Here is a 115,343-nt window from a genome sequence, read left to right on the forward strand (position 1 = left end):
TTCATACCATTGATTTTCTTGATTATCAGATAGAAGACAGGCAGATCCATGTGTTGTTTCCGGGACAGGTGCACCGCTGGGACATCGGACCTGAAACGATCGGGTACCAGTTGATGATGGATCGTGTGTTTTTCGAACGCTTTGCTCCCTACTTCCGGTTTTCGTTTACAAATTACATCAATCACCCGGTGATTCCTCTGACTGATGACGGTTTCAGACTGCTGAGGTATGAGTTTGAAGCCATAAGGGATGAACTCAATACCGGCAGCTCGCTTATAGATCTCATCAGTGCCAGGGCTGCGGTCATTGCGGCGATAGTCAGTAAAGAAGCTGAAAACCTTTTCGCCGACTTTAAAGTGTATCAGTCTAATCCGAGGCTCGCCAGATTCAGCATGCTCATCGAACGGCATTTTAAGGAAGAGAAACTGGTTACTTTTTATGCCTCAGAACTCAACCTTTCCGCCAATTATCTGAATATCCTGTGCAAAAGAAACCTGGGCGTACCGGCCACCCAACTGATTCAGCAAAGGGTGCTGCTGGAAGCCAAACGACTGCTGCAGTCCACAGACCTTTCCATAAAAGAAATCGCTTTTGAACTCGGTTTTGTCGATCACGCCTACTTTTCCAACTTTTTCAAAAGCCAGACCAGTGTTACGCCGACGGAGTTCAGGGGAGGGAGGAGGACGCCTGACAATTAAATGCTGATAAACACTTCCCCCGGAAGCCGGAGAAAGTGTCTTGTTGATCAAGTTTTACTTATAGTTTTTTTTCAGAAGGTAATTGCGACTGGTCGTCAGACTGGCAAAAATGTCTCCTTTGCTTACGTCCTGTTCTACAAACCAATGTTCAAGACCGGCTTTCTTTCTTGCGGCAAAAACGCGATCGAAATCAATGGAACCGTTTCCGACTTCTGTTATTCCTTTGGTGCCTGCCTCCATGTCTTTGACGTGCCACAGAGGGAAACGACCCGGATATTTCTCAAAATAGGTAATCGGATCGAAGCCCGCCCTGAATATCCAGTACAAATCCAGTTCCATCTGGACGAACTCTTTGGGTGTGTTGGTCAGGAAGTGGTCGTAAACCAGTGTATCTTCAAATTTCCCGAATTCGAAGTCGTGATTATGATAAAAGAACTGGATTCCGGCTGTTTTTGCTACTTTTCCGGACTTCAGCAATAAATCGGGGAAAGATTTATAAACCTCTGCGGTCCTTTCGTTCGGGAATAAATAAGAGCATCCCATGTATTTTGCCCCGACGGCGTGCAGATCTTCCACTGCCTTTTCCCAGCCGTCGCTTAATGTTCCTTTGCCTTTGAGTCCGATCCCGGAAGTATGATGTGAACTGATCACCTTAAGGCCCGTATTAGCCAGGATGGTTTTGAATTCCGAAGGCGTTTTGCCGAAGAAAGTGCCATTGTAACCATAAATTTCAAGGTTTTTATACCCTAAGCCTGCGAGGCGTTCGAGAGCCCCTTCCAGATTTTTTGAAACGGCTTCCCTGATGGTATAGAGTTGAACCCCCATATCTCTGTCTTTCTTCATTTGGCCGGCCAGCAGATCCGGAGCGTACAAACCTGCAGCACCAGCAGACAGGGTTTGTAAAAAATGGCGTCTTTTCATTTTTTTCTTTTGTTAAGTATATTCAAAATATGGCTGATAATGCCCGGCGTAAACCAGGTTTTAACCCTAAACTTATTTATTGTCTTTTAATAAGATAATAAAGTGCAATGATATGCAATATTGTACAATGTGGCAACAGAATTGGATAATTATATTATGGTTGTTGTCATGTGGCATAAGGGCTTTGTTTCAGTAAGACAACGGCTTATCAGGAAACCCGGACAGCTTTTACATTTCATTTACCTTTTTTTACAGGCCTTTTACAGACACCGGGCTGAAAACTTCTAGCTTTGCTGACATAATCGAAAAGTGAAATGAATAAACTACTCCATCTGTGTTCCCTCCTGATGCTTGTTTTTTACACCTCATGTGGACAAAACAAAAAAGACCTCTCCAAAGAAAACAGCAAGCCTGAGACCCAATATGCTTCCAGGTGGATTTACACCCAACATGAGTATGCTGATGCTGCTGGTAAGCGTGTGATCGTACAAAACAGTTTTCCAAAAAGCGGTGGTCGTTACACTGATCCTACGGGTAAGGATCATGTCTACGCCGTATTCTGGACCCGGATCGTTAATGAAACTGATCACCCCTTTGAATTGTCCATTGATTTTCCGGTCGAATCGTATGAATTGCCCACTCTCCCGGGTATTTATTGCAGACTCTTTTTTCCGGCCGATACCATGACAAGCGATAAAGAAGCATTGTATGATTATGGTCTGACAAGTTTAAAATCTGTGTTGGACAATGGTCTTTCCAAACCATCTGCATTGAAACGGACTATCGGCCCGAAAGCATCGGGTGCTTTTTATGTCGTAACGCTTTCCAATAAAGGAGTGGATGGCCCGATCCGGACAGGGTTTACCTTCAAAGGGGAAGATGTTTTTTACAGCATCAACAAGAATGAAATTCATTGTGGCAAAATAAATCTGAAAGATCTGATATTAAGTAAATAGCAAACGCCTGCAAAAACATAAATGCCATTTGAACGATGAAAAACAAACTATCTCAGATACCTGTTTTTTTTCTCATGACCATATTCCTTTTTGGAGCTTCATGCTATAGACCACTTTCTAAAAATACGCAAATAAAGAGGCAACAACTTGAAAAAAATATTGGTAATGTTTCCAGCAGTTTTCAGGACAAATCAGGCGACATCTGGTTTGGGACAGCAAACGGATTTTATAGATATGATGGAAAATCTTTCAGGGAATCTTTACTGTCCGATGGGCAAAAGATTAATGATGTGTCTTGCCTTTTGAAAGATAAAAATGGTAAAATCTGGATTGGAACCGGTGATGGTCTTGTGCTTTACGATGGTAAAACATTTTCAAAATTCAAGATTCCTTTGCCCAAAGACCTGCCTCGAAACACCAACTCCGAATATCAGAAACAATGGGTATTCAGTATGTTGGAGGCAAAGGATGGGAAAATATGGTTGGCGACCCTTGATGGTTTATACATATGTGATGGTAAAACCTTTACACTGTTTTTAATTAATGAAGCCCCCAATGGTTTTTTGAGCAAAAACGCCAAAGTAGAACGAATGCTGGAAGATCGTGAAGGTAATATCTGGTTTGGGGCAAGGGTAAATGAAGGGGTGTTTCGTTACGACGGAAAAACAATAACCAACTTCAAACTAAGTCCGACAACGGTTGAAATTGCTAACTGTAATTGGGCCTGGCCGCAGATGCAGGACAAAGACGGGAATATCTGGTTCAGTAATTGGGGCGGAGCCTATCGTTATGATGGAAAAGAATTCATAAGCTTTACAAAAAACGACGGCTTATCAGGTACTGGTTTAGTGGCAAAAATCATCGAGGATAAAAAAGGAACCATCTGGCTTGGTGGAGATGGTCTTTCCCGGTATGATGGTAATGCTTTTACTTCTTTCAGAGAAGGACTTGTCAATCCCGGGATTTGGTCACTTATTGAAGAAAAAAGCGGCCATATCTGGGTGGGGACGAGAGAGGCTGGTTTTTACCTTTTTGATGGAAAAAGATTCATTAATTATTCAGAAAATAAAGAATAGGCCTTTTTGTTTTTCAGATTTTAAACCCAATTTTTTTATTATATTATTATGAAAAAGCAAATAAAAACTTACGCATCATTTTTTTTAGCCCTATTCTTTTATCTCCACACGAGCCATCTGATCGGACAAAGTAAGACTACCTATTCCAAAGAGGTGCAGGCAAAAATCAAACAGTTTGAAGACAATTTAGGTTTGTGGGTGCAGATAGAGGGTCAGCAATTTACATTGGCCGACAGAATGAAAAGTAATCATGTAAACGGCGTAAGTATCGCATTGATCAAAGATTATAAAATCGAGTGGACAAAAGCCTATGGCTGGGCAGACAGTGCGGCAAAACGGCCGGTTACAACAAAAACATTATTCCAGGCAGGTTCAATCAGTAAATCATTGAACGCGGTTGGTCTTTTAAAACTGGTGCAGGAAGGAAAACTGGATTTGTATGCGGATATTAATAACTACTTGAAATCATGGAAGTTCCCTTATGACTCTCTTTCAAAAGGCAAGAAAATAACGACAGCTAATTTGCTAAGCCATACAGGCGGATTGACTGTACACGGATTTGGCGGGTATGAAAAAGGGGATACCATACCCACACTCACACAAATTTTAAATGGCGTGAAGCCCGCTAACAGTAAAGCTGTCCGGTCCATGTATCAGCCGTCTCTCAGATATCAATATTCGGGAGGAGGAACCACCATATCGCAGCTGATATTGCAGGATATCACAGGGCAACCTTACGATACCTACATGTGGAACAACGTACTGAAGTCCATGGGGATGCGTAGCAGTTCTTATACGCAACCGCCGGCCGCGGATAAAGAAAATGCAGCGGGTTATTATAATGACGGCACAGCCGTGAAAGGGAAGTATCATATTTATCCTGAACAAGCTGCCGCAGGCTTATGGACAAACCCGACAGATTTAGCGGAATATATTATAGAAACCCAGCTATCATTAAAAGGGAAAGGCCATAAAGTACTTTCGACTGAAACTACCCAACTTAGACTGACCCCCTATGTTGATAAATCTGCGGCATTGGGGGTATTTATTGTTGAAAAAGGGAATGAAAAATATTTTAACCACAGTGGTTCTGATGAAGGTTTTGTGGCTGAATATTACGGTAGCATGGAAAATGGGAATGGAGTAGTGGTCATGGCCAATACGGACAACGGAAGCCTGCTAAGCGAAATCGTTAACTCCCTGGCTTCTGTTTATCACTGGAAAGATTTTTATACCCCGAAGGCTAAAAAGGTGGTTACGGTAGATAACGAAATATTGAAATCATACACAGGAACCTACAAAGTACACAGGAATACGGTTGATATTACGTTTGAAAAAGAAGGTTTGATGCTAAACATGGACAGTAAAACGAAATACAAAATTTATTTTACTTCTGATACTGATTTTTTTATGCTGGAAATGGCCGGATCAGAAGTAAAATTTGTGAAAGACAGCAACAATCAGATAACCGGATTCGATATCAATGACAATGGTTATCAAGTAAAGGCTGTGAGGGTTAAATAGGCGAGCTGCTGCCGACGTCATTGGTTTATTTGGGAGAACGGAACAAGGAGAACGAACTTGTTTTTACATTTTCTTGTACCATTCTGTTCACAATCGACAAGCTAAAGTCATTGAATTATTATTAAACAATATAATTTCTGTAATATGAACAACAAGCTATTAGTCAATTACTTAATTCTAACCGTTACTTCTTTGTTACTCGGTTGCGGAGGCTCTGCGAAAGACGAAAATAAGAGCGATACTCAGTCGGGTTCCACGCCTGCAGGGCAAAAATACATGATAAATACGAAGGAAAGTGTTATCACATGGGAAGGCTCTATGCTGATAGCTTCTGCCGAGGAACATGCAGGGTATGTCTACCCTTCAAAAGGAGAATTGATCCTTGACAAGGGCCAACTGGTGGGGGGTAGCGTCGAAATCGACATGAACACCATCGAATACAAAGACAGGCAGCATAAAAACAGCCCCGTTATGCATCTAAAATCGCCTGATTTTTTTGATGTTGAAAAATTCCCCACCGCTGCCTTCGTCATCACAGGGGTGGCACCGGCGAATGATGGGAACATAAAAGTAACAGGAAACCTGACGATTAAAGGTATTACAAAAGCCGTTACGTTTCCCGCCGGAATAGAGGTTAAAGACGGAGTCGCAAAAGCAAGCGGCAAACTGGTCATCGACCGAACAGAGTGGGGGATCCGTTATAAATCAGGAAAGTTCTACGATATAATAGCCGACGAAACGGTTTCGGATGACATTGAATTACTTATGGAAATCGTAGCCGGAAAATAGACATCTGAATCGTTAAGAGACTTTAGGAAGATTCAGGTTACGATGTTCCGGGAGAGGGCAACTAATTTGGAATAACTTTTTTTATACCTGATAGTTCAATAGGAACAGAATTGATATTCATTGATTCAATCTTCTTATGAATATAAATGGTACCAGATAATCTTACTTTCAATCCATCCTGATAGAATTCTTCCGGAAGTGAACAGGCTGAAAGAAAACCTGTTGGAACTTTACCATATTTAATCAGGAAAATAGGTCGGGCTGTCTCTTGGTACCCGGTTTCAGATTGGACAATGACAGTTTCCAGATCTTTGACCCTTACTTTATTCATGTCTTTTTTAGTTCTGTCGGGAATACACCTGCTGAACCTTGAATCTGCTGCCACACCGTCTGATTTACACGCAGTTAGTCCGAGAAGTAAAAGAGGAATTTGGGAAGCTATGATGATAATTATTTTCATCGTGTTGTTTGTTGAATTATAAAATGTGTACCGTCACAAGCCTTATTTGAAAGTTAAGAGATCAGCCATCCATTTCTAAGATATTAACAAGTGGAAAAAGGTTGTAATGGTTAGAAGACCGAATTTAATTCTTCTGATAATAATTGCGGTTGCTGTAGCACTCAAAAAGTAAGATTGTTTAGTCAGGTAAAATGATCAATTAAAGAGCAGCTGACAATAATGTGAATGCCGGCGGCCCGGAGAGTGTTTCAGGAGAGCAACCAGGACAGTGGTTAAAGCGGCCTTTATTTCAACAAGCCGGCACTATACTGCAAAGCATAAACGGTTTTGAAATATTTCGTTTTCAGCTCGATGAGTTTACGCTGCGTTTCCAGGACTTTGTTTTCACGTGTATTAATTAAGAACAAAGAGCTTTCCCCATTTTGAAACAGCGTCTCTTCTGCCTTAAGTAATTTTTCAAAATTAGCGAGCATCTTTGACTGAAGCTGTACCTGATTTCGCATAGCCAGAAACTCATTATAATAACTTTTTATCTTCAACTCTATGCTCAGCGACTTTTGACTTTGAGCAATCTTCGCTTCCTCTATTTTCAGATTTGCCTTTTTATACTCCCCCCTCCCTTGTGAAAACGGGACAGGCATTTCAAGTTTCAGTCCGTACTGATAGTTATTTCTAAACAGAAATCCTTCAGACGCAAGAACATTGTAACCCTTACTGAGATGATTGTATTTGAAGTCAAGTTTGGGGAGTAATTCCTGGAATTTTAATTTCTTGTCAATTTCAAGGATGTCCAGTTTTTGACTATACAATTGCAATTCAGGATGGAATTGCCGGGCACTCGCCAACAATTCAGGTAAATTAAGCTGGAAGCTTTGAATCGCCGCTTCATTGTCCCAGCCGTTCTGGGGTATGATATTTTCAGGCAACTGATAAGGGATATTGCCGGATTGCCACAAAAAGGCACTTAACTCCAATCCCTCGTTCTGAAACTTCAGCCAGCTTTGGTTCTTCTGAAATTCAAAGGCCTGATACTGAGACATGGCTTCGACGGTATCGATAGCAGGCCGTTCCCCATTCTGAAATGTTGCTTTTACCATTTCAAGCCGCCGCTGGCTTATGATCAGATTCTCTTTTACAATTTCGTAAGCCTGGTATGCCTCCACCCACTCCCAATACTTGGAAGCGGCTTCCATCAGTATAGTATTTACGAGGGCTTGCTGCTCGCTGTAAGCCATGTCTTTAAATATTCCCGATTGCTTCAGATAGGCCCTGCGTTTGTCCATGACCAGGTTTTTCAGCAGTGGGATACTTACTCCTAAATAACTTGTTTCACCTTTTGTCTGCGAGGGATTCAAGCGGTCGCCGGAAAGGTTTTCCAGTCCGGCAGTCACTTCTACTCCATACCATGTCGGGATTGTAATGTTAGGATTTAAGTGTTCATAATAGTTGGTATTGTTGAATGTTTTGCCTGCAACAGAACTACTGATAACGGGATTGAAAGCCCCCCTGGCGATGCGAATATCGGCAATAGATTTTTCAATGTTGATATTGGCCTGCTTTACTGTTGGGTGGTATTGTCTCACAATTTCTAAAACCTGTTCTACATTTAAGGTCACACTATCTTTTTGTGCATAAATGTCTTTAGAACCCAAAAGCACAATTAAAAAAAACAGATATTTCCTCATTTTTCTTCTTGTTTTTCTTTCTTCTCAATTGTATAAAAATCAGCTGGAAACCCGTTGATATTCCGCCACAGTTCATACCAGATAGGCACATCCTTCAAGAGTATTATGCCGTGTGAACCCGTTCCTAACTTTAATTGATCAGGCCACCGCTTAATGGTCTTGTCTTCAGCAACCAGGACCCTGTACATTCCGTTTGCCCCGATAGAATTTTCAAAAAAAACAACCTTCCCGGCAAATGTACCATAGCTGTTTTCCGGCCAGCCACTGAACACTATGGCTGGAAAACCATCAAAAGTAAAACGCACTGACTGTCCTATATTGATCAAAGGCAAATCCATAGGCTTCACAAACATCTCAACAGCATAATCTACCCTCGAGGGCACAATCATGGCAATCGTCTCACCGTCTTTCAGGATCTCTCCGATACCAGACTTACTGGCCTGTACAATCTGGCCGTCCTGAGGAGCCCTGACGATATACATGCCATTTCTGATGGTGTAATTGCTGACCTGATTTTCCAGTTTCTCCACCTCTCCCTGGGTAGTAGTTATCTGGCTTAAATTCTGAAACTTATCTCCATTTGCTTTATTTATCTTCTCAGTGTATTCCTGCTCAACGCTGTTTTTTTCTAGCTCTATGTTAATAAGCTCCTGTTGTGTCTGGGCTATCTTATTCTCCGTTGCAATTTTCTTTGCAGTAGCATTTTGATATTGGATATTACGCTGTTGTAGCTGGGTTTGTGAAACCAGACCCTCTTCATACATTTTCAGTTGCCTTTCATATTGATTCTTAAGCAACTTCATTTCATTGTTATTGGCCTCCAATTCAGCAGTTTCTCCCTTAAGTTTATTATTTAGTTGTACTGATTTATTATTCAGTTGCTCTATCTTTAGTTTTTTAGCCTGCTGTAAATTAGCTATCTGCATCTCTACTGTGCTGATCTTTTCCTGGTAGTAACCAATGCTTCCCTTTTTAGCTTTCACCTGGCTTTGGGTCCGGGTTATTAAATTCGGATCTAAATAATCTTCCTTTATTTCGGTCAGGATCAAAATCGTATCTCCTTCTTTCACAAAATCCCCTTCTTTGACATACCACCTGTTAATCCTTCCCGGTATGGGTGAATTGACTTTCTGAGGACGGTGTTCCTGTTTTAAGGTTGTAATATTTCCCCCGGATTTTATATTTTGCGTCCAGGGTAAAAACAGAAGCAAAACCACAAAAACTAAAGTGGCCCAGAAAAAATACCTAACTTTTGACTTTTGATGATTTAAAAAAATAGCATCAAACGATTTTAATTGAATGTCGGGCTTGTTCATGTTTATTTCTTTAGTATCGTTCCATTTGAGATATGAAAATTGGCAGTACATTTTTCTATAAAACTTTGATCGTTGGTAGAAATAACGATCGTCCTGCTACTTGAAATGGCGGATAGATAATTCTTGATATTTTGCTCAATGCCTTCATCGAAACCCATCCACGGCTCCTCCAGAACCAGTAAAACCGGATCATGAATCAAGGCCCTCAGCAGAAGAATTTTCTTAACCAGGGAAGAAGGAAGTTTCCGGCCCAAAGGATCAATCCGGGTTTCAAAAGAGCTGGGGAAAAATGAAATAAAGTTTTCGATGCCTAACCGCCTTGACAAATCCAGAATACGATCGATCACTATTTCTGATCTTCCTAAAGTTATGTTCTCATAAAGTGTTCCTTCAAAAAGATCCTGTCCGAACAAAAGGATCCCCATCCGTGACCTGAGGCTTTCCAACGAATAATTCTGAAGCGGTATGCCATTAAAATTAATCTCTCCTTTAAAGTCCATATAGCTGCCTGTCAGTAATTTAAGGAAAGTGGATTTGCCGCTGCTTTCTTCACCGGAAATACATGTGATACCCCTGGCAGGTATTAAAACCGAAATGTTTTCAAAAATTTTCCTGTTTTCCTGGTATGAGAAGTGGACATTTTTAAGCTCTATACTTAACTCGGATGTTCTTAATTCAAATTCCCCTCCTTTTTCAGAAGGAAGCTCAACCACCGAATCGATCTTGTATAGTCCCGTGACCACATCATAAACATTATCAAGACTCGCAATCAGCTTCTCTATGGCACCGATAATGCTCAAAATAACGATTTCAGCGGCCACAAACTGTCCGATATTGATCTTTTGACTAAACAACAGGTAGGTTCCTAAAATAAGCATAAGTGCGGTGATACTTACTTTAAAAAATATCAAAGTCTTGAATTGAAATAACAGCACCTGGAAGTGGGATGTCCGGGCGTTTATATAATTCAGCACTTTTTCATCCGCCTTTATAAGATTCAGGTGACTTCCCTGGCTGTACTTAAAAGATTTAATGACCCGCCCCAATTCTTCAAGCCACGCCACTACTTCATATTTGTAATTGCTCTCACTAATGCTTGTCTTTAAGCCTTTTATACTTGTTATATTGAAAATCACCCAAAGCAATGCTACCAGAACCACAGAGAACACTATAAAAAAGGGATGGTATAACGACAGCAATATTAAGCCAAAAAAGATTTGAATACTTGCACCGGGAATATCCAGAAGCAGTTTCGAAATTCCTTTCTGCACATTGAGCGTATCAAAAAATCGATTTATCTTTTCCGGCAGATAATATTGGTCAGTTGCCTTTAAATCAAGCTTTGGTATTTTCTCAGCAAACTCAAACGCAAAACGCACAAAAATCTTCTGCTGAATCTTTTCAATAATTTTCATTTTATTGATTCGCAAATAACCCACCACAAACACAGCGGCGATAATAATGAAAATCAATAAATACACCGATGTCACCATAGTGGCTCCCAGCACAAACCCAAGAATGGCTTGTATTCCTAAAGGAAGGCTCAACTGAATCAAACCACTAAAAATGGCGTAAAAATAGATCACTGTGATCTCACTGCGTTCCAACCTGATCAGCTTAACTAATTTCTCAAAACTGTAAGTTTCATTTTTCATGCCACCTGTATATAATTATTATGCTACAAATATATAGAAACTATTTAGAAAAATAGTAATACTATTATTGTTAATAGTTAAACATTAATGAAAGATACAATTACTTCATTCTTGGAATAAATTATTATCTTTGCAAAAACAATTACTACTATGGAATTTCAGATAAAGTTTGAAATAAATGAAAAAATATATTTAAGAAATCCTGAAAGCAGTGAGGTCGGGAAATTAATGGTGAAGAAAGCGATTGACCTTATTTATGAACTGGGGTTTGAACATTTTACCTTTAAGAAACTTTCACTTGAGATCAACAGCACAGAAGCCACGATCTACCGGTATTTTGAAAACAAGCACCGTCTGTTACTTTACATTCTAAACTGGTATTGGTGCTATATGGAATTTCTGGTCACTTTTAAGTTAGAAAATATAACCGATAAAAAAGAGAGATTGAAAATCATCGTCCATCTGCTTACACACGAGCTGTCAGAAAGTGTGAATCAACTGGATTATAATAAAAAGTTACTCAATCAGATAGTTATAGCAGAGAGCAGCAAGGTTTACCTCGTTAAAGATGTTGCGGAAATCAATAAAAATGAAGTATTTAAACCCTATAAGGACTTATGTGCCAAAATAGCAGAAGTCATTTCTGATTATAATCCCCATTATATGTACCCCAGGTCTTTGAGTACCACATTGATCGAAACTTCACACCATCAACAGTATTTCAGTGTCAACCTCCCTAAACTCACGGATGCATCAGCAAGAAGCAATTCTGAATTCACAAGCCAGTTTATCGAAGATCTGTTACTTAAAGTTTTAGGCTGATAGTTAGATGTCCTTCTTCGATGTAGAACCCAGGCAATTGTCAGGGCTACAACAACATTTTTCCGCCGGTCTTGATGTAAAGGAGGCAAGATTTTCTGAGAATGAGAAGAGGCTAAAGAGAGAGCATACACTTACCGGACACACTGCTATACATGGGGAAAGTTCTGCGATATTTTCGCTGATGAAGCGGTTTTAGATCGCATTGATTTTCTTATGGAGATTGTGGCAAATTTTGAGACCATCCGCCCTTTAACCATCCTTATTATATGTCAGAAACCTGCGACCCGACAGAATTGACCATACCGGAAGTGTTAACACGCCGAGAATTGAACCGACGGAAAGAATAATATGCAGGATATTGTTGGCAGTGGTCTTAGGAAACTCTTTTGCTGCTGGAGGAGGAATCCGGAGCGGATCAGGGTCAATAAAAATAGCAAATCCCAAAGGAAATAGCCCCACCAAAACAAGTCCTGTCCCTACAATGATTCCAAACCATCTGAGACTTCCTGAAAATACAGCTTTTAGACGTAAGTTGATAAAGACCAGCCATGCTCCGAAAATACCTTGGGGAATCATGTACAGAATGTCTGACACCACCTTTGGAAATAAGAATATCAAAGAGATAACAACCAGGCAAATCGCCGTAACGCCTGTTAAGACCGTTGTTTGGCTGATAAAAAGGGGCTGATTCTTTGAAATCTTCCTAATCCCAAATACCAGGGGAAGCAAAAATAAAAACTGAACGATCACCGCTGCATCATGAAGTCTGTTCATCAGAACACCGGTTTCAGGTGTTGGAGAACGCACCAGTAAGTATCCGATCAAACCTCCGATGGCCAATAAGCCAAATACACCACTGACGATTGACGACCAGCCTTCTGATGTATACCTTGGTGAGGAGAGGTTTTGTGAAGCCATGGCTGTAATTGGGAATAGTTTAGATAAATTAAAAAGCTTCAGGAGGGTAATGAAGCGACTCTTTTCAAAAGTAAAGTATTTAAAGTCAATTACAAAGCTTTATGTGTACTATCTCATTAATTTTCAGGAGTTTGTGTGGAGTTTGGTTTTGCTGTTTTTTTGAGATAGCCTTTTGGTTTATGAGTAACAGGTAGCTTCATTTTTTAGTTTTCACGATTCTCTTAATAGAGCTTTCCGGATCAATTTGAACTAACACGAACAATAAAAAAACAGGGTATTGTATCTTAGTTATTGTCGTTTGTAAATCACTCAGTATAGTTTATAAGAATTTTATTATAAATGATCTGGGCCACATTTTACCTGTTATTATGAAATAGTTATTCTTTTTATCATAAGCAATACCATTCATTTCCAGTGATTCTGCATAGATGGAAGAAACATACTTTTTTAAATCTGTGAAATCCGCTAAAGCGATTACATCTCCATTCTGACTATTTATTTTAATGATTTGATTTGTTTGCCAGATGTTAGCATAGATAAATCCATTTGCATATTCCAACTCATTAATATTTGATTGTCCGTACCCATCAAGCCTTACATTCAGAGTCTTAACAATTTCAAGGTTATTTGGATCGAGGTACGTCAACACATGCGTCCCATCACTCATTATCAAATTCAGACTATCATTAGTCAGACCCCAGCCTTCTTTATTTTGAAATTGAAATTCCTTTATTTTCTTAAAAGATGGAAATGAGTAAACAAATCCTTTTTGATCCTTATAAGTCAACTGATAGATTTTATCTTTAAATATGGTAATTCCTTCACCAAAATATTTTTTTTCCAATTTGACTTTTGCCTCAATTGTTCCCTTACCGCTTACAGGTCCTACCAGTGATTTTGTAAATGGTATTTCATCAGGGCTACCGGTGCTTTCATATAACTTATTATTGTAATATACCAACCCTTCTGTAAAGGAAGTAGTATCGTGAAGCAAGGTATCAATCACCTGGTAATTTAACTGTTTAATATTTGAATTTTCTGTTTTAACCTTCGATTCTCTTTCTGAACAAGAAAAGAAAAGAATGATCGCAACAAAAAAAGTGATTGACGGCACATAATAGACTTTCATGGTTTAGTTGGTTTTTTAAGACAATCCCTTTTACCTAAGATTTATCAATTCAGTTACTGTACATTCGGCCGTCCGTTTCCCGCCCTCTTGAAAATATCCTGACATACCTAAAGTCAGGTGTTGTTTATGATAGGGTATTAAATCAGGACTGATTATCCACATTCTGGCTGTACCTGAAAGAGCAATCGGCTCTGATTTGTCTAAGATCACATTTCTGGAAGCATCCTCAAACTCCGGCCAGATCATGTAAATCGAATTTTTCAGATTCCCCTCATTTTTATACCAAAAGTCGCTTCGGATTCCCTGGTAAACAGGATTCCAACGCCCTCCTTCCTCATAAGAATAGTACCGGTAGTTCACCCGGAAATCGGCATTCCTTTTGAAAATATCTGTATATGGGCGGTGTAATTCCATGTTTTTGAAAAGTTCGTTTTTGAGACTCCTTCGACTCGCTTAGATTAATTATCTCTAATTAAATAAATAAGACACTCTCAACTCTCTGGAAGATTCGAGTCGTACCATACATCTTCATAATTTCCCTCAGAATATTATCTTGAATGTTGTTTTCATCCTAGGATTTTAAGCTACTCGTGTGTAAGCCCGCCCGGCGTGACCGTCAGGTCGGACGAGGCACTTATCGTTTATCACTTTTAACTTTTTCACTCCATGGCGGAAATACTGCTAATTTTCTTTGTCGCATCCAATCACCCCGCCCTCAAATTATCCACCGGATTCGTATTGGCCGCCTTCAACGTTTGCGAGAAGATGGTCGTTAGTCCGAGGCTTAGCACCACCACCAGGCTTATGACGGCTTCAAGGGCTCCAATGGGGGCATTGTAGTACTGTGCCTCCTGCAGCATCAACTTCATTAAAAACCAGACGCCTGGAATCGTGACGAGACCCGCGATAGCCAGCAGTACAATGAATTCCCTGGATAGCAGGTACACCAGGCTTCGCGAAGAAGCACCCATCACCTTCCGGATACTCACTTCTTTGACCCGGTTTTTGATGGTGAACACGACCGTGCCCAACAGCCCCAGGCACGCTATGGTGATGGCCAGCAGTCCCATGAATCCCCACAGCTTCATAATTTCGTTGTAAGACGAATAGGCATCGCGGATCTGGTCGGAGAGGAATTCGGCTTTAAACCTGCTACCTCTCCCAATCGGTTTCCAGGCTGCTTCCATTTCCGGAAAAGCCTGGCTCTGCTTGCCTGTTTGAAGGCGAAAATTCGCATAACTGAATTTCTCAGGTGCATACTCGAAGAAGAAGTTTTCAATGGGTGATCGCAGGCTGGCGTAGTGGAAATCTTTCAGAATACCCGCTACCCTCACTTCTCTTTTATCAGGCAGGATAAGCACCTGGTCGATGGCCCCGGAAGCGTCTTTTGGACTCAGTTTTTTGGCCAATACTTCATTGATGATGATCAGACGTGAGTTTTCGCCGGCGTCGCCGGAGAAGTTCCTTCCCACCACAAGATGCAGACCCATGTTGGTGATAAAGTTTTCATCGATGGCTATCCTACTTGCATCTATCGAATCGGGATGGGCCACCTGCTTCACGTGCAAGGGCGGTACGCTTCCTGCCCCCAGCAGATGCGACGACATAGAGATCAGCGGAACGAAGGAAAGCTTTCCAAATTCATTTCTGACCAGTCGCGGATCGGCCTGTTGAAGATCAACATTGAGTATTTTCTCCTGGTCAAATCCGAAATCATAACTGATAGAGTACCGGTACTGTTGTTGCATAATCAATACCGCAAAAGTAAAACCAAGCGACAGGATGAACTGCAGGGTAATCACCAACTTACGAAGCGAAAACAGACGGCCCGTTTTGGTTTGGATCTCCTGCCCTTTGAGTGCCATGACGGCACCGGTCTTTGCAAAATGAAATGCCGGCACCAGGCCCGAAATAAAGCCCACAAGGATGGCGAAGGCTAAGAAACCGGCAAATGTTCCCAGGGTAGGGTTCAGGTCGACCCAATCAAGGCCGGAGGTAAGCGACAGGGTTTCACCGCGGATGAACTCAAAGAAAAAATATGACAGTATCACAGCCAGCAGCATAATGATCGTACTTTCGGCAATAAACTGCATAAAGATATGTTTTTTTCGTGCTCCCATCACCTTACGGACACCGATCTCTTTCATCCGTTTGAGTGCCTGGGAGATGGCAAGGCTGACGTAGTTGCTGCATGCCGCGAAGAATATGATCATGGGTATCACGCCCATGAGCAGCATTTCCTGGTAGCTCCATTCGTTTCCCATATCATTGTCGAGCTCAGGCCCGGGAACAATCTTATCGAACCGCTGCAGTTCGAACGAAGCCTGGAACTCGGGTTTTTTGTATTTTTCTTTTGCAATGCCGTTGAGGAAGGCTTCAAGGGCTGAGGGACTCACGTCGTCAGAGACTTGCAGATAGGCATATGAATTGCGGAAGTTATTCCAGTTGCCTGTAAAAGACGCACCGTGATAGGAGGTGAGCGTGGCGAATGAGACCAAAGCCTCGGTCTTCAGGTGCGAGTTTTTCGGCATGTCTTTCGCTACACCCGTGACCATCACGTCGCCATAGGGCTCTATGAATACCAATTGGCCCATCGGGTCCTTTTCTCCAAAGATCCTGGCAGCTGCTTCCTCGGTAATCACCATCGTATTAGGATTGGTAAGCGAAGTGGCGGTGTTGCCTTGCAGCAGTGGAAAGTTAAACATCGAAAGATATCCGGCATCCGCAAAGTATCCGTGTAAAGAAATTTTCATTTCTCCATAACGAACATTGCGGGGAAGCGACTGATGAATACGTACCACCTTTTCCACGCCGGTGAAATTCGCTTTCAGCAGTTCAGCAGCACCGATAGGCACAGACGCGTACGAGGGATTGTCCTGCCGGTCCTCCACGTGCGTGATTATCCGGTATAGGTGCTCACTATCCGGATGGAAGTTGTCGAACTGGTAGATGAACACGATCATGGCCACGTACAGCAGGTTGAGCGACATGCCCACTGCCAGTCCAAAGACATTTAAAATGGTAAAGAATTTGTTTTTCGCCAGGTTACGCGTAGCGGTCTTGAAGTAATTTTTGAACATGGCGGGCTCCAGGATTTTTCTAAGCAGCCCGGTCGGATTCTCATAAGGAGGTAGTTTCTCTTTCATAGCTTTTTTTCGTTAGAGGTTTAAACTGTCGGGAATTTGCCGTCAATGAACAAGGATCGACTGAATCGGCCGGCCGAAGCCACCCGATAGAATCACATGAGATGAAGATAACAAGTAAAAGCTATATTGAAAAGCGTCTGCCGGAACAAATGATGATAGCGAACAACAGATTAGGGTTTATTTGCTTGACAGTATAATAAGAAACCGCATGTTGCAGGCTGGACAGCGTCAGATTATTATAGTTCCTCTGCGAAAAAATGTAACCTTTGAACCTTCGACAAACTCCGCAATTGTCATTCTTCGTTTTCCTTTTTTGTTGAATAATTCGAAATAACATTCGGTCGGATTAACCATGCCATTTTGATAAAGCCAGAATATGAATCGTCTATTCTTCAGTCGCCATATTGCCAAACCCCATGTTAGCGGCATGTTCCTTTTTTTTCTATTTTATCTTGTCCTTTAAATAAGTAAGTTCTTTTTTTTGGATATCCTGCCAACTTATTGCTAAACCGCTTGTTATAGGCTGTTTATTTTGCTCTCAATTAATTCATTGATTTTGTCAAAAGGAACGCAAACCGAGAAGCCCGAATTTGATACTTCAGTATTTTTAATTCTCTCTCTATTGTTGTACCATGTGGTTTCGTATGGTATATATTGAGAAACTAAGCCGATTATTCTAAAATACCCGTCTTCGCCTTGTTCTACTACTGGTCCGCCAGAATTTCCTTGGTAGGAAGGGCAGTCAATGATAAAAGTTTCTTCGTTAGTATTAATTCCAGAAATAATTCCTTTTCTAATTAAGGGTTTTGTGATGTCAAAATATTTGCTTTGAGTTAAACCAAGTGAGGTAGGATAGCCCATTAAATAAACATCGTTTGCAATGCCTATTTCACTAAGATTTCTAGTTGCTTCAACTTCTAGGGAGGTAATATGCTTAGCAGTTTGTTCTAAAACTTCAACGTATTCTTTAAGCTTAAGTTGTGCCGGTCGTTTATGGTCTCCAGTTTCGTATTTAAGATGACCAGTCGGCGTAGTAAGATGATGGTTCTCTCCTAGTAATAAAACACAGACGTCTGAAGTTTTAGAATAAAAAATATTAGCTGCAGTTAAATCAATTTGAAGTTGTAACTGACCCTGTCCCAAAGGTGATGAAGGGCAATTTGCAATCAGAGTGTCTCCATACAATTTGTTGTTCTCGTCATAAAAAACATGTTTAGCCGATACTAGAAAATTAAACCCTTTATACTTTAGACGAAATCCTGAACCTTTAGATTTCCCCTCATCGATCGAGAGTAAAATTGCATAAGAGAAATTATCTTGATGAATCTTCATAAATTAAGGTTGTTCTAATAGACTATAACTCTCAAATATACACATGTTTTTGATTTACCCAAAAGACAATGGGGCTTTAAAAAATTTCTTTTAAGCCATTGTATCAGAGTGGGTTAGTAGGGGAGGTGATTAAATCGGTTTCCAATTCAGATCCTTAGGCTCGTCTTTATCAGGCATTCCCAAAACAAACCGGACAAATAGCATAATGTCCTGGTTCTTCATTTAATATTTTGACCCACCGCAGTGAAAATTTACGGATATACCTATTCAACACTTAATGGCTCAATCTTTTTAAATAACGTATCTATTTTATAATGAAGAGATGAGTTCGTTAACCTGTATAGTTCATCTAAAAAATCTGTTGAAACAGGTTTTGGATTGGGGTATTTATGCTTTTCAATAAAATTTCTCAGCACTTCATTTAATTTTTGTTCACCTATCAGTTCACTTAATAAATACATCACAACCACTCCTTTTGAATAAGATATATGAGTTTCTCCTGGCTGAACCTTGTACAAAGGCTGTTCTATTGAAAAGCCTTTGCTATTGGTATAAATGTCGAGGTTCATTTTTATCCGATCCAGCATTTTTTCCTTTCCATACATTTTTTTGAGCAACATCATTTCAGTGTACATGGCCATAGTTTCAGTAAGCATGGCCGATCCGTCTCTGTCATCAGGATTTATCTGAGTATTACCCCACCACATATGTGACAGTTCATGTCCGGCTAATTCATTGATCACATCCTGTTGCTTATCCGCTTTAATATTGGAGTGAAAAATCATGTCCTCTGTCATATAGATGGTTGCAGGATAAGCCGTTGCCGCAAAACCCCTGGTAAATCCTGATACTTCTGCAAACCGGATGGTTTTAAATGGATAGTGGCCAAAATTTGTTTCGCAATAGTCCATGGTTATCCGTGCATTTTTCAATAGATGATCTACATTTTCAGCATGTGTCGGATGATAATAGATCTCAAAGCTCTTGCCTTTATAGTTTTCTTTTTTTACTGCGTATTGAGCTGAGGATACAGCAAATCTAAACGGAATGGGATCATCGGTTTTGTACTGAAAGTAATTCCTGTTTTGTCGTTTCCAGCTTTTGGTCAACTCTCCCACACCAAGGGCTGTCTGATTGCCTGATGTGGAGATCGTCATGTCAAGCGTAATGAAATCATTACTGGCAGTTTTTGGTGCATCAAATGACGTGACTGATGATTTGGCTCCCAGCTTGTATTTTTTTCTTGTTGCTTCTTCTTCAATTTCATTTTCCAGCACATATCCAAAATGAGGATAGTATCGGCTGATACGCATAAAGGAACCATTTTCAACAACGGCATTAAAAGGGTTATGACCGTTCACCGCTTTCCATTCATAGGAAATATTGAAATGAAATGTTGTTTTTTGACCTGGTCGCAACGCTTTTTGAAGCACAAGAAGCTGGTACTGATCTTTGACAATAATTATTTCATCGCCAATATGGAGTGCAGCACTATCGATGTTAAAATCATTTGCAAAATTGACCAGGATGCTGTCGATGTTTGATTTGGTTTTGTTTTCAAGAATGTATGTGCCTTTTATATGATATGTGTTTTCTTCCGGAAATAAATCTACTGTCGTCATTATATTGGTTACAGTTGGCTGGGGACGGGTGCTGTAATTACGGTATAGGGTTTCATAATTTGCCTGTGCTAATAAACTGACGGTTTCATTTTTTGGTTTATACCCGTCCACTAATTTTATTCCGGAATAAGAGCAAGCGGAGATCGCTGCAATTAATATCATCCATACATACCACCTTCTATTGGTCTTCTTTACCAGGTAGTAAATGGTGAGTAAGATTATCAGACAACAAAATCCATAGAACATTCCTGTTGCAAAGGCAGAGCCATACAGGCCAAATCCATTCATATCACTGTAGCTCACCCGAATGCCATAGAATATCTTCGCCAGGGGATGTGTGATAAAATTCTTTCCTATGGATGTTGCCATTATAAAAACGAACAGTATGGCAACACCCAGTCCTGCATACTTCCGGTTGATTATTTTTTTAATCAATAATAGAAATCCGCTCATTAAAATCAATGGCAACGTGACAAAGAGAAACAGGTTGCCATACACTTTCCATTCGACGGCCGGATAGTTGTATAATAATTGGAAGACAATTCCTTCAAAAATTAATGCAGCGGTAAAAAGCAGGGTTACCGCGATTAATGAGATCCACTTTGCAAAAAAGCCGGTTGAGGTGTTGGCGGTGCTGTTTTCAATCAGGTTAAAACGTGTATTGTTACTTCGCCAAAAAATATCAAAAGCATAATACAACACGATGAACAAACCCAATTCGTAAAAGTGCTGAATAATGGTAGCGGTCATTAATCCGGAGTTTGCGTAATGCTGCGGTATCCTGATGCCTTTTTCAATGGCTGCATGTATTTCCATTCCTACCCCAAAAAGTACATACAATAAAGCCAGTACAAAGGGGATGCTTTTTACAGTATAGGTTAAATGTATTTTGGAAAAGGAAAGTAAGGCTTTCAGGTGTGCCGGTGCATGATGTTGTGTGGCTGTTTGTTTGTAGCTGAGGCTTAAATTGTTTTCGTTACTGTTCTCTTTTGATCTGGACCGGAGCTTTGATTGTTTTTTTGAATAACTAAATTTCCTGATACTTACATAAAGCAACAAGAAAGAGATAAGCAGAACAATCATTCTATTCAAAGCAAACAATCCGTTCAACGAAATCATCCCTGTGTTTCTTTGTTCGACAGTCCAGGTTGCTGTTTGATAAAAGTAGGCGGACATACCGAATGGATCCACAATAGCACTGATTAACCTGGCTTGTTCCGATTGTGGCAAAGCTCCCGCCATTAATGGTGAACCCGAATAAATGAGGGTGACGGTATAGAACATGTACAGTAACAGTCCGCTGACGTATATGATTAGCTTGTTTTTTGAAATCCATCCTGCAAAGCTTAGCACGGCCGTTATAAAAAGCGTGTTGACAAAAGTAAACAAGAGAACAGGTTGTACATAATAGAGTAATGAAGCATTTTCTTTCTGTAAGTTGGTTGCCGCTGAAAGATGGCCATACAAAAAGCTTAAGGTAAATATCAGGGTGCTGAAAAAGCTGAATGTCAGCAATGAGGCAAACCTTCCCGCAACAAATTGATTTTTCCTGATGGGTGTACTGAAAAATATCTCGTGAAAATTATTATCCAGCTCTTTGTTTACTTGTTGGGCTGCAAAAATGGTTGAAAACAATATAGCTGATAAGCTAAAGAGTGCGGTGATAAAAGAAATTTGGTAAGACGAATTCTGATAGACATCTTCACCCATTGTAAAATGTGCATCTTTCCCGATCAGTATGCCCAATGCCACTATCAAAGCCAGCAATGCCCAGGTGGTCCATCTTTTGATGAAACGCTTTATATCGAATAAGAATACGAAATTCATAATTAATTTGAATTTTGATCGAGTATAGAAAAGTACACATCTTCCAGGCTGGGGTCTATGACCTGGAAGTCAGCAGGCATCACATCTGACATGATATGAATATTTAAATTGCCTGTTATGAATTGCGAGGATATAACCCTGTGTTCCCTTTGATGGTCATCAAGTTCCTGCTTTGTTATTTGTTTTCTTCCGATGCGGCCCTGCAGACCTGCAATCAAATCATTAGGATTACCCTGCTTTAAAACAGAGCCATTATGGATGATGGCCATTTGAGAACATAAATTCCGGACATCCTCTACCAGGTGTGTGGAAAGAATGATAATGATGTCTTTTCCCAGTTCGCTGAGCAAACTGTTAAACCTGTTGCGTTCCTCGGGATCGAGCCCTGCTGTGGGTTCATCAACAATAATAATTTTCGGATTACCCAACAATGCTTGTGCTACCCCAAATCTTTGTTTCATTCCACCCGAAAAAGTATGCACTTCTTTTTTCCGGTAATCAAATAAATTCACTTTTTGCAGCAGCGATAATATTTGCTCCTTTCTATCACGGGTGTTGGTAACCCCTTTCAAAATGGCCAGGTGGTCCAGCAGATCGTATGCAGATATTTTAGGATACACGCCAAAGTCCTGCGGTAAAAAGCCCAACTGTTTTTTAAGGAAGAAAGGATCATCAACTACATTGACATCGTTGAAAAGGATCTGACCACTATCGGCAGTTTGCAGACCAACTACAGTACGCATCAGCGATGATTTTCCGGAACCATTTGGCCCCAACAATCCAAACAGACCATTGCTTATTTCCAATGAAATGTTGTTGATGGCTTTTACTCCATTGGAGTAAGTCTTGCTCAGATTTTTGATAGTCAATTTACTCATGGCGTAAATTTCAGGTAATAGAATTTCAGACAGGAACCGGGCTTTTTTTACAGACAACTATCCCTTTAGCGGTGGCCTATATTAATGTTTAAGGTTCTTATTTTCAGTTTCAGGACTTACAATCATTAACTTGCATAACAAAGATACTGTTTAAGACCTGTACCTTGTAATACACAATACTTTATTGGTTCGTTAGACTGATGAATGGTTATTTTTGAGGATGAACGGTCAGAAAGGCAATTTGTTGATCGCTTCTATTTTTATGTGGTTCCCTTTAAGGGCAGATCTTCGTTTGGGTCAACCAACATAATTTTCATTCTTGAACGTTCTGATTTGTAATCAACAGGTCATTGATTCGATCTTGATAGGAGGCTCAAAAAAGAGAGTTACAGTGATCTAGCTCTTTTTTATTGCCTTGATTTCTCTGCCATTTTTCTTGTTTTCTATAAAAACTCAAGTTTAACCTGCCCCGTAAGCTTTGGGATTGATCCGATAAATTTGTGTGGATTTAAGTAAGACTAAGGCCGGAGATGCATTTCTTCGGCCTTCTTTATTCTTACTTCAGATTAATTGATAATTACTTGTCCCCAAAGAAATGCTCGTTTTGCAAAATTTCCTTTCTTATTTCACAAAGCTTCGTTTTTGAGACTATTTTCTCATAATTTAGGTCTAGAAAATAAATGCACTCGTTCTGCTTTTATAAAATCATTATCATTTACATCAACTTCTTCTATTATTGGTTGGGCCGGATCGAGAGAGATGTAGAAAAAACCATTACTTAAAAAGTACTTATAGTCTTCAATAAAATAAAAATTATAGTCGGAATTATGGTAAAAGGAATATTCTACGACATTTGAAAAAAGGTAACCACTTTTTTAGTTTACCTTTTTTAAAATAACGCATAAGTGTTTTTGGAAAAGTATTAATGGATTTTGGTTTAGCTTATATTGTTCCTCAATTGCTTTTTTGTTATTAAGGGTTTGTTTTTTTGACAATCTTTTGAATGTCAGATAGGTTCTTATATAAAAAAAACATCCAAATAATAAAAAATAAAGTAAGGAGCTTACGCTGAATTGGTTAGGGTAAATTTTCTCAATTCGGAGGCCAGCCAGAGCCGCAAGAGTTCGGATTTTTTGTATACCAATTAAAAAGATTCTACCCATATAAATGCGATTTTCATCATAACCAATTACAGATTTTTCATTAGGTAGTAACATATCTCCTCGTTCTGATTCTAGCCAAAGGTTGGCTATCCTTCCCGAGATGTTGCTGTTATTTGGCTTTGTCAAAACTAAACAACCTCCGGGTTTTAATATTCTGGCAATTTCATCAAATAATTGTTTTTGCTCTGAAATATGATCAATGGTTTCCATCAGCAGTACGTAGTCTGCACAGCCTGATTCTATTGGGAAAATCTTGTTTAAGTCAATTTTTTGTGTAAATATTTCATCATTTTCCATCAATTCGGGATAAAGGTCAAAGGCCCTTACTTCTGCTCCATTTTTTTTCCATAAACTGGCTACGAATCCTTTACCAGCAGATAAATCTATTACTAACTTGCCATTTACATTTGTTTGTTCCAGAAACTGATATATAAATTTTATTGCATTTTTTCTTGAATGTGGAATATTAGTGGGTTTACTATTTTTTTCCATTTAATTATACTGGCTGAAAATTTACGTTATTTAATATTTACCTTAATTTTTTTGACGTGAGATATTTTTTAATTTTATCATTATCTGTTTTAGAATAAAGGCCTTTTTAAGTGATTAAAGATAAAGAATTTAGTATATTTTATATATTAATTTAGTACAAAATTGAATTTTGAACCCAATTTGCTTCTTCGTAACAGGCAAATTGAAAAGTTTTGCAATAGTTAAAACTGTATCACAAAACCACCATTTGGTTTGTTTCTTATCGAAACTGTATGGTAAGCATAAAATACATTCCTTTATTTCAAAATTTTCAGAACCTATTGCTGTATCAAAAGATTTTCGTACCTGGTCCTTTTGAGAATCACCGAAATCTTCGTTTTTTGAAATAAAGGGCATTTAAAACACTTTGAAATTAGGGCCATCTTATTTACACCACAATTCAATATAACTAAAAATAATTTAGCCCTGCAAGTTAATTGTGTAGCCGTTAAATAAGTTAAATACCGTTAAATAACTATTCCCTACAATCCACATACGTATTATAATGCTGATAGTCTTTTTTTGACATAACTTGTTGGCTTATTGATAGCAACTATTTAAAAAACATTATTATGCAACAACTAGTATATGCTTTTAAACCATTGTCAAATTATAGATTTGATAATCCTGGCATAGCGAAAAAGGAAATTTTCATTCGCCCTGTAATGAAAGCACTAATTTCCACTTTGGTCATCTCGCTTACATTCATTCCCTTTAAAGCGAAAAGTCAAAACGACAATTTAAACGGTTTAAAGAAAAACGACGAACCTTTACGCTACGTGGCTATTGGAAGCTCTCTTTCTGCCGGCGTTCGTGATGCGGGTTTGTATAGAGAAAGTCAAATTTCAGCCTTTCCTAATCTTATAGCTAAGCAGATGGGATTGACTGATTTTAGACAACCTCTCTTCGATTTATCTGAAAAAAATGGCATTGGGTTTAAGAAAGTTCAAAAGAAAAATGGAGTTTTGATTTTTTCCAAAGTAACAGAAATGACGGCCCCTGAAAAGAAGCTACCAAAGGTTGTTGGTCGAATAGATAATCTATCAATACCCTTCCTCAAGGTTTCAAATATTTCAGTAAGTGAGAACATGAAGGGGGCTTTTCTACCTACTTTTGAAAGGAGCTCCTATGATCATATGCATCGATTTGTAAAAGATGATCAAAATGAGGGTGTGTCTTATTTGTCCCTTATTCAACAAGAAATAGATCAAGTTGATTTTTTCACATTTGAAATCGGGATGCATGATTTTGTCTCCTATTATAAAAATGGGGGTTATGGACAATCTATTAGTATGATGCATCATGACCGTGAAGGATATTTTCCAGAGAACGAAATTATTCAACATTTAATATCAAAAGGGGGAAAGGGTGTACTATGTAATGTTCCTGATGTGCTTAAGTTTCCTTTTTTTCAGCAATATCGTTATGACGATATCAAAGGTATAAACGGAGAGCGGGTTTTTGCCCAATTCCATTGGAGAGGATATGTCAGAAACCTTAATCCGAATGATATTATTATTCCAGATGATTATACAAATGTCCTGTTTACTAATGTTGGTTATATCGGACATTCCAAAGAGCAACCCCTTCTGGATGAATATGTGATAGGTGATGAAGAAAAGATAGATATTAAAATATATAATAGATGGATTAATGCTATTGCCGACATAAATAAAATTCCAATTGTAGATTTAAATTCTTTGTATGCAAGAATAATTGAAGGCGACTATGTGACAGACGATGGACTTCTGATAGACCCATCTTATCCTGAAGGAAACTTTTTCTCTTCTGATGGAATACACCCAACCCAAATTGGCCAAGCGGTGATTGCTAACGAGTTTATTAAGACAACTAATTCATATTACGGCACAAAAATTCCATTAATTAGTATCAAAGACTTAAAATAACAGCGAAATCATGAAAAATACACTCACAATCCTTTTAATTTTCTTTACAATCACCAATGTTTTTTCACAATGCTGCGACAATATCTGGACACCCAGAGATAATACTGTATTTCAACGGTCAACTACTAGTTCTGGTACAGGTGGTTCAACAAATGTAACATTTTCCGGCCAAATCAGATCTCAAGTAGGAGCTCAATACAGGATAGAAAAACTTGATAAATATGGGAACTATGTAAGTGATTGGAAGACTGTCCAAGCCATGCCCGCTGGGGCAGTCAATTCACTTGGAACGAGCTCTGGGTACTTTTATTTTACTCTTGATGTTCCCACCGGGTGGTATAAATTTCATACTTATGTAAGCGGTGTGCCACAAATGTGGACTAAGTTTGGGGTTGGTGAAGTTTTTATAATTGCAGGACAATCCAATGCACAAGGATTTGGAGATACTCAATATATTTCAGGTCTTGATGACCTGGATTGCGTGGTAGGAAACAGAAATATGCCTTTCGGCGGGTATGGAGATTTATGGACACCATCATTCACTCCTATAAATTCGAGTCAACCAATAATCGCCCCAACTGGTGACCGTCCGTGGTACTATCAATCGTTAGGCAATAAAATAGTAACCAGGGAGTCTGGGATTGTAATTCCTGTCGCTTTCTACAATGTAGCTTTAAGTGGAACCAGTATAGATAACTGGTACGAATCATTATTAAGGGTCAGGCAGATGTATAGTAACAATTATGCTAATACTTTAACCTATGGAACAACAGTGACGACATCCAATCCATGGGGATTTTCTACTTTCGACAACCGTCTACCCTATTCAAATATGAGAGATGTTTTAAGCTATTTTGCTAATATTACCGGTGTTAGGGCTGTATTATGGCATCAAGGAGAAGCTGAAACAAAAACACTTTTAAGTATTCACAGAAGTAGCACATACGGTGCCGGGCCAATTCCTTCAGGCTACTCTATCAATGATTATGACACAAAACTTAATGCAATTATTGCTGATACAAGAACATTGCATTCAAATCTTCAATGGGCAATTTCAAAAGCCTCTTTGATTGCTGCCACTCGAATTTCTCCATCAACCCTGGATCTAAACATTGTAAATAACAGCAATAACTTAGTTACACCTACTGGAACAACCTCTATTGGCAATAGTGTCATTCAGGAGCAGGCAGCAGTACAAGCAGCTAGCCCTTCAAATATTTCGTGGCTATCTGAGAATTCTGACAGCTTTACCCCAAGAACTCCCGATGGAATACACTTTAGTGAAGCAAATCTAATTCAAATGGCAAATGATACCTATAGTAATATGGGTACAATATTTTCAAAAGCCCCAATTTTGCCCGTCATTCCACCGAGATTAACACTTGTTAAAAATTCAACTAAGGATTATACTGTAAGTACTGGGAGCTATAATATTTACAGATGGAAAAATAGTTATGGCGGTTTTGCTTTTGAACAAGATGAGCCGAGTATGGGAAATAATTATAATCCGAGCCCCGTAGGCGGCGATGATGGGTATTCGGGCTATGCAAAAGGTAGTGACGGCAAAATAGCCCAAATAGTTCCATGGGTCTTTTTTACATCAGTCCCGGGTGCACGTGTTTCTGCAGAGAATCAAGAGAATGAAGCCCAGTTGGAAAGTACCAGTATTTTCCCGAATCCCGTTTCAACAGACAGAAAATTAAATATTATTTTTTCGACTACAATGAACACTCCAATGAAACTGATTTTAATGGACCAAAACGGCGTAATTTTAAAAAAAATAAGCGACAATATTTCAAGTGGAAAACATAATTATTCGATCTTACTTGACGAAATAGTATTATCAACGGAGATAAAGTTTTTGTACTACAGACTTGAAACTAAGCAACATAACGAAGTAAAACGCGTGGTGCTAACAAAATAAAATGTTTCTGATATATGTTAATTATAAACTCAAAACGTTTTAAAATTATGAAATCCATTTTCTCAATATTGCTTATACTCGTAATTAGTTTTATGGGTTGCAAACAGGATTCATTTGATCCTGAAATCAAAGATGACAAGTTAATAAATTTGTCTCCTGAGTTTGAACGCTATCTGATTGATGCTAAGATTGATACTGAATCCAAACCGGATCTAATGATTAGTTATGGTAAAATTAAGAACATAGATAGTTTACATATTTATTTAGAAGGAAACAGAAATAGCCTCAAGGGGTTGGAGTATTTTACAAATCTCAAATACTTAAAATTTACAGGCCTGCAGAAGTCAACCGACATTTCTAACCAGTATTACTACACTCCCATTAATGGGCTTATTAAGGAATTTATACCAGCAATTGATACCCTTGATGTCAGTAAAAATATTAACCTGGAGTATCTTGATTGCTCAGGTAAATCAGATGGAGGGGGTTATTACTCATCAATAGGTAATTTGAAATTTGGTAAAAACACAAAACTTAAGACTGTAATTTCCAAATTCAGTATGATGGCTTCTCTGGACCTCTCACAATTAACGGCTCTTGAAGAACTAGATATTGTGGAATGTTATAACCTGCCGGTGGTAAGCCTTTGTAAAAACAAGAAGCTAACAAAGCTCAGGTCATGGCAGGTTAAGCAATTCTATATTTCTTCAAAATCTTTGATTAAAACAGACTGGGTAGTTGGTGCGGCCATTTATTCAGAGTGTGAATAATTTAATGATATCCATTTTTAAAGAAATTTTCGATTTTAGAAATCTAAAAAAGGTTTTCATTAAGCAAATATAGAAAAGGCAAGTCATCAGAATGAAACTAATGGCTTGCCTTCGTTTTTTGAGACATGTTCATTTATCAACCTTCTAGTTGCGTTAATAAATGGTAGTGTCAGTTTTTGCAATTATTAGATTCCACAATTAATTGCCTTACTTCATCCGAAATTTCATTTGATAACTTCTTAAAATCAGTAACAAAATAAGTTTTGAAAGCGGTTTTAGGATTCGCTATAAAAAGAAATTCTTCACCATTATAAAAGGCTATTTTAAAAACTCCTAAAAATACGAAATATACCTTGACACGATCAAACTCCGAAGCTGGCATCACTTTAGTCTTTTTAAAAAGATTTCTTACAAAGAAAGTGCTATTTTCTAAATGGATCACGTTCAACTTGCTTGAAAAATAATTGACACCAAAGAGTATAATTAAAATGAAAATCCTACCTGAAACAGGGTTTTGGATTTCTTCAGTTATATCAAAATATATGAATATTGAAAAGAAAATCAAGCTTAGAATTAACAGTGTCAATTGCCCTACAGCACTTTTATCTTTACTTACAAAATATTTCATGTACTTTTCTTCGTTTTTTGAGATACCATTTTAAGTTATTTTCAATTAATCAGGTCGTTTTTTGACTAAAAATTTCATCAATCAACGGAATAACCGAATGGCTAATATTCTTGATTAAGTCCTGAGTGGTATCAAAACCAGGAAGAACAATATTATTTTGAAGTTGCCAAGCTCTTAATAAGCCCCCCAAAATATTTTGGATGATTACATTATGATCAACCAATTTTTTATGATATTAACAATTCCTCATCTGAAGTAAGGCCGTAACCAGGTATTCTGTCAACATCATGAATTAGGTCATTTCGCATTTTAAGAAAATCAGTTAATAACGTATCAAACCAAGGTACGATATCAACTCGATCTTGTAACAGACTGATGAATACGCCTATTGTTCTTTTGTCACCTTTATTTAAGCGTATTAGAAAATCTTCAACATTGAAGCTGCCTTCTTTGGGCAAAACAAAATCAATAACAACTTTTAGAAATTTTTCAGTAGTCTGGGTTGTAATTAAAATTAGTCCTAATTCTCTAAGAACTGTATTCTGAGCATCAATCATTTTTCTATCTCTTCGTTTTAAAGGCAAATATTTCTCACTTCCTTTATGTTAATTACCTTCCAATAATCGCCATCCTTCTTTCATTATCTGACATATTAATAGATTCACTGTATTCAAAGTAATACTGATTTTCGGAAATGCTTTTCAATAATGTATTTAAATCATTCCTATTAAAATCCTCAAATGATATAACGTACCTAGATACCATCAAAGGGGATTGTTTACCACCAAATAAAAATTCAATTTCAAATTCATTTCCTGAGTTTTCTGGTAGTATATTTTCAATAGTTAATTCTTTAGTTGTTGAAAATACCTCACTATTAAATAGAATTTCCTTTTCATCATTTGATATAATATCATTTGTTCGGTTTGGCAGATAAACTCTGTGATTCTCTAAATACTCTATACTTTCAAAGAATCCGTTTGTTGAGATAATCCTGTAGTATAAATTATACTCATTTTGAAACTTTGATTTATTAAAAATAAAAAACTTCAAAATCAATTTAAGACTATTCACATGTTCGTTAAGTGATTCAATCTTAAGATAGCCTTCAAGCTTAGGAAATGTAACCCTTCGAAATAGTGCCTCAACGTAATGGTGCGGTGCCGGTCTCGTTTGTCCATCCATTCGCATATAATACACGTTTTCGAATTGATGTGGTGAATAAAAGCTTTGGTCTACTTCAATTATGTAAATGAACAGCTCTTCTTTTTGAAGTTGTTGGAACTTTATACCGGCAGGAGAAGGGGTTATTTTGTCTGCTATCTTACTGATAAAACTATCTTTCTCTATGAGCTCTGTTGTAGGTGAAAGATCTCCTGAAAATACTTTTTCTTTTTTGCCTTCGATTGTCCGGCCAATTGGAGACCCCCAGATGATAATTCCACCTTCCGAATTTAGCAAACCTACTATTGCTTTTAGGATGCCTTTTATTGAGTCCGAATTGAAATTAACAATGGCTTTAAATTCAATTTTATCGGACTCTTCTTTAGGAACCTCAAAAAATCTTTCAATGTCGTTATAAGACAATTCTTGTACATCCTTTCCAAAAAATAGTTTTGAGTAGGCCATCTAAATCTATTCGTTTTTTGAGATTAATTTCTTGTACTACCAATCTTTATCCTTCGATTTGGACACCTTAAAATTACTCTGGATTGTTCTCAGAATAACCTTTTGCTGATTCTTTAAATAGTTCTTAGACCAATCAGTATTTTTCATGTTAAGCATGAATAGGCTTAACTCTGTTTCATCTCCTTTTGGTCCCAGCAGTCCACTTTGTCCAGTTGATATACATTTAATGTCTGAAAGAGTAATTTTATATTTTCCTGGCTTAAAGTCAATAAAAGCCTTACATCTTAACTGGCTTATATTAAAAAACACAGCTGTTGTGCCGTCCTCTCTCTCTTTCAAAAAATCAATTGGTTTTGTTATTCCTGAAATTCTTTCCCCTATTACATTAAATTCATCAAACAAATAAGACTCTTTAAAATAATTCACAAGATCTTCGAAACTTCCTTCGTATTCATAAATTTCTACATAGGTCATTTTTTTATCTTGATACTCGAACCCATCTATTTTAATTTGAGAGTAAGTTATAACTGGGAAAAGCATAAAAAGTAGGCCAATTGTTGCTGTTTTCATTTGTTTTTGAGAATATTAATTAAAGTCTTCCAGTTTGGCTTTTAAATAAATTCCATCCCCAGTTCTCTGTTCATCCCTTTCCATTTTGATCGCAGTTATGCCCTACTTGCATTCTTTAATCGTTTAAGAATAGGGTTAATATCCCATAGATCATCTCTAATAATGTCTGACCAACCGGAAAGAACTGCCACCGATAAGGATCTATAAATAACTGCTGCAAATTCGATCAAATGCTGAATCTCATCGAGTGTCATTTGTGGTAGATCGATAAGATCTTTATGTGCATATTGCCTATCTCTTAACTCTTTTAACTTATGTATCAGCTGCCTCTTCTGAGTAAGTTCTCCTTCTATTTCCGTAAGCAAATCCCTAAAATCATTACCGGATACAGCTTGGTAATTCATTCTAATCTTTTCTTTCGTTTCCGAAGTTAAATTATTCTTTAATTTTAAAATTACCTTGTGAAAACTCACTTTTTGATTCACATTGTCCGTCAGCAATTTGCTTAACTGAATAACGATGATAAAGTTTTGTTGATATCTGAAGTAATCAAAGAAGTCAGATATACTCTGGTCGGTGGGGAGGTCTTCGGAATTTTCGTTGAGTCGAACCAAATTAGCTTCCGCTAACTTGATATCTAAAAGAATATTCCAAACTTCTTTTTCCCAGATTGAGAAATCTTTAAGTTCAAACATTTTTTATCTTTTTTATTTCGTTTTTTGAGATTATCTTAAAAATTTCTTCCAAAGCTCGTCATTTTCGTATATTGATTTCAAAGATTCCATATCAGCTCGAAAACCATTCTGTGTAAAATCGTTCCAGTACTTTCGGACGTGCATTTTTAATTCCAAGTTATCTGATTCATCTGCTGCTTCGATTAGTTCAACAAACATCTGGGTGACAAACTCGAACAATCTAACTATGACGTCTATTTGAAGGGACGCAGATTTATGCTTTTCTGTGACTTTTTTGAGCTTGTGTTCTGATTTGGATTTTATAGTTTCGACATTAGTCTCATATAAATTTCTAAAAGCGTTCAAGTAGTCATTTTCTGTAGAAAAATGGTTGTCGACGGCGAATTTCCTAAATCTATTAACGATCCCATTGTCAAGAGAATTAATTACAGACGTAAAAGAATCATATTTTATGATGTGCATAAACTTATTTCTAAAGTTCATCAGTAATTCTAGATTAGCATTTTCATCTTTCTCAAGTACCTCTAAATCAAAAAGCAAATCAATTTTGTTTTGAAAGTTGATTTTCCCCTTATCTCCAAAAAGCCTTGTTGGACTTGGCTTGTCAAAGATGCCTAATTCGATCAGAAGTAATCTATTAATTGTTTCCTCTATAATCAAAGAGCATGCTAGTATTTCGCTTCGTAATTCAATATTCATGTTATTCCAATTCTAGTTATTTAAGACATTGTTCATCAAGTCTACTACGTCAGGTCCAGTAGCCATTTTAGGTAAATCACCACCCGGAAATTCTGTTCCAGGCTTAAGCCCTATAAAGTTTATTTTACCAATACCGTGTTTCATAACTTCGTCTAAAAATGACTTTTCTTTCGCCGTTAACTTGGGATTGTTAATTTTTGATCCGACCCCAGCCAAAACATCACAAAGCTGAATTGCAAACGAGTCTTTTGAGTCAATACCTTGGGTATCGACCACATTCAAAGGAAAGTTAACATTTGTTCCATCACTCAATGGGTGGATATTGGGTAAAGCTTTTTCACTCGTTATTTTTTCCCAAATTTCCTTCCGCCGTATAAAATTTGAAGAATTATCATGAATCAATTGAAAATCATCGGGGTAGTTTTTTTTCCAGTGAGTCATTATGTGAATCAATGTAGTTAACTGCAATTCATTACTTTTCCTGAAATCTTCTATTCTGTTGAAATCTTCGAATAAAGACGCTCCAGAAAAGAATCTATCAATTATATCTTTTTCGTCTTCATCAGAGAACGCGGACATCTCACCTAAAGTGACGATCAATTCATCAAGAGATTCAATTGATGGGTTTTTACTAAAAGCATAATAAGCATCAGTAATTTCATTGTATAAATTATTCGTTCCAACCTTAGTTAATCCGAAGTGCATGTGGTTGGCAAGTTTTCGCGAAAATCCACCTGCGTAAAAATCATATCCCTGACTATGATAAATCGGTTCTATTAAGTAGTCAATCATCTTGACGAAAATTACAAACCTTTTATCGTTAACCGAAAACAAGATATCATTGCTTAATGATTCTAAATTTTTGCTTAATTCTATTAACCCGACTTGGTTTCTGGAACCCCAAATATTTTTAAATTTAAACTCTGCTCCCTGATAATTTGGGAAGGATGATTTTAGTATTGATTCAGACGTGATCGAATCTATACTTGAACTTGCAACAACAAAAAAGGGCTGATCACTATCAAGTAAATTATAGCCGGTAAAGCCTGATTCATCAACGTACAAAGTTTTCATTCTGTTTTTCGTTTTTTGAGATTTATTTTTTAGCTAAAAATTAAATCTTTAAAGTAGGTAGTAATTGAGTCTTGGGATTTGAAGTTTTCTTGCTCGATAATCAATTTTCTCATAATCTGGCGGGCCAAATTGTCGAGTCGATCTGAAAGGCTATAGACCTGATCCTCTCCATATTTTGGAGTCCCCCCATGAAATACTTTGGACCTCACATCATATCCCAATTTAACTAAATCGAATACTCTAATTCTATCAGTCTTATTCTCTCCAATAAAATAAGCAATTCGCTCAGAAACCTTATGACTCACTTCAGAATTATCGGTTGTAAAAATGCATTCAAACATAACTATCAAAATAGAAATCCTCATAAAAATGTCAAATTGAGATCTTGACAGGTCGAGGAATTTTATCGCCAAATAAAGTCGCGATTTACTATATGGCGAGAATGGTAATTTTAATAAATCTTTTTTTTCATCAATTAGATTTAACCAATCTTTTATCGGGTTTCCATGATTTTTGTGTAATACCGCTCTAAATTTTATATAATCAACGATTACAACTTCATTAAAATCTAAAATGCTAACATCGCTAGTAGATACTTTGCAATTTAATATTTGACTTTTAGTACTAAAATACGTAAACAAATTTGAGTCTAAATCATGAACGAAAATATCCTCTGCATTAATATTATTGTCTCGATCAAGCCATAAACCGTGGAAAAATTCAGTGATTTGAGCTAACAACCTAATACCAATAACCCGAATATCGCTTACACCATTTAAAAACTGCAGATCATTCAGTCTTTCTTGATCAAATACTGCCACATTTCTTCTTGCTATTAGATCGATATGAATTCTACCAATGTTCTCTAAGTAATTTTTGTCATTACGGAGGAACTGAGCAAATTCGTCCCCTCTCGAAATCTGGATTCCTGCCAGATCAATCTGCTGCCGTGGATCGATTTTAACTCCAGTGATTGAAACAAAAGCTAAACAATTCATATGTCGTTTTTTGAGATCGAATTTTAAATAAATATTTAATGCCCCCTTTTTACAAGTCGCTTTTATATTCTAATTCTAGGATTTTAAAATAGGTCTTTGAATCTAAAACTTTTTCTGGAAACCCACTATCTACAGCTGCTTCTTTGAGCCAGATATCGTCAGTCACAAATATTGATCTTTTCCCCCTCATTGTTTCATCATTAATACAAAATAACTGGTAGATATCGAATATTGTATTAGCTCGATTTTTTTTATTATTCGTCATATCATATCCAGTCGTTGCAATTCTTTCAATAAGTTTTACATGAAGACTGAAAGCAGTTTTAAAACATCTTGCTATCTCACTAATTTTTAGCTCTGCATCTAGTTGAGAGAAGTTATGAGATCTTCCTTTTATCGTTTTGTCAAAATAACCTTGTGCAAGCCATAAAACTGCTTGTGGGGTTTTTAAAAAATTCAATAATTGTATGCGGTGCTGCTTACTTTGCTTAAAAATATGGTTATTAGATCCTGTAGGATCAACCTTAGCTACAGCTTGGTGATAGGTAGATATAAAATCAGATTTATGAAGTTGTACTATTTCATAAATACCTTTAATTTGTTCTGAATATTGGTTAATGATTTTTTCTGGATCATTTTTACTAATCTGGTCTACCAATTTACTAATCCCATTCATTGCATCAATGTCAGATGAATCTAGACGACCAAAGACTAATTGCTGTAAATGTAATTTGTAAATAGGGAAAAAATGATCTGAATGAATTCCTGCCCCAATAGTAGCTAACTTGCAATTTTCGAAGCCTTTATCATCCCTTCTTGCAAGGTGGGATATAAGTTCCATGGCTGTTATCCCTGATAAACCTACCGATATTTTCCTTGATATTTCTACCTCTTTAATACGATTAAAAAGGTCAATTGTTTCAATTTGACTTAAACCAAAAGTTAAATTGCGATAAACATTGGTATCAAATATCACGTTGACGCTATTCATAAAAAACCTCTTTTTTTATCTAACAATTTTATAAAAGTAAAAAAAAAGTTAGTGTATAACAAACGGTTATCAAATACGTTTAACTATTTCCTTTTAACAAACCCCAACACCTTAACCCCCGCACTCTCCAAAATCCTGTACAAAGTCCCCCGAGAAGTAATCTTAAACACTCTCACAATTCCCCCCGTTGAACTGGCTTGTGATTCAACCCACTTTTATCTACCGCCAAGAATAGGAATAATGAAATGAATTTGTAGATTTGCAGGTGTAATTTATCGGACTGAATACCAAAACAACAATTAAAAATGAATGTAAAATTATCTGCTTCACAAAAAGTGAAAATAGCCAACGCCAGCGACATTTACCCGATCATGCAGCAGATACTACTTCGTGAAAATAAGCTGCGTCGTGCCCAGGAACATTTCTGGGTGGTGGGTCTCAACAATAACAATACTATTCTTTTTATTGAATTAATCAGTCTTGGGGCCTCCAACCGGGTCGGTGTTGATCCACCGGAAATTTTTAGAATGGCAATTTATAAGCTGGCCACAAAGGTTATTTTCGTGCACAATCATCCAAGCGGCAATACCGACATTTCTGATCCGGATAAAAGCTTAACTAAGCAGTTAATGGTAGCCGGTAAATTATTGAAGATAAAGGTACTTGATCATTTGATTATCTCCGAAACTGATTTTAAAAGCTTCCAGGAAGAAGGCATCATGAAAAAGCTTGACAAAGAGATGACTGAATTATTGAAAAAAATCTCAATAGAGAAGTGAAGAAAATAAAACCGGAAAAGCTGAAACTGGAGAGGATCATCAATATCGCAAATAAGATGAAATTAAAAGGAATTGACATTGACACGATTTCAGAAATTACCGGACTTTAAGCTGATGATATCAGATAAAGTAAAACATTATTCTATCCATTGAAAAACACAAAAAGGGGTAGGGTAGCATCGGGCAGCGAATATCCCAGGCTGAGCTTAATCCCAACGAAAACTTTTCCCCTCAAGCATTACACTCCGCCAGAAATTTGTACTTTAGCCAAAAGTTCCGGCATCAAAATGACGACATCCGGAACGTAGGGATAAGTGTAACAGACGATCTGACAAAAACAAAACAATGAAAGACATACTATTTGACTTTATATCAAAATACGTTTCTCTGACAGAAGAAGAGAAGGACGCCATCGTTTCATTGGATATATTTCACTCCGTGAAGAAAGGCACGATCTTGCTCAGAGAAGGGCAGAAGTCGAAAGAGAGTTACTTTGTGCTGAAAGGCTGTATCAGGACTTATTATCTGTTAGATGGTGAAGAAAGAACTACTGCTTTTTATACAGAAATGGAAGCTTTGACACCCCCTTGTGTCATCAGCAAAACGCCGTCCGAATATTACGTAAGTTGCATGGAAGACAATATACTTTTAATTTCAAATTCCGACATGGAAGCAGAAGTAAACAGTAAATTCCCAAAGTTTGACCTTATGTGTAAAATGTTGTCTGAAGAATTGTTAGCTAAAGAACGCATGGACTTTGACGAGTTTAAAACTTCTTCACCCGAACAAAGGTACCTGAACCTGCTGCAAAAAAGACCGGACCTTATTCAGCGTGTGCCGCAACACCAGCTGGCAAGCTACCTGGGTATCCAACCGCAATCATTAAGTAGGTTGAGGGCGAGAATTGTTGAGAAGAAGATATAGTGGTTGGTATATAATAGATATTGCCACGATCAATCCTGACCGCTACCATTGAAGTAATTGTTTAAATGTCTGTTTGTCAGCGAGACACTGTCAGGCTGATCATTTACCTCGCAAGTAAACTACTAATGGGTTTTACTTTTTTTTGGCGGAAAAAAAGTAACCGGGCGGCGTTCCGCAAAAAAAGCAGCACGGTGCGACGCTTCGCAAATTCTAACTCGTAAATCTGAAAATCACTTGACTTAAAAGAAAAAGAACGCTGATTTTCAGCTTTACTCAAACAGAGAATTTTTCACCGGGGCGGCGATCCGCCGGATGTTCATTTCTTTTAATGAATACTGCTTTCTTTTACGAATCAGCGGTATTTTGGTACGTTGTCTTCCGAAAAAGTCGCAATTAACACCTCCCTTTGTGTCTTAGCGTCTTGGTGGCAATTTATATTTCATGTATCTCCGGCAATGATATACCTCGCACCAAAAGATATTTCTTAACTTAAGTGAACGTTTTCAAGCTTGTCGGCAATCGACTTTTGCAGTATCGTTTAACATCAATTAAAAAGATATGCAAAAGAAATTTCTATTACTCGCTCTGGCCTTAATGATGGCAGGCCATCTGCAAGTTAAAGCACAGGATCAGGACAGCACCTATAAAAAGTTTTATGTCGGGAGTTCGTTGTTCATGTTTGGAAATTTTTCCAAAGTAAACAATCCCGAGTATATACAGTTAAATGCCGGATACAGGATAACACCCAAAGATGTTATTTGCCTTGAATTTAAAAGATCCGTTTACGCCTGGCCGATAGGTATCCCTTTCGGACCCGATTTTGATGGACCGGGACTCAACTATCCGGGACATGCCCGCATACTTGCCCCTACCATTGGTTACCAGCGTTTTTGGTGGAAAGGGGTTTATACCTCCGTTTATGCCTTGAATGCCTTTGAAAAATACATGGATGAAAACAAGAAAAAGATCGGTAACGGATTCACCTTATACATGAACTTCCATCTGGGTTACCAGTTTAAGTTTTTCAAAAACCGGTTCTTTTTTGAACCTGCTCTCGGGGTGAGTTACTGGCCTGTAAGGACTAAAGTACCGGAGTCATTTAAAGCAGTAGAGAAAAGATGGAACAACTACTTTATTCAACCGGGGCTTCATTTCGGGTTTAATTTTTAGTCTCCTCATCTGAAAATAACAGGCATCTTTCAACTTAGTAGAGCTGCCGATAGTAGCCAACTATCATGGATGTAAATATTTAAATGTCAATAAAATATAAGCCATCTATATCGGTAAGCGAATTACTAGTGGGTCTTACTTTTTTTTGGCTGAAAAAAAAGTAACAAAAAAGCAGCAAAAATTCTAACTCGTAAAACTGAAAATCACTTGACTGAAATGAAACAGCTGGCTGATTTTCAGCTTTACTCAAACAGAGAATTTTTTCAACGGATGTTCATTTCTTTTTAATGAATACTTCTTTCTTCGACGAGTCGGCGACTAACAGCTGAAAACCTCAGGGTTTTGATCCGAAAAAAACAGAGTGTAAATTCATTTATTAACTTAAGTGAACGATGCCAGGCCTGTTGCCAACGGATCTTTGCAGTATCGTTTAACATCAATTAAAAAGCTATGCAAAAGAAAATTTTATGGATTGGGTTCGTCCTCATGATGACAAGTACACTACACCTCAAAGCACAATATGCTAAAACAGACAGCACACACAAACGGTGGTTTATTGGCAGTACTGTATTTTTACTGGGTAACCTGGCTTCTACCAATCCACCCAACTTCGCTCAAATCAATATAGGCTATCGCATTACCGGAAAAGATGTCATTACCTTAGAGCCCAAAACCTGGAAATATGCCTGGCCTAATGGTATCCACCCGTTTTTTAACAAATCGTACGGAAAGCAGGAAGAGAAATTTCCGGGGTATGTTCGTGAGTATGGCATATCGGTGGCTTACCAGCGGTTTTTGTGGAAAGGTTTATATGCCGAGTTGAATGTGATGCCCACTTTACAAACTTTTGCGGACGACAAAGGCAGGAAAATTGACAACGGGTTTCAGCTTTTCAATACTTACCGTGTCGGTTATCACATCAAACTTTTTAAGGACAGGTTTTTTATTCAACCATCCCTTGCCATTACACACCGTGCTCATCACACCAAGTTGCCAGATGGATTTAAACAGCTGGACGATAAGTGGTCTAAATTCGTCTTCGGAGAACCAGGATTTCATTTCGGATTTAATCTCTGATTGATGAGATGAATACACAAAATACATTGGAAGACATTAAAGTCAGTTTGAAAATGAAGCTCGCTACGCTGTGGGCGAGCTTCATGTTTCTCTATATCTATGTTGATCATTTTGCCTTATATATGCCGCATAAGGTAGAGCATATTCTGAAAGGGAGGGTGTTCGTATTGGATATTACGCAAGGGTTTCTTTTGGCGGCACTTGCCTCGGTGACCATTCCTGCACTGATGATTTTCCTTTCTGTAGCCCTGCCGGCTAAAGTAAATCGCCGGATGAATATAATTATTGCCACGGTGTATATTCCCTATACATTGTTTAATCTGACAGGAGAGACCTGGATGCACATGGTGTTGGGTGCTGTGATAGAAGTTGTTCTTCTTTGCCTGATTATCCGTTATGCATGGAAATGGCCTCGTATGGAAACATGAAAGGCCATCACTTATCTTAAAAAGCCGCTTGCCATCACTTTTTGACAGGATGTATAATCTTTCTATAACCACTCAGGACATTCAGAATGAGGTCATCCGCATCAGTCCATCTGATGCTCAAGCACGTTCATATACCGCTCAAAGCGGGCAATGTTGTGGCTTTTTATTCCTGATTCTACGTAGTCTATTGAAAGGGAATCGTGGGCAAGGAGGTTTTCTTTTGTGAGGATATTTTTCAGATGCCTGGCTGTTCCTTCATTGCCATCGTATATATTCAGTCCGGGAGCTATTCTCCTGAAAACCGGTTCAAAATAGGTAAAATGTGTGCATCCCAGCACGATCGAACTGAATTCATCCAGATGATACGGAGCCAATGCCTCTGTGATGTATTGTCTGGCTTCTCCGTCAAAAATCTCCTTCTCCGCAAAATTAACCAGCTCTGTTAAGCCCAGCCTTTCCACCCTGGAATTAACGTCTAAGGTATCCAGCAAACGCTGAAATCTGGCGGAACGCAAGGTGACAGGCGTGGCACATACCAGGATTTTTTTGTGAGACTCATTGTTTTTTACGGCATTGTCTGCCGCCACTTTCACCGCGGGCTGAATGGCTATGACAGGAAACGGCAAACTGGCCCGAAGGTATTCCACACAAACATTCGTAGCTGTGTTGCAGGCCAGCACAATGGCTTTGACCTTCTGTGCCAGGAAGTATTCAACCGCCTTGTCTACAAATCCCCTGATCTGTTCCTCGGTTTTGGTACTGTAAGGAACATGGTCTGTGTCGGCGTAGTAGCAATATTTTTCATCTGGCAGTTGACGGATTATTTCCCTTAATAATGTTAATCCTCCGATCCCTGAGTCAAAAACGCCGATCATTCTGTTTGTTTATTTATTGAGGGCAAAAATACAGAATCATTTTATGCAAACCCTGAAATCAACACGACTTTTGAGAATATCTCCCTTTTTACCCGTGTACATTCGGTTGGGTAATGCAGGGCAACCATAAGGCTGACAAAATTCAAAGCGGTTTAGCAAAGACTTGTATCTGAAAGCTCATCGATTCAATAAGTCCTCAGCGTGCTGTTTAAACAGCTGTCTTTCAGCGTGCTGTAAGTGACTTTAACATTTCGTTAACCCTGGCCGTTCATAAGACCCGGAATAAAAATTTGTAAGTTTGTTGAGAACCTTAAAACCTTGAAAACAAAATGAAAAAACACTTTTACCTCCTTTCTTTGTTGACGTTTGTTGCCTGTAACTGGTGTGCAGCACAAAGTGAAATCACTCCGCGGGAAGATGATATCAGGTACGAAACCAGGTACCTGGCCAATTCTGCCGTCCCCGGGGGAATCACCCGTACCATCAAACAGGACAGTAAGGGTAACATCTGGCTGGCGGCATTTGATGGGATGTTCAGATACGACGGAAAATCGTTTACCAATGTGACAGGTAAGGTAAGTTCGGCCCGCTTTTTTTCTGTTTTAGAGGATAAAAAAGGGAATTTCTGGTTTGGTACTATCGGCTCGGGCGTGTTTTATTATGACGCCCGCCTGGGTGAAGGAGTCGGGCAGGGGAAATCCTTTCAGAATTTTACAAGCAGGGACGGACTGGGCAATGACGCGGTTACTTATATTTATGAAGATAAAAAGAACAATATCTGGCTGGCCACCCAAAACGGAGCGAGCCGTTATGACGGAAAATCATTCCGGAACTACCGGATAAGTGAAGAAAACAAAGATGACAATGATGTGAATGCCATTGTTGAAGACAAAACAGGAAAATTCTGGTTTGGCACAAGGGGGAAAGCCTGCACGTTTGACGGAAAAACATTTACGGTGATCACCCATGAAGGTCAGCCTTTCTGGAACATCCGCTCTGTGATTGAAGATAAAAAGGGTCGTATCTGGTTGGGTGGTGAGTCTGGCCTCTGGCGATACGACGGCAGTACATATACCAAAATATCGGACAATTTTGTTGGCTATCTCCTTGAAGACAAAAAAGGCAACATCTGGGCCAGTGCACAAAAAGTGAACAGCCAGGGCTGGGCCCGTCACTGGATGCTGTCACGTTATGATGTAAAATCTCTGTCTGATCAGAAACCGGTGCCTACTGAAATAAGGTCAAAATACGATGACAACAAAGGCATGACGTTCGGGATACTGGAAGCAAATGACGGAACGATCTGGTTCGGGGCTTTAGACGGGGTATATAATTATGCCGGCGATGTCATTACCGACTTTAAAAGCAAAGAGAATCTGAAATAAAGCACACGGCAGGCGATTTGAGGAGGAGGGAGCCTTCTAAAAAAAGCCTTTCCCGTTTCCGTTTTCAAACTTAATCCGTATTTTTCATAAAGAAATAAAACGACAGCAAAACCTGACAATACAAACTTCAATGATGCCGGAAACTCGACCAAAAAAATCAGGAAGTGGTGTGGGGCTTGGGGCTGCTTTGGGAGTGGCACTCGGGGCTGCTTTCGGGAGCTCTTCAGGAAACACCTCTTTGGGTGTAGCTCTGGGTCTGTCCCTGGGCGTGGCCTTCGGGGCCGGTCTCGAAATAGTGAAAAACAAGAAATAACAGCTTGATGAAGAGAATAAAACGATGGCTCAGGATCATCATGCCTGTGGTGGCCGTCATCTGTACGGCGGTTTTTACTCCATGGGCCATCGTTTGGGGATGGATAGCCCCTTTACCTGCCGGTGTACGACAGCAGGTTGATGAAGGCATCAGTCGCGGGCTGGACGGCATCATCGTTTATGTGGATCAGGCAGGCAAGCCACCTGCGTTTTATGCTGCAGGCTGGAAAAACAAGGAACAGAAAATACCTGCAGATCCGCATGCCTTATTCAAAATTGCCAGCATCAGCAAGCTATATATAGCAGTAGCCGCCTCCAAGCTGGTCAGCAGTAATCAATTGTCGCTCGATGACACACTCGCCAGGCTCTTACCGGCAGTGGCCGGGCGGATCGAAAATTCCGATAAAATTAGCCTGAGAATATTGCTTCAGCACCGCAGTGGGATACCTGACTGGATCGAAGACCCCGAATTTCCCTGGACACGCTCACTGACAGATGTAAACGAGGTGCTGGAGCTGGTACTGGATGATCCGGCAGTATTTAAACCGGGCCTCCGTTATGACTATTCCAATACGAACTACCTGCTGATCGGAAAAATTCTTGATAAAATACTGGGGTACAGCCACCAGGAATACATCAAAAAAGAAATACTGACGCCCCTCGGGCTTAACCATACTTTTGGCTTGCTGCGTGACGTCGACGCCCGGCAGGTGGTCAGCGGGTATTATACTGAACACAAAGGGGATGTGAAAATGCTTGACTTTGTCTCTCCCGGAGGCTCGATGGTGGCCACTGCACAGGATGTCGGAGTTTTCCTGAGGGCCCTGAATGACGGCTCGCTGCTGGACGACAAGGAACAGGCCGTTTATTCTTCTGTTTATGAATACGGGCACACGGGCCTGTTGCCCGGATACCAGAGCATTGCACGTTATCACAAGGATATCGATGCCGTGGTTGTCCAGTTTGTGAATACCAGCGGCGGGAACACCTGGACGGTGGGTGAGGTCATGTATAACCGCATTGTCAGAATACTGAGCCGATAGAACTACTAGAAATTCCCGCTGAGGCCTGATTTCGCCTCTTCAGAATTGCCGTTTTTCAATCAGGCAGCCCCTGTTTCTTTTATTTTTCTGTCTTTTGTGTAGGTGGATTTGCCGTAAAGGAAAAATGTGCAAGATAAGTAGTCATCTGTCCATTGATGAGCATCGTTAAATCAGCCAACTTTGCATCATCAGATTTATTTAAAACAATTAAAATTTAAAGACATGAATAAGTTAACAGTAAAAGACGGAACAGAGATTTATTTCAAAGATTTGGGAACAGGACCAGCCATTTTCTTTCACCACGGATGGCCTTTGTCATCCGACGACTGGGATGCACAGATGATGTTTTTCCTTAACCAGGGTTACCGGGTCATTGCTCATGACAGGAGGAGCCACGGCAGATCTACCCAGACTTTTACAGGTAATGATATGGACACCTATGCCTCAGATGTGTCAGAGCTGATAGATTTCTTAAATCTTAAAAATGTGATCCATGTAGGCCACTCCACAGGCGGAGGGGAAGCTATCCGTTATGCCGCTAAATATGGCAAAGGCAGAGTGGCAAAAGTGGTACTTATCAGTGCGGTGACTCCCTATATGATAGCAGATGAGAACAATCCGGAAGGTGTGCCGCTGTCTGTTTTTGATGACATCAGGTACAATACCCTGCATAACAGGCAGCAGTTTTACCAGGACCTTACCGTTCCGTTTTATGGCTACAACCGTGAAAATGCGGTCATTAAAAAAGGTATCCAGGACAACTGGTGGCGTCAGGGGATGATGGGTGGCATAAAAGCCCAGTATGACTGTATCAGGGTGTTTTCTGAGACAGACTTTACCGAAGACCTGAAAAGTGTGGAAATACCGGTACTGGTACTTCATGGCGACGACGACCAGATTGTACCTTATGCTACCACGGCAGTGAAAGCCGCTGAACTTCTGAAAAACGGCAAGCTGATTATCTATCCCGGATTTTCGCATGGCATGCCTACGATTAATGCAGAAGTCATCAACAATGATATACTGGCGTTTATCAGTGAATAAGGCATAAAGGAAAAGTGTGCAAGCCTGAAGGTGTGAAAGAGCAGGGTGATTGAAAATCAGCCTGCTCTTCCTCAATGAAAGAACTAAAATGAATAAGAGTTTGTAACCTTGTCATATAAAACTAAATACCCATGAAAATACATCATTTACGCAATGCCACTTTGATCATTGAAACCGGCGGCAAAGTAATTTTGGTTGACCCCATGCTGGGTAGAAAAGGTGAAGCCAGTCCGCCGTTTACCTTGTTCAGATTTAAACCACTGCGTAACCCGGTCGTGAATCTGCCGGATAATGCAGCAGAACTTCTGGATAAAGTGACCCATGGCCTCATTACCCATCTGCACCCCGATCACATCGATAAAGCCGGATTGGATTTTTTAAGAGCCAGACAAATCCCGGTCACTTGCAGTGTAAAAGATGAAGCCATGTTAGCACAAAAAGGCCTGAATGTCATCAATACCGTTGACTATTGGAAGGAAACTGATTTTTCAGGAGGTACGATACAAGGCATACCCGCGGTGCACGGTTATGGTTTTGTGGCCAGGCTGATGGGCAATGTCATGGGCTTTTTTATCAAGCTTCCGGACGAAAAATCCATCTACCTGAGTGCCGATACCATTTATACTGACGACGTGCATCGGGTGCTGACAGAACTTAAACCCGATGTTGCGGTGGTGGCCTGCGGAACTGCTCAGCTGGATGTGTTCCAACCCCTGCTGATGCGGATGGACGATATACTGAAGTTTGCCGGTAATGCACCGGGAAGTGTTATCGCCAATCACCTGGAGGCCGTAAATCACTGTCCGACCACCCGCCTGCAATTGAGGGAAATCTTGAAAAAAGCAGGCTTGTCAGATAAGGTGTTTGTGCCGCAGGATGGAGAAAGCAAGACGTATTGATGTTATGTAAAAAAGGCTTCTCCGTTCAGGAAAAGCCTCTTTTTGTGCCCGGGTTGAGTATATTCACCTGACCACCTCACTCACCAGGATCACGGGGCTGACATTCGTGTAGTTGGCAAAATCTGCCCTGATGGCATCCCTGTTCGGTGCGATGGCCGCCTGGTACTCACCCAGGTTTTTGATGTAAAATGTCCCGATAGCCATGTAAGGAAGCGGCTGGTTGGGAATACCGCTGGCAAGGCCTTTCTCGATCGTGTATTTCACCAGGTTTGAGCCTAAAAGCCCGGCTACAAATGGCATGTGTTTGCTTTCATAATATTCCATGTTAAAGGTTTTGCCTTCAGAAAAAGGATACATGACAGACACTTTGATCAGCCCTTTTTCTGCGGCAGCCAAAGCTTGATGATTTTTAGGTTCATGGGATTGCTTTCCCTGGCTGAATGCCGCAAAGCAGATGGTCATAAGTAAGGCCGATACAATAAGTTTGAATTTCATAATTGGTTTGAGTTTTATGTAATAAAATATTCCGTCTGAAACAATTCTCAGCAAATATCTGAAAAGCGTCTATATTTGCAAAACGATATTTTTCGATAAAATCAATCGATAAAACCGATTTAGGAATATGGAGCTCAGGCAACTCAGGTACTTTCTGAAGGCAAAGGAGTTATTAAATTTTACGGAAGCCGCAAAGGTTTTGAATATCAGCCAAAGTACTTTATCCCAGCAGATTAAACAGCTGGAAAATGAACTGGATGTGCCTTTGTTTAACCGTGTCGGAAAACGGATTACATTGACTGAGGCGGGTGAGATATTCAGTGAATATGCTTTTCAGAGTATCAACAGGGCCAATGACGGCTTACTGGTTTTACAGGACCTGAAAAACCTCAACAAGGGCAAAATCACCATCGGGGTCATTTATTCCATGCGGATTCTTTTTGCCCAGACCCTGATAGCTTTTGCCAGGCAATATCCCGATATCAAAATCCAGGTGGTTTTCGGTACCACGATTGACCTGCTTGAAAAGCTTAATCTACATCAGTTTGATTTTATCCTCACTTTTCACGACCATTCAAGAGAACCGCATCTGAAATATCAGAAGCTGTTGAGTTCAAACATGGTGCTGGTAACCGGCAAGCAAACGCCGCTCGCAAAAAAGAGCAGTATATCGCTTAATGAAGTGGCGGAGCTGCCACTTGCCTTACCCTTTAGCGGCTACAGTACGATCCAGTTTTTTGTGAAATCATTCAGCCAGAAAAACCTGGACCCAAACATTTGTATGGAAATCAACGACATCCCCACTTTATTTGAGATCGTAAAAACAGGCCATTGGCATACCATACTGAGTGCCACCAGCGTCAATGACCCCGAAGTAACGGCGATCAATATTGAAGGAAAAGATATGAAGCGGACGATTATGATCATCTCTCTCAAAGAAGCCTACGAAAAGAAAGCGGTGACAAAATTCTGCGAGCTTTTGCATAAGATGCATACACAAGGTCTGTAACAGAAGGGCTCTTCAGTGTAATAAGCTGCTCTTTTTCATTATAATTTCACTTACCCGATTCTTCTCTATTTAAAATCCCTCGAAGGAAACAACTCGCCTTGCACCGCTTTGGCTGCCTGTTTATGGCCGTCAGCTCCGGTATTCCTGTTGCTGTCGGTTGCGGCAGAGGAATATAAAAGCGGTGTCGCATCAAAGCATTCGCTTACGACCACGTGGATGACCTCGCCTTCTTTCTGAAGTTTGCCGTTGACCACCAGTAGCCTGGCCTGTAATATGGTTTTTTTGTATTTGTCAAATATCCCGCGGAACACCACCAGGTTGGCGATGCCGCTTTCATCTTCCAGGGTAATAAAGCAGATACCTGTGGCAGTACCGGGGCGTTGCCGCACCAGCACCAGGCCGGATACGCACACCAGGGTACCATTGCCCCACTTGTCCAGTTCTGCGTTTCTCAACACATTCCGTTTAAAAAGCTCCGGCCGGGCAAAACTTACCGGGTGGGCTTTCAAAGACAGCGTGGTGCTTCTGTAATCCTGGAGCACATGCTCGGTAAGGCTCATTTCAGGGAGATGGATATCGGCTCCGTCCTCCGGGGTTACCTGTCCTTTAAACATGCCATCCGGTTTGTGCTGCAAGGCCGATATCTCCCACAGGGCCTTCCGGCGGTCATAGCCCAGAGAACGGAAAGCATCCGCATCCGCCAAACGCTCCAGCACCGTTAATGAGATGCCCGCTTCATACAGTGCAGGCAGCTGTTTGTAGGGAGTAGTCCTTCCCTGAATCAGCAACTGCATTTCTTCTTCCTTTAAACCTTTTACCTGCCGGAAACCCAGCCGGAGGGCATGTTTTTCTCCGGAACCCTTTTCCAGGGTATTGTCCCAGCAAGAGTGATTAACATCTACAGGAAGTACCTTTACCCCATGCTTTTTGGCATCAATAACGATCTGGGCGGGCTGGTAAAAGCCCATAGGCATACTGTTTAAGAGGGCCGCAGCAAATACATCGGGATAGTAATACTTGGTCCAGGAGGAAATGTAAACCAACAAGGCAAAGCTGGCTGCATGGCTTTCCGGGAAGCCGTAACTCCCGAATCCCTCCAGCTGCTTGAAAACCCTTTCTGCAAATTCCTCTTTGTAGCCTTTGGCGATCATACCGCTTACCAGTTTCGTACGCCAGGCACTTACCTGCCCGTGCGATTTGAACGATGCCATGCTTCTACGCAGGCCATCGGCTTCTGCAGGTGTAAAACCGGCGGCTACGATGGCAATTTCCATGGCCTGCTCCTGGAACAGGGGAACCCCCAGGGTACGCCCCAATATTTCCTCCAGATCTTTGGAAGGATATATAACCGGCTCTTCTCCGTTCCGCCTGCGTAAATAAGGATGCACCATGTCGCCCTGGATCGGGCCCGGCCGTACAATGGCTACCTCGATCACCAGGTCATAAAAAGTCCTCGGTTTTAGCCTGGGCAGCATCGACATCTGTGCCCGGCTTTCGATCTGGAACACCCCGATGGTGTCGGCGTGGGAGATCATGTCATATACTTTGGCATCATCCTGCGGTACATTGGCCAGGGTCAGCTGACGTCCGTAGTGATTTCTTATAAGATCAAAAGCCTTGCGGATACAGGTAAGCATGCCCAGGGCCAGTACGTCCACTTTCAGAAAACCCAGGGCTTCGATATCATCTTTATTCCATTCTATATTGGTCCTGTCCTCCATCCGGGCATTCAGGATAGGGCAGAGGTCAGACAGTTTTCCCTGTGTGATCACAAAGCCCCCCGTATGCTGGCCCAGTTGTCTCGGAAAGCCGATATACTGTTCTGTCAGGTCCAGCACCTTTCTCAGGTGCTGATCATCCGCATTAAATCCTTCGGTAGAAGGCGTCTTGCCTTCCTTCCAGGCTTCAGTCAGTTCATAGCCATACTTGGACAGGCGGTCGATGGCGTCTACCGAAAGTCCCATCACCTTAGCCACGTCGCGTACGGCCCCTTTCCAGTGTACCTGCGTCACCGTGGCCACAATACCCGCACGGTCGCGTCCGTACTTGGTATAGATGTATTGCATCACTTCTTCCCGCCGTTCATGCTCAAAGTCCACATCGATATCAGGCGGTTCATCTCTCGCATCACTCATGAACCTGGCAAAAAGCAATTTGATTTTGGTGGGGTCTACTGAAGTAATACCCAGACAATAACAAACCACAGAGTTGGCGGCAGAACCGCGGCCCTGGCACAGGATGTTACGGCTCCTGGCAAAACGTACAAAGTCATGCACCGTTAAAAAGTAAGACGGGTAATTTCTTCCCTCAATAAAATCAAGTTCAAATTGAATGTTCTCCTTAATCTTCTCCGGTATATCCTCCCCGAACTTTTCCCGTGCCCCTTTCCAGGTCAGCATCGTTAATTCCTCCTGCGGCGTTCTGCCTTCGGTGGTCAGTTCTTCCGGATAAACATACTCAAGACTGTCCAGTGAAAAGCCACAGGCTTGTTCTATCTCCAGTGTACAGGCTATAGCATCGGGATATTGCCGGAACAAACGTAACATTTCCTCATGTGGTTTTATAAAACGTTCTGCGTTCTGGTGCAGCAGGAATCCGGCATTGTAGATGGTTTTCTTTTCCCTGATGCAGGTCAGTATGTCCTGCAACTCCCTTCGCTGCGGTTGATGATAGTGTACATTGTTGGTAGCAACCATCCGCACACCCAGCAATGAGGCCAGCTCAGCGATCCGGTACAACCGTTTATGGTCATAGCCCTGGTAATTACAGGTAGCCCCTATATAAAGAGCAGGGCCTATATGGGCTTTATATTCTTTTGCCGCTGCATAAAAAGACGCTTCAAAATCGAATGATTTATTGAGCCGGTCCGGCGGCAACAGGATAAATATAATGCCCTCTTTGTGGTCGTACACATCTTTTTTGTACAGCTCACATTTACCCTTTTCTGTGCGGAGGTTGCCTATGGTAAGCAATGCCGACAGGCGGGAATAGGCTGCTTTATCTGTCGGATAAGCCAGGAGCTCGGGTCCGTCTGCCAAAACCAGGCGACAGGCAGGAATAATACGGATCGCGTGCTTCCGGGCAGCGGCATGTGCCCGCACAATTCCCGCGAGGGTATTGTGATCCGTGATGGCAATGGCACTGTAACCTAAAGAAGCGGCATATTCCACCAGCTCTTCCGGGTGGGATGCCCCCCGTAAAAAGCTGAAATTGCTGGTTACCTGTAATTCTGTATATTTCATGTTTCAGGCAAAAAAACCGTGTATAAACCATTCCGGCACGTGGGTTTCATAATGACCGGACCTGAACAGCCAGTAACGCTTTCCATCCTCATCCTCTACGCAGTAATAATCCCTTTGCAGTCCTTTTTCAATCCACCATTCCCTTTCAATCCTTTCGGGCCCATCCGCCTTTTTAATGTTGTGTACCACGTTTTTATAGACAAACAGCATAGGCGGGTAATCAGGTAATGGCACAGACACTTTGATAGGCTCTGGTCTGGGTAATACATAGATGGGCCTGTTTAATCCTTCCGGCCAGGGTATAGCGGGCTGGTCCGATAAGGAGGCTGCCGCTACATAAGACCGCTCCGGCCAGTGGTGTTCGGCGGGCAGGTAACGCCTGATCGCGTCTTGTCCCAGACGGCCGGCAATGGTATCGAGCAGCTGGTCAAGGACTTCATTCTGCTGATCGCCGGCGTCGAGCCACAGCCGCTCCTGTTGCACGTCCAATGGTTCTACCACGGGTGCTTCCATGACAAACAGCTCTATGCCAAGACCGGGGGCTATGGTCGCTATTTTGTTTTCAAACAGCTTGAATAAGTGGGCCGTGTTGCGGACCGGCCGGATGGTTCCGACCTCAATTTGCCGAACTTCGTTATCGATACGGTAGCACTTGAGCACCGCCTGACGCAAACCTTTTTTCTCCCTGAGCAGATGTTGACATAAGGGCTCGAGCAATCGCCTGATGGCTATTTCAATCGCTTTGGCGGTGCGTACAGGCTCCAGACACTCCAGCCGCTCCTGGAAAACAGGGTCAGGTATTACCGGGGTAATGTGCTCCGGAAGGTCCCCGGAAGCCTGGCCTAAGCGGGCGATAAGTTCTGTTCCGAAACGCCTTTTCAGAGCGGGCTGGGGGATGTGTGCCAGGCTGCCGATATGATGCAGGCCCAGCTTATGCAGGCGGTCTATGAGGGGATCTGTTAACCGCAAAGACGATACCGGTAAAGAGGATAAAGCCTCTGTTTGTCTGCCGCTTGCGGCTATGGATCCGTTTTTCCCGTAGCGGCTCAGGGCCCAGACCGTGCCTATGGTGTCTGCAATAGCGATCCGGTTGTGATAGCCCAGTTTACTTATCCTCCGGGCAATTTCTTTCAGATAGGACTCTTCGCCACCCCAAAGGTGGGCACAGCCGCTGATGTCAAGCACAAGCCCGTCGGGGAGATCAACAGCCGCAATGGGCGTAAAACGCATACACCATTCCGCCAGACCCCTCAGCAAGGTGGCGGGTAATTCAGGATCATGGTCTATGGCTAAGAGGTCGGGGTGCACTGCCCGGGCATCAGCCAGTATCATACCGGTTTTGATGCCACTGGCTACAGCAGCAGTGCTGGCTGATTGGATGACCAGACGGCCACGCTCGGGAAGACTGGTCACAAAAACCTGCCCCCGGAGTTCCGGTTGCCGGCTGATGAGCCTGTCGGGAACCAGGTACGGGAACCATATTGCTGCGTACCGCCTCATCATGCCCTGGCTGCTTTTGGGTAAATAAATATTTCCTTTGCCGGGCCGGATTGCTGCAACTGGGTGCTTAACTCGAAATGATCAATAGCCCAGTCGATGATCCATGTTCCCGGCCTTCCGTTACGCACCTTTAAAAGATTGACCTGCCAGCGTGGAGCACCCATGCCCGGTAAATCGCCGGTTTCACTGCTCAATGGCTTTATCTGCCAGCGGGCCACACAGGCGGTATGTCCGGTGTTCCCGGGCAGATACCGGTGCAAAAGGCCGGTTACCCTGCTTTGCTCCACGGCCAGCTGAAGACGGCGAGAAGCGGTAAGGTCAAGGTCCGGCACATCGGCAATGACCGCTGCAAGACCCCGGCACTTTAGTGCCTGTTCGGTGGTCCACAGCAGGTCCCTGTCTTTATCCGGATGAATAAAAATAACCTGGTCGGGTGGCAAGCCAAAGGCAAATAAGGCAGGGGCAAACAGCCGTCGGTGGCGGCTGACCCAGATACAAGGGCCTTTCTGTTTTGTCATATGACCCAGCAGTGCAGTAATAAAACCCGCTGTTGCTGCGGCACTTTCCATATCGGGACTGATAAACTCATGAATGCATCCTGTGGGAAAGGTCTGATCAGGAAAAGCGGATGCCAGTGCAGGTAAACCCATGTCCAGTTTGGGTTCATAAGCCTGGCGTTGTAAACCCTCTGCCGCTAGAATTTCTCTCCGCAAACGGTCCATCACTTCTTTTTTTATCGCTTCCTGTATCATGGTATCAATCAATTGTTTATCTTTGTCACTAATAATGACAAAAAGTATGTCATCAATAATAGCAATAAAATGGAAACTTCAAAACTTTTTTTTCACAGCAATATCCGTTTCCTGAGAGAACGCAGGCGGCTGAGCCAGGAAGATTTTGCGGCTTTGCTGGGTTTAAAGCGTACCAAGCTGACGGCCCTGGAGTCCGGACAGACCCGGAACCCGACGGCGGAGGACCTGATCCGGTTTTCAGAAAAATTCAGGATCAGCATCGACAGCCTGATGAAAGTCGATCTGTCGAAGCTGACAGAACTGAAACTGAGGGAGCTGGAAGCCGGGAATGATGTGTACATGACCGGCTCTGCCATGAGGGTGCTGGCTATTTCCACGGATAAGTACAACAACGAGAATGTGGAATATGTACCGGCGACAACAAAAATGGGATATGCTTCCGGAGGATATGCCGACCCGGTGTTTATCGAAAAACTACCGAAGTATAATCTGCCGAACCTGCCGAAAAACGGAACGTACAGGACCTTTCCCGGAGAAGGCGATTCCATGCTGCCTATTCCGGATGGAAGCGACATCACCGGTAAATTTATCCAGGATTGGAAAGCCATCAAGCCCAAAACCCCTGCCATTGTGATTTTGAAGGGAGAACAGAATTTTGTATTTAAACTGATCACCATCCATCATGAAGAGGGCACCATATTGTTCGAATCCCTGAACCCGGTATTTGTGCCTTATGTGCTGGAGGTATCAGAGGTGGTAGAGATATGGGGATATTACTGCTTTACCAGCAGGAAAATTCCGGAGGTCGTGCAGGACCTGCAGGAGATAAAAACAATGATACAGGATTTGAGGAAGGATATGATTAGCGGGAAGAAATAAACGGATTTCTGTTTTTTTTAATGAGGACTTCGTTTTTTGAGATTAATAATCGTCTAAAAGTTCTTTCATATAGCCATCGCAGACAATAATAATGTTACTAAATCGGTTAAGTATTGTTTTCAAGCTTATATAAAGTTTACGATATTAAGTAAAAAAACTAAGCCTAAAATTGGCACTATGAGTTTATGATAATCTTTCATTCAGTTACAAATGCTAATAGCAAGGAAATAATTGATAATACAATAAATATAATAATTAAGCCAATCGATTTTATATATAAATGCAATCCATATATATTTATTTTTTTAAGATCGTACTTTTTCAAGTAGCTCGCCAGCCAATTTCTGTGCCACTTAAATGCTATATATGCTAATATAGCAAAAATTGTAGAATAGATAATCTTATCAGTATGCATTATATTTGGTTGCTACGTTAGCCTTTTTTCTTTTTTTGTTCTTCTTCGCTTTTCTTCCATTCTGTCTTGAGCAGCCTTTGCTACTTTAGTCATGTCGGGGGTTGGGTCAGGCACTGCTCTTTTAATGGTACATTAGAAGATACCGACTTTTTTAAATCATTATATGAAGAAGAAATCATTTTCTTCATTTGACTTAAATCTGACCTAGGATACAATCCATCGTCATCAATAAATCGAATGAGATTATCAAAAGCATAGTTGTAAGGTGAATGCCTTCTCATTTGATCATTCAACGGATCTACCACATTCCATCTACCAATCGAAGGATCATAGATCTTGACCCTATAATCGCTCCAACCCAGGTCTATTTCAGCAATGTATAGGAATCTTTTGGTTAGTCCTTTATGGATTTTTGATTCTGCTGCACTTGCAAAGCTCAATATGGCTATCTTCTTCCGTATCTGACTCCCAAATTGGCCATTTAATTTTATTAGGATTTATCGATATTTTTTAACTGGATGTCATAGGTATTTGGGTTATCGACATTTTCATCATTATAGTTAATAGTAAAATAATATCTATAACTACTATCCAATATAAAACAAGTGTTTTGGATGTCTTCTTTTGCGATGTTTAAAGTAGTTTCCAATCCACGTTTGGTATCGACAACAAACATTCCACAATATTGAAAATCGTCTGTGAAAATATAACTTTTATCATTAGTGCTTAATTCTAAATAGACTTTTCTGATTAAATCTGAATCAATAAAAAAGCTCTTATCATCCAATAATTCGGTCTCTCTATCGACGTCGTTAAAGCTATTTTTTAATACCTCAATTACTCTATCAGATTCATCTAAATTCAGATATTTAAGTTCTAATATATTTAAACCTGATCTTAAAAAAACATTTTTATAATCTTCTAACCGATCCTTTCCTTTATTCTTTCTGAGTAAAAAATCTAATCTGTCATTCATTGTAACATACTTTTGTACAAGTATTAGTCGACTCCTGTTATTAAGGAATTTTACTGTTTTCAATTTATTTGTCGGGTATTCAGTTCTTTCTGTATACTCTTCACCAGAATAAGCCCTACACTTTGTAATTTTCAATTAACTGATTATAGGCAGCCCTCGTTTTTTTACTGAAATTAAGCATTTTGTTTAAGTCTGCAACATGATCTTCAATTGAGCTGATTATATAATTATCTTCTTGGTTGAAACATTCCTCAAAGGTATTCTTTACATCAACGTCGGTAAAACCTACAATTGCTATTTCCCATTCCCGGGATCCGAGAACCACCCAGTTCTTGGCATTTGAAAATATCGCCAGTTCATTTGAATTTACATTCAGTGCATCAGCGGGACTTCCTCCCGGGTCAGAATCCATTATGTTTACAAAGTCGTTATATGACATATCTACTCCGACTTTAACCACGCTAAATTTCCGGAAATGGTGATAAAAATATGTTTCAGGATTGGGATCCAAAACATAAAATACAAAATGAGGAAGTTCACATTTTGTTATAAACTTCCTGAAAGCTTCAAATATGTTTTCATTAAATATAATGTCAAATTCAATTCCAATGAAATATTTAAAAACCGGTTTGAAGGGATTCTTTTCGAATGGAATATCTTCTTCAATCATCTTGGAAAGCCTGGACTTTAAAATATTAAATTCTTCCGTTTGCGTGATTAAATTTTCTTTAGTCATTTTCACCTTTTTTTAATCGTATTTTTAAATCAATTTGTTTGCTTCCTGATTTTGTATAATCTGCCGATGGCCCGTCATGAGATTTGGATGTTTCTCTTGTAACATACTTTTTCCCATCTTTTGTATATATAGTTCCTTTTCCATCTTTTGTTACAGTTTTATTATAACCTGATTCCTCAAGGCTCTTTTCAAAATCCTGTTTAGTTACATCTGTTTGCTTATTTTTTACTGCAACTTTGCTACCCTTAACCTCCTCATACTTTGATGCCTTTTTTGTAACATTCTCAATTTTTTTTATTGATTTTTTTGCATCTCCCGCATTATCAACAATGCCGATGACTGCTTTTCCGGCTTTATAGACATCCTTAGCATCATTTATGCTGACCGGTAAAGCTTCAGACAACAAACTAGCTCCGGCAATTACCCTATCTAATCCACTAGCTTTACTGTCAGTGACGGTTTTAAAGTCATCAATAAGATCACTTGCCGCATCAGCCCATGTTGCCCCTTTCTTCAGGCTACTTACTCCTTCTTTCGCAACTTTAGCTCCAATTTTGACAGCTGCTTTTGCGGCCTTCGTCCAGACACTTTGTCCATCAGGATCGACATTGTTTACAGGATCACTGAGTGTATAGTTGTATGGAGTCCATTCATCATAATCCTCAGCCAACGGATCCACCACATTCCATCTGCCAATCGAAGGGTCATACATCCTGGCTCCATAATCACTCCAGCCCAAATCCATATCGGCTATTTTCTCTTTGCCGTTGTATTGGAAGCGGTTGGTTAATCCTTTAGGGAACTGAGACTCTGATGCATTTCCAAAGCTTAAGCCCCATGGGTCATAGACTGGGCGTCCCCATGGTTTTCCTGAACAATCATGACAGAATCTATTCCTGCAGCTTCCCCGGTCAGGATATTCCCGTCTTCACCACGCTTAGGATCACCACACCGGCAGCTCACCCTGGTGTTACCAAGGTGGTCTCTCAGTGAATATTCGTATCTGAATTTGTCCCCTTTAATTGAATCCGGTATTGTTTCCAGGATTTTGTGTGTCAGAAGTAATCTGCCTTCGGGTGCTGAGACAAAGTCCAGGCTCTTGGTCCCGTTCTCCTGCACATACACCATACCACCCATGTAATCATAGGCTTTCTTCAGGGTAGTGCCGTCATTTTCAAAGAGCTCCATCCTTATTTTGGCTGCCCCGGCATAATAATGCCTGATCATGCCGCTGTCTGTCCTGGCTATTTCAGCCGGCAGGTTCAGGTGGTTATACTGTAAAGTTAAGTCTTTATTTTTATCCTGCGTTAGATTACCCGCCAAATCATATTCATAATCTACGGCGTTGTTTTTATCCTTAAAGAGTTGGTTGACGTCTCCACTATCTACAATCTTCGTTAATTGATTGGCATTGATTTTAAGAGTTTTCAGGCAGAAGGCGTCATGAAAGAGCGGGATAAAAGTCGCTGGGTCATTGAAAAGAATCTTGAGGATGAAGTCCAGAAAATAAAACTGGAAAAGCTGAAACTGGAAAGCATGATTAATATCGCAAAGGAGGTGAAATTAAATGGGATTGATATCCAGTTGATTTCTAAAATTATTGGACTTGAGCCTGATGATATCAGATAAAATTGGGAAACGTAAAACACTATTATTCCCATCGGGCTACGCAACCCCTTCAGAAGTTGTAGCAATTCCAACTCATGTTAAGTAACGGCTTTTCAATCTTGAGCTTTTTGTCGTATTACCGTTTCAAGATGCGGTCAATTTAAAATATCTAAAATTAAATAATAAAATTTAGGCAATTATATTTCCTTCCCAATCTGTCTTATTAGGAGTGTGTAATTCGTGCCATCTTTTTACAGACGAATTGATGTTGTACATGTCTTTTTCTATCAGATCGCTTAGCTTTTTTATTTCCTTTTCAAAACCTCTTTTTGTAAAATAACGTCTGATTTTATGTTCGGGCATAAAGTTAACATAAAATATAGGAGGGCCATTGTAATCGTCATTTCTTAAACGCATATTAGTGCTACTGTTTGGCGGAATGCCAAATCTGATATCTTCCAAATTTCTTAATTCTTCTAAAGACTTTACTGGTGGTTCTATCTTGAAAATATTCAAAAAAACTTTTATATATCTATCTCCTTTCACAATTATAATTTCTACAAATTCTAAATGATCATGACTTAGCCTACATAAGGTGTAGGAATAACCTTTAATGTTTCTATCATATTCCCCATACCAAGATGTTTTGTAGGGAGATCTTCTAAAATTACTCCTTTCAAGGACAGGTATTACAACATCTTTAACTATTTTATTTCTAATTGATAATAACTCTTTGTCTGATACTTTGTAAAACATATTCAATTTATCTTTTTAATTTCTCTGAGCACCAACACCGGCCCCGGCTCCAACAATTGCCGCCTTACTTGCATTCCCCAAATCTTTACTTGTAGTTCTATCCAATTTTACCTTATGGCCCATCTTAATAGCAGCTTTCTGATTTGGTGTGTAACCTGATTTGTTAAATTTACTTTCAACCGTTATTCTAGTTATTCTGTGCTCCATTTGATGGTCAAACACAGCTTTCGAGCTCTTCCCCGTTGCGGTTTTCCCTCCAGTTTTAACAGTTTCAGTTCCAAGCCTTTTATAACCCATTGCCCCATACTTTATTTTTGTTACAGCTTCTCCAATTTTACCTTTAACGGCATTTGAAAGATTGTTGGTAGCATTTTCCACTAAATTTCCAACGACTTTTCCTCCTGCCCCGAGTACTGATCCAACCGATGCATCAACAACAGCATCTGTCATTGTTGTTTCTTTACCTTGAATATATCTATTGGCAGTACCCCCAACCACATTTGCCCCACCTGAAACAGCTGCGGTAGTTAATAGACTAGCCCCTCCTGTAAATCCTGCTGCTCCACCAGTAATAGCACCCTGTAAAGCCGCCCCTCCAACAGCATTCCAGTCGTCAATTTTTCCTTTATTATACAATTGCTTCCCTGCCTCAATTCCTCCCCCAAATATTGCTCCGACACCAGCACCGATTGCGGCCAAACCGCAATTTGGACATCTACCATCAGGATCATCTAAATTAACAGGATTATCCCAAAAAGAATTGTAAGGAGTTAATTGTATTTGTTCAGGTTCATCAGCCAACGGATCCACGACATTCCATCTGCCAATACTCGGATCATACATCCTGGCCCCATAATCATTCCAGCCCAGGTCCATATCAGCAATTTTTTCTTTGCCGTTGTATTGGTAGCGGTTCGTCAGGCCTTTAGGAGTTTGCGATTCGTTGGTACTACCAAAGCTTAAGCCCCATGGATCATAGACTGGGCGTCCCCATGGTTTTCCTGAACAATCATGACAGAATCTATTCCCGCAGCTTCCCCAGTCAGGATATTCCCGTCTTCCCCACGCTTAGGATCACCACACCGGCAGCTTACCCTGGTATTACCCAGATGATCTCTCAGTGAATATTCGTATCTGAATTTATCCCCTTTGACTGAATCCGGTAATGTTTCCAGGATTTTGTGTGTCAGAAGTAATCTGCCTTCAGGTGCTGACACAAAGTCCAGGCTCTTGGTCCCGTTCTCCTGCACATACACCATACCACCCATGTAATCATAGGCTTTCTTCACGGTAGTGCCGTCATTTTCAAAGAGCTCCATCCTAATTTTGGCTGCCCCGGCATAATAATGCCTGATCATGCCGCTGTCTGTCCTGGCTATTTCAGCCGGCAGGTTCAGGTGATTGTACTATAGAATAAACCAATACATGAACTTAATAAAGGTGAAATTTTTGAAGTTATTTGATCAGAATTACCCAATCATTAATTATCTATATCAATTTAATATTTTAGTCTTAAAGGTTAATATGTTTTGATTTAAATATTATGAAAAAATCCAGTCTCCATTTTATGCAACCTTAAGACTATAAAATTTATTTAGGGGAGTCCTACCTCCGGTTAATCAAAACAATAAAAATATACTGATCCGGTGATCCCCGAAAGATAAACTTCACACCGGCCAGTTGTCCAAATTCTGGAGCTGTACCCTTCATCGCCTACATGAGTTTCTATGTCCACATCTGAAGTAGCGTAAAGCTGATCAAAAAGCTTAATAAGATCGGTTAAGCCGGAACTCTCTAATTTAACGGTTATTTTGCGAATCTCATTGTCCTCAGTTAATCCGATATAAATGCATTTGATCCCTTGCACCGGAAGTTGATATTTAGCTAAATCGACTTTTAGGTAAGAACTTATTTTTTTATCATGATGAATCATAGACGCACCTTGAAGTTCAACCAATCCTTCTATCGTTGAAGTATCAATACGGTATAGACTTTTAAGGGCTTCAACCGATATTATGTTTCCTATAGGAAAACGGTCGAGCCCTCGTTCACAAAAGATAAGATTCTGTGCATACGGATTATTCATAATTGACATAAAACCCAGCGTAAATATAGTATGTATTAGTTGCATCCGAACATTAACCCACCCAAAGTAACCATGTCATAGTTCGCCGTTGTTATATTGTGGGACTTAGCCCCTGAATTTCCGGTATTTGCTTTACCAAGACAAAGAGGCATAACGGTATTCAAGGCTACTTTATAAATCCAGGTACTGACCTTTGACGCACCCCGAAACGTAGGAAAAGAACGCCAGAGTTGTAAAATGACGTCTTGCCTCGCATCTTTGAAATCATCAGGTTTAGGGAAATAAGTATTACAGATACTGTTGATGATCCCGGTATGGTGCTTTATAATCAGTATGAAATCCTTTTCAATAGACATAATTGGTAAAAGTTTCAAGGTCATTTTTATGATTAGTATGCGGATGACCCGGATTTGTCACAGGTTTGTTGTTTTTATTTTAGCGGGGTGTATTCCTTTCCCCGAAAACTTCCACTCACGTTAAAAAATGTTAATCAACGAAGTGATTCCCCATTTAAAATGCAACAATACCTTTCCGGCAAATGTCTTTAAATGGCAATATAATTCAAATGCATTTCCCAGCCTTTTTATGAGAATATTAATACTGTTAGTTGGTCTGCTGATACTGAAAAACACCACCACAGCTCAGTCTGTTACGCCCGGGGCCTATGGCCTGAAGGAATTTTCAGTTCATGATAAAAAATTAGGACTGGTCCAATTTTATGTTGATACGGTAAATATACACCGGAAAGCTCCTTTGTTTATTGAAGTGAACGGGAGTGGGGGCCTTCCCCTGTGCCTCTATGTAAAGGGAAATAAATTCGTCACCACGCCCACTACATTTAATCAGGAATTGTTCAGCAAGACCAGGGATAAGTATCATTATGTCATCCTGGGTAAACCGGGCACTTCTTTTTGCGATACATTGAATCTTAATGTAAGTGTTAAAGAATACCAGGAGAATCCGTCGCAGGTGTTGTTCGCCCATCAACCTTCTGAGGAATATACCCGGAGGCTCAGTCTGGAATGGCGTGTGGAAGCCACACGCCTGGCTATCAATTATCTGATTAGCCATGGTTTCTGGGATAAAACCAAAATTGCAGCCTTTGGTTATTCCGAAGGCGGGCAGGTGGTCCCTACGCTGGCGGTTCAGGAAAAGCGGGTTACGCATATTGCACCGGTTGTCGGAAGCGGGCTGAACCAGCTTTACGACGGTATCATGAAGTGGCGTATCAAAGCCGCCAAAGGTGAACTAAGCCAGCAGCAGGCCCAGGACAGTGTGGAAGTGGCCTTCAGCCGCATTGCTGACATTTATAAAAATCCCACGGCCACCGACAAAGAAACAGGTGGACATGCTTACCTGCGTTGGGCGAGTTTCGGCACGACCGTCCCTTTCGAGCAATTACGTAAATTGTCGATACCCATCTACATGGTTGCTGCCAGTCAGGACGACAGTTCGCCCATTTACGGCCTCGACTATCTCCGGCTTGAATTTTTACGTCTGGGCAAAACCAATTTAGTGTATGATACATGCGTAGGCTGCAATCACTACCTGTCTGCTCCCGGCGGAGGGAATACTACAGGACCGACCTATATTGATAAGATTCTGAGGTGGGTTGAGGGGAGGTAGGAATATCCTGTATGGCACTGATAAGATACCTTAGTCTTCAGGTATTGTTACGGTTTTCGCTGCGATCGTTCCTTTTTCGCTCTGGTGCCTTATCAATCCGTTTCTTTTGAAATTATTAAATATTTTTGTAGAGATCTTATTAAATGCTGCTGTGGTGATCTTATTAAACGTTGTTGTGGTAAAATTATTGAACATTGTTGAGTATACCAGGCAAAAGTAAAAAATTCACGCGATACTGCCTTCATTCAGCATCTGTTTTACCAATCCGACTTTTTTAGTGATCGAAGTGTTGCTTTTACTTTATACCCGTTATTGAGTATAGTAATGATGCAATAAGAAGCTATAAACCTGGATTCCCCGGTTACTAATACAGTTTCTTTGTTTTCATTTTTTTCAAAAGTCCAGAGTGGTTGACAGTGATTGACTTTGGGTAACCAATTTATAAGTCTTATGAATATGAAAGGTTACTTCTATCAATGCATTCTGTATTTTTCTTGATTCACGTTCTGTTAGCAGATTTTGAATAATTTTATATTATAATGAATAAATGCCTAAAAGCCGACTAATTTGCAGATAAATTGCCTAATCAGTTAAATATAAATAAACTTCTGTTATGATTTTAATCCTGTCATTTATGTCGCTTTCTGTTTTCGCTTTAATTTCTTTGGCATTTATTGGAGGTCATTATAACAAGAAAAAATATATGTCACATATTGAAAGAAAGCTTGCCTTATTGGGGTTTAAATTACTTACAATTGATTCGGTTTCTCAAATCAATATTCTGGAAGAGAGCAATTCTGGCTTATTTAATTTGTCTTATGGTTCTTCTTTGATTTTTAAGCTATACAAGAAAATTACATTTAAAAGTTTGCAAGAACAGAACCTTACGGGTTTTGTTGAAATAAGAATTCTATTTTTTATGCTTCTGTCAGTCAAGTTGTTTGATGAAGAAATGAAGCCATTGACTCTTTGATCTAGTAACATCGATTTTCGTTTTCTTTCTACTTTCGATTCACCCCATTTTCCCCCACATTCATCCCATTTTTTCATTCCGCTTTAACCCCCTTTCTATTATTGTAACAGGAAACTATGGCATAAACTGTATTTGTGTAAAGCCCCAACCTGTATACACCATGATAGCGAACTACATCAAAACATCAAAACGGAACCTCTTACGCAATAAGTTGTTCTCCACCATCAATATCGTCGGCCTGGCCATCAGTATGTCTGTCGGCTTGCTGCTTATTGCGTTTGTGCTCGACCTGCGGTCGTACGACAGATTCAATGAAAACGGGGACAGGATCTACCGCATCACCAATGTGGTGACGGAGAACCGGGAGCAGAGCAGGAAATTCGGCACCACTTCCATCAAAACCGGGAAGCTGATCCGTGAAAAAGTAAAGGGTGTGGAAGAAGTAGCCATTTTACGCAACGATTTTTCGCAGGACGCAAAAGTGGGTGACAATACTTTCCCGCTCAAGGGTTATTTTGCGGAATCTTCTTTGTTCAGGGTCTTTACTTTACCGATGCTGGAAGGCAATCCCGCCACTGCCCTGAAAGATCCTTATTCGGTCGTTCTCACCGAGACGGCAGCAAAAAAACTGTTCGGCGAGCAGCCTGCAGTGGGGAAGGTTATTAATTTCAATGCCCTCGACTACCAGGTGACCGGTGTCATGAAAGACGTTCCTTTCTTTTCACACGTCAGTTTTGAGGCCTTGGTTTCACTGTCGACGGCTGAGCAACTCAATAAAAACAACCGGAACTTCGACAACTGGACAAGCATGTCGTCCAGTTATGTATACATCCTGTTGCCGGAGAAATCTGATGTGGACGCCATCTATACGCAGCTGAATGCCATTGCAAAAGAAGAAAACCTGGCGGAAGAAAATACAAAAATACAGTTGGAGTTGCTGCCTTTGTATGAGATCGTCGTCGGGGAAACGCTCAATAGCTCAGAAGGCGGACCCGGCTCCGTGGGGCCCCATATGTCTCCGGTGATGCTCTGGATACTCGGCGGGCTGGCCCTCGTGGTGATACTGTCTGCCTGTTTTAATTATACCAATCTTTCGATGGCACGGGCCATGCACCGTTTTAAGGAAGTGGGTGTCCGCAAGGCTGTGGGTGCCGGAAAGAGCCATGTCTGGCTGCAGTTTCTGACGGAGGCGGTCATGATTTCCCTGTCGGCCCTTGTGCTCTCCTTTTTCCTGTTCCTGGTATTGAGGCCGATGCTGATCAACCTTGCTCCGGAAATGCAGCACACCGTAAAGCTCGGGCTTACCCTGCCCGGAATTGTGGCTTTTATCGTTTTTTCAGTTACGGTGGGCGTTATTGCCGGTTTTATGCCGGCCCTCTTCTTTTCGAAAATCAGTGCGATCTCAGCCCTCAAAAACGTGTCTTCTGTAAAAGTATTTAAACACATCACCCTCCGGCATGCCCTGGTGGTGGTGCAATACACACTTACCCTCATCTTTATCACCGCCACCGCTGTAGGTTATGTACAGTACAAAAACATCCTGGCGTTTGACCTGGGCTACCGCACGGAAAACATCCTCAATATCCACATGGAGGGCAATAAACCCGATGTGCTCATGAAGGAATTGAGTGAGATACCCGAAGTGGCTGGCCTGTCTAAGTCGCTGATCGTTACCAGCGTTGGCAATGCCTGGGGCGGATTTATGAAGTACAGGGACTCCCGCGACTCTGCCCTGGTCATGACTAACCACATCGACGAAAACTACCTGCCGTTGCATCAGTATAAACTCATTGCGGGCAGTAATTTTATGACACGGCCCACCACTCCCGAAGCCGTCAGCGAGGTGATCGTCAACGAGCAATTCCTAAAACGGTTTAACATCAGCGTGAATAACCCCGGAAAAGCCATAGGGGAGGAGGTTGTTTTCAACAGTTTCGGCATACACGACCGCAGGATGAAGATTGTCGGCGTCATGAAAGATTTTCACTACGGTAAGGTCGACAACCTCGTGGGGCCGGTCGCTTTTATGTTCTGGACACCCGGTGATGAGGCCACTGTCAATGTCAAAATACAAGGGGATGACCCTTTTGCTACCAGGGCAAAGATAGTGTCTGTCTGGAAAAAGTTTGACCGTGTCCATCCTTTCCGTGGCGAGTTTTATGACGAAGCCATCGAAGAAGCCTACAGCGAATTCTCTGTCATGATCAGGATCATCGGCTTCCTTTCTTTCTTTGCCATTTCGATCGCGTCGATGGGCTTGTTCGGTATGGTGACTTTTAGCACCGAAACGAGACTAAAGGAAATCAGCATCCGCAGGGTGATGGGAGCCGGCTCCGGCAACCTGATCTATCTTTTAAGCCGTGGTTTCCTTCTACAACTGTCGGTATCGGCACTCATTGCCCTGCCGCTGACCTACCTTTTCTTCAGGAAGTTTGTGCTGAGCAATTTCCCGTATCATACCCCGGTTCAGGCTGCCGAGATGTTCGCTGGTTTGCTGGTGGTGTTGCTGATTGCCTTCACCATGATCGGTTCCCTGACGATGAAAGCTGCGAAAACTAATTTGGTGAAGGCTTTGAAGAGTGAGTAGGTTACTGTTCAGTAGTACGGTTTTATAAATCCGTACTACTGAATTATAGTTATCAGACCTTATTCTTTAAAGTACTTTACATTTTTGAGGACCGAAATGAAATGGTTTCATTTTGATCATCAAAAAAAGACTTTAAGAATGAAAAAGGTAGTCCTGCTGGTCTGTTTAACGGCCGGTTTTTTCTCTGCATTTTCCCAAAACAACCCCACAGAAAGGCAACTCATAGAAAATACGATACAACTGTATTTTGACGGCTGGGCAACAGGCGATAGTACCAAACTCGGTAAAGCCATGCACGCTTCCTGTCATCTGAAAAATTATTCCAATGGAAAATTCACCTTGTTTTCCAGGGCTCAGTACCTCAGTTTATTCAAACCTCACGAAAGATTTCCCACGGTGAGCACCCGGATCGTCAGCATCGACATTACCAATAACATGGGCAGTGCCAAAGTGGAGATCAGTACGGCAAAGGACCTGTTTACCGATTACTTCAACCTCATGAAAACCGACGAGGGCTGGTTTATCGCCGATAAGGTATCTACCCGTACACCCCACAAAACCTTTGACCTTAATGCCATCCGTCTGGAAAAAGAAACGATTCTGGAAGGCCTTAAACGCCCCTGGAGCATGGCTTTTATCTCAGAAGACGAGGTGCTGATCTCGGAGAAAGAAGGAGATCTGGTAAAGGTAAATTTACAGAACAAGGAAAGGATCAGGATACAGGGTTTTCCTGTAGACCTGGAAGACAGCCTGGGCGGTTTCGGGGATAATACCGGTAAATTCGAGGTGTTGCTGGACCCTGATTTTAAGACCAATAAGTTCGTTTACCTGTCTTACGCCGCGAAATCTGTCAAAGGAAGAACCACCAAAATCATCAGGGCCGTGCTTGAAAATATCTCCCTGCAGCAGATCAAGGTGCTTTTTACGGCGGAACCTTACACCGCAGAGCGGGTACATTACGGCGGCGGCATGCTTTTCGGGAACGACGGCAAACTTTATTTCACTATCGGCGAGCGGCTGTTTAACGAAAAAGACGAACCGGCCCTTCCGATAGCCCAGAACGTGGAGGATAAAAGAGGAAAGATTTACCGGATAAACTCTGACGGGAGCATCCCGAAAGACAATCCTGATTTCGGCCCAAAAGCTACACCCGGTTTGTATGCCATGGGCATCAGGGCGGCACAGGGCCTGACACTGGAACCCGGTACGCAGAAAATATGGTTCAGCGAACACGGTACCCACCAGGGCGACGAAATTAACGTCCTGAAAGCCGGGTCTAATTATGGCTGGCCGATGAAAACAACCGGGAAATACCGTTTTGCTGAGTTTGCTCCCCAGGCCATTCCCGGCAATGTGTACACTGATCCCGTCTGGTCATGGTTACAAACGGTAGCTCCCACAGGATTGCATTTTTACCGGGGCAGGGAGTTTGCGGCCTGGGATCATAACTTACTTGTGGGCGGTTTGTCAAAGGGAAGTTTGTGGCGGTTGACCGTTGAAAACGAAACCATAAAAAGTGCCGAAGAATTGTTTGCAGACGCCCGGGTAAGGATCCGGAAAGTGGTGCAAAGTCCGGCAGGGAAGTTGTTTATTTTGACTGATGAAGTGAACGGAAAACTGGTCAGGATAAAAAACGGGGCTTTGTAAGTAAGAGTGATAGATTTGATAATTCTCCCCAAAAACTAAGACCGTTTTTGGGGAGAATGGTCTTAAATGTCTTTTTCAAAAAACAGGTAAACATACAAGGCCAGGCCAAAGTTAGTCGAGTTGGTCGACGCCAGTTTGTACCCGTTTTTGGCATATTCATCCAGTTTTTCCTGGATTTCTTGTTTGGAGCTTTTCGCGATGTGCTCAGAATCAAGGGTGAGTTTTGAATAGTAAATGAGGGTTTCTACTTTGTATTCTTTCATAATTTTCCGGTGTTTGTAATTTATAGCAAAATAAGGGATTTTGTGCAATATACGATCACCGGGAAGGGATTATTCCTGGTAAGTTGCCCCAAATATCTCTGATTGCAATAGTGAGAGCAAATCACAACCATAAAGGCTTCCGGGAAACCGGAGGCCTTTATTATTCATGTTAAACCCTGCGAGGCATAAGGGGCTGACAGAACTTATCCATTCAATTTTAAAAACTACACCTTTTGGGGTATTTTTTAATATACTGTTTTTGGTTGATGTATGAGAACCGGCAGGTTCCGAATTTTGTACAAAAAAACAGACTACTATGAAAACAATTCTTATCTCAACCATCATTCTTTTTGTATTTGTTTTTAGCTCTTGTAAAGGTCCTCAGGGAGAGCCCGGACCGCAAGGGGCTACTGGTGCTACGGGGGCACAAGGCCCTGCCGGTCAGACCGGTTCGCCTGGGAAAGTGACTTTTTATGCTACAGAGTGGATCAAATCTGACGGCAAATTTTGGATTGAAGGATATGATGCAGCGACCTTGACCTCAAGCATGTCTCTTTTGGATGGTGCAATCAGTAAACTGACCCAGGCAGACCTGAATGGTGGAATAATCCTGGTTTACGACACCTATGAAGAAGACAAGTCCATCATAAATGCCTTACCTTATGACTTTGTTTTTGGAGATAACCATGTGTGGTTTTCTTACGGGGCATCCAGGCTGAATAATCAAAACGCTATCAATCTTTATGCTACCTTTACCAAAAACGTCGACCCTAAAAAGTTCTTTACAGAAACAATGGGAAAAGATTCATGGTACCGGGTGATTATTATCCCGGCACTCGCGGGAGCCAGATTGAAGAACCTGGATTTCAAAGATTATAATGCTGTTAAAGAGCATTTGGGGCTCAAAGATTAATCTGTGGATCAAAAGAGAGGTTTTTTATACAAACTATATTATTTTTGAAATGGGCAAGTGTTTTTTAATCAGAACAAAACGACCCCAAAGGCTCGCTGAAAACAGTATGTTTAAACTATTTTGATATGAATCTCCTCATTGCCGACGACCATCAATTGTTTCTTGAAGGACTTAATATGCTGGTTTCGAGGATTGAGGAGGTTCAACTTGTCAGGTTGGCCCGAAACGGTAAAGAGGTTCTGGATATCTGTAATGAACAGCCCATAGACCTGATACTGATGGATTTGGAAATGCCCCAATTGGGCGGTATAGAAGCTACTGAGATCATCAAGCGGGCTTTTCCGGACATCAAAATCATAGCCGTTACGATGTTAAATGATTACAACACCATCAGGAAAGTTCTCAGAAGCGGTATGGATGGCTATGTGGTGAAAAACCTCGGAATGGCCGAACTACAGAAAGCGATAGAGACTGTCATGAACGGGCAAATATATCTCAGTCCGGAAATTTCCAATATTCTGGCCATGGGTGTGGCCGGCCGAAAGCCTAATCATGCCTATTTACCCGATCTTACGAAACGTGAAAAAGAAATAATCAAATTAATTATTGAGGGGTTGACGAATGAGTTAATCGCTGAAAAGTTGTTTCTGAGTCCGTTGACCGTCAGCACCCACCGCAAAAATGTGCTATCCAAGTTAAACCTGAAAAATACTGCCATGCTTGTAAAATATTGTGGTGATAATCCTGAAGTATTGACATGAAAACTAAACTGCCTGTTTTCCTGGTTTTCTTTTTTACCGCATTGTGCTGTCGGGCACAATATGGTAATACGATAGATAGCCTGCTTAAGGTGGGGGAAAAAATGCAGCTGGACTCAAATAAAGTCAGGAACAGGCAAAGGATTTCGGAACTATACCGGGGAACAAACAACAAAAAAGCGGAGGAATTCGCCTTAGAGGCCATTCAGTTAGGAAAAAAGATTAAATGGTCAGCTCATTATCCCAGCCTTTACCTGAATCTTTCGAGAGTGCAGAATGTATTGGGCAATCATTCAAGTGCTATTAAAATTCTGGATTCAACCATAAAATATGCTGGAAATCAATCGGATTGTATTTGTGATCCGGCAGAATACCAACTCCAATATTTGTTTAATTATTCCTATTCAGGCCAGTATGACAAGGCTTATCAGCACGGCATAAAGGCCCTGAAATTGGCCGAAGAAACTAAAAACCAGAATCAGATAGCAAGAATAAACCTGAGGCTTGGTGAAGTCAGACAAAACCTGCATGATTTTGAAGGGGCTGTGAAAAATTATGAAACGAGTATGGAGGTGTGCAGGAGAAACAACTTCGAGGCCACTTTAAATTTAAACAGATGGATGCTGGCAAAGGTTTATATCGACCATTTTAAAGATCATCCCAAAGCATATAAACTACAAAAGGACTTGATTTTGTCTTACCGGGAGTTAAAAGATTCGGCACAGCTTTCGGGAGCACTGAACACCACAGCCAATGGATTGATTAAGAACTCAAGGTTCAGCGAAGCGAAGGTTCTTTTGCTGGAAGCATATCAAATAGCTCAAAAAGTAAACTATAAGCTATTCACCCAATATATTTGTTTTAACCTTGGCAAAGTTGCATTAACCGAGGGAAAATTCGATGAGGCAAAAAAGTACTTTAATGAAGGTCTGAAAATTGCAAAAGAGACAGATAATAAAGATGCCTTAGCTTCAGTTACCAACGATTTTTCTAATTATTATTTCGCCATCCATGATTTCCCGAAGGCCTTTTCTGCCGAATTTGAAGCAGAAAGCATTAAAGGCGATACAAGGGCAAAAGCAGTTATGAATTCAATGGCTGATGCAGAAGTGAAGTATCAAACTGAGGAAAAGGAAAAAGTGATTTTGGAGCAGGAACTTCAAATTGCCAATCAGAGGAACTGGATTTTAGGGGTGATCGGAGCGGCATTGATTACTTTGCTGGTCATTTTGCTATTTTATACCAACCGCCAGGCCAGACAAAAAGCCCAGTTTGCCGCCGAAAAGCTCAGGCTCCAAACCGAGAAAACCTCAGCTATCGTAGAGGCCGAAGAAACCGAACGCATAAGACTGGCAAAAGAATTACACGATGGGGTAGGCCCTATGCTTTCATTGGCCAAAATTCAACTCGAAACCGCCATGAACCAAACCCAATTCAATTCTATCGAACAAGAATCTTTTTTTAAAAACGCAAACACCATGATAGACGACGCAGCAAACGAAATCCGTACGGTTTCTCATGATTTGATGCCCAATGCCCTTTTAATGCACGGTCTTGTAACTGCAGTACGGGAGTTTGTGAACAGGCTGAGCCTCACGGGAAAAGTAAAAGTATCTCTCGATATAGCCAACCTTGATGAACGTCTGCCACAGTTAACCGAAACGGTGTTGTACAGGGTTCTTCAGGAATTGATTGGCAACATCATAAAACACTCGGAAGCCGCCAGCGTACAGATTCAATTGGTTCGCCATACCAACGAACTAATCATGATGATTGAGGACGATGGAAAAGGTTTTGATACATCACAAATGGCTAATTTTAAGGGTATTGGGTTGAAAAATATCATTTCTAGAGTTGACTTTTTAAACGGAAAAGTGAATTTCGACTCCAACCCCAACAGAGGTACCACGGTTATTGTGGAGGTTCCTTTGGTGTGAAACACGAAGGGTAAATGACTTCATGTCAGTCCATCTTTACTCCGTCCGGCTTATTGGTGAAAAACCGTTGATTCATTTCCTTGAGCTACGCCGTCAGGATTTTCCATCCTTCGCGGCTGGTGTTTCTGACTTAGATCTTCCGGTCTTCTTCTTTGCCGGTAGGATTGAAATAAATGAGGGTGTCTACTTTGTATTCTTTCATAATTTTCCAGTGTTTGTAATTTATAGCAAAACAAGGGGTTTTGTGCAAATTGCGGCTACCGGGAGAGGATATTCCCTGAACGTGAAAAGCAAATGTCCGTATTATTTAATAGTAAGGAAAGCCGAAGCTCATTTCTTACCATATGTCTTTAGAGTATCAATCATATTTATAAAAAAAGACTCTATTATTTATCAGCCATTTTGAAAGTACTTTTAAGTTTAGCTAATTTTTTAAGTGTGATTTACTTTACAAAAACAGAGTAAACTACCGCGTTTTTTGTGCCGTCGGTAAGATTGGTAGCAACTCCATTTTTCCAGATTTTAGCTACTGTCTTGGAATCATATCCGTCTTTTCGTTCAAAACCTCCGACATATATATCCTGGCCGCTGACATAAATGGAGTTTGCCTCGGCCTCTTTTGTTCCGTCAGTGAGATCAGTAATTACTCCATTTTTCCAAGCTTTAGCCTTATATACTCCCGTAAAAACACGGCCTGATACGTATATGTCTTGATTTCCGATACATATGGAGTTTGCTTCGGCAATAAATTCACCGTCAGTAAGGTTTATGGCCACACCATTTTTCCAAACTTTAGCTATGGTAGTTGTTTTATTATTTTCATAGCTTGCTACGAAGCCGGCCACGTAAACATCGTTATTATGAACAAATATGGATTTGGCTTGGGATATTTGCTTTTCATCGATGTTTCCGTCGATATTGATTGCCACACCGTTTTTCCAGACTCTGGCTAAATAACGGGATTTAGCAGTAGATTCAAAACCTGCTGCATAAACATCTCCTCCACTAACAAATACGGAATTTACATCAGCCTTTGTTTCTCCGTTGGTAAGATTGACGGCTACTCCATTTTTCCATATCATAGCTGCACAACCTGCTCCATATTCACATTCTTGACCTGCTACATAAACATCCTTCCCGCTGACAAATACTGAATTTGCCCTAGCGTAGTGCTTACCATTAGTAAGATTCGTAGCCACGCCGTTTTTCCAGACTTTGGCCATATACTCAGATCCTTTACCAGCGAAACCGGCCACATAAACATCAGAGTCAATTACAAATACCGCTGAAGCCTCTGAAAAATATGTACTGTCTGTAAGATAAGTTGCGACACCATTTTTCCAAAGTGTAGCAATGTTTCCTGATCCGTTTGATACAAGACCTACTGCATAAACGTCTTTAGGTACATCCGGTTCATCGTTTTTTTTACAAGTGGTAAATAAAATGGCACTTACGAAGGGAAGGATTAAGTTTTTTATTCTCATTAGGTAATAAGTGTCTGCTTTTGGGATAATTATTAAGACAAAGATAAAACCAATTGAAGAAAAACAGGGAGAACGGTTCAAAAATACGATTTTCTCACCGTCGCCTACCTCAACCCCTCCATCGCCTCCGCACTCACCCAGAAAATATCCCCGTCGCGGGAGAAGAACAGGTATTGGCCGTCGCTGCTTACAAAGGGGCAGAATTCGTAGCCTTCACTGTTGACTGCCGGACCCATGTTTTTGGCGGGTTGCCATTCGCCGGTTTTGCTCTTGAAACTGATGTAAAGATCACCCTTGCCCAGTCCTCCGGGGCGTTCGGTGCAGAAAATGAGGTATTGTTCGTCGGGTGACACAAAAACATCGGCTTCGTAATGTTCTGTATTAACTGCCTGACTTAGTTTCTGCGAAGGCTGGAATTGTCCCCCGGAATACTTCGAAAACCGTACGTCATAGTTTTTATCGTTAGCGGCATCTGTACCACCGTTGGACGAGAAATATATGGTGCCGTCATTCGTAAACGACATGTAATATTCGTTTTTGGCGGTGTTGATACCCGGCCCTGCATTCACAGGAACATCAGACCAGCCATCGTTTTTACGTTCGATGTACCAGATGTCAAAATCTTTTTTAGGTCCGGTGCCGTCGGCTGCACGGTCTGAAATAAAGAACAAACGCTGTCCGTCCGGCGACAGGAAAGGGTCGTTGTATTCATATTTATCACTGGTAATGACTGTTTTCGGGGCTGTCCAGCCATTGTTTTCAAAACGGACGCAGCGAATCTGCGGCTTGCCTTTGATGATCACCGCATAATAAAACTCCCTGCTGTCTTTGGAAAAAACTGACCCGTATTCATAGTGGTCTTTTAAAGAGACAGTGCCGGGAGCAAAGACCTTGGAGGTCAAACCGGGTGGCGGCTGGTTTAAATAAGCTGATGCAGATGGAACTGCGGTTTGAGCCAGCAATGTGCCGGAAGAAATCAGGATGATAGTAAGTATAGCTTTCATGTTAAGTAATGGTTGAAAACCCTGAAAATCTTAATGATAGTCAGGGTTTTACAAACATAATTAATTCAGGTGTTTTTAACTACTTTCGTAGTTCAAATTATTATTGGGTCTCCTGGTTCAGAGGTATTTTAAGACCTGGAAATCAGACATGCCGTAATCTTTAAGTGTAAGATAAGACTCTTAATCAACACAGTCAAAATAGTTTTTAAAGTAAAAGCTGATTTTCGCATTTTTGGGTACCTTGACCGGAATAAAATGAATGGAAATGTCCTTGGAATGCCGTATGCCAAACTCCAGGTCTTTTTCATACTTGCTGATCTTAGGTGCTTTGATGATCCGGTTGTATAAAGTATCAGACTTCGGATTGGTCACCACCAACCTGAATTCACAGTCCATATCATTGGTATATTTGAGATTACCACACCAATCTGAGTAATTGGAACTGACATGGAAGAAGTACATCCTAAGTTGTTGAGTCTGTACTTTTGTGGGATCGTCTATTGACCACGACTTCCATGGGGGCGGGAAGATCAGAAACGCAGCCCAAACAAACAGGAATACAACAAAGGCAGCCATTTTCAACAAGGTTTTATGAAATCTGTTCAGTCTCATGAATTTTGTTTTTGTGATGTTTCAGGCATGTCAGGCCATCTGAAAACACATGGTAAAGAAAAGCAATTAAAGCATGGGATTACTAATAATCGAATCTAAAGTTATTTAACGGTAATGAATATTTTTTACAGTGTTGGTTAATTTTCAATCTATCTGACTATTCCTGCATTTTGGTGAAAGTTTTAGCCTTTATTTGATATTTAGCCCCCACGGAACAGATTTTTAACCCCTTTTAAAAAAAGAAACCGCCTATGAAAGCCGTATGGAAAGGAAGTATAAGTTTTGGCCTGGTCAATATTCCGGTCAGGCTCTATACCGGGGTGAGTTCGCACCGCATCGAACTTGACATGGTCAGGGAAAAAGACCATTGCCCGATACAGTATGTACGCGTCTGTAAAAAAGATGGTAAGGAAGTGCCCTGGGAGGATATTGCCAAAGGATATCAGAAAGAAAACGGTGATTATGTAATCCTCGATAAGAAAGATTTTGAAAAGGCGGCTCCCGAACAGACCCACACTATCGATATTTTCGGGTTTATATTAGAGGATGAAGTGCCGTCCAAATACCTCGAAAAGCCTTATATCGCAGAGCCCACCAAAGAAGCCAAAAAGACTTATGCCCTCTTGAGGGAGGCCCTGAGAAAATCAGGGAAAGTGGGGCTGTGTAAATTTATCCTCAGAACGACCGAGCACTTGGGCATCCTGAAAGTGGATGAAGATGCCATCCTGCTGATCCAGATCCGTTTTGAAGATGAACTGGTGGATCCGGGTGAAACAAAACTGCCGGTGAATGTCGACATATCCAAACCCGAGCTTGACATGGCCCTTTCGATCATCAACCAGCTGACCGAACCTTTCGATCCGTCGAAATACAAGGATACTTATAAAGAAAAACTCGTGGAGATGATCAAAAAGAAAGCGGCCCTGAAGCCGGGAAAGAAACTGGAAGCTCCGGAGGAAAAAACGAAGCCTTCCGTAACCAATGATCTGCTCGAACAACTGAAAGCCAGTCTGGAAGCCATAAAAAATTAACGCCATGAAACTCGAGACCTATAACAAGAAGCGGGATTTCAGCAAGACCGCAGAACCCGAAGGCAAGACGGCAAAAAGCGGTAAAGAGCTCCGTTTTGTCGTACAGAAACATGATGCTTCAAGACTGCATTATGATTTCAGGCTGGAAATTGACGGGGTGCTGATCAGCTGGGCCGTACCGAAAGGGCCTTCGGCAGATACTTCTGTGAAACGCCTGGCCGTGCAGACGGAAGACCACCCGATGAGTTATATTGATTTTGAGGGACTGATCCCGAAAGGGCAGTACGGCGGCGGCACCGTGATGGTCTGGGACATCGGTACTTTTCATGCGGAAGGTTATGAGGATAGGAAGGAAAGTCACCAGGCGTTGAAAAAACAACTAAAAGACGGCGACATCAAAGTGGTGCTGAACGGCGAGAAAATGAAAGGCTCCTGGCATATTTTCCGCTTAAAAGACAAAGAAAAGGAATGGCTGCTCGTCAAAGGAAAAGATGAATATGCCAATGCAGAGGAGGAATTTGACCAGCATTCGGTCTTAACCGGAAGGGACCTGGCACAGATAGAGCAGAACATTCAGAAAGGAAGTCTAAAAAAAAAATTACTTTCTCTCCTGAAGATGTAGCCGATGCCAGGAAATTAAGTGAGTTTCCACATGGTTGGCGGCCCCAGCTCGCCACGCTTACAGATGCGGTGTTTGATAGCGAGGACTGGATTTTTGAAAAGAAATACGACGGATACCGTTGCCTGGTACAGATACAGCAGGGTAAAGCCGAGCTGGTCTCCCGCAACGGTCTGTCTTTTAATAAAAAATATCCTGCCCTGGTCAGGGCTTTTGAAAGCGTAAAAAACGACATGATCCTGGACGGAGAGGTGGTGGTGGAAGATAAAAAAGGAATAAGCCGTTTTCAGTGGCTTCAGCACCTGGACGAAGAGCCGGACCGCGGACGGTTAAAATGTTATGTGTTTGATATTCTTTACTTTAACGGGTTTGATCTTACACCTCTGAACGTCCTGCAAAGGAAAAAGATACTGGAGGCCTTGCTTCCTGCATCAGAAGAAATCATCTACTCCCCGCATGCGGTCGGAGAAGGTACCAAGGCTCTCGAAGACGTCATAAAACAAGGCGGCGAAGGATTGATCGCCAAAAAAATAGCTTCCGGCTACCATCCCGGCACCCGCAGTAAAGACTGGCTGAAGATCAAGATCAACCAGGAACAGGAAATGGTCATCGGCGGGTATACCGAGCCGCAGGGTTCAAGAACAGGCTTCGGAGCCCTGCTGCTGGGCTATTATGAAGACGGCAAACTGTTCTACTCCGGTAAAGTCGGGACGGGTTTTAACGAAACATGGCTCAGGGATTTTCATGAGCAGCTGAAATCTATGGAAATAAAGACCAGGCCTTTTGAAAACAAACCGGCAGAGCGTTTTGTCCATTGGGTAAAGCCGGAACTCGTAGCCCAGGTAAAACACAGCGGCTGGACAGAGGGCGGTTCCCTCCGTCACCCGGTGTTTGTGGCCCTCCGCACCGATAAAAAACCGGAAGAAGTGATCAGGGAAAAAGCTACAGGTAAATCAGAAAATACAGCAAACATGGAAACGACCAATATAGAAAATAAGAAAGGGGTGGAACTGAACTTCACCAACACGGAAAAACTGTTCTGGCCAGAAGAAAAAATAACCAAGGGGGATGTGATAGCCTATTATGAAAAAATGGCGGAATACCTCCTTCCTTTTGTGGTGGACAGGCCGCAGTCGCTACGCCGCAACCCGGACGGCATCAAAAATGAGGGTTTTTTCCAGAAGAATGTGGAGGGGGCAGTGCCGGACTGGATAGAGACCAAATCACTCAGATCAAAATCCACAGGCGAAACTATTGAATACCTTTTGTGTCAGGATAAAGAGACGCTGTTATTTATGGCCAACTGGGGCTGTATAGAGATCAACCCCTGGAGCAGCCGGGTGGGAAAGATCAACAATCCCGATTACATCATTTTTGACCTCGATCCCAACGGGGCGGACATCAAAGACCTGGTAAAAACCGCTAAAAAGGTCAAAGAAATACTGGACCAGCTGGGCATCACGGGTTATCTGAAAACTTCAGGGGGCAAAGGCCTGCACATTTTTATCCCGGTATTGCCCAAATATACCTATGACGAAACCCGTTCCGTTTCACACATGATCAGCGAGGCGGTCCACCAGGCCTTGCCGGATATCACCAGCCTGGAACGGAGCCCTTCCAAAAGAAAGGGGAAGATTTACCTTGATTTTTTGCAGAACGGCAAAGGAAAAACCATGGCCTGTGCATATTCACTGCGGCCGAGAGAAGGAGCTACAGCCAGCACACCCCTGGCATGGGACGAACTGACCGATCAGCTGAATGTCAAAGACTTTAACATCAGAACCCTGCCCGGAAGAGTGAAAGCAAAAGGTGATATCTGGAAGAATTTTTTCGGTGATGCAATGGACCTCAAAGACATCCTCCAAAGGAAATAAGGCTTTACTCCTGAGCGTCTTCGAAGTAATTGTTCAGTGAAATCCCGATATGTCTGACAGTCTTGATGATGATGTCTTCCGGGGAGCCGTCGAAAAAGAGTCTTTCAGCAAAAATCGTTTCCTTACCGTCTTTCAGGGCATGCACAAACATGGTCCCGACAGGTTTCTCCTTCGTTTCGCTGCCACCCGGGGTGGTCAGCCCGGTGATGCCGATGTGGACGTTGGCCGGTATCAGTCGGGACAGTCCTATGGTGATAGCTTCTGTCACTTGCCGGGATTCGGGCGTGTGCTCTTCAATCAGGTCATGGGATACACCCAGTACATCTTTTTTTAGACAGGCATCGTAACAGACCAAGCCCCCTTTGAGGAACTGTCCCGCGTCCGGTACGGTGGAGAATTCAAACACGGCCCTTCCGGCTGTGGCACTTTCGGCAAAAGCCAGGGTTATTTCTTTTCTGATCAATAGTAAACCTGCGGATTGAACTTCATTAATCATGGCGGTGGTATTTAAGTTTGTTTATGGTAAGCATAAAAAACCATTCCGCAGGAATACCCGCATGCCTCTCCGGAAGTGATTATTTTACAACAAAAACCGGGGCCTGCTGGTATTTATGTACGCCCGTAGTCAGCTGTTTAACCACCTTGGTTTTCCAGTTCATCAGCATGATCTCATAATGGCTCTGGTCTTTGTCAGTGGCGTCAAAGGCAAGCCACTGACCATCGGGACTCCAGTCGTGCCAGCCTTCAGAGACTTTATTGGTGGCCAGTTTCCACTGTTTTTTCCCGTCCGGAGTGACAGCATAAATGTTATGCATACCGTCCAGCATCGAAATGTAAGAGATAAATTTGCCGGACGGATGCCATCGGGGCGATCCCGCCTTATACCCGTTTTCGTTCTCTTCATTTCCCTTTTGGGGGTAAGTCGTCACTTGCCTGAGTTGGGTGCCGTCAGGGTTCATCAGGTATATTTCTTCGTTCTGAGTCCGGTCTCTCCGGTTTTTGCGGTAAGAGAGAGCAATCTGTTTTCCGTCAGGTGAAAACGACGGGTCCACATACATGGCTGCCGTATCGCTGGTGATCTGGCGGTAAGCCCCCGTTTCGGTATTGATAAAGAACAGCTGATATCGGAGGGTTCTGCCTTTTCTGCCCGAAACCACCGCCTCTTTACCCTGGTTTCTGAAACTCATCCAGCTGTCTTCCAGCTGCAGATCAGATACCTTTTGAGGGTTTTTGCCTTTAAAGTCTGTTTTGTAGAGGAAAAAACAACGGTAACAGGTGTCACGGTCGCTGATGAAATACAGGTCTTTCTGATAGGCCTTGTAGGTCCAGGCCACGTCTTTATGAGCGGATACATTCCGGACATTATGCCCGTCCATATCCATCGAAAAAACTTCATAGTTACTTTTTCCGGCACTGTCTTTAACAGCCACATTGTAGGCAATGGCGAAAGCCGGCTGGTTTTGTCCCGTCGCAGTCAGAGACCAGGCGGACAACACTATGGAAGTAATGAGTGATTTCATATAAGGGTATTTTAATGACCAGGTTTTTTAGGGAATAACTGAGCGAATATACACATTAAACAGATTTTGAGATATCTTCATGCCGGGCTTTTTCAGCTAAAGAATGCTTTCGGTCCCGGTTTTACAGAGCGACGTAAAGTTACGTTGGAGCGGTGTAAAGTTACGTTGGAGCGACGCAAAGTTACGTTGGAGCGGCGTAAAGTTACGTTGGAGTGATGTAAAGTTACGTTGGAGCAGTGTAAAGTTACGTTGGAGCGACGCAAAGTTACGTTGGAGCGATGTAAAGTTACGTTGGAGCGATGTAAAGTTACGTTGGAGCGGCGTAAAGTTACGTTGGAGCGGCGTAAAGTTACGTTGGAGCGGCGTAAAGTTACGTTGGAGCGATGTAAAGTTACGTTGGAGCGGCGTAAAGTTACGTTGGAGCGACGCAAAGTTACGTTGGAGCGATGTAAAGTTACGTTGGAGCAGTGTAAAGTTACGTTGGAGCGACGCAAAGTTACGTTGGAGCGGTGTTGAGGGGAGTATAAACGGGAGTGTAAACAGAACTGTGTCAAATGGTCGTCCTGTGATGAAGTTTCCTCTCTGCAGCCTGTCCGGACGGGCTTGAAAGGCCGGGCGGACTTAAACAGGGAAGAGAGGCGTCTGACAAGCGGAACAAACGGATTTAATAAATAGTCACTTTCTTAAAATAATACCCTTTCGGATCTATGACCGGCTGTGTTTTGCTGTTTATTCTGAAAGATTTCTGATCCTCTGTATTAACGGCAGTCTTTATTATTCCCTGGTCTGTGAGGATGTCCAGCGGCAGCGTCACAGGGCTGTTGAGCGTCTTCAGTTGGTAAGTCTCCGGACCGGTTTTATGAAGTTCAAAATCGAGTGTTTTGTTGGTCCTCAGGTAAAAATCAAACAAAGGACTGAGGTCTTTTCCTGAGGCATCACAGAAAAATTTCTGTACGTCTGCAGTCGTGAAAAAGCGGTCATACGGATACTTAAGGTCTGTAATGAACTTCCTGAGAGCCGGAAAAAACACGCTGTCGCCCATGACAAACCTCAAAGTATGCAGCAGAAACGCCCCTTTGTGGTAGATGTCGCCGTTGTACACCTGGGCCATGTTTAACCCTTCGCCCTGAACCACCGGTTTCTCATTGCGGATGGCCAGCTTAAAGCGGAGCATCAACGAATCATAAGCATTTTCACCCAGGGCTTCTTTGAAAAACAAGGCTTCTGCATAAGTCGCAAAGCCCTCCTGTATCCACATGTGTGCCCAGTCCTTATTCGTGATTTTGTTGGCCCACCATTCATGGGCAAATTCATGAAGCAGGTTGGCCGAATAGTCGACTCCGGGATACTGTTCATAGGTAAACCTGTCGCCGTAGGTGATCATGGTCTGGTGTTCCATGCCCGGGTTGGGTACCTGGGCTATCCCGATTTTTTCTTTGACCCAGGGATATTCACCAAAATATTTTTCCATGATACGGGTATCCCGTTGCCTGATGTCGATGACTTTTTCTGCATGGGCAAGGTCTTCTGCCAGGACATAAAACTCAATGGGAACTGTATGGCCTTCAATGGTGGTGTAAGGACGCCTGACCACTTCATATTTGGCAATGTTAAACACAACGCAATAATTACTGATGGTATATTGGGTTTTCCAGTGCCAGGTCGATTTGTTTTTCAGGTCTTTTACGCTTTGTAAAAGCCCCGGCCCGGCTACCGAAAGTCCCTTCGGAATGGTGATAAACAGGTCGACACCCTCATTGGGCTCGTCGCTTGGGTGATCTTTGCAGGGGAAATACACTTTTCCTCCTTCCAGCTGGCAGTTAATGACCACCCAGGGGTTGTTGCTTTTGTCTTTTGTCCAGGTAAAACCACCTTTCCAGGGTGGTCTTACGGCTACCGGGGGCTTACCGCCATAGCTGATTCTGATGACCTGTTTTCCTGCTTCGAAACGGTTTTTGCCGGTGATAAGAACAGAATCACCTTTCTGAACAAAAGATTGCTTTACCTTGCCGGCTTCAACCTGGCGGACCGTAAGAAAATGAACAAGGTCGAACAAAAGCGTATCGGTGGGCTGAGACAGATTCAGGTCAATTTCCACATACCCCTCGATGGCCTGTCCGGGAATGTCCACGTCCAGCACAAGTGTATAATGACGGATATCCATGATGGCCTGCAAAGGCTTTAGTTTTCCTCCCGAACTCATGTAGCTGATGTCCCTGTTCTGGGCTTTTAATGGAGCTGAAACAGTCAGCAGGAATACCGTTATAAAAGAAAGTACAGCAGGTCTTATGTTTCGCATCGTTGACATTTGATAAAAGTATTTTCCGGCAGTTTTCAGGGGTAGGAAAAAACAAAGTTTCCTTTTAATAAAGATAGAAAATATCCTGTAAAATAGCTCTGCAAGTCAGTTATTTATCTCATGGCTGTGCCGGTTTCAAAGTATCTGGGGCTTTATTTTAACGAGGTTCTGTTCAACAACGCAATACCCAGCCAGTAGGAAGGGGCCAAGGCAATAGCCGGAACCATGAACGGGAAGTAAAATGCAGGTCCCCGGAGAAGGAACATCGTACAGAATCCCACTGAAACCACACAAAACAAAACCAGTATCGCTGTGACCCATCTGCTAAAGACAGATTGGTTGTACAGGATGATGCCCGTCCATCCGGCTACGACGTAAAGCAGTATCCTTCCGGTGGCCCTCCAGGTATCATGGAAATCATAATTGGGAAAGAAATCGGCGGCATTTTTCCCGCTGCTGACCCAGGCCGTCAGTTTTGAGCTGAAACTGAAAGAGTCATAATAATCCCAGAGTGAAATAAAGAATGTGATCGCCAGCGGGATAAAAATCATTTTCCCCGCAAGGCTGAGTTTCGGCTGAAATGGCTTCAGAGATGTGATAACCCCGGCGGAAAACACGAATACAGCGATGATCAGCATGATATACCTGAACTTCTCTTCGCCGGTGGCCTGGAGCAGGTTTTCTCCTTCTTTGGGTGGTCCCATGTGCAGTGGCACCATCACCAGTATTCCCAGGATAAACAAGGACCAGGCAGGGATCAGCAGATTTTCCTGTGTCACCGGTGTATTTTTGAAGTTGATAAATACAGCCAGCAGTAAACAGAAAACAGCAATAAATCCGCAGGTCAGCAGATAGGATGAGAAATCATTGTAACCGACTTCGGTGCCTGAAATAATCTCGGGGAGAGGGGAGAACGGGACCAAAATTAAAATGATATTGACTAAAACGAGGGCAATTTTTTTGATCATAGTTCCTGATGTTTATATAGTAGACACACAAATCTTCTGTCATTGCAGAAAAGCAATGTTGTTTAAGAATAAAGAAAAAGAGTTCATACGGACTTAAAGCGGATAAATTCCTTTGTCTCCGTATTGGGCTGTTTTTTTCAGGCGATCGGCGTATTCTCTGGTTTTGGCCGCATCACCTTTTTGTTTGTACACCTTATAAAGCCCCCATAAAGCCGGTGCTCCGTTGGGAAATCTTTTGAGGAGTTCTTCATAGGCAGTGATCGCTTTATCGTATTTTCCGGCTTTCAGATGCACATTGCCCAGGCTCACGAGTATTGGTTTAGGATAATAGGGAGGCTCACCGTAGCCCAGCTCACCTTCTTTTTTCTTTGCGGCTTCGAGCAGGGTTATCGCTTCGTCATATTTGTTTTCAAGGCTTTTGATCAATCCCTGGAGTTCGAGAGAGGCTATATTCAGGATATTCACACCAAACTTCGGAATGGCTTTGCCGGGTTTTTCCTGGTTGGCATTTCTCCACATATAAGCATCCAGGGCATCTGCATATCTTTTGGCAGCTTCGGTCTGGTTTTTAACGGCCTCATTCATACCAAGTGCAAAAAGGTTCAGGGCTTCTTTGTAAGCCATATTGCCCTGGCCGAATGCAGAATCCGGATCCGTGATGAGCGAAAGGCGTCTGGCGGCTTTTTCGTAGTACCCGAAGGCCAGCTCCATATTGACCGGAGCCATAATGCCCTGCCCGAAAAAATTACCCTCAAACACTTTCTTACGTGATTTGTCCACCGGCATTTTCGCCAGCTTTTCAGCATAACCCAAAGCGGTGGAATAACGCCCGTCCTGGGCACAGTTAGCCAGCAGATAATGGATGTTGTGGATGTAGTTCCAGGTGTCTACCTCCTGGATGCCGTTGGTTTTCATGTAAGCGGAGTCAACTTTGACGGAAGCTGTAAAGGCATCGTACGCTTTTTTGTAGTCACCTATGCGGTTATAAATATGGCCGGGCATATGCACCATGTGGCCTGAGGCCGGGGCCAGTTCAGCCAGCCTTTCTGAGCTGTGAATGGCCTTTTCCGGACAACAGTTTTCCATGAGGTGTATCCAGTAATGGTGTGCTGCGGCGTTGTCAGGATGAGTTTTAAGGAGATTGGAGGCAATGAATTCAGCATAAATCTGGCCCTCATTCGGATGGCCTTCCAGGTCGTAACCTGACATGTTGTTAACCACCAGGAAAAGCTGGGCTTCAATGTCTTCGGGGTATTTATGGATAATGATTTCGAGTTTTTTGAGGTATTCCTTGTAGCCTGTTTCTTTTAGAGAATCGGCCAGCAGTATGCCTTCGGCATATAATTTTTCATGTTCTGTGGCGGAGGCCTTAAGGGCTTTCAGTTTTTTGACCGCCAGTTCTTTATCTTTCCGGAACGCCTCATCCTTCATAAATAAAGTGGTACTCAATACACCCCACCAGGGCATGATCGCTGTGGAATCGAGACGGGTGGCCTCTTTGAAGGAACGGTAGCCTTCAAAATCCCAGAAACAATGTACCAGGGCCACACCCTGGCTGAAGAATTTCTGAGCAGAATCAGACTTGGTTGTGATTTTCAGACCGGAAGTGCCCACGCCCGACATCAGTTTTGGCCTTGGCAGGTTATGAAGATAGACGGTTTCCTTGCGGCTTTCCTGGATGTGCTGTGCATGTGAAGTCGCATGGGTGCCTGCATGATCGTGCTGGGCCAGGACGACGTAACTGCAAAAAATGAGTAGAAAGGTAAAAATCTGTTTCATGTTAATAGTTCAGGCTTTAATGAGAAGTCAAAATTGAAAAGTATCATCAATGCTCTTTTCAATTTCTGACTTTAAAATTTACGAAACAACCATTTGCGGAATGATTTATTTAGCGGTAAACCGGCTCATTCATACCCTGTTTTTTTTTCTTCAACAAAATTCGGTTAAAAAAAGCACAGAAGAAATCACCTGATCCGGTGATTTTGCCTCACTGAATTCAGTGATTTTAAGGCAAATTACTTGATGGATAAGTATTCAGTATCTATATTTCGTAAGGTATCTTCAATAAACTAAGCGTGAAAAAGTTGATTTTCTTGTTGCTCCTGTCTGCAGGTGTTTCAGCACAAAGCCTGGATACACCCGCTTTTAATTTTGACAGGAAGTCGGACCTGAAATATACCGACAGCCTGTTAAGGTCAACCAGGAAAAGGATATCTGAACTGGACGCCCTTCCGCCAAGCCCCCGGAGAGACACCGTGAGGTTTGAACTGAGCTCATTCCTGAGTTATGTATACCGCTCAGGCACTCATAAAACTGACAGTACTTATCACATTGCTGCTCAGCTGAGAACCATGGCAGCCAAGAAAGGCAACATCAAATATCAGTTGAGGGCGGTCATTTTCCTGGAGTATTATTTCAGGGTGATGAAGAAAGACTATGTGGAAGCCATGAAGCTTAATTTCGAAGCCCAGAAGCTGATGACCGGGAGCAGAGAAGAGGAAGAACGGAACCTGTGGAGGATCAACAATAACCTGGGGAAACTGACAGCCGTAATGAAAAAGTTCAGGGAATCGGTTGGGTATTACACTAAAGCCCTGGAGACTTTTGCACTGGATAAAAGGGCTGTTCCTGCCCAGCTGGCAGAAATATACCAGTCTGCGGGCTTAAGTTATAACCAGAACGGGGAATTTGAGAAATCATTGAGCAGCTATAAACAAGCCCTTCAGATCATCAAGGATAACCGGGGCAGCAACACTAATTTTGCTTACCTGTATGTGGATGTGGCGATGGCTGAAAAAGAACTGGGCCATTACAAAGAAGCATTGAACAGCCTGAACCTCTCCCTGCAATACTGGGAAAAATTGAAAAGCAAACCTGGGATTTCGACGGTTTACTGCGAAATGGCCAGGATTTACAACCACCTGGACGACTACCATGAATCAATACGCCTGGCAGACCAGGCCCTTACTTTATCTGAGGGCTTGCCGGTGGTGAGGCTGAAGTCATACGAAGTGCTGGCCGCCGATTATGAAGCCCTGAAGCGTTTTGATGAAGCCCTGAAGTATCATAAGCTGTTTATGACAGAATCGGAAGCGGAAAGGAAGGCAAGTAAAACGTCTGAAATGCTGGCCCTGCAGGTGGAAGCCGAAAAAGAGAAACTGGAGATACGGTTGCTGCAGGAAAAAGAGATACAGGAACAGAAATACATCACCCTTCAGAAGCAGGAAGAGATAAACAGGATCAGGGGGCTGAGCGAAAGACAGAACCTGTTGAAAACGATTCAGAATAATGAATTGAGAAGTTTGCTGAACATACAAACACTTACTGCCGCTTCACAAAAGAAACAGACCCTGCAGGAGAATACGATTAAGCAACTGAAAATAAATGAGCTGAAACATCAGCTGGCTTCACAGGCTAAAAACCGCAATTTCCTTTTCAGCGGACTGGTTTTTATCAGCCTTTCCGGGTTGGTGCTGGTCTGGCTTAATTACAAGTTGAGGCATAAAAATAAACAGCTGAGTCAAAAGAACGCTGAAGTGGAAGCCGCCCTGGAAAAAGGGCGGACGAGTGAACGGAAGAGGGTTGCCACCGAGCTTCACGACAACGTAAACAGCATCCTGGCTTCCGTGAAAATGAGTTTGCAGGTTATCCAGCCCCAGACCGTCCACGAGAACAAAGTATATGAAAATGTAATAAAAATGGTAGACAACGCCACGAGGGAAGTCCGGCAGATTTCACACAACATGATGCCCGCCGAACTCGAAAAAGAAGGTTTTGATCATGCATTGCAAGGGCTGGTCACCCGGCTTAATCTTGGTGAAACAACCCGTTTTGAACTCAGCCTGAACGGATTTAAGAATAATTTCTCCTCAGAAATTACTTTTAACCTTTACATGATTTGCCTGGAATTGTGCCAGAATATCCAGAAGCACACAGAAGCGGCTAAGGCTAATATAGACTTCAATTGTACAGACCGTCAGCTGATCATGTCGGTTTCTGATAACGGAAAAGGTTTTGAGAAAGGCAACATGTCGGAAGGCATGGGACTTAAAAATATAAGGCACCGGGCCAAGTCCATCGGAGCCGACCTGAGGATACAATCACAGCAAGGGGAGGGCACCGTTGTTTTTGTCAGGCTTCCGCTCAATCAATCAAACCATGCTTAAGAGCATACTTCAGCAAGCCAAGGGAGCTGTTGATGCCAAGTTTTTTGTACAGGTTTTTCCTGTGGGTTTCCACAGTATTGAAGCTAATGAATAACTTTTCTGCAATCTGGGTACTCGAAAGCTCCGATACAATCAGTTTCAGGATTTCCAACTCACGGTCTGATAAGGGAACGGCTGCAAGCGGAACATCCTGGGGTTTGGTCAGGCTCATGATCACCCCGTTGCTGAAATAAGGCTTCCCGCCGGCCAGTACCCTGATAGCGTTTTCGAGTTCGGATTTATTAGCGGTTTTCAGCAAATATCCGGAAGCTCCCGCTTGCAGGGCCTCTCTGACGTGAGCGGCTTCGTCAGACATCGTTAAAATAAGGACTTTGACAGCAGGGTGTTTCTGGCGGACTTTCAGGATCACCTCAATACCACCCATCAGGGGCATCTGGAGATCGCAGATGAGTACATCCGTTTCATAAGCCTCCAGCAACTTCATGACATCTATTCCGTTGGCGGCCGTGGCCACCAGCTCCAGTCCGTCAATGGTGTGAAGTAACATGCTCATACTTTCGAGAAACATCTGGTGGTCGTCTGCAAGAAGGATCTTTATGGTTGCCAAGATTTTATTTTTAATTCTTTACCGATAGATATGGACAAGATATTAAAAAATAAAGCCCGAACCAAGGAGGTCTTTGACTAATTGTGAGGTAATTTCTCCCTGGTCAGGAGGGCAACGCCTGTCCAGTACAACAGGATAAAGGGTATGCCCGGAATAAAAAACAGGAACAGGAACTCAAATCCTTTCGGTAAGTGCATTTCGGTTACCAGGATGACCGTTGCCGAAATGATCCCCATCAGACCGATCAGGCAAGTGAGGACAGGACTCCAGATTTTTACTTTTCGCAGTTGATACAAGCGGATCGCTAACCACATGACAATCGAAAACTGGATTAAACGCCCCGTAGCCCCGGGAATAATCACATGAATATTATCATAGGATTTGACAAAATCATCCGCATTTTTGCCTTCATCCGTCCATTTCTTTAATCCTTCCGGATATAAATAATGATGTGAAAACTCCCAGATCATTTCTGCAAAAGCAAGTACAAACAATACTGCCATTATCCATTTGAGTGGATTTGTCAATTGGAAAGTATTATTCCTGAACTGTATAGCAGCATAAAATCCGAATAATAGTGCCGCAATAAAGAGCACAATATATCTGAAATGCTCTCTTTCGGGGTGCTGCAGCATTACGATACTTAAGTCAGGCGGTGCAGCCAACCCGGTTATTCCCACAATGACAGTACCGATAAGAAAGAGGGGGGGCCTCCTGATACAGGGGTGTTAAATGATTGCCCGTACCGCCGGATGATAAGAAATAAAATCAACCCGATGGCAAGAGTGACCAATGTGAGTATTAACACATAACTGGTCATGCTGTTTCCCTCTTTATAAGGAGTGAATTTAGCTATCAGATTTCCGGTCAGGAACGGAAAAAAAATGAGAAAGAAGACGAGCAGGGTTCGTAAGATTTGCTTTGCCATGTCATTAGATTTTTTACTGAAGTTCTGTTTTATGCTCCTCTTAAAAAAAGAAATGATGGTAGGCAGGTGTTTTTTTACGGAGAACGGAATGATTGCTTAGGTAAACTGCAAAATGGTCGTTCCCTCAGAAAAACGACCGTTCACCATCATAATTAGGTAAATGCAAAAAACATAGCTAATTTTAGTTGATACCACGATGATATGAAACGGATCATTTTAATGATATTCATTTTGCTGACAGGCCCTGCTAAACTGCCTGCCCAGGATACCTTAGTGCTTGATGGTCAGCCCGGATGGAAGAAAGGTCTCCCGATCTTCAGGTATTGTGTGTTTTATCAGGAAAACGGAGATGAACCTTTAACTTTTGAGGCCGTTAAAGAGCAGTTGTTTATACCATATGCCGACAGCCTCAGGCAGGTACATCCATATAACAGGCCATTGCTCGTTCAATGGCTGAAATTCACGATTACAAATAGATCAGCAACAGATACGATAAACCTGAGGCTTGCCACCGGTGCTCATTACTTTACCCGTTTATATGATGCAGCAGGATTTGTTACAAAAAGTGGTATTTATGAGACCGGCGTATCGGGTTATGAAAAGGGTACGCTTCCGCTGATAGTGAAACCGGGCAGTACACAGACGTTCTGGCTGAGAACTGAAGACCGGCAAGGCCTGATGACGCCTGCCTGGATAGGTCTGGAAACTCCCTATTCCTTTCTTGATGGCAGTCTGGAGGGTGCCCTGCGTGACAAACTGCTCCTTCTTTTCCTGGCCATGCTGACGGGCTGCCTGTTTTTTATATCCGTTTTTGCGGCTTACCAGTATTTTCTGTATAAAGACAGGGCTTTCTTATGGTACATGGCTTATACCATATCTTCGGCATTGGTCGGGCTTTTCTGGATAGACATCCGCCACATTTTCGGGCTGTTCTCTTCTTTCTTTCATGACCTTATGTTTTCTGTCTTCCTGTTTATTGTGCCGGTCCTCTACAGCCTTTTTGTGGGTAAAATGCTTGAACTGCCGCAACAGTTCAGAAAAACCTGGATCGTGGTACAATGCCTGCTGGTAGTCGCATGCCTTCAGATGCTGATGGAATTTGCCACCGTACGTACGGGAAGGTTTGTGTTTACTGACTACTACGGATATTTTGTATCCATGGTCCCGGTGGCTTTGTTAAACGTCATCTTGTTGGTGCTGACCGCGATGAGCACTAATAAAGTAAAATGGTTTATGTTTGGAGGCCTGATGAGCATGCTGGCACTCTGGTGCATGCCGATGCTGATTTTCCCGAACGTCGAATTCCGTACAGATGCCATTACCATGGTGCTGATATTTATTCCCTTTTATTTTATGCTCGGACTCACGATAGAAGCCGTTTGTTTTTCATTTGCCTTGTCCTACCGGAGCAAACTGGTGCTGATAGAAAAAAATAACCTTCAGGCATCCTACGCAAAAGACCTGGAAGAACAATTGAAGATAAGGACAGGAGAACTGGAAGAACAGGGCAAAGCCGCCGAAGTACAAAAGATAAAACAGGTGGCGGCGGAGTTTGAACAAAAAATTGCGGAGACGGAAATGACGGCCCTGAGGGCACAGATGAATCCCCATTTTATATTCAATTGCCTTAACTCCATTAAGCTATATACCCTTGAGAATGATTCTAAAACAGCTTCTGAATACCTGACCATCTTTTCACAATTGATAAGACTGGTGCTGGAGAATTCCCGCTCGGAAAAGATCTCTCTGCAGAAAGAACTGGAAACGCTGAGACTGTATATTGAGCTGGAAGCGATGCGGTTTAAGGATAAAGTGAAATACACCATCAACGTAGACCCGGAAATTGACCGGGAATATACAGAGATCCCTCCTTTGCTGATACAGCCTTATGTCGAGAATGCCATCTGGCACGGGTTGATGCACAAGAAAAGCGGCGGCCTTATTGCGATTAATGTCACCCAGCCGACGGAAAATTCCCTGCTGGTGGAAATAACAGACGATGGGGTGGGCAGGCAGCAGGCAGCTGAATATGAAAGCAAATCAGCTGTCAGGAAAAAATCATTCGGGCTGAAAATGACCTCAGAGCGGATTGAGGCCATTAACCAGTTGTATAAAATGGAGGCTGAAGTACAGATTACCGATATAAAAAACGGCGGTGATAAACCGGCCGGAACAAAAGTGAATATCAAAATCCCCCTGTGAAACGCTTATGCTCAAGGCCATTATCATAGATGACGAACCCGACTGCGTGAAATTGCTTTCACTGCAGTTAAAGATGTATTGTCCCCAGGTGCAGGTAGTGGCAGAATGCACAGAAAGTGAAGAAGGATTACTACAGATAACAGAACGGCAGCCCGACCTGGTTTTTCTTGATATAGAAATGCCGGTCATGAACGGCTTTCAGTTGCTCGAAAAAATAGGCCATATTCCGTTCAGCCTGGTGTTTGTAACGGCCTATGATCAGTTTGCCGTAAAAGCCTTTCGTTTCAGTGCCCTCGATTATCTGCTGAAGCCCATTGACGGGAAAGACCTGAAGGCCGCAGTTGAAAAAGCTGAACAACGCCGCTGGCCACAGACACAGCAACTCAGTTTGCTCAGACAACAATGGAAGGGAGATGTTAAAATACTGCCCGATAAAATCGCTTTGCCCTATCAGAATGGCGTCACTTTTGCAGAACTGAAGCAGATCATCTGTTGTGAATCGGAAAATAACTATACCCGGATCCATACGGCAGATGGTCATCATTATGTGGTGGCCAAGACCCTCGGAGACATACAGGAAGTGCTGGAAGAAAGGAATTTTCTGAGGATTCACCGGCGGTATCTCATCAACCTGGACCACATCAAAAAATACGTGCGTGGCGAAGGGAACTATGTCATCATGTCAAACGATCAGAGCATTCCTGTGGCCCGTAATCAGAAAGAAAAACTGATCGGCAGGTTTGGATGGTTATAAAAACGCATACAAAACCAAAGCCCGGACCATGTGGCCCGGGCTTTGTATATTGAAAAGATAAAACCCTTAATTACATCCCTGGAACGAATAATTGTTAAGAATTTCTCCTTTGGCAGTGCTCCACAGACTCTGTTCCACAAATCCCTTGGCATTTACTTTCTGGGTATTCAGAGTGTAGGAATTGACCAGGACTATTTTTCCTTCCAGGTCGGTAGCATACAGTTCCATCACAGACCCTATGCCCGGATCCACTTTCGGGAAGGCATAACCCAAAGGCAGCTCGTAAGGAACGCCGTGTTCCATGAGATAGCTTTCGGCCGATTTTACCGGTGTTCCGGCAGGTTTGATGATCTGACGGTACTTAAGATCACCCTTCAGAAGCACCACTTCATATTTGGTCTGAACACCCTGTGCATTGTATTCAAAAATATGTTTTGAATCGGTAGGGGCGTCTCCGAACTCATTAGTGTATTCAATGATCCTGCCTTCCTGATCGTATTTTATGCGGTGAGTTCCCCATACACCGATGTCGTTTTTGGGGTCAACCATGGTCACGGTGCTGATGCGGCCGTTTTCATAAGCATATTTTTCTTTAAAGGCCAGTTCGCCGCCTATCGTACAAATGCTTGAAATCAGCAGGTTTTTGTCGTCATAGGTAAGATCGAATTTGGTGTTATAACCATCTTTGGAGAGATTGAACGTTTTGACGAGGCCCTTTTCATTATAGGCAAAACTTCTGGAACCGGTGCCTGTGCTCTGAAAACCAGCCAGATAACAACCTTGCGGCGTGACGGAACCGTCACCATCTTTTTTACAGGACAAAGGAAGAAGTGCTAAGGCAATCAGTACTGAAACGAGAGATAATTTTAATTTCAAGGCTTTTGTTTTTTTGTATCCGGCAAAGTTCATTAAAATCAACCATTATTTCCAACGCTTGATGAATACTTTTTTATATCTCCTCTGTAAAAAAAGCCGGTTATGATGAATCGGAAGGAAATAAAAAGGGGAGTGGCGTTTAATATTTGGGGTGACGGATTTATTTTAAGGATTAGACAACTCAATTCTATCCACTTTAAAAACATAGATAGTATCTACAGGACTTAAAGATAACCGCCAGACCGGGTTGTGGATCGAAGAAGAATATAAACTCGCAAGTCTGCTGCCCGAAACAAAAGTAAGCAGGCTGGCGTCTTTCCATTTTTTATCCACCAGGCTGAGTTTTAAAGCCGGGTTGATCGTTTGCCTGACTATATCCCGTGGGTATACCAGGTAGTCACCTTCCTTAACTTCTGAAGTTTGGGTGCCATAAATTTTCATATTATTTTTACGGGCATACCATTGCCAGCCCCAGTGACCTGCCGCCCAGACTGTCTGGTTTTGAGGAATCTCAATAACCCCGACCATTTCCCGGTAATAGTCAGCGGTTTTCCAATCTGAAATACCCAGTATCAGACCCAGAATTACGGTAAGTACAACAGCGGTCTGCACCAGGAATTTCCCGGCTTGCTCCATAAGCGGACTACTGACCAGGAGAAGAAAAGGAATAATTAAGAGAATATGACGGGTGGCCATAAAAGGAGCGAAGAGAACCATAAAGCTAGCCAATGCCCCAATGATAAGCCACAAAATAAAAGTATCGGAACTGATAAAATTCTTTAAATCAATTAGTTTTCCATGTTTAATGGCATCAAAAAGTAATGCAAAGGCAATCAACAGGCCATTACTGATGAATACATAATTAAGAAGTTGTCCGAAGATATGAATCTCAATGATACCCGTCCACACAAAAAGCCCATAGGAAATGACAGCGAAGAAAAAACAAAACGAAAGCCACTTTAGGGCTGAAAACCCTTTGGGAATCAGGCAGATACTGAGAGGTGAAACAGCTCCCACGCAGGCAATGAATTCTATGATGCGGACCGGGCGGAATTCATTTCTCGGCCTGTTAAAAATGTGCACCGAGCCAAACTCCTGTACATTCCAGAATGACCATCCTGCAAGCATAAAAACCGGAATCAGCAAAACGGGCAGGTACTTAAAGTCACGCCGGATGAGCATGACCAGTAAAATAACCACCAGTAAAGGAAGAAGCGAGTACTTGATCAAAAGTCCAAGGCCAATGCAAAGTGCTGACAGGCAATAGTATAATAGCTTTTGCTCTTTCCCGGACTTAAGGAGATAATAAGCCGAAATTAAAACCAGGGATAGCACCGGAACATCTACCATCACGTTCTGATTGATGATGAATGCAGGACAAAAAGCCAGGAAAATCAGCAGGATACGGGGCTTTCCAACACGCAAAAAAACAGCTGTTTTATAAAAATAATACAGAACCAGGAAAGTGAAAACGGATTCCATTAAATGCAGCGGGATTTCGCCCATCCCGAACAAAAACGAAGTGAATGCAACCAGGTAAAAAAACAGGACCGGCTGATTGTGACTGTACATCGGGGTGGGGTCATCAGCCCAGTTGATCAGCCCTGACATGGGTTTCAAAGGGTTTTCTCTGAGCCACTGCCCGGCCTCAAGATGAAAAGTATCATCAATATGGAAAGCCTTATCGATATTGATGGCCGTCAGTATCAGCCATAGCAAAAAGATAAGAAAAATGTCTTTTCTGAAAAAACCGGGTAACTTCAATCCTGTCATTAAAACCTGTATTCAGTCATCAATAGCTTGCAGATAAACTTAGTTTAAAATGTCCGGCAGGACATAATGAGCGACTAAAGTACAAAGATTTATTGGTTATTTTAAAAGATGCGGAGGGGTTTTGTATATTTTAATATCTGATAAAGGAAGCTTTACTTTTATTGTATAGAAAACCTGGAATCGGACATCGGGAGGGCTCCGGACTCCGCTCAGCCTGACAGTAAGAAAGATAATGCTTTGCCTTGTTATTGTTTTAAGGTATTTATTCCGGCAGCGGAGGTTTGTTTAAGCCAGGTGCAGGATGATACTCCCGCACCTGGCTTAAAATTGTTTAGTCGACCCTGCCTTTCTCAGCTTCCGCGGCGTTATCATTGTGTCTGCGTTTGCGGGCAAAAGTCTCTTTACCGAAGCGGTAAGTGAAGGCAAATCCGATCCTCTGGGTATCCGAGGCACTCGTTTGAAACGATTCCGCCTGTTTCAGGCTGATGGATTTTCTCTCGTAAACCCATGAATGAAAAATATCATCCGCACTCACCCGGATACTGCCTTTTCCTTTCAGGATTTTCTTTTGAAGAGCAGCTCCCAGGCGGTACATGCCACTGGTTACCTGTTGTCCGTTCAGGTCTGTGCTGGCGTAATAACCGATCAGTTCGCCGCTTAAAGTTTTACTGAAAGTGAAATAGTTGTTGAATTCCAGGCGGGCTACGTTGGTTACAAAGTCCAGGTTTTCTGTGTACACCTTTCCTTCGATGCCCATCCGCGATAATCTTAGGGTCGGATTGAAGTTCCACCATTTGGTGGGAGACAGCGACAGCGTCGTATTAAGCAGGAACATAAAACCTTTGGCTACATTATCTGACCTGGTAATGAACACATTGCCTGCGGCTTCGGTAGTAGGAAGAAATATGTCTGTAAACCAGTTGTAGCTCAGCCCCATATTCAGTAACTGTTTGTGTTGGAACTTCAACTCGACCCGACTTTGATACTGTGGCTTCAGCATCGGGTTGCCTGAGCTGTAAGAATATTGATCGCGGAAAAACAGGAACGGATTAAGCGACTGGTAATTAGGACGGGCAATTCTTCTGACCATCATCAGGGTCAGGGTGTTTTTATTGACAGAATCAAGTTTATAACTCACAAAAGCACTGGGAAACAGGCTGGTGTAGTTTTTGGTGAAAGAACTGCCGGACACTTCCTCGTTGCCCAGCTGCTTCCCTCTGGCCTGTGTGCTTTCGACCCTTAAACCCAGTTGTACACCCAGCCGTTTCCAGGCCTTCTGGCTGTTGACATAGGCGGCGTTGATGTTTTCATGGTATTTGAAATGATTCGATTTGCTGTTGTCAATGCTTTGTATGGGCCCTTCCAAATCGTAATAATCAGAGATATTCTCGTTATCAATCACGCTGGATTTAAAACCGGCTTCCAGCCTGACTTTGTTTTTAAAAGGTTGCACATAGTCGGCTTTGGCGGTGTAAATGCCGATGTTGGAGGGCAGGATGTATAAGAAATCATGGCGGCTGGCCAATGTGCCGTCAGCCTGATATATAAAGTTCTGAAGGGCCTGGTCTCCATCCGAAATATAACGGATGTAATTCACGTCGGCCGAGAGTTCTTTGCCTTTGTTGTCAAATTTATGCAGCATATTCAGGTTGGTCGATAAATTAGTCCTTGAGCTTTTTCCCAGGGTATTGCCTGTGTTTAAGCCCGTCAGCTGATGACCGGCATTGAAGTTATTCCCCTCATAATCAAATGTATTTTTGCCCTTTCCGCCGTTCAGGTTGACAATCGCTCCCAGGGTGGTTTTAGGCGAGGCGGTAAAATCCAGGCCAAGGTTGATGCTTTGTCCGGTGTTTTTGCCTACCTGGTTATTGACCAGGTCCAGTGAGGAACAGAGCCCTGCTTCTGTATTATAAAACTTCCTGTAGTAGGTTTCATAAGTATAATTTTTCTCAATATTGTAGCCGATATTGGTAAAAAGATTGATTTTCCGGTGATTGTAATTCAGGCTCAGTGCATCATTGTTCCGGGCATATCTGCCTTGTGAATAGCCCGCCGAAACGCTTCCTGTAAAACCCCCGGTCCTGTTTTTCTTCAGACGGATATTGATGATGGCGTTTCCGGCAGCGTCGTATTTGGCAGACGGATTGTCCATCAGTTCTATTTTGTCCAGCACACCTCCCGGCAGCGATTTAAGGTAAGAAGCCAGGTCTTGTCCTGACATGTAGGTAGATCTGCCGTCAATCAAAACCAGTATGCCCGTCCGGCCGTTGAGGCTGATTTCTCCGTTGTTGTCAACGCTTACACCCGGTGTTTTGCCCAGTACCTCCAGGGTATTGCTGGTAGCACTGCCAATCATAGATTCCACATTGACGATCGTCCGGTCAATGTCTTGTTCGATCAAAGGTTTTTTAGCTGATACAACCACTTCTTTCAACTGGATGTTTTTAGCAGGTAAGAGTATGATCACCGGAAGGGTAACGACCGGATGACTGTCGTCAATAAGCAAGGGCACACTTTTGTACTGTTTCTGACCAATGGCGGTGATCACCAGCACGTAGGTGTTGTTCTGAAGGTTACTGAACTGAAACTTCCCGTTTCCGTTGCTGATCTCACCTTTTACCATGCTGGAGTCTTTGCTGATCATCAGCCGGACGGTGGCACCGGGAATCACGTCATTATCTGTACCTTTGATGGTACCTGAGATCATGCCTGAAGAGGTCTGAGAGAATGCCGTGAGGGCGTTAAAGCACATAAGGCACAGGGTAAGTAATGTTTTCATAATTTGCTTTTTTTATTTTCAGCAAAGATGAAGGACTCAGGAGACCTGCTAAAATAAATATGCCGTATCAGGCCATATGCCTGACAGAATTCAGTTTCGGGGTGTTGAAATGGTTCATAAGTTCAAAATTGCTTTCTGTCATCATTTCAGCTATATTCGTCAGCAAAATTTGTTTGCGTCATACAATCAGACCCAGATTTACAGCTTAATACTGGAATATAACAAACGATATGAGGAGTGCCGGCAATTCTTTCAGCAGCTTTTTTGGTAAGGATATCTATATTCTTTACTCGGCTGTTTTGTCTGTGCCGGTCTGGATGGCCCTCAATGCTTACGTGAGAGCCATTCATGTGGCGGAAGAAGAGTTTGTTACGACAGTGGCCTCCGTTTTATTCATTGCCGGTGTTTTTTGGGGCAGAAATCTGGCTCTGCTGTGGGGACCAAAGATCAGGATAGCTCACAACGACCTGATCAAAGGCCTTTCTGTAGCTATTGTGGTTTGTGTTGCCTGGTTATTTATTCATGCAGATTTTCAGGTTATCCGGTCTCATGAAGCCATCAGTATTTTACTGTACTGGCTTCCGTTTATTTTTATTAGCGTAGCGACCGGGTTTTTAGTGAAAATATACCGCAGCGTGGTACAAAATCAACTCAGGGAAGCCCGGACAACCGCAGCCAACAGTCATATCGAATTGCAGCTTCTTCAGTCACAGATGAGCCCTCATTTTTTGTTCAATACACTCAACAACCTCTACGGCATATCCATCACCCGGCACCAGGAAGTCCCGGGTCTGTTGCTTAAACTGTCAGAATTGCTGAGATATTCTGTGTATGAGGCCAAAGAAATGTATGTGCCTCTGAAAGACGAACTTACCTATCTCCGCAATTACATAGATTTTGAAAAACTCCGCATCGGCGACCGCTTACACCTCGACCTTGATTTTGATGAGAGAAGCAATGGCAAAATAGCCCCGATGTTGCTCATCGTGTTCATCGAAAATGCTTTCAAACATTCCAAGAATACCCACGATGAAAAGATATTTGTGAATATTTCATTGAAGCTATGGGAGGGACAGGTGTTTTTTTCGGTTAAGAATTCATACTCGGAATTGAAGAATCATGAGAGTAAGGACAAAAACAGCGGTTTAGGACTCGCTAATGTGAGAAAGAGGCTGGAATTGCTCTATCCCGGAGAACACGAACTGAAGCTGAAGGAGTCGGAGGGGACATTTTCTGTTACCCTCAGGTTAAAAATTAAGTAAAATGGACGATAAAATCAATTGCCTGATTGTAGACGACGAGCCCATAGCCAGGGAAATCATCATGACTTACTGCGGGCACCTACCTGATCTGCAGGTGGTGGCTTCGTGTGGCAATGCCCTGGAGGCTAAAGCAGCATTGCAGAAATATAAAACCGACATCCTCTTCCTCGATATCAACATGCCCGTGCTGGATGGTATTGCCTTTTTGAAAACCCTGAAAAATCAGCCGCAGGTTATCTTTACTACCGCATATAAGGAATTCGCCGTTGAGGCCTTCGACTTATCGGCCTGCGACTATTTACTGAAACCTTTTTCACTGGAGCGTTTTATTGTGGCGGTAGATAAAGCCACAGAAAGGTTAAGTGTTGATGCCCATACGGTTAAAGAGCCACCTTCAGGAGAACCCGCCAATGATGATTTTATTTTCGTCAGGGCAGACGGTAAAATCTATAAAATTATGCTGGAAGAGCTGCTTTATGCAGAGGCCAGCGGTAATTATACCAAAATTGTCACCACCCAAAGCACCATTCTCCCGGGTATGACCTTCTCTGCTTTTGAAGCCCTGTTGTCAAAAAGCGATTTTATCCGTATCCACCGTTCTTTTATAGTCAACAAGGTCCATATCACCCACATTGAAGGTAACAGGGTTTTCCTCAACACCTTGGAGTTGCCTGTTGGAATTAACTATAAAGAAGCCTTTTTTAAGCAACTGGGGCTTTGAGATTAAAAAACAAGGCATAGTTGTTAAAAAAACGCCTCTGAAACAAAACCATTCTGCCCGGAAATAGTATTATCTTGCAGTAAACATGCCTGTCTGAAAATATATGATTATCACCCAGGATCTGCATTATGGTTTTTCTGGATTATTTCTGTTGTCTGCCGTGCTCCCGTTTTTCAAGAGTGACTGGTGGGTTATCCGGGTTTTTGATTATCCCAGGCTTCAGAAATTTATTTTACTCCTGATCATGTTTGTGACCTGGTTTTTTGTTTTCCAGAAGCCGGCATGGTACGACTTTGTAGTTCTGTTTCTTCTTGGGTTTTCCATTGCTTATCTTGCTGCGGTTATTTATCCTTATACCATCCTGGGAAGGAAGATGATCGAACAAAGTGAGCCTTCAGGCACAGAAAAACCTTTACAACTGTTGGTTTGCAACGTTTTCCAGGATAATCAGGATTACGCCAGGCTGGTTAACCTGGTCAATAAAAAGCAACCCGATGTCATACTGCTGCTGGAAACCAACAAAGCCTGGCAGGAAGGTATTTCTGAACTCAGAGAGACGTACCCTTACCGGATTGAAGCTCCTCTTGAAAATACCTACGGGCTTTTGTTTTATTCCAGGTTGCCGGTCATATATCATGAGCTCAACTATCTGATTGACAAGGAAATCCCTTCTGTCGTAGCCGATGTTGAATATAACGGACAGGTCGTCAGGCTTTACGGATTACACCCTACACCACCTGTTCCCCAGGAAAACCCCGAAAGCACGGAAAGAGACGCGGAGATACTCCTGATAGGAAAGATGGCTAAAGCATACGATAAACCCTGCATCGTTTTCGGAGACCTCAACGATGTCGCCTGGTCTTACACCACCAGCTTGTTTCTCAAAGCAAGCGGTTTGCTGGATCCCCGGAGAGGAAGAGGCATGTACAGTACTTTTCATGCCAGTCACTGGTTACTACGCTGGCCGCTTGACCATTATTTTCTAAGTGGCCATTTCAGGCTGGTAAACATATGCATTGAAGAATCCGTCGGTTCAGATCATTTTCCCATCAGCATTTCACTGGTACTGAAGAATGAAGATGATTCTGAAAAACTTGACATCAGCCACGAAGAAAAAATGGAAGTGCAGGAGAAAATCGAGGCAGGCATTGAAAAGGGCGATGTGTGAAGTTTTATATAATGCAGGAAGTAATTATCCTCAAAACAGGGCTTGAAAATACAATTTAGCCTTTCGTTGCCTTTGATTTTTGCCAAAATTGCATGGTTATTGCCTTTGATTTTTGTCATTTTTGTGTTAATATTGCCTTTGATTTTTGTCAAACCTGTATCAGCACTACCTTTGGAAAATGTATCTATCAAGAAATATAGACATAGATTTACTAAAATGGAAAAATGACAAGGCCGGGAAGCCTTTGCTTCTCAGGGGTGCCAGACAGGTAGGGAAATCTACTGCCGTCCGACAATTGGCTACACAGTTTGAGTATTTTCTGGAAGTGAATTTTGAAGAGCAAAAGACCGTAAATTCATTGTTTGAAGGTGATCTGGATCCTAAAGAACTCTGCGAAAGCCTGTCCATTTTGTTTAATACGCCAATAATTCCCGGTAAAACACTATTGTTCTTCGACGAAATTCAATCTTGTATTCCTGCAATTTCTTCCCTGCGTTTTTTTTATGAAAAATATCCGGAATTGCATGTTATTGCAGCCGGTTCATTACTTGAGTTTGCATTATCTGAAATCCCTTCATTTGGTGTAGGACGGATAAGGTCATTATTTATATATCCTTTATCTTTTGATGAATTTCTGAGAGCTATCGGAGAGTCCTTGTTAGTGGACGGCAAGAATAAAGCATCCGTTGAAAAGCCGTTGCCAGAACCACTGCACTTAAAATTACTTGGTTTGCTTAAGCGTTTTTTGATGCTTGGTGGTATGCCGGAGGTAGTCGCTCATTATGCAGAATTCAGGGATTTTAATGCCTGCGGACAAATATTGGATGATCTCATTATTTCCTTCAGAGATGATTTTGCAAAGTACAAGAAGCTGGTGCCACCATTGAGGATTGCAGAAGTTTTTGACGCCGTAGTGCGGCAGTCAGGGGGTAAGTTTGTTTACTCAAAAGCAGCTACCGAAGCTAACAACAAACAAGTAAAAGAGGCACTTGATCTTTTAGTGATGTCAGGCCTGGTTATCCCGGTAACGCACACTTCTGCCAACGGTTTGCCGTTGGGGGCCGGAGTGAATATTAAAAAGCAAAAGATGCTGGTTTTGGATACTGGTATTTTTCAGAGAATTCTTGGACTGAAGGCATCTGAAATTTTATTTGAACAAGATTTTGATGTGATTAACAAAGGAGCCATTGCAGAACAATATTGTGGACTGGAACTTCTGAAGTCTGCATCCCCTTATAAGCAGGAACGATTATATTATTGGCACAGAGAAGCCCTTAACAGTAATGCTGAAGTAGATTATGTAATTCAAAAAGGACAGGAGATTATTCCTCTGGAAGTGAAATCTGGAACGAAGGGGTCTATGCAAAGCCTTTATCTCTTCTTAAAAGAAAAGCAAAGGGATTACGGTGTCCGGTTTTCGAATGAAATATATTCTACTGTTGAAAATGTACAGATATGGCCCTTATATGCGGTGTCTGATTTTAATAAGTTATGAAGTTGTTGTGGCACCACCTTTTTCGCTGATGTGATAGAGTCTGATAGCTTTAAGAAATTAATAAAGCAAAAATCACATTATAATGTGATTTTGTACTTAAAAATGGCTCAGTTCAAATTCATTTCCATATGTACATTGGCCCTGACATATGGTGAGGTCCGGCCTTCAATCATCCTGAAGCCCAGTTTGTGATACAGGCTGATGGCGGGTTTGAGGATAGAATTACTCCCCAGGTATAACTTAGAAGCACCTACGCTCCTGGCTTTTTCGATGATCGCTTGTCCGAGCAGTTTGCCGATACTTTTGCCCTGGGCCTTTGGTGAAACTGCCATTTTTGCCAGCTCAAAATCATAATCCGGATCATCGTCCATCCTGATAAGGGCACAGACGCCGACAGGCACGTCTTCCAGCAGGGCTACCATGATATACCCACCTTTACTGAGGATGTATTCTTCAGGATGGTCCAGGGCTTTATAGTCAGCTGCTTCCATTTTAAAATAGGTATTGATCCACTCCACGTTCAGGTCGCGGAAGGCCTGCTTATATTCCGGTTTGAATTCTACGATCTTGACCATCTTACTCTCTCTTTCTTTTTTCTTTTCTATGACCCTTTCCAGCAATGATTTTTGTTCCAGCAACTTTTCCCATTCTCCCAGGGCTTTCCACAGGTCATTTTCGGTCTGGGCCAGCATTTCTTCTACAGTCGCATTGACATCCTGGTATTGAAAAGCAATTTTCTCTGAAATTTCCCTGCCCTTTTCTGTCAGCGTCACTATATTTCTCCTCTTGTCTTCTTCGTCTTTTTTCTCGGTGACCAGTCCTTTCTTAGACATTTCGGTAATGATTTTACTGACGGAAGGGTGGGAGTGCCCGATTTCTTTGGCCAGCTGGGTGATGGTCTTTTCTTCGCCCTGCGACAAGACATGAAAGGCCGGAAACCACTTGGGCTGGAGCTCCACGTTAAATAGCCGGTAAATCTCAGGAGCATCTTTCGAGATTTTCTCATTCAGCATCCTTAGCCTGCTGCCGATGGCAAACTTGCCTGTTTTTTCAAAGAATTCCATGGTAAAGTAAGGATAAAAATTATTTTGCGTAATCAGTTACGTAATTGGTTACGCAATTATAGGAAATAAAATACCTCCTTCCAAACATCAGCCTGGAAAAATGTCTGAAGTGAATTCTGATTACAGGAAAATAGTGGAGATGAACCCAGCGATTCCGGTAAAAATCAGGCCCTTTTAGACCGCATGCCCCTGGTTTGTTTAAGGCTTTGGTCTCCGGTCATTTGCTGGTATTCGCCGGATTCCATCGGGAAGATGGCGATTTTTCCTTCGGCATTGCTGTGAACACCCCAGCCGTATCTCTTGGTCAGCGGAGATGAACGCATACAGGCCTGGCCTTTGGAAAAAAACTTTGCTCTTTCTTCCTCCATTTCGTGTTTGGTAATGCCGTTTTTGGCGGCGTAAGCTCCGAAAATAATATCGTCGGAAGTATACTGATAAGGGTGTTCGATCAGTTTTTCAAACTGCAGGTTGGCTATGGTTTTGCTGTCCCCTTTTAACGGGGGAATTTCCGCTGTACTGATCGGACAATCTTCGGCTACTGCGATAAAAGTATCAATATAATTGGTCGTATGCATTATCAGATGAGGTTGATTGAGACAAATTTATGAAAATTTCTGACAAGGCTGAAAAAGTAGTTTTATTTATAAGGTCAGTTCTGCTTCCTGCCTCTGAAGGGGGGCTTCCTGCTCGAAAATCCTTTTGATCTTATCTATTTCGCCGGTGTACATCGTCTTTTTACGTGTACCGAAATACAGGGTGTTTTCAATCACAGGTTCGCCTTCCCATACCAGTTTTACTTTTCCTTCTCCGATGGCCTCACTACAAAGGAAATCGGGGATGATGGAGAAGCCTTCACCGTCGCTCAGGCATCTGACGATTGAACTGATGTTCGGCACAATGTAATTAGGCTTAAAACCGGGGTGTTCGTTGAAGTTGGTCCTCCAGAATTTTTTGAGATGCTCCATATCAGCTGCCGTGCTGTACCAGATCTGTTGTTGCAGAAAAGCCCTGAGTCCCGGAATGTCTTTGTTATGAATAAGACTTTCGGCTTCTTCGGTCCGGGTCTGGCTGCCACATACCAGCACAATCCTTTCTTTTGAAAACGGTTTATAGTCCAGGTTTTTCTGGGTGCCTTTCTGTGGGGTAATGATCAGGTCCAGGATGCCTTTGTCTAAATCATGCTGCATCTGGGGGTATTCTCCGAACTTAATGATCACATTAAAAGGCAGTTTTGAGATGTGCTGCTCGAGGGTGTACTGAAAAGTTTCAAAGCACATACCCACGCTGATGGTGGCCCGGTCGGTTTTGGAGCTCTTGTGAAACAATTGTTCGGCTGTTTCGAGTTTGAGCAGTGGTTCGACCACAAAATTATATAAAACCTTGCCCCGTTCGGTCGGTACCATCCTTTTGGCAGAGCGGTCAAAAAGCTTATAGCCGGTATACGCTTCCAATGAACTCAGATGCAGACTGACGCCCGGCTGAGATATGAAAAGTGCCTGGGCAGCCCCGGTAAGGGTGCCTGTTTCGTAAATCGACTTGAAAGTCCTGAGCCATTCGAGGTTGAGTATCATAATTTATCTATCAGTATTATGATACAAATGTATTATTTAACTTATTATGTTGATAGTAAAAAGCGTAATAATTTTGCATCATCAAAATATCAACAGAAAATGGAATACAGGAAATTAGGAAATACAGAACTGGAATTGTCGCTCATTACCTACGGAGCTTTTGCCATTGGGGGCAATATGTGGGGAGGAAATGAGAAGAAAGACTCGATAGAAGCCATTCATGCGTCGCTGGACCATGGAGTGACTTCTCTGGATACGGCTCCGTTTTATGGTTTCGGATTGAGTGAAGAGCTTATCGGAGAAGCCCTGAAAGGGAAAGACAGAAGCAAAGTACAGATACTGACCAAATTCGGTCTTGTCTGGGACGGAAGTAACGAAGGGAAAGGTGAATTTTTCTTTGATGCTTCTGAAAACGGTAATACAATACCGGTATATAAATATGCATCCAAAGCCAATCTGATTAAAGAAACGGAAGAGAGTTTAAAACGTTTGGGTACGGATTATATCGACTTGCTGCAATTACACTGGCCGGACGCCACTACACCCATTTCGGAAACGATGGAAGGGCTGGAGCAACTGATTCAGCAGGGAAAGATCAGGGCTGCCGGGGTCAGCAATTATTCGGTGGCACAGATGACAGAGGCTTCACAGACTTTTCTTCCGGCTTCCAACCAGGTGGCTTACAGTATGCTGAATCGTGGTATCGAAAAGGACCTGGTGCCTTATTCACTTGAAAATAACACCGGTATCATTGTTTACAGCCCGATGGAAAGGGGATTGCTTACCGGGAAGTATTTTGAAGAAGGCAAGCTGAAAAGTGATGACCACAGAAACGGATATTTCGGACAGTTTGATTTACAAAAAGTGAAAGCCTTTCTGGGTCAGCTTCAACCCCTGGCTGAAAGTAGAAATGCCAGTTTATCCCAGCTGGTGCTGAGATGGACTACCCTTCAGAAAGGGGTCAGCGTTGTGCTGGCCGGGGCAAGGAATACCCAGCAGGCAATAATCAATGCCCGGGCGTCGGATGTCAGTTTGTCAGAGTCAGATATGAATTTTATTGAAGCTCAGTTAGCTTCCCTTCAAGTGAACCCTTAAACATAATTTATCATGTTATTTACCTCATATAAACTTGGCGGCCTTGAGCTGTCAAACAGGATCGTTATGCCTCCTATGACCCGTTCGAGGGCAGCAAAAGGAGAAGTGGCCACCGACCTGATGGCCGAATATTACAGTCAGCGTGCCACAGCCGGACTCATCATTTCTGAAGGCACACAGGTGAGCCGCCAGGGGCAGGGTTATGCCTGGACACCTGGTATTTTCTCAGACGAACAGGTGAAAGGCTGGCGAAAAGTGACCCAGGCCGTCCATGCCAACGGAGGAAAAATATTTGCCCAGCTCTGGCATGTGGGCAGGGTTTCTCATACTTCACTGCAGGAAAACGGCCAGGCTCCGGTTTCGGCTTCAGCTCTTGTGGCGGAGGGGGTGAAAGTATTCCTGGACGTTCAGGGAAAAGGTCCGGCAGGCGGGGCAGGAGAGATGATTCAGCATTCGGCTCCCAGGGCTTTGAGTATTCCGGAAATTAAGCAAATTGTTAAAGACTTTGCCAAAGCCGCTGAAAATGCCATGGAAGCGGGCTTCGACGGCGTGGAATTACACGGTGCCAACGGCTACCTGATTGAGCAGTTTATTGATTCACAAACTAACCACAGGACAGATGAATATGGCGGTTCACTGGAGAATCGCCTGCGATTTCTGAAAGAAGTAACTACTGCCGTGGCTGATGCCATCGGAAAAGACAAGGTAGGCGTCCGTCAGGCTCCGCTTACTACGCTGATGGGGGCTATGGATGATCATCCCGAAGAAACCTACATTGCTGCCGCCAGGGTTCTCAATGAGATAGGAATTGCTTATATCCACATTGCTGAAGCGGACTGGGACAATGCCCCCGTGATGCCCATTGCTTTTAAAGAAGCGTATCGCAAAGCGTTTTCGGGTACTTTGATCTATGCCGGGAAATACACCAAAGCCAGGGCCGAAGAAGCTCTTGAAAATGGTTGGGCTGATCTGATCGCTTTCGGCAGGCCGTTCATCGCCAATCCGGATTTGCCTCATCGCCTGAAACATGATCTGCCGCTTAATGAAGGTGACAGAAGTAAGTATTTCGGAGGAGAAAGGGTAGGGTATACGGATTATACGTTTAGTGATAGAATGATTGAATGATTGAATGATAGGGTGATTGAATGCCTGCCCGACCTGGGCTTTGCCCGGGCGGGATTTAATGATTGAGTCATAGAGTGAATGAGTCATAGAATGGATCATTGAGTCAATACTTGCTGGTCTGAGACTCACCAAGGCCGGATTGAATGAAATAAGAGATAAATAGTTAAAAAAAGCTGATGGCTGAATGCCGGCAGCTATAAACCTGAAAAAAAAATGTTATTTGAACCATATTCAGAAAAAGGACTGAAATTAAAGAACAGGGTAGTGCTGGCTCCCATGACGAGGGCCAGGAACCCGGATGGCGTTCCGAATGCAATGAACGCCTTGTATTACCGCCAAAGAGCCGGTGCGGGATTGATCATTACCGAAGGCACTGCTATTTCGCCGACGTCGACGGGTGTTTTGCATATTCCTGGCTTGTACACTGCTGAACAAACGGAGGGTTGGAAGTTAGTAACAGAGGCTGCCCATCAGGAAGGGAGTGTGATTTATACACAATTATGGCATGTAGGACGTGTTTCTCATGTGACTAACCAGCCGGGTGGCATTGCTCCTGTCAGTTCATCGGCCATTGCCGCGGCCAATTCTACGGCCTGGGCCTATGATGAAAACGGGAAGGAGAACTTTGTGCCATGTTCCCCGCCCCGGGCTTTGTCCGTTGAAGAAATAAGGCAGGTGGTATATGACTTTGCAAGAGCGGCAACTAATGCTGTAGAGGCGGGCTTTGATGGCGTGGAGCTTCACGGAGCCAACGGCTACCTGATTGAACAGTTTCTGAATCCTTTTATCAATGTCAGAACGGATCATTATGCCGGAAGTATTGAAAACCGGAGCCGTTTTTTGCTGGAAACCATAGATGCCTGTATCGCAGCTATCGGAGCTGATAGGGTGGCCATCCGCTTAACGCCCTACGGAGGTCTGTACGAAATGCCACATTATGATGAACTTGAAGCTACTTATGAATACCTGGCCAGGGAACTGGAGAAAAGAGGCGTGAGCTATATTCATATCATGGACCAGAAATCCAGGGGGAGCTTTGCGATACCGGATGGTTTTTTGAAGCGTTTCAGGAGCTGGTATAAGGGGCTTATCATTTTTGCAGGAGGCCTTGACAAGGCTAAATCTGAAGCTTACCTTTCAGAAGGTCTGATAGACCTGGCCGGGTTCGGAGAGCCGTTTATTGCCAATCCCGACCTGGTAGAACGACTGAAAAGCGACTGGCCGCTAACAGAACCGGAAAGGCATCTGCATTATGGGGGTGCTGAGCATGGATATGTGGATTATCCTGTTTACCAGGATCTTCAGACTGTGAGATGACCATAAAAAAGCTACCGGTGAGGTAGCTTTTTTATAATAATATCAAGTAGAAATCAGCGATCTTTTTTTTGTGTAACACGTCTGCCTAACAGGAAGCTCACAAAAATCAGGCTCAGAATCAAAACGGCCTGAATGAGGGTTAAGAGGTCGGTAAGAATGCCCATATCACTCGTTTGCATAAAGGAAATCACCGGGGTAATCAGTACCACAGATACCGCCGAGATAAAAAGAAATACAATACCCGTTGCTATTTTCCTTAGTTTCGAAAAAAGAATCCGGATAATGAAGATGACGAGTGAAAGTGTCAGGGTAAAAGAATATATCATTGTTTTGGTATCAATGACAAAATAAGTGTCATGTATCTGAATATCAAGTGCCCCTGCTTTTGAAGCCGGTACGATGATCAGGCTGGCAAACAAGAGAATGCCTGAAATCCAGGCTAATTCCAATAGTAAATCTTTTTTCATTTTATCAGGAAATGGTTGTTTTGGTGGAGGGTATTAAATAATTTCTTTTTTCCAGTGAAACATGACGTCGTCTTCACCGTATTTTTGAAAGCCGTTTTTTTGAAGAACGGCGAAGGATGCTTCATTGGTTTTTTCAGTGGAGGCCATAATGGTTTTAACATGCCCCTGTTCTGCTGCCCATTCAATCATGGCTCTTACGGCTTCGGTCATATAACCTTTTCCCTGAAACTCCTCGTAAGTGCCGTATCCGATTTCTGCTTCTCCTTTTTCATTGGGTTCTCCCATAAAACAGAGGTCGCCCACCATTTTATTTTCGGTTTTCAGGATCATCGTCCAGAGGGTTGAAAAAAGGTAATTTTTAGAATCGTCAGCTACGTTCGGGAGTATGGTCTGGGCCAGGGCTTCTTTAAGTTCTTCTGATATAACCCTCGAAGTGGTATTGAGATTCAGTTCTATTTCCAGAGAATGATCGTTTCGGATGTACTTCTCAAGTTGTTCGTAAGCAAGTGGTAAAATGGTCAGTCTTTCGGTCTGTATCATGACGGTTATGGTTGAAATCGCTAAGCTTTAAGGCTTATGCTGCAAATATACGGTATTTCATGAAGTATGTACGTAATGGGGTGTTAATATCAGTACATTTTCAAGTAAAGAATAATACAGGTAAGAAGGCCGGGATTGTTTTGGAAAAGTGGTTGAACAAGATCTTTAAAGTTTTGAAAACCTGGGTATTATTTAAGTCCTCACTAACTCCCGTACAACCTCGCTTTCGGCGGTGTCTTTAAACTGATTTTAAGAGTATACCAGGTGCTTTGAGGCAGACCTCTGCTTTTGCCAGATAGCCATTTCCCGTTGGAAAGCGAGACTACCCTCACGGCTTCTGCATCGGCAGAAGGAGAGTAGCTGTCTGCCACAAAAACCTCATGGATGCTTCCGTCTTTTTCAATCCGGAATCTTACGGAGACAAATATGTCGGTTTTATTGACGGAGGGATATTTGATCTGACCATCTAAAAACCTGGCAAACTTTTCCATTCCTCCTTTAAATACCGGCGGTTCAAATACTTTGTCGTAGGTGTGTGTTTTACCCTCTTTATCCGTTGATCTCCCTTTAACCAGCTGTCCGTCTTTGTAAGTTTCTTCGTAGCAAAGTCTACCATTCGGGTAGGTGCCCGTCCACACGGAGTCTTTGATGCCGTTGACATAATTTCCGGTCTCGGTTAAGTCCGTAAATTCTTTCGAATTTCCTCGGCCGTCTTTTATCAGTTGATGACCGGCTTCGTCCCATACTTCATTGACATAAAAGGTCATGGAGTTGGGTTGCCGGACATAATTTGATTTTTTGTACAACTGCCCGTTTTCAAAATACTGATTCCTGATACCTTTGTATATATTCTGATAGAAACTGCCTTCATCTTTCAGGTTTCCGTTTTCATAATAGGATTTAAACTTACCCTCTTTGAAATAGTAGTTGTATTCAGGCATGTTTTTGGTAAACCCTGACTCGGCCAGTTGTCCGTTATTTTTGTAAAAGTCCTCTACCAGGAAGCCGGATTCCGTTCTGGTGATTACGCGATCATAGTCTACTTTCTGACCAGCGTCGTTTACAAAAGAAATGCTCTTTTTAACGGGAGCATCCTGTGCAAATGCAGAAGTAAACAAGATTAAACTAATAAAGGTGAATGGTTTTTTCATTATTTCAGGTGATGGTTTTATCGATCAATTATATGATAATCAAGGGAGCCGCGAGGTGCTGCTGAAGAAAGATATATTGTAGTCAAACCAGCTTGGCTGCGGTATGCCTCTTTTTTTGCCCGGAGTCCATTTGCCGCTGGTAAGCAATGCAATTCTTATGACCTCGTCATTCGCAGCGTATGATTCTTCGTTCATCAGGAAAGCTTCTTTTACGCTTCCGTCTTTTTCAATTCTGAAACTTACGTTTACTGTTTCTCTCGGCACACGGCTTTTCGGATGTCTCTGGTTTTTTGCAATAAACTTCCAGAATGCATCCATTCCGCCTTCAAAAATCGCCCGTTCAGTCAGCTGGGTGTATTCATACGTTTTACCTTCCGGGTCTGAGGATGTTCCGTTGATGAGGATGCCTTTTGTGTAGGTTTCCTTGTAGCAAAATCTTCCGTTCGGGTAGGTGCCTGTCCATACAGAATCTTTCAGGCCGTCGACATAATTTCCTGTTTCGATCAATTCTGAGATTTCTGTAGATCTGCCCTGGCCCTCCATGACAAGTTGATTACCTTGCTGATCCCAGACTTCATTCACTAATGAGATGAGGATATCGTTCTTTTTAACATACAGCGATCTTTTAAAAAGCCGGCCATTTTCAAAATACTGACTCCGGACACCTTTCAGGTTGTTTTGTAAGTATGTCGCATCATCTTTCAACTGTCCGTTTTCATAGAAACTACGGAATTTACCCTCTTTAAGGAAATAATGGTATTCGGGTTTCAGAGGAGTCATCGCTATTTCGGCCAATTGGTCACTGCCCTGATAAAAATCTTCCACCTGGAATCCCGCTTTTTTTGTCCAGGTAATGACACGGTCATAGGTTACGGATTTACCTTCGTCGTTAATAAATGAAATACTTTTTCCGGAAGGTCTCTTCTGGGCAGATGCCGCAGATGCTAAGAGGATTAAACAGATAAAGTGGAATACTTTTTTCATTGTGAAGGTTTGTGTTTCTGCAAATATATACGCAAAACCATTTCAAAAATTAAAATTGTAAAAAACAATTTCTGTAGTGTCGTTGTGATCATTAAAAAAGAAAACCCCGCATTCTGAATACAATGCAGGGTTTTTTATGATTGATGAAGTGAATACGACGAAAAATGCTGAACTGGATTAATCTTCTGCCTTATTCTTTAAGGCCATCAGCAGGGTATAAGCTCCTTTGCTGACAATCATTTTGTCAGCAAAAACCCCGGTATTAAGGATCGCTACATAGCCGTTTTCTTTGGTGCCGGTTTCTGCAGGGATCATTTCAAACTGGTTTTTGCTTTTTACAGCAAATACATAGTTTTTGCCCTCGTAGCTCACTATGGCGTCTTCTTTGACAGCCCGGGTGTCGTGGCTTTTGATCTCAATTTCTGCATTCATGTACATGCCTGGCAGTAAGGTCTTATCAAAATTTTCAAAATGACAGTGTACTTCAGCCGATCTTTCCGGCGACAGGTCACGGCTGATCAGGATGATTTTGCAAAGGTGTTTTTTATCAGGCTGATTGTTGGTGTAGGCAATCAATTGCTGACCTATTTCGAGCTTGTCGATGTCTTTTTCAAATACTTTGAGATTCAGATGGATATCGGAAGGATTGATCAGTTCAAACAACACATCTGAAGGATTGGCATATTTACCGATATTGACATTGATTTTTGATACAAACCCGCTGATAGGAGAGTAAATGTTTACACTTTTTGACAAATTATTCACCGTCAGTCCCTGGGGATTGATGTTGATGAGTTTCAGCTTTTCTGCCAGTGCACTGAGGGCGATTTTCTGCGTATGGTATTCCATCTGCATTTGTTGCACCATTTTGTCGCTGCTGGCTTTGCTTTGATTGAGATCTTTCTGACGGTTATACTCAGCTTCCGCGTATTGCAGTCTGGCTGTTGTGGTCAGATAGTCCTGTTGCAGCTGAATGTATTGCTGGTCTTCCATTCTGGCAATGACCTGGCCTTTGCTGACATGCATTCCGGGTAGCAACTGGGTTGATTTCAGATATCCGCCCAAAGGCATACTGACAGAAACCATGTTCTGAGGCGGTACATCGATGGTGCCGCTGACTTTGATAACAGAAGAAAGATTTCTGGATTCGAGCATACCGGACTCGATACCGGCCGATTTCAGCTGGGCTTCGGATAGTGTTACGAGATTGCCTGAAACTACCGGAGCTTCAGCAGTGGTTTCGGATTCGCTCTTTTTGTTGCTGCATGAAGCCAGCAAAAGGAGAGAAAAGAAAAGAAGGGTATTTTTCATGATGTTAGTCTTTTGAATTGAAGAAACGGAGACTGATGACACTTTCATTGAAAGCCTGCAGGGCATCCAGGTAATTGCTTTCAAGGGTGATCGACTGGTTGGTGAGCATTACCCAGTCCAGGTAGTTGATTTCCCCGGCGTTCAGTTGTTCCTGGGCCGTCAGACGGATAAGCCTGGCATTCGCCAGACCTGATTGTTCAAGGTAATCCAGGGTTTGCTGCCTGTTTTGGTATTGTACCCAGGCGTTTCCATATTGCGTTTCCAGCTCTTTTTTCTGAAGTTCAATTTGGTTTTGTGCCACCATTTCGCCCACTTTTGAGGCGTTGATCCTTGATTTCTGAGACCTGGTGAACAAAGGAATGCCTACTGCCACCTGGGCCGAAGTGAAACGTTGGGAAGCAGAATAGACAACATTGTCGGCCCCTGTGCCCCGGATGCTCATGTTGTTGAGCCCGAAGGTAATTTCCGGCAGCAGCCTAGACTTTTCCACTCCTGTGTTGGCTTCTGCTACTCTGACCTGTTGTTCTGCCAGCTTTAGCATGGGATGTTCGTTCAGCACTCCGGCTTGAGGCCCCAAAGTCATTCTGAGGGAACCGCTCTCCGGGTCGCCGGTTGTTTCCACATTGAGTAACCACTTGAAATGGAGCCTGCTCAGTTCAATTTCCTGGCGGAGGTTTTTGAGCTGAAGCTGAATGTGCCCCAACTGAATTTCTGCCGTTGTTTTTTCAAGCACATTGCTTTCTCCTTTATCAAAACGAAGCCGAGATTTTTCAAGAAAAGCAGCATAAATGCTGTCTGCTTTTATCAGTAGTTTTTCTTTTTCCTTTAATACCACCAAAGTATAAAATGCCTGTGTCACCCACTTTTTGAGCTCGGCCTCTTTTAGTGTCGTACCGATAAGGGCTGATTTCCACTCTTCTTCCAGCCACTTTTTATGACTGGCATACACTTTCGGAAAACTGAGCGACTGTGACAGCCCAAAGCGGGTATCCGTATAGATGCTGTTGATCCGGCCGGCCTCCAGACTTACGTTGGTGGCAGGAATATTTTTATAAGAAGCGATCAGTTTTTCCTGATAGGATGCCCTCAGGTTTTTGTCTTTGATCTCCAGGTTATTTTTCAGGGCTGTTTCGACGGCTTTCTCCAGGCTGATGGTCTGCTGGGCCCGCAGATCCGGAATCATAGCGAATAAGAGAATAGTGACGGCAATGACACCCTTCGGAGATTTTTTTATTTTACCTGTTTTTTCAAAAATCACATAAAGTACAGGCAAGACAAACAGGGTCAGGAAAGTGGCAATCATCAGCCCGCCGATGACCACGGTGGCCAGGGGTTTCTGCACTTCTGCTCCTGCTCCGCTACTTAAAGCCATCGGAAGAAAACCTAAGGACGCCACAAAGGCGGTCATCATGACCGGTCGCAATCTGAGCTTGGTGCCCGTGATCACGATCCTGTGGAGGTTTCTCAGGCCGGACGTTTTGAGGCGGTTAAATTCGGCAATCAATACGATCCCATTGAGAACAGCTACTCCAAAAAGAGCAATAAAACCCACCCCGGCACTGATGCTGAAAGGCATGCCTCTTAAGGCCAGCAAGAAGATCCCCCCGATAGCTGAAAGCGGAATAGCGGTATAAATCAAAAGACCGTGCCTGACAGAACTGAATGCAAAAAACAAGAGGATAAAGATCAGGGCCAAAGAAACCGGAACGGCCACCATAAGGCGTTTTTTTGCTTCATTGAGGTTTTCAAAAGCACCACCATAGGTGACATAATATCCTGAAGGAAGCTTGATCTGGGCCTCTACTTTTTGCTGGAGTTCATTGACAATGCTTTGGACGTCCCTGTTCCTGATGTTGAAACCGATGATGATCCTGCGTTTGGCGTCTTCCCGTTGTATCTGGTTAGGGCCGGTTTTGATGGCTACGTCTGCGAGTTGATATAGAGGAATCTGGGTGCCCTGCGGGGTTGGAATGAGGAGATTCTGTACGTCTTCGATGCTTTTTCTGCCCTGATCCTGAAGTCTGACCACCAGGCCGAAACGTTTTTCGCCTTCAAAGACCAAGCCTGTGTTCTGACCCGCAAAAGCCGAATTGACGATTTTGTTAATGTCAACGATGTTCAGATTATACTGGGCTATACTAGCCTGTTTAAATTCTATGACGATTTGTTCCATTCCAGTGACTGGTTCTACATATAGATTCTGACTACCTTCCACTGTATTGACGATCTTACCCAGTCGCTGGGCATAATGGGCGAGCGTGTCCAGGTTTTCACCGAAAATCTTGCAGACGACATCCTGTCTTGCCCCGGTCATCAGCTCATTGAAACGCATCTGGACAGGAAACTGGAAACCGACCGTTACTCCCGGCACGTCGGCGAGGGCTTCGGTCATTTTTTCCGCCAATTCATTGAAGGTTTTGGCGGAAGTCCACTCTTCTTTATTTTTAAGAATCACCATCATGTCACTGGCCTCCATGGCCATCGGGTCGGTGGGAACCTCCCCACTTCCGATTTTGGTTACTACTTTTTCAACTTCCGGGAAACGGGTTTTCAGAATGTGGGCTGTTTTCTGGGTCGATTCGATGGTGGTGTTGAGGTTACTTCCGGTCAGTACGCGTGTTTCGACCGCAAAATCGCCCTCTTCCAGGGCAGGAATGAACTCACCGCCAAGGGTACCGAGCACCAGCAATGCCGAAACGAAAAGAGCAAGCACCACACCAATCACTATTTTCGGGAATTTGAGAATCCGGAAAATAGCCTTCTGATAGGCATTTTCGATTTTAGCCATGATTCTGTCCGACAGATTAGCCTCATGCTTGATTTTCTTAGTCAGCACCCAGGCACTCATCATCGGGATGTAAGTCAGAGAAAGAATAAATGCTCCCAGTAAGGCAAAAGCCACGGTTTGTGCCATGGGTTTGAACATCTTACCTTCGATACCATGAAGGGTGAAAATAGGAAGGTAGACGATCAGGATAATCACCTGGCCGAAAACGGCAGAGTTCATCATCTTACTGGCGGAAAGATTGACCTGGTGATCCATTTCATCCTGAGAAAGGTGATCGCGGCGGGTAAATTGCTTACTATGCGACAACTGGTGCATGACGGCCTCGACGATGATCACAGCCCCGTCCACGATCAGTCCGAAA

Annotated in this window: 101 protein-coding genes and 1 pseudogene (2 of these 102 cut by a window edge); 42 read left to right on the top strand and 60 right to left on the bottom strand. The window is 42.3% G+C overall.

Annotated features, from left to right (window positions below; genetic code table 11):
* Nucleotides 1–698 carry the 3' portion of an AraC family transcriptional regulator gene (locus GVN16_RS09750; RefSeq protein WP_166563693.1) on the top strand. 181 nt of this gene lie to the left of the window's left edge, so only the last 698 of its 879 coding nucleotides appear in the window; its start codon lies beyond the left edge, outside the window; the stop codon is at nucleotides 696–698.
* 54 nt (nucleotides 699–752) lie between these two features.
* Here the strand turns inward: GVN16_RS09750 and GVN16_RS09755 are convergent, their stop codons facing one another.
* Nucleotides 753–1,619 (bottom strand): sugar phosphate isomerase/epimerase, encoded by an 867-nt coding sequence (locus GVN16_RS09755; protein WP_166563694.1) that lies wholly within the window; start codon nucleotides 1,617–1,619, stop codon nucleotides 753–755.
* A gap of 314 nt (nucleotides 1,620–1,933) precedes the next feature.
* Here GVN16_RS09755 and GVN16_RS09760 point away from each other — a divergent pair, with 314 nt between their 5' ends.
* The 4 genes from GVN16_RS09760 (at nucleotide 1,934) to GVN16_RS09775 (ending at nucleotide 5,964) form a co-directional block, all read left to right on the top strand.
* Nucleotides 1,934–2,575, top strand: coding sequence for a hypothetical protein (locus GVN16_RS09760; RefSeq protein WP_166563695.1), 642 nt, complete (start codon nucleotides 1,934–1,936; stop codon nucleotides 2,573–2,575).
* A gap of 35 nt (nucleotides 2,576–2,610) precedes the next feature.
* Nucleotides 2,611–3,651 (top strand): two-component regulator propeller domain-containing protein, encoded by a 1,041-nt coding sequence (locus GVN16_RS09765; RefSeq protein WP_166563696.1) that lies wholly within the window; start codon nucleotides 2,611–2,613, stop codon nucleotides 3,649–3,651.
* Between the two features lie 48 nt (nucleotides 3,652–3,699).
* A complete protein-coding gene (locus GVN16_RS09770) occupies nucleotides 3,700–5,175 on the top strand; it encodes a serine hydrolase (RefSeq protein WP_166563697.1) in 1,476 nt (491 codons plus the stop codon).
* Between the two features lie 144 nt (nucleotides 5,176–5,319).
* On the top strand, nucleotides 5,320–5,964 hold the full coding sequence (locus GVN16_RS09775; RefSeq protein ID WP_166563698.1) for a YceI family protein: 645 nt from the start codon (nucleotides 5,320–5,322) through the stop codon (nucleotides 5,962–5,964).
* A gap of 61 nt (nucleotides 5,965–6,025) precedes the next feature.
* On the opposite strand, the gene GVN16_RS09780 is transcribed toward GVN16_RS09775, so the two are convergent.
* The 4 genes from GVN16_RS09780 to GVN16_RS09795 all read right to left on the bottom strand — a co-directional run bounded on the left by GVN16_RS09780 (nucleotide 6,026) and on the right by GVN16_RS09795 (nucleotide 11,080).
* Nucleotides 6,026–6,424: a hypothetical protein gene (locus GVN16_RS09780; protein WP_166563699.1), complete on the bottom strand. Its 399-nt coding sequence runs from the start codon at nucleotides 6,422–6,424 to the stop codon at nucleotides 6,026–6,028.
* A gap of 284 nt (nucleotides 6,425–6,708) precedes the next feature.
* On the bottom strand, nucleotides 6,709–8,109 hold the full coding sequence (locus GVN16_RS09785; RefSeq protein WP_166563700.1) for a TolC family protein: 1,401 nt from the start codon (nucleotides 8,107–8,109) through the stop codon (nucleotides 6,709–6,711).
* A complete protein-coding gene (locus GVN16_RS09790) occupies nucleotides 8,106–9,425 on the bottom strand; it encodes an HlyD family secretion protein (RefSeq protein ID WP_205748827.1) in 1,320 nt (439 codons plus the stop codon). Before GVN16_RS09790 ends, GVN16_RS09785 begins: the two co-directional genes overlap by 4 nt.
* A 2-nt stretch (nucleotides 9,426–9,427) precedes the next feature.
* Nucleotides 9,428–11,080, bottom strand: a complete 1,653-nt coding sequence (locus GVN16_RS09795; protein ID WP_166563701.1) for a peptidase domain-containing ABC transporter — start codon at nucleotides 11,078–11,080, stop codon at nucleotides 9,428–9,430.
* A 150-nt stretch (nucleotides 11,081–11,230) separates the two neighbouring features.
* Between GVN16_RS09795 and GVN16_RS09800 the strand changes: the two genes are divergently transcribed.
* Nucleotides 11,231–11,902, top strand: a complete 672-nt coding sequence (locus GVN16_RS09800; protein WP_166563702.1) for a TetR/AcrR family transcriptional regulator — start codon at nucleotides 11,231–11,233, stop codon at nucleotides 11,900–11,902.
* Between the two features lie 249 nt (nucleotides 11,903–12,151).
* Here the strand turns inward: GVN16_RS09800 and GVN16_RS09805 are convergent, their stop codons facing one another.
* The 8 genes from GVN16_RS09805 to GVN16_RS09840 form a co-directional block, all read right to left on the bottom strand.
* On the bottom strand, nucleotides 12,152–12,820 hold the full coding sequence (locus tag GVN16_RS09805; protein ID WP_166563703.1) for a hypothetical protein: 669 nt from the start codon (nucleotides 12,818–12,820) through the stop codon (nucleotides 12,152–12,154).
* Between the two features lie 319 nt (nucleotides 12,821–13,139).
* The gene (locus tag GVN16_RS09810; protein ID WP_166563704.1) at nucleotides 13,140–13,949 is read right to left on the bottom strand and encodes a glutaminyl-peptide cyclotransferase; all 810 of its coding nucleotides are present in this window, start codon (nucleotides 13,947–13,949) and stop codon (nucleotides 13,140–13,142) included.
* 30 nt (nucleotides 13,950–13,979) lie between these two features.
* Nucleotides 13,980–14,363: a hypothetical protein gene (locus GVN16_RS09815; RefSeq protein ID WP_166563705.1), complete on the bottom strand. Its 384-nt coding sequence runs from the start codon at nucleotides 14,361–14,363 to the stop codon at nucleotides 13,980–13,982.
* A gap of 290 nt (nucleotides 14,364–14,653) precedes the next feature.
* Complete coding sequence (locus GVN16_RS09820; protein ID WP_166563706.1) at nucleotides 14,654–17,095, bottom strand: ABC transporter permease; 2,442 nt, start codon at nucleotides 17,093–17,095, stop codon at nucleotides 14,654–14,656.
* 516 nt (nucleotides 17,096–17,611) lie between these two features.
* The gene (locus GVN16_RS09825; RefSeq protein WP_166563707.1) at nucleotides 17,612–18,427 is read right to left on the bottom strand and encodes a trypsin-like peptidase domain-containing protein; all 816 of its coding nucleotides are present in this window, start codon (nucleotides 18,425–18,427) and stop codon (nucleotides 17,612–17,614) included.
* Between the two features lie 263 nt (nucleotides 18,428–18,690).
* Nucleotides 18,691–21,876, bottom strand: coding sequence for a M1 family aminopeptidase (locus GVN16_RS09830; RefSeq protein ID WP_166563708.1), 3,186 nt, complete (start codon nucleotides 21,874–21,876; stop codon nucleotides 18,691–18,693).
* Nucleotides 21,877–21,878: 2 nt separating this feature from the next.
* Entirely contained in the window at nucleotides 21,879–22,754 is an 876-nt protein-coding gene (locus tag GVN16_RS09835) for an ABC transporter ATP-binding protein (protein ID WP_166563709.1), read from the bottom strand.
* 875 nt (nucleotides 22,755–23,629) lie between these two features.
* Nucleotides 23,630–24,409, bottom strand: a complete 780-nt coding sequence (locus GVN16_RS09840) for a bifunctional 2-polyprenyl-6-hydroxyphenol methylase/3-demethylubiquinol 3-O-methyltransferase UbiG (protein WP_166563710.1) — start codon at nucleotides 24,407–24,409, stop codon at nucleotides 23,630–23,632.
* A 611-nt stretch (nucleotides 24,410–25,020) separates the two neighbouring features.
* On the opposite strand from GVN16_RS09840, the gene GVN16_RS09845 reads away from it, so the two are divergent.
* Genes GVN16_RS09845 through GVN16_RS09855 form a run of 3 tightly spaced genes read left to right on the top strand, consistent with a single transcriptional unit; the run spans nucleotide 25,021 to nucleotide 29,049 of the window.
* A complete protein-coding gene (locus tag GVN16_RS09845; RefSeq protein ID WP_166563711.1) occupies nucleotides 25,021–26,355 on the top strand; it encodes an SGNH/GDSL hydrolase family protein in 1,335 nt (444 codons plus the stop codon).
* Between the two features lie 10 nt (nucleotides 26,356–26,365).
* On the top strand, nucleotides 26,366–28,279 hold the full coding sequence (locus GVN16_RS09850) for a sialate O-acetylesterase (protein WP_166563712.1): 1,914 nt from the start codon (nucleotides 26,366–26,368) through the stop codon (nucleotides 28,277–28,279).
* Between the two features lie 47 nt (nucleotides 28,280–28,326).
* Nucleotides 28,327–29,049 carry a hypothetical protein gene (locus GVN16_RS09855; RefSeq protein ID WP_166563713.1) on the top strand — a complete coding sequence of 241 codons (723 nt, stop codon included), beginning with the start codon at nucleotides 28,327–28,329 and terminating at the stop codon, nucleotides 29,047–29,049.
* Between the two features lie 169 nt (nucleotides 29,050–29,218).
* Here the strand turns inward: GVN16_RS09855 and GVN16_RS09860 are convergent, their stop codons facing one another.
* The 9 genes from GVN16_RS09860 to GVN16_RS09900 all read right to left on the bottom strand — a co-directional run bounded on the left by GVN16_RS09860 (nucleotide 29,219) and on the right by GVN16_RS09900 (nucleotide 36,333).
* Nucleotides 29,219–29,677, bottom strand: a complete 459-nt coding sequence (locus GVN16_RS09860) for a hypothetical protein (protein WP_166563714.1) — start codon at nucleotides 29,675–29,677, stop codon at nucleotides 29,219–29,221.
* A 227-nt stretch (nucleotides 29,678–29,904) separates the two neighbouring features.
* Entirely contained in the window at nucleotides 29,905–30,234 is a 330-nt protein-coding gene (locus GVN16_RS09865; RefSeq protein ID WP_166563715.1) for a hypothetical protein, read from the bottom strand.
* Between the two features lie 52 nt (nucleotides 30,235–30,286).
* Complete coding sequence (locus GVN16_RS09870) at nucleotides 30,287–31,306, bottom strand: helix-turn-helix domain-containing protein (RefSeq protein ID WP_166563716.1); 1,020 nt, start codon at nucleotides 31,304–31,306, stop codon at nucleotides 30,287–30,289.
* Nucleotides 31,307–31,342: 36 nt separating this feature from the next.
* Nucleotides 31,343–31,876: a hypothetical protein gene (locus GVN16_RS09875; RefSeq protein WP_166563717.1), complete on the bottom strand. Its 534-nt coding sequence runs from the start codon at nucleotides 31,874–31,876 to the stop codon at nucleotides 31,343–31,345.
* 95 nt (nucleotides 31,877–31,971) lie between these two features.
* Nucleotides 31,972–32,571 (bottom strand): hypothetical protein, encoded by a 600-nt coding sequence (locus tag GVN16_RS09880; RefSeq protein ID WP_166563718.1) that lies wholly within the window; start codon nucleotides 32,569–32,571, stop codon nucleotides 31,972–31,974.
* A gap of 30 nt (nucleotides 32,572–32,601) precedes the next feature.
* On the bottom strand, nucleotides 32,602–33,270 hold the full coding sequence (locus tag GVN16_RS09885; RefSeq protein WP_166563719.1) for a hypothetical protein: 669 nt from the start codon (nucleotides 33,268–33,270) through the stop codon (nucleotides 32,602–32,604).
* A 12-nt stretch (nucleotides 33,271–33,282) separates the two neighbouring features.
* The gene (locus GVN16_RS09890; RefSeq protein ID WP_166563720.1) at nucleotides 33,283–34,344 is read right to left on the bottom strand and encodes a DUF3800 domain-containing protein; all 1,062 of its coding nucleotides are present in this window, start codon (nucleotides 34,342–34,344) and stop codon (nucleotides 33,283–33,285) included.
* 29 nt (nucleotides 34,345–34,373) lie between these two features.
* Nucleotides 34,374–35,342, bottom strand: a complete 969-nt coding sequence (locus GVN16_RS09895; RefSeq protein WP_166563721.1) for a HEPN domain-containing protein — start codon at nucleotides 35,340–35,342, stop codon at nucleotides 34,374–34,376.
* Between the two features lie 49 nt (nucleotides 35,343–35,391).
* A complete protein-coding gene (locus GVN16_RS09900; RefSeq protein ID WP_166563722.1) occupies nucleotides 35,392–36,333 on the bottom strand; it encodes a hypothetical protein in 942 nt (313 codons plus the stop codon).
* Between the two features lie 305 nt (nucleotides 36,334–36,638).
* Between GVN16_RS09900 and GVN16_RS09905 the strand changes: the two genes are divergently transcribed.
* From GVN16_RS09905 to GVN16_RS09925, 5 genes are all read left to right on the top strand, one after another.
* Nucleotides 36,639–37,112 carry a JAB domain-containing protein gene (locus GVN16_RS09905; protein ID WP_166563723.1) on the top strand — a complete coding sequence of 158 codons (474 nt, stop codon included), beginning with the start codon at nucleotides 36,639–36,641 and terminating at the stop codon, nucleotides 37,110–37,112.
* A gap of 345 nt (nucleotides 37,113–37,457) precedes the next feature.
* On the top strand, nucleotides 37,458–38,036 hold the full coding sequence (locus GVN16_RS09910; RefSeq protein ID WP_166563724.1) for a Crp/Fnr family transcriptional regulator: 579 nt from the start codon (nucleotides 37,458–37,460) through the stop codon (nucleotides 38,034–38,036).
* 558 nt (nucleotides 38,037–38,594) lie between these two features.
* On the top strand, nucleotides 38,595–39,206 hold the full coding sequence (locus GVN16_RS09915; protein ID WP_166563725.1) for a hypothetical protein: 612 nt from the start codon (nucleotides 38,595–38,597) through the stop codon (nucleotides 39,204–39,206).
* Nucleotides 39,207–39,656: 450 nt separating this feature from the next.
* Nucleotides 39,657–40,283: a hypothetical protein gene (locus tag GVN16_RS09920; protein ID WP_166563726.1), complete on the top strand. Its 627-nt coding sequence runs from the start codon at nucleotides 39,657–39,659 to the stop codon at nucleotides 40,281–40,283.
* An 8-nt stretch (nucleotides 40,284–40,291) separates the two neighbouring features.
* On the top strand, nucleotides 40,292–40,711 hold the full coding sequence (locus tag GVN16_RS09925; RefSeq protein ID WP_166563727.1) for a DUF6326 family protein: 420 nt from the start codon (nucleotides 40,292–40,294) through the stop codon (nucleotides 40,709–40,711).
* 101 nt (nucleotides 40,712–40,812) lie between these two features.
* On the opposite strand, the gene murI is transcribed toward GVN16_RS09925, so the two are convergent.
* A complete protein-coding gene (gene murI / locus GVN16_RS09930; RefSeq protein ID WP_166563728.1) occupies nucleotides 40,813–41,586 on the bottom strand; it encodes a glutamate racemase in 774 nt (257 codons plus the stop codon).
* A gap of 329 nt (nucleotides 41,587–41,915) precedes the next feature.
* Here murI and GVN16_RS09935 point away from each other — a divergent pair, with 329 nt between their 5' ends.
* The 5 genes from GVN16_RS09935 (at nucleotide 41,916) to GVN16_RS09955 (ending at nucleotide 46,269) form a co-directional block, all read left to right on the top strand.
* Nucleotides 41,916–42,971, top strand: coding sequence for a two-component regulator propeller domain-containing protein (locus GVN16_RS09935; RefSeq protein WP_166563729.1), 1,056 nt, complete (start codon nucleotides 41,916–41,918; stop codon nucleotides 42,969–42,971).
* A 130-nt stretch (nucleotides 42,972–43,101) separates the two neighbouring features.
* Complete coding sequence (locus GVN16_RS09940; protein WP_166563730.1) at nucleotides 43,102–43,284, top strand: hypothetical protein; 183 nt, start codon at nucleotides 43,102–43,104, stop codon at nucleotides 43,282–43,284.
* Between the two features lie 7 nt (nucleotides 43,285–43,291).
* Nucleotides 43,292–44,326: a serine hydrolase gene (locus GVN16_RS09945; RefSeq protein WP_166563731.1), complete on the top strand. Its 1,035-nt coding sequence runs from the start codon at nucleotides 43,292–43,294 to the stop codon at nucleotides 44,324–44,326.
* 222 nt (nucleotides 44,327–44,548) lie between these two features.
* The gene (locus GVN16_RS09950; RefSeq protein WP_166563732.1) at nucleotides 44,549–45,370 is read left to right on the top strand and encodes an alpha/beta fold hydrolase; all 822 of its coding nucleotides are present in this window, start codon (nucleotides 44,549–44,551) and stop codon (nucleotides 45,368–45,370) included.
* A gap of 131 nt (nucleotides 45,371–45,501) precedes the next feature.
* Nucleotides 45,502–46,269, top strand: coding sequence for an MBL fold metallo-hydrolase (locus tag GVN16_RS09955; RefSeq protein WP_166563733.1), 768 nt, complete (start codon nucleotides 45,502–45,504; stop codon nucleotides 46,267–46,269).
* Between the two features lie 63 nt (nucleotides 46,270–46,332).
* Here the strand turns inward: GVN16_RS09955 and GVN16_RS09960 are convergent, their stop codons facing one another.
* On the bottom strand, nucleotides 46,333–46,764 hold the full coding sequence (locus GVN16_RS09960) for an EthD family reductase (protein ID WP_166563734.1): 432 nt from the start codon (nucleotides 46,762–46,764) through the stop codon (nucleotides 46,333–46,335).
* A 127-nt stretch (nucleotides 46,765–46,891) separates the two neighbouring features.
* On the opposite strand from GVN16_RS09960, the gene GVN16_RS09965 reads away from it, so the two are divergent.
* The gene (locus GVN16_RS09965) at nucleotides 46,892–47,773 is read left to right on the top strand and encodes a LysR family transcriptional regulator (RefSeq protein WP_166563735.1); all 882 of its coding nucleotides are present in this window, start codon (nucleotides 46,892–46,894) and stop codon (nucleotides 47,771–47,773) included.
* Between the two features lie 65 nt (nucleotides 47,774–47,838).
* On the opposite strand, the gene GVN16_RS09970 is transcribed toward GVN16_RS09965, so the two are convergent.
* The 3 genes from GVN16_RS09970 to GVN16_RS09980 are packed head-to-tail and all read right to left on the bottom strand — an operon-like array spanning nucleotide 47,839 to nucleotide 53,267.
* Entirely contained in the window at nucleotides 47,839–51,015 is a 3,177-nt protein-coding gene (locus GVN16_RS09970; protein WP_166563736.1) for an error-prone DNA polymerase, read from the bottom strand.
* Nucleotides 51,016–51,018: 3 nt separating this feature from the next.
* Nucleotides 51,019–52,518 (bottom strand): DNA polymerase Y family protein, encoded by a 1,500-nt coding sequence (locus GVN16_RS09975; RefSeq protein WP_166563737.1) that lies wholly within the window; start codon nucleotides 52,516–52,518, stop codon nucleotides 51,019–51,021.
* Entirely contained in the window at nucleotides 52,515–53,267 is a 753-nt protein-coding gene (locus GVN16_RS09980; protein ID WP_166563738.1) for an ImuA family protein, read from the bottom strand. Before GVN16_RS09980 ends, GVN16_RS09975 begins: the two co-directional genes overlap by 4 nt.
* A gap of 69 nt (nucleotides 53,268–53,336) precedes the next feature.
* On the opposite strand from GVN16_RS09980, the gene GVN16_RS09985 reads away from it, so the two are divergent.
* The gene (locus GVN16_RS09985) at nucleotides 53,337–54,146 is read left to right on the top strand and encodes a helix-turn-helix domain-containing protein (RefSeq protein WP_166563739.1); all 810 of its coding nucleotides are present in this window, start codon (nucleotides 53,337–53,339) and stop codon (nucleotides 54,144–54,146) included.
* Between the two features lie 504 nt (nucleotides 54,147–54,650).
* Here GVN16_RS09985 and GVN16_RS26335 read toward each other — a convergent pair.
* The 5 genes and pseudogenes from GVN16_RS26335 to GVN16_RS10010 all read right to left on the bottom strand — a co-directional run bounded on the left by GVN16_RS26335 (nucleotide 54,651) and on the right by GVN16_RS10010 (nucleotide 57,596).
* A complete protein-coding gene (locus GVN16_RS26335; protein WP_205748828.1) occupies nucleotides 54,651–55,001 on the bottom strand; it encodes an RHS repeat-associated core domain-containing protein in 351 nt (116 codons plus the stop codon).
* 50 nt (nucleotides 55,002–55,051) lie between these two features.
* Nucleotides 55,052–55,537 (bottom strand): hypothetical protein, encoded by a 486-nt coding sequence (locus GVN16_RS09995; protein ID WP_166563740.1) that lies wholly within the window; start codon nucleotides 55,535–55,537, stop codon nucleotides 55,052–55,054.
* 115 nt (nucleotides 55,538–55,652) lie between these two features.
* On the bottom strand, nucleotides 55,653–56,273 hold the full coding sequence (locus GVN16_RS10000; protein WP_166563741.1) for a hypothetical protein: 621 nt from the start codon (nucleotides 56,271–56,273) through the stop codon (nucleotides 55,653–55,655).
* Nucleotides 56,266–57,060: pseudogene (locus tag GVN16_RS10005) on the bottom strand (RHS repeat-associated core domain-containing protein); the annotation flags it as partial. The pseudogene GVN16_RS10005 and the gene GVN16_RS10000, both read right to left, overlap by 8 nt.
* 41 nt (nucleotides 57,061–57,101) lie before the next feature.
* A complete protein-coding gene (locus GVN16_RS10010; protein ID WP_166563742.1) occupies nucleotides 57,102–57,596 on the bottom strand; it encodes a hypothetical protein in 495 nt (164 codons plus the stop codon).
* A gap of 78 nt (nucleotides 57,597–57,674) precedes the next feature.
* Between GVN16_RS10010 and GVN16_RS10015 the strand changes: the two genes are divergently transcribed.
* Nucleotides 57,675–57,902, top strand: coding sequence for a hypothetical protein (locus GVN16_RS10015; protein WP_166563743.1), 228 nt, complete (start codon nucleotides 57,675–57,677; stop codon nucleotides 57,900–57,902).
* Between the two features lie 168 nt (nucleotides 57,903–58,070).
* On the opposite strand, the gene GVN16_RS10020 is transcribed toward GVN16_RS10015, so the two are convergent.
* From GVN16_RS10020 to GVN16_RS10040, 5 genes are all read right to left on the bottom strand, one after another.
* Nucleotides 58,071–58,637 (bottom strand): hypothetical protein, encoded by a 567-nt coding sequence (locus GVN16_RS10020; protein ID WP_166563744.1) that lies wholly within the window; start codon nucleotides 58,635–58,637, stop codon nucleotides 58,071–58,073.
* A gap of 15 nt (nucleotides 58,638–58,652) precedes the next feature.
* On the bottom strand, nucleotides 58,653–59,558 hold the full coding sequence (locus GVN16_RS10025) for an RHS repeat-associated core domain-containing protein (protein WP_229244131.1): 906 nt from the start codon (nucleotides 59,556–59,558) through the stop codon (nucleotides 58,653–58,655).
* A 38-nt stretch (nucleotides 59,559–59,596) separates the two neighbouring features.
* Nucleotides 59,597–59,995 (bottom strand): hypothetical protein, encoded by a 399-nt coding sequence (locus tag GVN16_RS10030; RefSeq protein WP_166563745.1) that lies wholly within the window; start codon nucleotides 59,993–59,995, stop codon nucleotides 59,597–59,599.
* Between the two features lie 257 nt (nucleotides 59,996–60,252).
* Nucleotides 60,253–60,723 carry a hypothetical protein gene (locus GVN16_RS10035; RefSeq protein ID WP_166563746.1) on the bottom strand — a complete coding sequence of 157 codons (471 nt, stop codon included), beginning with the start codon at nucleotides 60,721–60,723 and terminating at the stop codon, nucleotides 60,253–60,255.
* Between the two features lie 35 nt (nucleotides 60,724–60,758).
* A complete protein-coding gene (locus GVN16_RS10040; RefSeq protein WP_166563747.1) occupies nucleotides 60,759–61,079 on the bottom strand; it encodes an RNA polymerase sigma factor in 321 nt (106 codons plus the stop codon).
* Between the two features lie 229 nt (nucleotides 61,080–61,308).
* Here GVN16_RS10040 and GVN16_RS10045 point away from each other — a divergent pair, with 229 nt between their 5' ends.
* From GVN16_RS10045 to GVN16_RS10060, 4 genes are all read left to right on the top strand, one after another.
* Complete coding sequence (locus GVN16_RS10045; protein WP_166563748.1) at nucleotides 61,309–62,349, top strand: S9 family peptidase; 1,041 nt, start codon at nucleotides 61,309–61,311, stop codon at nucleotides 62,347–62,349.
* A 613-nt stretch (nucleotides 62,350–62,962) separates the two neighbouring features.
* On the top strand, nucleotides 62,963–63,322 hold the full coding sequence (locus GVN16_RS10050; protein WP_166563749.1) for a hypothetical protein: 360 nt from the start codon (nucleotides 62,963–62,965) through the stop codon (nucleotides 63,320–63,322).
* A gap of 160 nt (nucleotides 63,323–63,482) precedes the next feature.
* Nucleotides 63,483–65,909: an ABC transporter permease gene (locus tag GVN16_RS10055; protein WP_166563750.1), complete on the top strand. Its 2,427-nt coding sequence runs from the start codon at nucleotides 63,483–63,485 to the stop codon at nucleotides 65,907–65,909.
* Between the two features lie 138 nt (nucleotides 65,910–66,047).
* A complete protein-coding gene (locus GVN16_RS10060; RefSeq protein WP_166563751.1) occupies nucleotides 66,048–67,556 on the top strand; it encodes a PQQ-dependent sugar dehydrogenase in 1,509 nt (502 codons plus the stop codon).
* A 62-nt stretch (nucleotides 67,557–67,618) separates the two neighbouring features.
* Here the strand turns inward: GVN16_RS10060 and GVN16_RS10065 are convergent, their stop codons facing one another.
* Complete coding sequence (locus GVN16_RS10065) at nucleotides 67,619–67,819, bottom strand: DUF4177 domain-containing protein (RefSeq protein ID WP_166563752.1); 201 nt, start codon at nucleotides 67,817–67,819, stop codon at nucleotides 67,619–67,621.
* Nucleotides 67,820–68,135: 316 nt separating this feature from the next.
* Here GVN16_RS10065 and GVN16_RS10070 point away from each other — a divergent pair, with 316 nt between their 5' ends.
* From GVN16_RS10070 to GVN16_RS10080, 3 genes are all read left to right on the top strand, one after another.
* A complete protein-coding gene (locus tag GVN16_RS10070; RefSeq protein ID WP_166563553.1) occupies nucleotides 68,136–68,732 on the top strand; it encodes a collagen-like protein in 597 nt (198 codons plus the stop codon).
* Nucleotides 68,733–68,857: 125 nt separating this feature from the next.
* Entirely contained in the window at nucleotides 68,858–69,493 is a 636-nt protein-coding gene (locus GVN16_RS10075; protein ID WP_166563753.1) for a response regulator transcription factor, read from the top strand.
* Nucleotides 69,490–71,427 carry a sensor histidine kinase gene (locus tag GVN16_RS10080; protein WP_166563754.1) on the top strand — a complete coding sequence of 646 codons (1,938 nt, stop codon included), beginning with the start codon at nucleotides 69,490–69,492 and terminating at the stop codon, nucleotides 71,425–71,427. The genes GVN16_RS10075 and GVN16_RS10080 overlap by 4 nt, the downstream gene beginning before the upstream one ends.
* Nucleotides 71,428–71,870: 443 nt before the next feature.
* Here GVN16_RS10080 and GVN16_RS10085 read toward each other — a convergent pair whose 3' ends face one another.
* The 3 genes from GVN16_RS10085 to GVN16_RS10095 all read right to left on the bottom strand — a co-directional run bounded on the left by GVN16_RS10085 (nucleotide 71,871) and on the right by GVN16_RS10095 (nucleotide 74,527).
* Nucleotides 71,871–72,911 (bottom strand): hypothetical protein, encoded by a 1,041-nt coding sequence (locus GVN16_RS10085; RefSeq protein WP_166563755.1) that lies wholly within the window; start codon nucleotides 72,909–72,911, stop codon nucleotides 71,871–71,873.
* 104 nt (nucleotides 72,912–73,015) lie between these two features.
* The gene (locus tag GVN16_RS10090; RefSeq protein WP_166563756.1) at nucleotides 73,016–73,915 is read right to left on the bottom strand and encodes a PD40 domain-containing protein; all 900 of its coding nucleotides are present in this window, start codon (nucleotides 73,913–73,915) and stop codon (nucleotides 73,016–73,018) included.
* 180 nt (nucleotides 73,916–74,095) lie between these two features.
* The gene (locus tag GVN16_RS10095) at nucleotides 74,096–74,527 is read right to left on the bottom strand and encodes a hypothetical protein (protein WP_166563757.1); all 432 of its coding nucleotides are present in this window, start codon (nucleotides 74,525–74,527) and stop codon (nucleotides 74,096–74,098) included.
* Nucleotides 74,528–74,778: 251 nt separating this feature from the next.
* On the opposite strand from GVN16_RS10095, the gene GVN16_RS10100 reads away from it, so the two are divergent.
* From GVN16_RS10100 to ligD, 3 genes are read left to right on the top strand one after another with little or no spacing between them, the layout of a single operon-like run.
* Complete coding sequence (locus tag GVN16_RS10100; RefSeq protein WP_166563758.1) at nucleotides 74,779–75,558, top strand: Ku protein; 780 nt, start codon at nucleotides 74,779–74,781, stop codon at nucleotides 75,556–75,558.
* A 4-nt stretch (nucleotides 75,559–75,562) separates the two neighbouring features.
* A complete protein-coding gene (locus GVN16_RS10105) occupies nucleotides 75,563–76,180 on the top strand; it encodes a DNA polymerase ligase N-terminal domain-containing protein (RefSeq protein WP_166563759.1) in 618 nt (205 codons plus the stop codon).
* Nucleotides 76,156–78,051 (top strand): DNA ligase D, encoded by a 1,896-nt coding sequence (gene ligD / locus GVN16_RS10110; protein WP_310587427.1) that lies wholly within the window; start codon nucleotides 76,156–76,158, stop codon nucleotides 78,049–78,051. The genes GVN16_RS10105 and ligD overlap by 25 nt, the downstream gene beginning before the upstream one ends.
* A gap of 4 nt (nucleotides 78,052–78,055) precedes the next feature.
* On the opposite strand, the gene GVN16_RS10115 is transcribed toward ligD, so the two are convergent.
* The 5 genes from GVN16_RS10115 to GVN16_RS10135 form a co-directional block, all read right to left on the bottom strand.
* On the bottom strand, nucleotides 78,056–78,547 hold the full coding sequence (locus tag GVN16_RS10115) for a CinA family protein (protein ID WP_166563761.1): 492 nt from the start codon (nucleotides 78,545–78,547) through the stop codon (nucleotides 78,056–78,058).
* A gap of 79 nt (nucleotides 78,548–78,626) precedes the next feature.
* Nucleotides 78,627–79,571 carry a PD40 domain-containing protein gene (locus tag GVN16_RS10120; protein ID WP_166563762.1) on the bottom strand — a complete coding sequence of 315 codons (945 nt, stop codon included), beginning with the start codon at nucleotides 79,569–79,571 and terminating at the stop codon, nucleotides 78,627–78,629.
* Between the two features lie 664 nt (nucleotides 79,572–80,235).
* Nucleotides 80,236–81,870 carry a M1 family metallopeptidase gene (locus GVN16_RS10125; RefSeq protein ID WP_166563763.1) on the bottom strand — a complete coding sequence of 545 codons (1,635 nt, stop codon included), beginning with the start codon at nucleotides 81,868–81,870 and terminating at the stop codon, nucleotides 80,236–80,238.
* A gap of 152 nt (nucleotides 81,871–82,022) precedes the next feature.
* Nucleotides 82,023–82,838, bottom strand: a complete 816-nt coding sequence (locus GVN16_RS10130) for a hypothetical protein (RefSeq protein WP_166563764.1) — start codon at nucleotides 82,836–82,838, stop codon at nucleotides 82,023–82,025.
* Nucleotides 82,839–82,931: 93 nt separating this feature from the next.
* Complete coding sequence (locus GVN16_RS10135) at nucleotides 82,932–84,617, bottom strand: lipopolysaccharide assembly protein LapB (protein ID WP_166563765.1); 1,686 nt, start codon at nucleotides 84,615–84,617, stop codon at nucleotides 82,932–82,934.
* A gap of 296 nt (nucleotides 84,618–84,913) precedes the next feature.
* Between GVN16_RS10135 and GVN16_RS10140 the strand changes: the two genes are divergently transcribed.
* Nucleotides 84,914–87,004 carry a tetratricopeptide repeat protein gene (locus GVN16_RS10140; protein WP_166563766.1) on the top strand — a complete coding sequence of 697 codons (2,091 nt, stop codon included), beginning with the start codon at nucleotides 84,914–84,916 and terminating at the stop codon, nucleotides 87,002–87,004.
* Here GVN16_RS10140 and GVN16_RS10145 read toward each other — a convergent pair.
* Both GVN16_RS10145 and GVN16_RS10150 read right to left on the bottom strand, forming a co-directional pair.
* Nucleotides 86,982–87,611, bottom strand: coding sequence for a response regulator transcription factor (locus tag GVN16_RS10145; protein ID WP_166563767.1), 630 nt, complete (start codon nucleotides 87,609–87,611; stop codon nucleotides 86,982–86,984). The genes GVN16_RS10140 and GVN16_RS10145 overlap by 23 nt on opposite strands.
* 77 nt (nucleotides 87,612–87,688) lie before the next feature.
* Nucleotides 87,689–88,114 carry a hypothetical protein gene (locus tag GVN16_RS10150; RefSeq protein WP_166563768.1) on the bottom strand — a complete coding sequence of 142 codons (426 nt, stop codon included), beginning with the start codon at nucleotides 88,112–88,114 and terminating at the stop codon, nucleotides 87,689–87,691.
* A 644-nt stretch (nucleotides 88,115–88,758) separates the two neighbouring features.
* On the opposite strand from GVN16_RS10150, the gene GVN16_RS10155 reads away from it, so the two are divergent.
* Together GVN16_RS10155 and GVN16_RS10160 are read left to right on the top strand one after the other, a co-directional pair.
* Nucleotides 88,759–90,741 carry a histidine kinase gene (locus tag GVN16_RS10155; protein ID WP_166563769.1) on the top strand — a complete coding sequence of 661 codons (1,983 nt, stop codon included), beginning with the start codon at nucleotides 88,759–88,761 and terminating at the stop codon, nucleotides 90,739–90,741.
* A 7-nt stretch (nucleotides 90,742–90,748) separates the two neighbouring features.
* Nucleotides 90,749–91,495: a LytTR family DNA-binding domain-containing protein gene (locus tag GVN16_RS10160; RefSeq protein WP_166563770.1), complete on the top strand. Its 747-nt coding sequence runs from the start codon at nucleotides 90,749–90,751 to the stop codon at nucleotides 91,493–91,495.
* Nucleotides 91,496–91,561: 66 nt separating this feature from the next.
* Here the strand turns inward: GVN16_RS10160 and GVN16_RS10165 are convergent, their stop codons facing one another.
* From GVN16_RS10165 to GVN16_RS10175, 3 genes are all read right to left on the bottom strand, one after another.
* Nucleotides 91,562–92,371 (bottom strand): hypothetical protein, encoded by an 810-nt coding sequence (locus GVN16_RS10165; protein WP_166563771.1) that lies wholly within the window; start codon nucleotides 92,369–92,371, stop codon nucleotides 91,562–91,564.
* Nucleotides 92,372–92,536: 165 nt separating this feature from the next.
* Nucleotides 92,537–94,144 carry a glycosyltransferase family 39 protein gene (locus GVN16_RS10170; RefSeq protein ID WP_166563772.1) on the bottom strand — a complete coding sequence of 536 codons (1,608 nt, stop codon included), beginning with the start codon at nucleotides 94,142–94,144 and terminating at the stop codon, nucleotides 92,537–92,539.
* A 331-nt stretch (nucleotides 94,145–94,475) separates the two neighbouring features.
* Entirely contained in the window at nucleotides 94,476–96,923 is a 2,448-nt protein-coding gene (locus GVN16_RS10175; RefSeq protein WP_166563773.1) for an outer membrane beta-barrel family protein, read from the bottom strand.
* A gap of 230 nt (nucleotides 96,924–97,153) precedes the next feature.
* Between GVN16_RS10175 and GVN16_RS10180 the strand changes: the two genes are divergently transcribed.
* The 4 genes from GVN16_RS10180 (at nucleotide 97,154) to GVN16_RS10195 (ending at nucleotide 101,569) form a co-directional block, all read left to right on the top strand.
* Nucleotides 97,154–98,185: a sensor histidine kinase gene (locus tag GVN16_RS10180; RefSeq protein ID WP_166563774.1), complete on the top strand. Its 1,032-nt coding sequence runs from the start codon at nucleotides 97,154–97,156 to the stop codon at nucleotides 98,183–98,185.
* Between the two features lies 1 nt (nucleotide 98,186).
* Nucleotides 98,187–98,906: a LytTR family DNA-binding domain-containing protein gene (locus tag GVN16_RS10185; protein ID WP_166563775.1), complete on the top strand. Its 720-nt coding sequence runs from the start codon at nucleotides 98,187–98,189 to the stop codon at nucleotides 98,904–98,906.
* A 103-nt stretch (nucleotides 98,907–99,009) separates the two neighbouring features.
* Entirely contained in the window at nucleotides 99,010–100,074 is a 1,065-nt protein-coding gene (locus GVN16_RS10190) for an endonuclease/exonuclease/phosphatase family protein (RefSeq protein ID WP_166563776.1), read from the top strand.
* Between the two features lie 178 nt (nucleotides 100,075–100,252).
* Nucleotides 100,253–101,569: an ATP-binding protein gene (locus GVN16_RS10195; protein ID WP_166563777.1), complete on the top strand. Its 1,317-nt coding sequence runs from the start codon at nucleotides 100,253–100,255 to the stop codon at nucleotides 101,567–101,569.
* A gap of 107 nt (nucleotides 101,570–101,676) precedes the next feature.
* On the opposite strand, the gene GVN16_RS10200 is transcribed toward GVN16_RS10195, so the two are convergent.
* The 3 genes from GVN16_RS10200 to GVN16_RS10210 all read right to left on the bottom strand — a co-directional run bounded on the left by GVN16_RS10200 (nucleotide 101,677) and on the right by GVN16_RS10210 (nucleotide 104,204).
* Nucleotides 101,677–102,633, bottom strand: coding sequence for a GNAT family N-acetyltransferase (locus GVN16_RS10200; RefSeq protein ID WP_166563778.1), 957 nt, complete (start codon nucleotides 102,631–102,633; stop codon nucleotides 101,677–101,679).
* Between the two features lie 164 nt (nucleotides 102,634–102,797).
* Complete coding sequence (locus GVN16_RS10205; protein WP_310587424.1) at nucleotides 102,798–103,208, bottom strand: DUF6157 family protein; 411 nt, start codon at nucleotides 103,206–103,208, stop codon at nucleotides 102,798–102,800.
* 66 nt (nucleotides 103,209–103,274) lie between these two features.
* Nucleotides 103,275–104,204 carry a LysR family transcriptional regulator gene (locus GVN16_RS10210; RefSeq protein ID WP_166563779.1) on the bottom strand — a complete coding sequence of 310 codons (930 nt, stop codon included), beginning with the start codon at nucleotides 104,202–104,204 and terminating at the stop codon, nucleotides 103,275–103,277.
* A gap of 99 nt (nucleotides 104,205–104,303) precedes the next feature.
* Between GVN16_RS10210 and GVN16_RS10215 the strand changes: the two genes are divergently transcribed.
* From GVN16_RS10215 to GVN16_RS10225, 3 genes are all read left to right on the top strand, one after another.
* Nucleotides 104,304–105,299, top strand: coding sequence for an aldo/keto reductase (locus GVN16_RS10215; protein ID WP_166563780.1), 996 nt, complete (start codon nucleotides 104,304–104,306; stop codon nucleotides 105,297–105,299).
* 12 nt (nucleotides 105,300–105,311) lie between these two features.
* Nucleotides 105,312–106,424, top strand: a complete 1,113-nt coding sequence (locus GVN16_RS10220) for an alkene reductase (protein ID WP_166563781.1) — start codon at nucleotides 105,312–105,314, stop codon at nucleotides 106,422–106,424.
* 213 nt (nucleotides 106,425–106,637) lie between these two features.
* Nucleotides 106,638–107,741 (top strand): alkene reductase, encoded by a 1,104-nt coding sequence (locus GVN16_RS10225; RefSeq protein WP_166563782.1) that lies wholly within the window; start codon nucleotides 106,638–106,640, stop codon nucleotides 107,739–107,741.
* Between the two features lie 53 nt (nucleotides 107,742–107,794).
* On the opposite strand, the gene GVN16_RS10230 is transcribed toward GVN16_RS10225, so the two are convergent.
* The 6 genes from GVN16_RS10230 to GVN16_RS10255 all read right to left on the bottom strand — a co-directional run.
* Nucleotides 107,795–108,208, bottom strand: a complete 414-nt coding sequence (locus tag GVN16_RS10230) for a hypothetical protein (RefSeq protein ID WP_166563783.1) — start codon at nucleotides 108,206–108,208, stop codon at nucleotides 107,795–107,797.
* Nucleotides 108,209–108,241: 33 nt separating this feature from the next.
* A complete protein-coding gene (locus GVN16_RS10235; protein WP_166563784.1) occupies nucleotides 108,242–108,748 on the bottom strand; it encodes a GNAT family N-acetyltransferase in 507 nt (168 codons plus the stop codon).
* A 203-nt stretch (nucleotides 108,749–108,951) separates the two neighbouring features.
* Nucleotides 108,952–109,899 (bottom strand): hypothetical protein, encoded by a 948-nt coding sequence (locus GVN16_RS10240; RefSeq protein WP_166563785.1) that lies wholly within the window; start codon nucleotides 109,897–109,899, stop codon nucleotides 108,952–108,954.
* A 39-nt stretch (nucleotides 109,900–109,938) separates the two neighbouring features.
* On the bottom strand, nucleotides 109,939–110,883 hold the full coding sequence (locus GVN16_RS10245; RefSeq protein ID WP_166563786.1) for a hypothetical protein: 945 nt from the start codon (nucleotides 110,881–110,883) through the stop codon (nucleotides 109,939–109,941).
* Nucleotides 110,884–111,060: 177 nt separating this feature from the next.
* Nucleotides 111,061–112,194, bottom strand: coding sequence for an efflux RND transporter periplasmic adaptor subunit (locus GVN16_RS10250; RefSeq protein WP_205748829.1), 1,134 nt, complete (start codon nucleotides 112,192–112,194; stop codon nucleotides 111,061–111,063).
* Between the two features lie 4 nt (nucleotides 112,195–112,198).
* Nucleotides 112,199–115,343 carry the 3' portion of a CusA/CzcA family heavy metal efflux RND transporter gene (locus tag GVN16_RS10255; RefSeq protein ID WP_166563788.1) on the bottom strand. 1,202 nt of this gene lie beyond the right edge of the window, so only the last 3,145 of its 4,347 coding nucleotides appear in the window; the start codon falls outside the window, past its right edge; its stop codon occupies nucleotides 112,199–112,201.

Source organism: Emticicia sp. CRIBPO (assembly GCF_009905725.1).
Taxonomy (GTDB): domain Bacteria; phylum Bacteroidota; class Bacteroidia; order Cytophagales; family Spirosomataceae; genus Leadbetterella.

Coding starts and splice junctions, on each gene's coding strand:
- GVN16_RS09755 (WP_166563694.1), bottom strand. CDS start 1,619: ATGAAAAGACGCCATTTTTTACAAACCCTGTCTGCTGGTGCTGCAGGT.
- GVN16_RS09760 (WP_166563695.1), top strand. CDS start 1,934: ATGAATAAACTACTCCATCTGTGTTCCCTCCTGATGCTTGTTTTTTAC.
- GVN16_RS09765 (WP_166563696.1), top strand. CDS start 2,611: ATGAAAAACAAACTATCTCAGATACCTGTTTTTTTTCTCATGACCATA.
- GVN16_RS09770 (WP_166563697.1), top strand. CDS start 3,700: ATGAAAAAGCAAATAAAAACTTACGCATCATTTTTTTTAGCCCTATTC.
- GVN16_RS09775 (WP_166563698.1), top strand. CDS start 5,320: ATGAACAACAAGCTATTAGTCAATTACTTAATTCTAACCGTTACTTCT.
- GVN16_RS09780 (WP_166563699.1), bottom strand. CDS start 6,424: ATGAAAATAATTATCATCATAGCTTCCCAAATTCCTCTTTTACTTCTC.
- GVN16_RS09785 (WP_166563700.1), bottom strand. CDS start 8,109: ATGAGGAAATATCTGTTTTTTTTAATTGTGCTTTTGGGTTCTAAAGAC.
- GVN16_RS09790 (WP_205748827.1), bottom strand. CDS start 9,425: ATGAACAAGCCCGACATTCAATTAAAATCGTTTGATGCTATTTTTTTA.
- GVN16_RS09795 (WP_166563701.1), bottom strand. CDS start 11,080: ATGAAAAATGAAACTTACAGTTTTGAGAAATTAGTTAAGCTGATCAGG.
- GVN16_RS09800 (WP_166563702.1), top strand. CDS start 11,231: ATGGAATTTCAGATAAAGTTTGAAATAAATGAAAAAATATATTTAAGA.
- GVN16_RS09805 (WP_166563703.1), bottom strand. CDS start 12,820: ATGGCTTCACAAAACCTCTCCTCACCAAGGTATACATCAGAAGGCTGG.
- GVN16_RS09810 (WP_166563704.1), bottom strand. CDS start 13,949: ATGAAAGTCTATTATGTGCCGTCAATCACTTTTTTTGTTGCGATCATT.
- GVN16_RS09815 (WP_166563705.1), bottom strand. CDS start 14,363: ATGGAATTACACCGCCCATATACAGATATTTTCAAAAGGAATGCCGAT.
- GVN16_RS09820 (WP_166563706.1), bottom strand. CDS start 17,095: ATGAAAGAGAAACTACCTCCTTATGAGAATCCGACCGGGCTGCTTAGA.
- GVN16_RS09825 (WP_166563707.1), bottom strand. CDS start 18,427: ATGAAGATTCATCAAGATAATTTCTCTTATGCAATTTTACTCTCGATC.
- GVN16_RS09830 (WP_166563708.1), bottom strand. CDS start 21,876: ATGAATTTCGTATTCTTATTCGATATAAAGCGTTTCATCAAAAGATGG.
- GVN16_RS09835 (WP_166563709.1), bottom strand. CDS start 22,754: ATGAGTAAATTGACTATCAAAAATCTGAGCAAGACTTACTCCAATGGA.
- GVN16_RS09840 (WP_166563710.1), bottom strand. CDS start 24,409: ATGGAAAAAAATAGTAAACCCACTAATATTCCACATTCAAGAAAAAAT.
- GVN16_RS09845 (WP_166563711.1), top strand. CDS start 25,021: ATGCAACAACTAGTATATGCTTTTAAACCATTGTCAAATTATAGATTT.
- GVN16_RS09850 (WP_166563712.1), top strand. CDS start 26,366: ATGAAAAATACACTCACAATCCTTTTAATTTTCTTTACAATCACCAAT.
- GVN16_RS09855 (WP_166563713.1), top strand. CDS start 28,327: ATGAAATCCATTTTCTCAATATTGCTTATACTCGTAATTAGTTTTATG.
- GVN16_RS09860 (WP_166563714.1), bottom strand. CDS start 29,677: ATGAAATATTTTGTAAGTAAAGATAAAAGTGCTGTAGGGCAATTGACA.
- GVN16_RS09865 (WP_166563715.1), bottom strand. CDS start 30,234: ATGATTGATGCTCAGAATACAGTTCTTAGAGAATTAGGACTAATTTTA.
- GVN16_RS09870 (WP_166563716.1), bottom strand. CDS start 31,306: ATGGCCTACTCAAAACTATTTTTTGGAAAGGATGTACAAGAATTGTCT.
- GVN16_RS09875 (WP_166563717.1), bottom strand. CDS start 31,876: ATGAAAACAGCAACAATTGGCCTACTTTTTATGCTTTTCCCAGTTATA.
- GVN16_RS09880 (WP_166563718.1), bottom strand. CDS start 32,571: ATGTTTGAACTTAAAGATTTCTCAATCTGGGAAAAAGAAGTTTGGAAT.
- GVN16_RS09885 (WP_166563719.1), bottom strand. CDS start 33,270: ATGAATATTGAATTACGAAGCGAAATACTAGCATGCTCTTTGATTATA.
- GVN16_RS09890 (WP_166563720.1), bottom strand. CDS start 34,344: ATGAAAACTTTGTACGTTGATGAATCAGGCTTTACCGGCTATAATTTA.
- GVN16_RS09895 (WP_166563721.1), bottom strand. CDS start 35,342: ATGAATTGTTTAGCTTTTGTTTCAATCACTGGAGTTAAAATCGATCCA.
- GVN16_RS09900 (WP_166563722.1), bottom strand. CDS start 36,333: ATGAATAGCGTCAACGTGATATTTGATACCAATGTTTATCGCAATTTA.
- GVN16_RS09905 (WP_166563723.1), top strand. CDS start 36,639: ATGAATGTAAAATTATCTGCTTCACAAAAAGTGAAAATAGCCAACGCC.
- GVN16_RS09910 (WP_166563724.1), top strand. CDS start 37,458: ATGAAAGACATACTATTTGACTTTATATCAAAATACGTTTCTCTGACA.
- GVN16_RS09915 (WP_166563725.1), top strand. CDS start 38,595: ATGCAAAAGAAATTTCTATTACTCGCTCTGGCCTTAATGATGGCAGGC.
- GVN16_RS09920 (WP_166563726.1), top strand. CDS start 39,657: ATGCAAAAGAAAATTTTATGGATTGGGTTCGTCCTCATGATGACAAGT.
- GVN16_RS09925 (WP_166563727.1), top strand. CDS start 40,292: ATGAATACACAAAATACATTGGAAGACATTAAAGTCAGTTTGAAAATG.
- murI (WP_166563728.1), bottom strand. CDS start 41,586: ATGATCGGCGTTTTTGACTCAGGGATCGGAGGATTAACATTATTAAGG.
- GVN16_RS09935 (WP_166563729.1), top strand. CDS start 41,916: ATGAAAAAACACTTTTACCTCCTTTCTTTGTTGACGTTTGTTGCCTGT.
- GVN16_RS09940 (WP_166563730.1), top strand. CDS start 43,102: ATGATGCCGGAAACTCGACCAAAAAAATCAGGAAGTGGTGTGGGGCTT.
- GVN16_RS09945 (WP_166563731.1), top strand. CDS start 43,292: ATGAAGAGAATAAAACGATGGCTCAGGATCATCATGCCTGTGGTGGCC.
- GVN16_RS09950 (WP_166563732.1), top strand. CDS start 44,549: ATGAATAAGTTAACAGTAAAAGACGGAACAGAGATTTATTTCAAAGAT.
- GVN16_RS09955 (WP_166563733.1), top strand. CDS start 45,502: ATGAAAATACATCATTTACGCAATGCCACTTTGATCATTGAAACCGGC.
- GVN16_RS09960 (WP_166563734.1), bottom strand. CDS start 46,764: ATGAAATTCAAACTTATTGTATCGGCCTTACTTATGACCATCTGCTTT.
- GVN16_RS09965 (WP_166563735.1), top strand. CDS start 46,892: ATGGAGCTCAGGCAACTCAGGTACTTTCTGAAGGCAAAGGAGTTATTA.
- GVN16_RS09970 (WP_166563736.1), bottom strand. CDS start 51,015: ATGAAATATACAGAATTACAGGTAACCAGCAATTTCAGCTTTTTACGG.
- GVN16_RS09975 (WP_166563737.1), bottom strand. CDS start 52,518: ATGATGAGGCGGTACGCAGCAATATGGTTCCCGTACCTGGTTCCCGAC.
- GVN16_RS09980 (WP_166563738.1), bottom strand. CDS start 53,267: ATGATACAGGAAGCGATAAAAAAAGAAGTGATGGACCGTTTGCGGAGA.
- GVN16_RS09985 (WP_166563739.1), top strand. CDS start 53,337: ATGGAAACTTCAAAACTTTTTTTTCACAGCAATATCCGTTTCCTGAGA.
- GVN16_RS09995 (WP_166563740.1), bottom strand. CDS start 55,537: ATGAATGACAGATTAGATTTTTTACTCAGAAAGAATAAAGGAAAGGAT.
- GVN16_RS10000 (WP_166563741.1), bottom strand. CDS start 56,273: ATGACTAAAGAAAATTTAATCACGCAAACGGAAGAATTTAATATTTTA.
- GVN16_RS10020 (WP_166563744.1), bottom strand. CDS start 58,637: ATGTTTTACAAAGTATCAGACAAAGAGTTATTATCAATTAGAAATAAA.
- GVN16_RS10030 (WP_166563745.1), bottom strand. CDS start 59,995: ATGATCAGGCATTATTATGCCGGGGCAGCCAAAATTAGGATGGAGCTC.
- GVN16_RS10035 (WP_166563746.1), bottom strand. CDS start 60,723: ATGAATAATCCGTATGCACAGAATCTTATCTTTTGTGAACGAGGGCTC.
- GVN16_RS10040 (WP_166563747.1), bottom strand. CDS start 61,079: ATGTCTATTGAAAAGGATTTCATACTGATTATAAAGCACCATACCGGG.
- GVN16_RS10045 (WP_166563748.1), top strand. CDS start 61,309: ATGAGAATATTAATACTGTTAGTTGGTCTGCTGATACTGAAAAACACC.
- GVN16_RS10050 (WP_166563749.1), top strand. CDS start 62,963: ATGATTTTAATCCTGTCATTTATGTCGCTTTCTGTTTTCGCTTTAATT.
- GVN16_RS10055 (WP_166563750.1), top strand. CDS start 63,483: ATGATAGCGAACTACATCAAAACATCAAAACGGAACCTCTTACGCAAT.
- GVN16_RS10060 (WP_166563751.1), top strand. CDS start 66,048: ATGAAAAAGGTAGTCCTGCTGGTCTGTTTAACGGCCGGTTTTTTCTCT.
- GVN16_RS10065 (WP_166563752.1), bottom strand. CDS start 67,819: ATGAAAGAATACAAAGTAGAAACCCTCATTTACTATTCAAAACTCACC.
- GVN16_RS10070 (WP_166563553.1), top strand. CDS start 68,136: ATGAAAACAATTCTTATCTCAACCATCATTCTTTTTGTATTTGTTTTT.
- GVN16_RS10075 (WP_166563753.1), top strand. CDS start 68,858: ATGAATCTCCTCATTGCCGACGACCATCAATTGTTTCTTGAAGGACTT.
- GVN16_RS10080 (WP_166563754.1), top strand. CDS start 69,490: ATGAAAACTAAACTGCCTGTTTTCCTGGTTTTCTTTTTTACCGCATTG.
- GVN16_RS10085 (WP_166563755.1), bottom strand. CDS start 72,911: ATGAGAATAAAAAACTTAATCCTTCCCTTCGTAAGTGCCATTTTATTT.
- GVN16_RS10090 (WP_166563756.1), bottom strand. CDS start 73,915: ATGAAAGCTATACTTACTATCATCCTGATTTCTTCCGGCACATTGCTG.
- GVN16_RS10095 (WP_166563757.1), bottom strand. CDS start 74,527: ATGAGACTGAACAGATTTCATAAAACCTTGTTGAAAATGGCTGCCTTT.
- GVN16_RS10100 (WP_166563758.1), top strand. CDS start 74,779: ATGAAAGCCGTATGGAAAGGAAGTATAAGTTTTGGCCTGGTCAATATT.
- GVN16_RS10105 (WP_166563759.1), top strand. CDS start 75,563: ATGAAACTCGAGACCTATAACAAGAAGCGGGATTTCAGCAAGACCGCA.
- GVN16_RS10115 (WP_166563761.1), bottom strand. CDS start 78,547: ATGATTAATGAAGTTCAATCCGCAGGTTTACTATTGATCAGAAAAGAA.
- GVN16_RS10120 (WP_166563762.1), bottom strand. CDS start 79,571: ATGAAATCACTCATTACTTCCATAGTGTTGTCCGCCTGGTCTCTGACT.
- GVN16_RS10125 (WP_166563763.1), bottom strand. CDS start 81,870: ATGCGAAACATAAGACCTGCTGTACTTTCTTTTATAACGGTATTCCTG.
- GVN16_RS10130 (WP_166563764.1), bottom strand. CDS start 82,838: ATGATCAAAAAAATTGCCCTCGTTTTAGTCAATATCATTTTAATTTTG.
- GVN16_RS10135 (WP_166563765.1), bottom strand. CDS start 84,617: ATGAAACAGATTTTTACCTTTCTACTCATTTTTTGCAGTTACGTCGTC.
- GVN16_RS10150 (WP_166563768.1), bottom strand. CDS start 88,114: ATGGCAGTATTGTTTGTACTTGCTTTTGCAGAAATGATCTGGGAGTTT.
- GVN16_RS10155 (WP_166563769.1), top strand. CDS start 88,759: ATGATATTCATTTTGCTGACAGGCCCTGCTAAACTGCCTGCCCAGGAT.
- GVN16_RS10160 (WP_166563770.1), top strand. CDS start 90,749: ATGCTCAAGGCCATTATCATAGATGACGAACCCGACTGCGTGAAATTG.
- GVN16_RS10170 (WP_166563772.1), bottom strand. CDS start 94,144: ATGACAGGATTGAAGTTACCCGGTTTTTTCAGAAAAGACATTTTTCTT.
- GVN16_RS10175 (WP_166563773.1), bottom strand. CDS start 96,923: ATGAAAACATTACTTACCCTGTGCCTTATGTGCTTTAACGCCCTCACG.
- GVN16_RS10180 (WP_166563774.1), top strand. CDS start 97,154: ATGAGGAGTGCCGGCAATTCTTTCAGCAGCTTTTTTGGTAAGGATATC.
- GVN16_RS10185 (WP_166563775.1), top strand. CDS start 98,187: ATGGACGATAAAATCAATTGCCTGATTGTAGACGACGAGCCCATAGCC.
- GVN16_RS10190 (WP_166563776.1), top strand. CDS start 99,010: ATGATTATCACCCAGGATCTGCATTATGGTTTTTCTGGATTATTTCTG.
- GVN16_RS10195 (WP_166563777.1), top strand. CDS start 100,253: ATGTATCTATCAAGAAATATAGACATAGATTTACTAAAATGGAAAAAT.
- GVN16_RS10200 (WP_166563778.1), bottom strand. CDS start 102,633: ATGGAATTCTTTGAAAAAACAGGCAAGTTTGCCATCGGCAGCAGGCTA.
- GVN16_RS10205 (WP_310587424.1), bottom strand. CDS start 103,208: ATGCATACGACCAATTATATTGATACTTTTATCGCAGTAGCCGAAGAT.
- GVN16_RS10210 (WP_166563779.1), bottom strand. CDS start 104,204: ATGATACTCAACCTCGAATGGCTCAGGACTTTCAAGTCGATTTACGAA.
- GVN16_RS10215 (WP_166563780.1), top strand. CDS start 104,304: ATGGAATACAGGAAATTAGGAAATACAGAACTGGAATTGTCGCTCATT.
- GVN16_RS10220 (WP_166563781.1), top strand. CDS start 105,312: ATGTTATTTACCTCATATAAACTTGGCGGCCTTGAGCTGTCAAACAGG.
- GVN16_RS10225 (WP_166563782.1), top strand. CDS start 106,638: ATGTTATTTGAACCATATTCAGAAAAAGGACTGAAATTAAAGAACAGG.
- GVN16_RS10230 (WP_166563783.1), bottom strand. CDS start 108,208: ATGAAAAAAGATTTACTATTGGAATTAGCCTGGATTTCAGGCATTCTC.
- GVN16_RS10235 (WP_166563784.1), bottom strand. CDS start 108,748: ATGATACAGACCGAAAGACTGACCATTTTACCACTTGCTTACGAACAA.
- GVN16_RS10240 (WP_166563785.1), bottom strand. CDS start 109,899: ATGAAAAAACCATTCACCTTTATTAGTTTAATCTTGTTTACTTCTGCA.
- GVN16_RS10245 (WP_166563786.1), bottom strand. CDS start 110,883: ATGAAAAAAGTATTCCACTTTATCTGTTTAATCCTCTTAGCATCTGCG.
- GVN16_RS10250 (WP_205748829.1), bottom strand. CDS start 112,194: ATGAAAAATACCCTTCTTTTCTTTTCTCTCCTTTTGCTGGCTTCATGC.